Raw genomic sequence first — 106,527 nt, forward strand, 5'->3', positions numbered from 1 at the left:
TGGCCCTGACCCTGGGCGCTCGCTACGACGAGCACAACATCTTCGGCGACCACATCAGCCCGCGCGCCTATCTGGTGTGGAACGCCACGCCTCAGTGGACCTTGAAGGGCGGCGTCAGCCAGGGCTTCAAGACCCCGCGCCTGGACCAGATCGCGCCCGGCATCACCGGTTTCACCGGCCAGGGCACGCGTCCGACCATCGGCACGCCGACGTTGCAGCCGGAAACCTCGACCTCGACCGAGCTGGCCGCCTTCTATGACAACCAGGACAATTTCCGCGCCAGCCTGACGCTGTTCCACAACAGCTTCGACGACAAGATCGCCAGCGGTCAGCCGCTGAACAACTGCTCGTTCGGCCTGACGCCGGAACAATACGCCGCCGGCCAGCAGGCCCTGCCGAACTGCGCTGACTACGGCTTCTGGCCCAACGTCGAGACCTTCTCGCAGACGGTCAACATCGACGAAGCCGAGACCCAGGGCTTTGAGGCCTCGTTCCGCTGGAACCTGGCCGAGGCCTGGAGCCTGACCGGCAACTACACCTATACCGACACCGAGATCAAAAGCGGCGACGACGCCGGCCTGCCGCTGTCGGACACGCCCAAGCACATCCTGAACAGCGCCCTGCGCTGGAACGCCACCGACCGTCTGAACCTGTGGCTGCGCGGCGAATATCGCAGCGAGCGCTATCGCAGCGAGGACAGCGCCAGCAGCCGCGCCAAGGCCACCTGGGGCGACTACAAGGCCTATGAGGTCTTCCACCTGGGCGGGTCCTACAAGGTCAATGACGCGGTCACCATCAACGGCGCGATCTACAACCTGTTCGACAAGGACTTCGTCTCCTACGGCTCCTACGTCAGCAATGTGAACACCGGCGCGATCGCCTACACCAACCTCTACGCCAACAATCAGGAGCCGCGTCGTCTCTGGCTGTCGGTGACGACCACCTTCTGATCCGCCGCTTCCTTCCCGAACTGAACAGGGCCGTCTCGACCGAGGCGGCCCTCTTTCTTTGTCAGCTAAGCCGTTAGTCATGTTTTGCGGGCAAGCTCGTCGGCATGACTGATCGCGCCGTTCGAAACCTGGAACATCTGCGTCGCAGCGCCTCGACCGCGCGGGTGCTGAACCTGCTCAAGGTCTATGACGAGCACGGAGAGACCGACGACTGGCATGAGCGCCCCATGTTCCGCACGCCGGCGCTGAACACCTCCCTGATCATCAAGCACCGCCTGCGCCGCAACGAGACGGATTCCTTTCCCGGTCGCCGTCAGGTGGCGACCAAGGTGGTGGTGCCCATCGACAGCACCGACCTGAAGACCGGTGGGCGTTTCGTCTTCGTCAACCAGATCGGCTTCGAGCGCGCCATGCAGGAGGCGTTCGGCATCGCCCCCGACCACCCCGATCTGAAGACCCTGCGGCTGATGGACCAGCTGCCGTCGCTGGACCCCTTCCTGCTGCGCGAGCAGCTGCGGCGCGGCGAGGTCGACGCGGCGCCCTGCTATTTCGCCCTTAGCGAGGCCGATCTCGAAAAGATGCTGGCCTTCGTCCAGAAGGAGATCGAGCCCCTGGTCACGCTCAGCATGGGCGGGGACGTGGCGGCGGTCGGCTCGACCGCGCGCATGGCGACCAAAATCCTGTCCAACGCGCCGGGCGACCGGCTGGAGGCCCTGCGCGCCACTCTGCGGCTGGAACCGGAGCAGTATCAGGAGGGCGTCTTCTGCTGGAAGGGCTTCCTCTACTACAAGTGGGCCCTGGCCAGCCTGATGAACGACATCGTGGTCGTCGCCGACGAGGTGGGCTCGGTTCGGCCCGTCGGTCCCAGCGACCGCGCCGCCAAGGAATATATCGAGCGTGGCCGCAGCGTCCTGCGCGGGCGGATCATGAAGACCTGCGACGAGGTCAGCCGCACCCTGCGCTATTATGACGACGCCTACGCCGGGCTGACGCGCGACGGCAAGCCTCTGGCCTTCCGCGACTTTCTGCTGGAGGCGCCGGCCCTGTTCGCGCGGCTGGGCGACCAACTGGGCGCGGTGCAGCACATCGTCAGCTTCTGGCGCTTTCGATTTGGTCCCAAGGCGCCGCCGGTCGGGGTCGACGAGTTGATCGACATCTTCATGGATTTCGAGACGGGCCTGATGGGGCGGGAAGTCGACGCCTACGACCCGCGCGACGCGGCCTGAGAAGGGCGGCCGGGCGCCCATCCCTGCTCAAGGGGGGAGGGGACGACGGCCGCCTATCTTTGCTGCAGGGCGGCGACCCGCGCGCGTTCCGCCTCGGTCGCCGCGGCGCGCGCGCGCTTCTCGGCGTTCAGCTGATCCTCGATCTCGACCAGCTCCTTGTTCTTCTCGGCCGAGGCCTGGGCGCGGGTCACGCCGATGGGGCGGCCGGTGATCTCGGCGATGGAGATGGGCTGGGCGCAGATGCGGCTTTCGATGTCGTACCACTTGCCCTGGGCCTCGCAGCGTTCGCCGGGCTCCATCCAGTAGCGCTGGAACACAAAGACGCCCGCGATCATCAGGCCGAAGATGCCGAAGAACAGGACGCTGAGGCGGCGGATCGTCAGAAAGCGTTTCATGCAGGTCTCATAGATGAAAAATGCGCCCGCGACACGACCGCAGTTCACGTAGCGTTACGTTGACAGGCCGGTTTCGTCGGTCCAATCCCTCGGGCCATATTTCGATGACCAAGTGGATAGGCTCATGAAGGTACTCGTCCCGGTGAAACGGGTGATCGACAGCAACGTCAAGGCCCGCGTCAAGGCGGACCAGACCGGTGTGGATCTGGCCAACGTCAAGATGAGCATGAACCCCTTCGACGAGATCGCCGTCGAAGAGGCCGTGCGCCTGAAGGAAGGCAAGGAACACCATGCCGCGGGCACGGCGACGGAAATCGTCGTCGTCTCCATCGGCGTGACCCAGGCCCAGGAAACCCTGCGCACGGCCCTGGCCATGGGCGCCGATCGCGGCGTCCTGATCCAGTCCGACACGGACCTGGAGCCCCTGGCCGTCGCCAAGCTGCTGAAGGCGGTCGTGGACGAAGAGAAGCCGGACCTGGTCCTGCTGGGCAAGCAGTCGATCGACGGCGACAACAACGCCGTGGGTCAGATGCTGGCCGCCCTGCTGGACTGGCCGCAAGCCACCTTCGCCGGCAAGCTGGCGATCGAAGGCGGCAAGGCCGTGGTGACGCGTGAAGTCGATGGCGGTCTGCAGACCGTGGCGGCCGAACTGCCCGCCGTGGTCTCGGTCGACCTGCGCTTGAACACGCCGCGCTATGCGTCGCTGCCCAACATCATGAAGGCCAAGAAGAAGGAGATCGCGATGAAGGCGGTCGCCGACTATGGCGTCGATGTCGCGGATCGCCTCAAGGTCCTGAAGGTGACGGAGCCGCCGAAGCGTTCGGCGGGCGTCAAGGTCGCCGACGCGGCCGAACTGGTTTCCAAGCTCAAAGACGCAGGGGTTCTGTAAATGGCCGTTCTCGTCATCGCCGACCACGACGGTTCGGTCGTTCGCGACACCACCCACAAGACCGTGACGGCCGCCCTGGCCCTGTCGTCGGACGTGGATGTCCTGGTCCTGGGCAAGAACGCCAAGGGCGTGGCCGACGCCGCCGCCAAGATCTCGGGCGTGCGCAAGGTCCTGCTGGCCGAGGGTGACGCCGTCGCTCACGGTCTGGCCGAGGCCGTCGAAGCCACCGTCCTGCCCCTGGCCGGGAACTACGACGCCATCCTGACCCCGGCCAACACCGACGGTAAGAACTTCGCCCCGCGCATCGCCGCCAAGCTGGACACGGCGCCGATCTCGGACATCGTCGAGGTCGTCTCGGCCGATACCTTCGTGCGTCCGATCTATGCGGGCAATGCGTTGGAGACGGTCCAGTCGGCCGACGCCAAGAAGGTCATCACCGTGCGCCCGACGGCCTTCGCCGCCGCCGCTGAGGGCGGTTCGGCCTCGGTCGAGAGCGTCGCCGCCGGCGAAGCGCCCAAGACCGCCTTCGTCTCCGAGGAAATGGTCAAGTCGGACCGCCCCGAACTGGGCGCCGCCAAGATCATCGTCTCGGGCGGCCGCGCCCTGGGTTCGGCCGAGGAGTTCCACGCCGTCATGGAGCCCCTGGCCGACAAGCTGGGCGCCGCCATCGGCGCCTCGCGCGCCGCCGTCGATGCGGGCTACGCCCCCAACGACTATCAGGTGGGTCAGACAGGCAAGGTCGTGGCCCCGGCCCTCTACATCGCCATCGGCATCTCGGGCGCCATCCAGCACCTGGCCGGCATGAAGGACTCCAAGGTCATCGTCGCCATCAACAAGGACGCCGACGCCCCGATCTTCCAGATCGCCGACTATGGCCTGGTCGCCGACTACAAGACCGCCGTGCCGGAGCTGATGGCCGCCCTCGGTTAAGGGCAGTCACAAGCTGAACATCGAAGCGCGCCGGATGGGAAACCGTCCGGCGCGTTTTCTTTGGGCCGTATGGACGACGCATCCCCCCTTTCGTCATCCTCCGGCGAGCGGAGCGAGACCGGGGGACCCAGCGGCGCCGAAGGCGATCTTTCAGCAAGCGCGGCGCGTGGGTTTTGGCTGCTACGCGCTGCCCTTCGGGTCGCCCTGCGGGCGCCGCGGGGTTCCCCGGTCGGCGCCGCTGCGCGGCTTGCCAGAGAATGACGGAGCCTTGGAGCAGGCGCGCAGTTGGGCCAAACAGGCTGCATGACCGCCCGCCTCGCCATCAAGCTGACGCCCCGCGCCGCCGCCGACCGCTTCGACGGTTGGGACGTCGATCCCGACGGGCGGCCAGTGCTCAAGGTCCGGGTGCGGGCCCAGCCGGTCGAGGGCGAGGCCAACGCCGCCCTGACAGCATTCCTCGCCAAGGCCCTGGGCCTGCCCAAGCGCGCGGTGACCCTGGCGCGCGGCGGCCAGTCGCGGCTGAAGATGATCGAGGTCGAGGGCCTGAGCGACGCCGAGGTCCGCGACCGACTGTCCGGCGCCTGACAATTCCCCTTTACGGCGCGACGGAAGCCCCTTTGTATGCCGTCCCATTGTCAGCCCGTCGTATGCGGGCGCGAGGGGGTCTCGCTCATGTTGCTTAACCGTCTGCGAGGCCCGAGCCTCGCTGTCCTCACCTGCGCGCTCGGCGCCCTGGCCCTGTCGGCCTGCGCCTCGACCGGCGATGCAAAGTCCAAGACCGAGACGGCCGCCGCCGCGCCCACGTCCAAGGACCGCACCATGGCCCCGGGCCTGGACGGCTGGGCCAACACCGACCCCTATCCCTCGACCTATCGCGGCCTGCCGCGTGAGAACCTGGCCCTGGTCGGCGCCACGGTCCTGACCGGCACGGGTCAGAAGATCGAAGGCGGCGTCGTCATCGTCACCGACGGCCGCATCGCCGCGGTCGGCGGCGCCGACACCCCGGTCCCGGCGGGCCACAAGGTGGTCGACGCGCGCGGCCGCTACGTCACGCCCGGCGTCATCGACATCCACAGCCACCTGGGCGTCTATCCCTCGCCCGGCGTTCAGGGCATGAGCGACGGCAACGAGGCCACCAACCCGAACACGGCCCAGGTCTGGGCCGAGCATTCGATCTGGCCGCAGGACCCCGGCTTCAACACCGCCCGCGCCGGCGGCGTGACCACGCTCCAGATCCTGCCCGGCTCGGCCAACCTGTTCGGCGGTCGCGGCGTGACGGTGCGCAACGTCCCCTCCGTCACCATGCAGGGGATGAAGTTCCCGAACGCCCCCTATGGCCTGAAGATGGCCTGCGGCGAGAACCCTTCGCGCGTCTACGGCGGCCGCAACACCTCGCCGGCCACCGGCATGGGCAATGTCGCCGGCTATCGCGCCGCCTTCATCGCCGCCCGCGACTACAAGGCCAAATGGGACAAGTGGCGCGAGGACGGCCAGGGCACGCCCCCGACCCGCAACTTGCAGCTTGAGACGCTCGCCGGCGTGCTGGACGGCTCGATCCTGGTCCAGAACCATTGCTACCGCGCCGACGAGATGGCGGTCATGCTCGATGTGGCCAAGGAGTTCGGCTACAAGGTCACCACTTTCCACCACGCGGTCGAGGCCTACAAGATCGCGCCCCTGCTGGCCCGCGAAGGCGTCTGCGCCGCCATGTGGACCGGCTGGTGGGGCTTCAAGATGGAGGCCCTGGACGGCATCGAGGAGAACGCCGCCCTGACCGACGCGCCCGAAGGCTCGTGCGCCGTCATCCACTCCGACGACGCCGAACTGACCCAGCGCCTCAATCAGGAAGCCGCCGCCGCCCTGTCGGCCGGCCGCCGCGCCGGGATGAACATCTCCGAAGAACACGCCATCAGCTGGATCACCCTGAACGCCGCCCGTTCGATCGGCATCGACAAGGAGACCGGTTCGCTGGAGCCCGGCAAACGCGCCGACGTGGTGATCTGGAGCGCCGATCCCTTCTCGATCTACGCCCGCGCCGATCAGGTCTTCATCGACGGCGGTCTGGCCTTTGACCGGTCCAACCCCGCCTACCAGCCCGTATCCGATTTCGAACTGGGTCAGCCCGGCTTCGGCCAAGCCGCCGCCGGCGTCGCCCAGGGAGCTCGCTGAACCATGCGTATCCAAACCTTTCTTGCAGGCGCCGTTGCAGCCCTCGCCCTCGTCGGCCCCGCAGCGGCGCAAGACGTCGCCATCACCGGCGGCCGCGTCCTGACCGGAACCTCGGTGATCGAGAACGGCACGGTCGTCGTGCGTAACGGCCGGGTCGTCTCGGTCGGAACCGGCGCGGCGCCGGCCGGGCTGCCGACCATCGACGCGCGCGGCAAGATCGTCACCCCCGGCTTCGTCGCGGTCGATTCCGGCCTCGGCGGTTCGGAAGTCGGTTCGGTGCGCGGCTCCAACGACCTGTCGAACAACGCCAACACCCTGAGCGCCGCCTTCGACCTGTCCTATGGCCTGGACCCCTGGTCCTTCACCCTGCCGGTCGCCCGCCTCGGCGGCGTCACCCGCGCCGTGGTCACGCCCCAGCACGCAGGCTCGGGCGGCGGCCACAGCCATGACGACAGCGACTTCGCCGGCGCCGGTCACGGCGGCTTCCAGTCGCCGGGCCTGTTCGCCGGTCAGGCGGCGGTCATCAAGCTGGGCGGCGCCGATATTCTGGTGAAGCCGCGCGTGGCCATGGTCGCCCCCTTTGGCGAGGCCGGCAAAGGCGTCGCCGGCGGCGCGCGCGGGGCCGAGTTCGTCCTGTTCAAGGAAACCCTGGCCGAGGTCCGCCTCTACGCTCGCAACAAGGCCGCCTATGACCGTGCCGCGCTTCGCGACCTGTCGCTGTCGCGCGCCGACCTCGAGGCCCTGATCCCCGTCGCCAACGGCTCCATGCCGCTGATCGTCAGCGTCAACCGCGCCTCGGACATCCAGCAGGTCCTGCGTCTGGCCCGCGAGGTAGGCGTCAAGGTCATCCTCGACGGCGCCGCCGAGGGCTGGCTGGTCGCCGACGAGATCGCAGCGGCCAAGGTCCCGGTCCTGCTGCACCCGATCAGCAACCTGCCCGGCAATTTCGAGATGCGGGCGGCGCGGATGCAGAATGCGGCGGCGCTGAACGCGGCGGGCGTGGTCATCGCCATCAAGGGCAATGAGGGCTCGACCCACCGCGCCCGCGACATCCGCTACAACGCCGGCAACGCCGTCTCGCACGGCCTACCCTTTGCGGCGGCCATTCAGGCGATCACGGTCAACCCGGCCCGCATCTTCGGCTTCGACGGTCAGTTCGGCGAGCTCAAACCGGGCGCGGCGGGCGACGTCGTGGTCTGGTCCGGCGATCCGCTGGAGCCGCTGAGCCAGCCCTCGGCCGTCTTCATCGACGGGGTGGAGCAGCCGCTGCAAGCCCGCAACCTGCTGCTGCGCGACCGCTATCGCACCGGCGGCGAAGGGGCCATGCCGGTCGCCTATCCGCAGTAGGCGCTCAAGCAGCCGAAGGCGTTAGCGCGCTAGATCCTTCTCCCCTTGTGGGAGAAGGTGGGCGCCGCAGGCGCTCGGATGAGGGGTGTCAGCGCCGCGATCGAAAGGTCGCGGCGCTTTCTTTGGGCGTGAAGCGAGGGGCAGGCGAGACCCCTCATCCGTCTCGCTGCGCGAGCCACCTTCTCGCCGCCAGCGCGACACGTCATAAGACCCCTATGCCCACCACCCTCTACATCGACGCTGACGCCTGCCCCGTGAAGGAGGAGGTCTATCGCGTGGCCCGCCGCTACGGGCTCAAGGTCTTCGTGGTGTCGAACGCCTGGATCAACGTCCCGCGCGAACCCCTGATCGAACAGGTGGTGGTCGACGCCGGGCCCGACGTGGCCGACGACTGGATCGCCGAGAGGGCTGTGACCGGCGACATCGTCATCACCGCCGACATTCCCCTGGCCGATCGCTGTCTGAAATCCGGGGCCCAGGCGCTGAAGTCGAACGGTCAGCCCTTTACCCCCGAATCCATCGGCTCGGCCCTGGCCGGACGCATGGTGGGCGAGCATCTGCGCTCCATCGGCGTGGCCACCAGCGGCCCGCCGCCCTTCTCCAACGCCGACCGCTCACGCTTCCTCCAGGCCCTGGACACAGCGGTCGTCCGTGCACGGAAGGTTGCCAGTTGAGCCGCATTCCCGAGGATGAGCTGGAGTTCCGCTTCTTCCGCTCCGGCGGGCCGGGCGGCCAGAACGTCAACAAGGTCGCCACCGCCCTGCAGATGCGCTTCGACGTCAAGAACTCGCCGAGCCTGACCGAGCCGGTCAAGGCGCGGCTGATGAAGCTGGCGGGCAGTCGCCTGACGCTGGAGGGGGTCATCCAGATCACGGCGGTCCGTTTCCGCACCCAGGAGCGCAACCGCGCCGACGCCATCGCGCGGCTGGAGGAGATGGTGGCCGAGGCCTCGATCAAGCCGGTGTATCGCGTCCCGACCCGACCGACGCGGGCGTCCAAGGAGCGGCGGCTTCAGGCCAAGTCCACCCGCTCGACCATCAAGAGCGGACGCGGCAAGCCGTCGCTGGACTAGGTTGGGCGTCAGTCGCCGCTGCCGGGACGGAACAGCAGGGCCGCGATCTGATCCTCGTCATTGAAGGCGATGACCCAGTCGGTGGCCTGTTTCTCAAACACCACGCGGAACAGGTCGGCGCCGTCCTGTTGACCGCGATGTTCGACGGTTTTGAGCGGCCCGAACTGACGGATCAGCGGCGTGATCTCTTCGGCCTTGCCGCGAATCTGCGTCGCCAGGTCCTCGCTGAACGCCGAATAGTCGATAGGGTCGGACGTCAGCGAGGCGATGGCGGCCCGCAACGCGGTCTCCGACCGGGCGATGTCCGGCGCCACGCTTGTCGGCGCCGGGGGGACGGCCGCGCGCCGGGTCGGCGCGGCGGCGGGGGCCTCCTCGAAGGCGTTGGGCAGGGTGGCGGCGGCGGCGCCGGCCGGGGCGGGCGCGGTCGTCGTCTGGGCCGCGACGGGCAGGGCCAGCAGGCTGGCGCCCAGCACGGCGGCGAGGATCGGGGTCTTCATAGGTGGCAGGCTCCGAAGAAACGTCAGGCGACGATCATCGGCCAGAGTGTCAGGACCAAGGCGGCCGTCGACGCACAAACCGCAACGGTGACGGCGGCGACCACCCAGGGCCGCGTTCCGGCCTTCTCGATCACTAACGTCTGAGATTGCGGCGGGTTCTGCGCCAGATGCGACAGAGCCTTCAGCGTGGCGATGGCTTCTTCCACCGTCTCCCTGATCTGGGCCTGGGGACCCAGTTCGCGCTTGATCCAGCGCTCGACCACGGGCTTGGCGGCCGCCCACAGGTCGTGGTCGGGGTTGAGGCGGCGCGCGACCCCCTCGACCGAAACCATGGTCTTTTGCAGCAGCACCAGTTCGGGGCGCATATGCATGTCGAACAGGGCGGTGATCTCGAACAGCTGGCCCAGCAGACGGCCCATCGACACCTGGCTGGCCTGCCGTCCGATGACCGGCTCGCCGACGGCGCGCAGGGCCTGGGCGAAGGTGTCGACCGAGTGGTGCGGCGGCACGTATCCGGCCTCGAAATGGACGCGGCTGATGCGATCGTAGTCGCGGCTGATGAAGCCCCACAGGATCTCGGCCAGGTAGCGCCGCTCGGCCGGGCCCAGGCGTCCGACGATGCCGAAGTCGATGGCGGTCAGTTCGGCCGGGGCGTCGGCGAACAGATTGCCCTCGTGCAGGTCGGCATGGAAGACGCCGTGGTCCAGGGCCTGGATCAGGAAGGCGCGCACCACCTTGTCGGCCAGGGCGTCCTTGTCGAGGCCGGGCAGGGTTTCCAGCGCCGGATCGGTCATGGGCAAGCCCGGCGCCCATTCCAGCGTCAGCACCCGCTTGCCGACGCCGTCCCAGACGATGGCGGGGGCCGACATATAGCCGTCCTTGGCCATGACTTCAGCCAGTTCCGAGGCGGCGGCCGCCTCCAGCCTCATGTCCAGCTCCAGCGACAGGGCGCGGGCGATGATCTCGACGAAGGCCTGCGGCTCCAGCCGTCGGGCGGGCTCGACGAACTTCTGCACCAGCTTGGCGCCCAGACGCATGGAATCCAGACCACGCGCCACGCGGCGCTCGACGCCGGGACGCAGCACCTTGACCGCCACCTTGCGCCCGTCAGCCAGATAGGCCGGATGGGCCTGGGCCAGGGAGGCGGCGGCGACGGGCTGGCCCAGATCGCGGAACAGGCTCTCGACCGGGCGGCCCAGCGAGCGCTCGATTTCGGCGCGGGCCTCGTCCAGCGGGAAGGGCGGCAGCTTGTCCTTCAGTCGGCCCAGGTCCTGGGCGAACTGGATGCCGAAGATGTCGGCGCGGGTGGCCAGAACCTGACCCAGCTTGATGGCCACGGGGCCGAGGTGCTCGAAGGCCTGACCCACGCGCTGGCCGGGGCGACCGGCGCGGTGCTTGCGGCTGGCGAAGGCCTGGACCAACTGGGCGAAGGGCCGCGTCCAGGCGGGCAGCAGCGGATTGACCTCGCGCGGGATCAGGGCGTCGTGACGCGCCAGCACCCAGCCCCAGCCGATCAGGCGCAGCGTCGCGCCCAGCGGATCGCGGACGGGTTCCGGGCTCGGCGCGGGCGGCGGGGTCTTGACGGACAGCCGGCTCAGATCGCCCACCCGTGGTGGATGGCGGCAATGCCGCCCGACAGGTTTGTGACGCTGACGCGGCTGAAACCGGCGTCCTCGATCATCCGCTTGAAGGTGGCCTGATCGGGGAAGCGACGGATGCTCTCGACCAGATACTGATAGCTGTCGCGATCCTTGGCGACCCATTCGCCGATGCGCGGAATGGCGTGGAAGGACCAGGCGTCATAGGCCTTGCGCAGGGCGCTGGTCGTGGGGTGCGAGAACTCCAGGCAGATGAAACGCCCGCCCGGCTTCAGCGCGCGCCGCGCCTCCTTCAGGGCGCCCGCCACGTCGGACACGTTGCGGATGCCGAAGCTGATCGAATAGGCGTCCAGGCAGGCGTCGGGGAAGGGCAGGTTCATGGCGTCGCCGACGCCCCAGGCCATCTCCGGCTCGCCGCCCTTGGCCACGCCGTTCAGGATCATCTCGGCGTTGTAGTCCATGACGATGACGGTGGCGTCCTCGCCGCCGCGACGCTGTTGCGCCGCGCGCGCCATCTTGGAATAGCGCCGCGCCATGTCGCCGGTGCCGCCGGCCATGTCGAGGATGACCTCGCCGGGGCGGGCGTTCAGCTTGGCCGCCGTGGCGTCCTTCCACAGACGGTGGACGCCTGCACTCATCAAGTCGTTCATCAGGTCGTAGTTGGAGGCGACGGAGTTGAAGACGCCGCGCACCATCTGGACCTTTTCCTTCGCGTCCACGTCGCGGAAGCCAAAGGAGGAGGTCTTGCCGGAGGAGGGGGAGGGATCGGCCTGGGTCATGACAGGGGGTGTAACGCCTCGCGCGCGCGGCGTCATCCGGGGAAGCGTCGCAGCCCTTTGAAAGCCCTCCCCCTCGAGGGGGGAGGGGTGGGTGGGGTGAGGCCGCAGTCTGGCCGCTCAGGCACAGGAGACATGGGCCGCGCCGCCTCCTGCTCCACATTTTCGACCTAGACGCCCACACCCATCCCCGCCCTTCCCCCTTGAGGGGAAGGGAGAATGGCGCGCGCGGCTACCCTCACGGCTTGTCGCTCTCGCGGGGGCGCGATACGCCTGAACAAAACCAAGGAGACGCCCATGACCGCCCTCGACGTCAACGCCGTGCTTCAGGGCCTGCCCGACTGGCGCCGCGCCGACGACCCGCGCCCGGCCATCGCGCGCTCGCTGAAGTTCGCTGACTTCAACGCCGCCTTTGGCTTCATGACCCGCGTGGCCCTGCTGGCGGACAAGGCGGACCACCACCCCGAATGGTCGAACGTCTACAACCGGGTCGAAGTCCTGCTGACCACCCATGACGCGGGCGGCGTGACTGAAAGAGATGTTGCGATGGCCCGCTTCATCGACGAGGCCGTCAAAGGCCAGGTCGAGTGACGGCCCCTCGTCTGGGACGCGTCGCCGGCAAGGCCGCTCTGATCACCGGGGCGGCGGGCGGTCTGGGTCAGGCCATGGCGCGGATGCTGGTGCGCGAAGGGGGCAGGGTCGCCGTCTCCGACCGCGACCTGAACGGCGCGCGGGCCTTGGCCGAGGCCATCAACGCCGAGCATCCGGGTTCCGCCTTCGCCTATGAGCACGACGTGACGCGCGAGGACGACTGGGTCCGCGTCGTCGCCGCCGCCGCCGAGGACATGGGCGGTCTGTCCATCCTGGTGAACAACGCCGGCATCGGCGGTTCGCTGGCCTGGGCCGAACAGGACACGCTGGAGAACTGGCGGCTGGTTCAGGCGGTCAACATCGAGTCCGTCATGCTGGGCTGCAAGCACGCCATGCCCCATCTGCGGGCCTCTGGCGCCGGCTCGATCGTCAACATCTCCTCGATCGCGGGGCTGGCGGCGGCGCCGGGCATGGGGGCCTACAACGCCACCAAGGCGGCGGTCTGGCTCTACACCAAGACCGTGGCGCTGGAGGCGGCCAAGGCCGGCTGGAACGTGCGCGCCAACTCGGTCCACCCGGTCTTCATCAAGACGCCGATCCTCGACCCCTTCGTCGCCATGGCCGGCGGCGACGAGACGACGGCGCATGAAAGGCTGGCGCGCGGCATCCCCCTGAAGCGCATCGGCGAGCCTGACGACGTGGCCTGGTGCGTCCTCTACCTGGCCTCGGACGAGTCCAAGTTCGTGACGGGGGCTGAGTTCAAGATTGACGGGGGCATGACGGCGCAGTGATCCGTTTTTCCTCCCCATTCCATGGGGAGGTGGATCGGCCGCGCAGCGGCCGAGACGGAGGGGGCGGCGCCGTCTTGTCCGCATAAGTCGAGAAAGTCAGGCGTCGCGTCGCCCCCTCCACCGCTTCGCGGTCCCCCTCCCCACTGAGTGGGGAGGAAAGGCCATAAAGAAAAACGCCCCGGCCTTTCGACCGGGGCGTTCTCATATTCAGGCCTGACCGTCGCGCAGACGTTTCAGGTCGGGGGCCAGGGCCTCGTCGGTCAGGATGGCGATCGCCTCCTCGACGGTGACGATGGTCTGGGCCTGGCTGCCCAGGCGGCGGATGGCGACCTTGCCTTCCTCGGCCTCCTTGCGGCCGACGACGGCGATGGCGGGCACCTTGCCGACCGAGTGCTCGCGGATCTTGTAGTTGATCTTCTCGTTGCGCAGATCGATTTCGGTGCGCAGGCCCGCGGCGCGGAACTTGGCGACCACTTCTTCGGCATAGCCGTCGGCGTCCGAGGTGATGGTGGCCACCACGGCCTGGGTCGGCGCCAGCCACAGCGGGAAGGCCCCGGCGTAGTTCTCGATCATGATGCCGATGAAGCGCTCGAACGAGCCCAGGATCGCGCGGTGCAGCATGACCGGGCGGTGCTTCTGGCCGTCCTCGGCGATGTAGGTCGCGTCCAAACGGTCGGGCAGGACATAGTCCAGCTGGATCGTGCCGCAGGTCCATTCGCGGCCGATGGCGTCCTTGACGATGAAGTCCAGCTTGGGCGCGTAGAAGGCGCCGTCGCCCTCGGCGATGACCACATCGACCCCGGCGTGGCGGGCGGCTTCGGCCATCTGGGCCTCGGCCTTGTCCCAGAACTCATCGGACCCGGCGCGCACGTCGGGACGGGTGGCCAGGTTGATGTAGGCGGTTTCCATGCCGAGGTCGGCGTGGACCGACTGGGCCAGCTTGATGAACTCGGCCGTCTCGTCGACGATCTGGTCTTCGCGGCAGAAGATGTGGGCGTCGTCCTGGGTGAAGCCGCGCACGCGCATCAGGCCGTGCAGCGAACCCGACGGCTCATAGCGGTGGCAGGCGCCGAACTCGGCCATGCGCAGCGGCAGTTCACGATAGGAACGCTGGCCCTGATCGAAGATCTGCACGTGGCCGGGGCAGTTCATCGGCTTCAGGGAAAGGGTCTCGCCCTCCACCGTCTCGCAGACGAACATGTTGGGACGGTATTTTTCCCAGTGGCCCGAGGCCTCCCAGAACTTGCGGTCCAGAACCTGCGGCGTCTTGACCTCGACATAGCCGGCGGCGTCCAGGCGGCGGCGCATATAGGCCTCCAGCACGCGCCACAGGACCCAACCCTTGGGGTGCCAGAAGACCATGCCGCGGCCCTCTTCCTGCATGTGGAAGAGCTCCATGGCGCGACCCAGCTTGCGGTGGTCGCGCTTCTCGGCCTCTTCGATGCGCAGCAGATAGGCGTCCAGGTCCTCCTTGGTCGCCCAGGCGGTGCCGTAGATGCGCTGCAACTGGGCGCGGTTCGAGTCCCCGCGCCAATAGGCGCCGGCCAGCTTGGTCAGCTTGAAGGCCTTGCCGACGAACTTCGTGGTCGGGAAGTGCGGTCCGCGGCACAGGTCGGCCCATTCGCCCTGCTTGTAGACGGTGATGGTCTCCGTTCCCGGCAGGTCGCGGATCAGTTCGGCCTTGTAGGTCTCGCCGATCTTCTCGAAGTGGGCGATGGCTTCGTCGCGGTCCCAGACCTGACGTTCCAGCGGGGCGCCCCGGTCGATGATCTCGCCCATCCTCTTTTCGATCCTGGCGAAGTCGTCGGTCGAGAAGGGCTCGTCGCGGGCGAAATCGTAATAGAAGCCATCCTCGATGGCCGGGCCGATCGTGACCTGGGTGCCGGGGAAGAGCTCCTGCACCGCCTGGGCCAGCACGTGGGCGGCGTCGTGGCGGATGGTTTCCAGCGCCTCGGGATCGTCGCGCATCAGCAGGCGGAAGTCGCCGTCGCCGTCGATGACGCGGTCCAGGTCGCGCTGCTCGCCGTTCCAGACGACCAGGGCCGCCTTCTTGGCCAGGGAGGGCGAGATGGCGGCGGCCACGTCGCGGCCCGTCGAGCCGGCCGGATACTGACGCACGGCGCCGTCGGGGAATTTCAGTTCGATCATGACGGTCGTTCTTTTTCAGACTTGGCGGGCGGCACGGGATCATAGCCCGAACCGCCGAAGGGATGGCATTTACAGAGACGGCGCACGGTGAGCCATCCCCCCCGAACCGGACCGTGCTGGAGCAGGGCGTCGCGCCCATAGTCCGAACAGGTCGGCAGAAACCGGCACGACTGGCCGAAGAAGGGGGACAGCGTCACCTTATAGCCCCGATGGGCCGCGCGGACGCTGCGTTCGTAGAGAGACATCTGTCCCTTCGCCGGGGGCTCTGTTTCGGGTTCGCGCCGCTTATCCCTCTTCATGACAGGGGGATCAACCGGACGAAGCCTTCAGGCCGCGCCGGCGAGGCGAGTTCGCGTATCGCTGTGGTGCTTCGCGAGGGCCTGGTTCACCGCGTCGAGCGTGGCTTCCAGCGCCACCATGGTCGAGGCGTGACGCGCCGGATAGTCGGCGACCTGCTTGAGCACCCGCAGAGCTTCGAAGCGGCCTTTGGGGCCTTCTCCGCCCGATTTCAGCATGGCCAGCATGGCGTCTCTAGCCTCAGCGATTTCTTGGGCCGTGGCGCCGAGGATGCTCTCGCCGACCACGCCCGCCGCGGCCTGACCCAGGGCGCAGGCCTTCACCGCCTGGGCGAAGTCGCTGATGCGGCCCTCGTCGTCCAGCACGACATCGACGGTCGCCTTGGACCCGCACAGCTTGGCCACGCGCTCGGCGGTCCCCTCAGGCGAGGTCAGCCGCCCGCTGTGCGGCAGATTGGCCGCCAGCGACAGGATGCGCGCGCTGTAGAGGTCGTCGATCATGGGATGAAGATAGGGCTTTCGGACCGTGGAGAGAAGAGCGGGGCCTCAGCCGCCCTGAACCGAGGACCAGGTGCGAGCCGACCCGCCGGTTTCAGCCGTCGTGACGGGCGTGGCCGCCGCCGTCCGCTCCGCCAGCCAGCGTAGGTTGGCGTCGGCCACTTCCGGGGGCAGGTCGCGGCGCAGGATCTGTTCGGCCTCGCCGGTCTTGCCCTGCAGGCCCAGGGACAGGGCCAGGTTCTGACGCACCTTCAGCGTCGCGCCCGGCTGGGCGGCGGCGCGGCGCAGCAGGATTTCAGCCGAGGGGGCGTCGCCCTCGCCCATGCGGGCGATGGCGGCGTTGGTCAGGACGTCGGGGTTGTCGGGCGACAGGCGCAGGGCCTCGCTCCAGGCCGCCTTGGCGTCGTCGGGACGCCGCACCTGCTGATAGGCCACGCCCAGCAGCGACAGGGGCCGCCAGTCGCGCGGGGCGGCGGCCCGCGCCTGTTCCAGCGCCGCGATGCCATAGAAGGCCTGACCGCGTGCGATGTGGGCGCGGCCGACCTCCAGCATGGCTTCGATGTTTGCGGGCTGGAGCGTCAGCACGCCCTGCGCCGTCTCGGCGGCCTGATCGAACTGGCCCATTTCGCGCAGGGCCTGGGCCGTCTTGACCCCGGCGACCGGGTCCATCGGATTGATCTGCTGTTGCTCGGACCAGAAGACCGAGCGGCTGAGGGCGTCGGCGCGGTCATAGCTGGCTCGCACGGCCGCGTCGGCGGGCTGGCGCGCGGGCGCGGCGGCGGCGGCTGGGGCAGGGGTCTGGGCGACAGCGGCGCCCGACAGGCCCAGAATAGCCAGAGTCATGGTTGCGGCGGCGGCGGCGGTGCGCGACATGGAGAAGGTCCGGACGGTTTCCTGCGGCCGCAGGGTCGCCCCTCCGGGTCAAGGTTTGGTTAATCGGCCTTTAAGGGCCGGAAAGGCTCGCCCCATGTCCGTCGCACACTCCGACCTGCTGATCGCCGCTTCGGCCGCCGCCCGCCCGGTGCGCGTGGTCAAGGCCGGGCAGGGGCTGAGCGGCAAGGCGGCCCTCTGGGCTGAGGCGAATAGCTTCACGGGCAAGGCGGGCCAGCTGCTGATCGTTCCCGGCGACGACGGCGCGGCGGCTGAGGCCCTGTTCGGGGCTGGCGAAACCTTCGAGCCGATGAGCGCCCGGTCGCTGCCGACCCGTCTGCCCGCCGGCGACTGGCGCCTGGACGGCGTCGAGGGCGAGGCGGCCCAGCAGGCCGCCCTGGCCTTCGCGCTCGGCGGCTATCTGTTCGACCGCTACAAGGCCCGCCCTGAGCGCGGTCGCGCCCGCCTGGTCGCGCCTGCGGGCCTCGATCTGGCCGAGACCCTGAACATCGCCGCCGCCGCCGCCCTGGCGCGCGAGATGGTCGACACCCCCGCCGCCGACATGGGGCCGCTGCAGATCGAGACCATCGCCCGCGAGATCGCCCAGTCGGCAGGCGCGGTCCTGACCGTCACCACGGGCGACGCCCTGCTTGAAGAGAACTATCCCGCCGTCCACGCCGTCGGTCGCGCCGCCGCCCCGCACCGCGCGCCACGTGTGCTGGAGATTGGCTGGAAGCTGGACCAGAGCGACCTGCCGCTGGTGGCCCTGGTCGGCAAGGGGGTGGTGTTCGACACCGGCGGTCTGGACCTCAAGCCCGCCGCCGGGATGCGCAACATGAAGAAGGACATGGGCGGTTCGGCCCACGCCCTGGCGTTGGGCCGTCTGATCATGCAGGCCGACCTGCCGGTGCGTCTGGTGGTCCTGGTCGCCGCCGTCGAGAACGCGGTCTCCGCCGACGCCTTCCGCCCCGGCGATATTCTGAACAGTCGCAAGGGCCTGACCATCGAGATCGGCAATACCGACGCCGAGGGCCGCCTGATCCTGGCCGACGTCCTGACGCGGGCCAGCGAGCATGAGCCCGATCTGACGCTGGACTTCGCCACCCTGACCGGGGCGGCGCGCATGGCGCTCGGCCCCGAACTGCCGCCCCTCTACACCGACGATGAGGCCCTGGCCGAGGGCATCCTCAGCGCCGGACGCGCGGTCGGCGACCCCCTGTGGCGCATGCCGCTGTGGGCCGGCTATCGCGCCTCGCTGGACAGCGAGATCGCCGATGTCAGAAATGATTCCGCCGCCTGGGCCCAGGCCGGGTCTGTGACGGCGGCCCTCTTCCTGCAGAAGTTTGCGCCGGCGACGGGATCGTGGGCGCACATGGACATCTTCGCCTGGAACCCGCGCGCGCGTCCCGGACATCCTGAGGGCGGCGAGGCGCAAGGCTTGCGCGCCTGCTACCGCTATCTGCGCGACCGATTCGCCAAATAGCCAAGGCTGTTAACGCCCGATTTGGCTTCGGGGTTTAGAACCGACGACTTACCCGCGTGAACCGCCGAGTCCTCGTATTGTCCGACGCCCTCGACCTGATCCCGCCCGGCCCGCCTCTGATCCTTCGGGACGGAGACCGGATCGTGCTGGCCGAACAGGCGCTGGAAGGTCTGACGCCGGCCGAGGCCTATGTGCGGCTTGAGGCCATGCACTGCCGGGTTCCGGTGGCGGACATTGTTTCCGACGCGGGCCAGCGCATCGACCAACTGCTGCACGGCGAGGTCTTCGATGTGCTGCATCGTCAGGGCGCCCCTGGCCAGACGCGAGTTTGGGGCCGCGCCCGCCGCGACGGGATCGTCGGCTGGGTGGCGCTGGACGTCCTTTCGCCCGGCGCGCCCCTGGCCAGCCGCCGCGTCGCCTCCGTGACCGCCGCCCTGCCGCTGAACGCCCTGGTGGGCGAGGCTGCCGAAGGGCTGAGCGAACAGGATCTTCAACCGGTCGGTGATTTCGAGCGCGAGCCGGTGGCCGTGGCCGAACGCCTGCTGGGCCGCCCGCACGCGCTCGGCGCTCGTTCCTCGTTCGAGACCGATTGTTCGGGTCTGGTGCAGCAGGCGCTTCTGGCCTGCGGCCTGCCCGGTCCGCGCCGCTCCGCCGGGCAGGCCGACCTGGGACGTCCCATCGTGCGGGAAGCCGCCCAACGTGGCGATCTGGTCGTCTGGATGGCGCCTGAGGGCGACGACTGGACCGGTCATTCGGCCATCATGGTCGACGCCGATCAGGTCATCCACGCGACCGGCGCGCGCGGCGGCGTGGTCATCGAGTCCCTGGCCGAGGTCGAGGCCCGCCTGACCGCCGACGGCTACGCCTCGGCGGTGTTCCGGCGGGTCTGACTCCCTTCCGTCATCCCGGACAAGGCTCGCGAGCGAGCCGCAGATCCGGGACCGCCCAAGGCGCAGACGGCGGCGAGTCTTGCGGTCCCGGATAGCCCTGCGGGCTTCCGGGATGACAGCCCATCCCGCGATCAGCTCCCCAAACGCAGAAAAGGCGACCCGAAGGCCGCCTTTTCCAAATCATTTGACTGTCGTCGCCCCTAGGCGGCGGGCGCCGCCGCCGGGGCCGGGGCCGGGGCCGCAGCGGCGTCAGCAGCGGGAGCCGCCGCGCCGGGCTGACGGGCCGGGTCCGGCGCCGGGATGGCGAAGCCGCCCGAGCCGTTCGAACGCAGCCAGGCGATCAGGTTGATGCGGGTCTTCTCGTCGCGGATGCCGGCGAAGGACATCTTGGTGCCCGGGATGTAGCGGCCCGGCGCGGTCAGGAAGTGGTCGATCTCGTCATAGCCCCAGGTCGGGGCCTCGGCCTTGTGCTTGGCCATGGCGTCCGAATAGGCGAAGCCCGCGCGGTGCATGGCGGGGCCGCCGATGACGCCGAACAGGTTGGGGCCGATGCCGTCCGCGCCGCCGGTGTTGGCCGTATGGCAGGCCTGGCAGCGCGCGAAGGCGGCTTCACCGGCGGCCAGGTCGGCGGCCGGCAGGACCGTGCCCCAGTCGATCGGCAGAGGGGCGGCTTCACCGCCGGCGGATTCTTCCGGCGCGTCCACAAAGTAGCCCATCTTTTCGGGCTGTTTGGTGTGGTACACCATGCCCGAAACCTGCTGGACCACCAGGATCACAAAGGCGGTGCCCAGGCACGCGCCCATAATCTTGTTCCACTTCAGATCGCCGCTCATGCGCGTCGTCGCTTCCCGTCTCTAATGAGCCCCCCAACCGCGAAGCGGCCTCAGGCATATTCTTGCGTCGGCGTCTCTGACACGCTAGCGCGACCTTCGCAACCGGCCCGGCCGCTTCCGGGCGCCTCTGGACGTCGTCAAGTCGATGAATCCGCTGATAATGATACCCGCTCGCATGGCGGCGACCCGTTTGCCGAACAAGCCCCTGGCCGACATCGGCGGCAAGCCGATGATCGTGCGGGCCTGGGAACAGGCGGCCCTGTCCGGTTTCCGCGTCGCCGTGGCGGCGGGCGATCCCGAGATCGTCGCGGCGGTCGAGGCGGCCGGCGGCCTGGCCGTCCTGACCGATCCCGACCTGCCCAGCGGCTCTGATCGTATCCGCGCGGCGGTCGAGGCGGTCGATCCCGACGGCGCCCACGACCTGGTCATCAACATCCAGGGCGACATGCCCTTCGCCTCGCCCGATCTGGCGCGAGCCTGCGCCGACCTGCTGGCGCGCGAATCAGCCTGCGACATCGCCACCCTGGTCGCTGCCGAGGCCGACGCCTCTGATCGGGCCAACCCTGACGTGGTGAAGGCCGTTCTGGCCCTGCCCGAGGGTGGGAGCAGCGGCCGTGCCCTCTACTTCACCCGCTCGACCCTCTATGGCGACGGCCCCGTCTGGCGCCACGTCGGCATCTACGGCTACCGCCGCGAGGCCCTGATGCGCTTCTGCGCCGCCCCGCCGTCCCCGCTGGAGAAGCGCGAAAAGCTGGAACAACTGCGCGCCCTGGAAATGGGCCTGCAGATCTGGGCCTCGGTCATCGACGAAGCCCCGCTGTCGGTGGACAATCCGGCCGATCTGGAAGCGGCCCGGGCCCTGGCCTGAGCCGTTCTTTCCCTTCTCCCCTTGTGGGAGAAGGTGGCAGGCGAAGCCTGACGGATGAGGGGTCTCTCAGGGGGTTGATAAGGGGCCGCGACTTGCCGTCGCGAAACCCCTCATCCGACCTCGCTGCGCTCGGCCACCTTCTCCCACAAGGGGAGAAGGGCCTTATTCGTGCGCCCAGGTCTCCAGCAGCCGCCGCGCGATGGCGAACGGCGGCGGGGCGTGGATCGACCCGTGCGTCCCGGCCAGCACCGCCCGCGCCTCGGCCCGCGTCAGCCAGGCCACGGCCTCCAACTCGGTCTGGTCTGGCGCGGCGTTGTCGTCCGTGACCTCGGCGATCAGGCCGATCATCAGCTGGGCGGGGAAGGGCCAGGGTTGGCTGGAGTGATAGGCCACGTCCGAGACGGTCAGCCCCGCCTCCTCCATCACCTCGCGGGCGCAGGCCTCCTCGACCGATTCGCCGGGCTCCATGAAGCCGGCCAGGGCCGACATCCGGCCCTCGGGCCAGGCGGCCTGACGACCCAGCAGGCAGCGGGGTTCTGCGCCGCCCTTGAACACCGGCAGCATGATGACGACCGGATCGACACGCGGGAAATGCTCGACCCCGCAGGCCGGGCATATCCGTCGCCAGCCGCCCGAGGCCTGGTCCGTCGCCTTGCCGCAGGCGGCGCAGAAGCCGTGACGGCGACGCCAGTCGAACAGGCTCTTGGCGGTGCCGGCGATGGCGACGTCGGTTTCCGACAGGGCGGCCGCGGCGGCGCGCATCTCGATGAACTGGCCCAGACCCCCGGCGGGACCGGTGGTCGGGTCGATGGAGCTCTCGAACTCTACCGCAAACACCGGCGCCCCCTTCCACAGACCCAGGAAGACGTCGCGGTCGGGGACCAGGTCGCGGCCGTGGCTCAGGGCCAGCCAGACCAGACGCTGTCCGCCCTCGTGGTCCTCGACCAGGGGCCGCCCCTCCCACAGCACCATGGCCAGGGCCTCGGGATTGGCTTCCTGCTCGCCCAGCCAGGCGGCGTCGTTGCGGAGGTCGCCCGAGCGGTCGAGCGGATTGCCGGAGAAGACATGGGTGTGGGGCATGGCGCTTCCATACCCCCGACAAGACGACGCGGGGAGGGGTCTTGCTTAGACCTCTTGATTCTGACGCCGTCAGCCGTCATATCCCTCCTCGGAGATCGCGGGCGAAGGCTTCGCCAATCTGGTCAGGGCCGGAAGGCAGCAGCCACAACGAATTCACCTTCGGGTCGCGGTCTCTACCTTTATTTTGGCGCTATGCTCGCGACGCGATCGCTCACCGCTTGAGCGCGATTTCAGACTATTCAGACGAATTGGACTCTGTTTTTTCGCAGAGCTTCGTGGGTGCGTCTCGCAAGCTTCACGGAACCGGAATCGCCCTGACCCGCTGAAAGGACTTCACCCTTTCAGGAGCAGGCGAATGAGCATTCTCGGGTCCATCCTCGGCGGCATCTTCAAGAAGAAAAAGGAAGAGCCGGCCCCCGCCGCGCCGGCGCCCGCGCCGACCGCCGCGCCTGTCGCGCCTCAGGCCGCGCCCGCTGCGCCCGCCGCCGTCGCCCCGGCGCCCGAGGTCGATGTCGCCGGCATCCTCGACTTCATGAACGACCAGCGGGCGCAGAAGCTGAACTGGCGCACCTCCATCGTCGATCTGATGAAGCTGGTCGGGCTGGAATCCTCGCTGGCCGAGCGCAAGGAACTGGCCGATGAGCTGGGCTATACCGGCGACAAGTCCGACAGCGCCAGCATGAACATCTGGCTGCACAAGCAGGTGATTCAGAAGATCAAGGACAACGGCGGCCGTCTGCCCACCGATCTCTGAGCCTGTGTCTCTCGCGAGGGGGTGCGCGACCGCGCCCTCTCGCGCTAAGACAGGATCATGAGCGACGTCGATCCGAGTCTTGATGGCCCTCCCTGGGAGGAGGACGTTCCTGAGCGGGACGAGAACACCGACGACATGTTCGGCGCGCCCGCCGCTGCGCCCGAACCCGTCGCCGCGCCCGCTGCTCCGGCGCCGCCCAAGGCCGAGCCCTTCGCAGACGAACCCGCCGGCGACGGCGCCTATCAGGTTCTGGCCCGCAAATACCGCCCGCGCGCCTTCGAGGATCTGATCGGTCAGGAGGCCATGGTTCGGACCCTGACCAACGCCTTCGCCACCGGCCGCATCGCCCACGCCTTCATGCTGACCGGGGTGCGGGGCGTCGGCAAGACGACGACCGCCCGCCTGCTGGCACGCGCCCTGAACAATGAGACGGAGACTATCGACAAGCCGTCGCTGGCCCTGACGGCGCACGGTCGTCACGACGCCTCCATCATGGCCGGCCAGCACATGGACGTCATGGAGATGGACGCCGCCTCGCACACCGGCGTCAACGACATCCGCGACATCCTGGAAAGCGTCCGCTACGCGCCGGTCGAGGCCCGCTACAAGGTCTATGTGCTGGACGAGGTCCACATGCTGTCGACGCAGGCGTTCAACGCCCTGCTGAAGACGCTGGAGGAGCCGCCGCCCCACGCCAAATTCATCTTCGCCACGACCGAGATCCGCAAGGTCCCGGTGACGATCCTCAGCCGCTGCCAGCGTTTCGACCTGCGCCGCGTCGAGCCCGAGGTCCTGGTCGGCCACCTGGGCCGCATCGCCGACCGCGAAGGCATGAAGATCGAGCAGGAGGCCCTGGCGCTGATTTCCCGCGCGGCCGAGGGCTCGGTCCGCGACGGCCTGTCCTTGCTGGATCAGGCCCTGGTTCAGGCCGAGAGCGGCGCGACGGTGCAGACCGCGACCGTGCGCGACATGCTGGGTCTGGCCGACCGCACGCAAACCATCGCCCTGTTCGAATCGATCATGGCGGGTCGCACCGCCGAGGCGCTGGAGAACTTCCGCACCCTCTACGGCTATGGCGCCGATCCGGTGCAGGTGACCAATGACCTGCTGGAGCATTGCCACGCGGCCTCGGTCGCCAAGATGCTGGGCCCGAACGCCACCCGCCTGCCCAATGATCAGGCGCAGAAGCTGACGGCCCTGGGCGCGGCGATTTCCGCCGGCACCCTGTCGCGCACCTGGCAGATGCTGCTCAAGGCCCTGGACGAGGTGCGGCGTGCGCCCAATCCGGCGGATGCGGTGGAAATGGCCATCGTCCGTCTGGCTTACGCCGCCGACCTGCCGGGACCGGAAGAGGCGCTGAAGGCCATCCAGTCGGGCGGGACCCTGCCGGGCGGCGGCGGCGCGGGCGGGCCTCGCGGGGGCGGCGGTGGAGGCGGCGGCGCCTCGGCCATGCTGGCGGCTCGGCCCGTGGCCCAGCCCGCCTTTCCCGATCCCCAGACCTTCGAGGCCGTGGTCGCCCTGATCGGCGACAAGCGTGAGATCACGCTGCAGATGGACGTCGAGCGCTATGTGAAGCCGGTGTCGTTCAAGCCGGGCGCCATCGTCTATGAACCGGCCGCCGGTTCGCCCGTCGATCTGGCGCGGCGTCTGGCCTCGCGGCTCAAGGAATGGACCGGCCGCACCTGGCTGATCGCCGCCAATGGTCAGGGCGGCGGCGAGACCCTGATCGAGATCGAGAAAAAGGCCCGCACCGCCCGCCGGGCGGCGGTCGAGGCGGACCCCTTCGTGGTGTCCATCATGCAGGCCTTCCCCGGCGCAGAGATCAAGGACATCAAGACCCTGGCGCCTGCGGTCGAAATGCCCGCCATCCCCGAGGACGACGAGGAAGACTGATCCAGCCCGTCATCCCGGAAGCCCGTAGGGCTATCCGGGACCGCAGGAAGAGCTGACGTCGGCGTTCTGGGCGGTCCCGGCTCTCCGCTGCGCTGCGGCCGGGATGACGGCCTCTTTGCTTACAGGATCTGCGCGGCTTCCTCGAAGTCGAGGCGGGGCGAACGCGGGAAGAGGTTTTCGTCCGTGCCGTAGCCCAGGTTCATGATGAAGTTCGGCTCGACATTGCTGTCGGGGAAGAACTCGGCCTTCACGCCAGCGGCGTCGAAGCCCGACATCGGACCCACGTCCAGACCCAGGGCGCGCGCGGCGATGGTCAGATAGCCGCCCTGCAGCGAGGCGTTGCGGAAGGCGGCTTCACGACGGCCGGCCTCGTCCAGGAACCAGTCGCGGGCGCCGGGGGCGTGCGGGAACAGCTTGGGCAGGGTGTCGTGGAAATCGATGTCCTGGGCGATGATCAGGTTGACCGGGGCGGCCAGGGTCTTGGCGCGGTTGCCCTCGGCCATATGGACCGACAGACGGGCCTTGGCCTCGGGCGAGGTGACGAAGACGAAGCGGGCCGGGGTCATGTTGACAGCGGTCGGGCCGAACTTGGTCAGGTCGTAGAGCTGGCGCAGCAGGTCGTCCGACACGGGGCGGTCGCTCCAGCCGTTGCGCGTACGCGCCTCGGTGAACAGCTGGGCCAGAACCGAATCGGAAACCGGAACGTCGCGGGCGGAAAGGGCGTCGAAGGCCATGGGGAAAGCTCCTGAACAGGATTAGCAACTTCAGTTGTGGCGAATATGGCTTGTCCCGCGTCGGCGTCAAGGGGATTGGCTACAAAATCTGTTGCTGATGTGGATCAATGTTCGGCCACAGGGTCTGGAGCCCGGCCGCGGATCGCCCTATCTAGGGGGTATGAAAGACCTCAACGCCCTGATGCAACAGGCCCAGGCCATGCAGCAAAAGCTGCAGGACGCCCAGGCGAAAATGGCCGAAACCACCGCCGAGGGCACCTCGGGCGGCGGCCTTGTCTCCATCGCCCTGAAAGGCCCCGGCGAGATCACCTCGGTGAAGATCGACGACAGCCTGATGGCGCCGGGCGAGGGAGAGATCCTGGCCGACCTGATCGTCGCCGCCCACGCCGACGCCAAGCGCAAGCTGGACGAGGTCAACAACGCCCTGATGCGCGAGGCCGCCGGCCCCATGGCCGGGATGAACATTCCGGGGATGCCGAAACTCTTCTGATGGCCGCTTCCGCCGGACCGGAAATCGAACGCCTCATCAGCCTGCTGGCCAAGCTGCCGGGCATGGGGCCGCGCTCGGCCCGGCGCGCGGCCCTGGCCTTGCTGAAGCGGCGCGAGCAACTTCTGGTTCCGCTCGCCGCCTCGCTGGCGGAAACGGCCGCAAAGGTCGTCAACTGCTCGGTCTGCGGCTCGCCCGACACGCGCGATCCCTGTTCCGTCTGCGCGGACCAGAGCCGCGACAACGCCCTGATCTGCGTGGTCGAGGAGGCCGGCGCCCTGTGGGCCATGGAGCGGTCTGGCGCCTTTCGCGGCAAGTATCATGTCCTGGGCGGCCTGCTGTCCGCCCTGGACGGCGTCGGCCCCGAGCAACTGCGCATCGCCGAACTGATCGGCCGTGCAAAAGGCGGCGAGGCGAGGGAGGTGGTTCTGGCCCTGCCCGCCACCGTCGACGGTCAGACCACGGCCCACTATCTCGCAGAGCGCCTGTCGGCGGCGGGCGTGGAGGTCACGTCGCTGGCGCGCGGCGTCCCCGTCGGCGGTGAACTGGACTGGCTGGACGACGGCACGATTGTTCAGGCGCTGCGGGCGCGCCGCCCGGCGTAAGATTCCCTCTCCCGATGGGAGAGGGCTTGAGCGCACGAGAGCGTCAGCGATCGTTCTTGCGCAAAAGGGTGAGGGTTGGCGCTTGAAGTCGACCTAAGGCCGTTGTGCGACGGCTCACGCCGACTGACGCTGTGGACCCTCACCCTTTCGCCTTGCCAATCGCTGCACTCTTGGAGGCTCAAGCCCTCTCCCATCGGGAGAGGGAGGCTATGATCCAGCCCCGACTCCGGCTAGGAACGGAGCATGAACACGCTCGAACTCATCCTGCTGGTCGTCGCCGTGGCCGCGGTCGCCGGCTTCTTCTGGGCCTTCATGGGCTGGCAGAAGGCCAAGGGGGCGCTGGACGCCGCCGACGCCCGGCTGGAGCTGATGGAGGAGAGCCGCGATTCGATGGCCGACTTCCTCAAGGCCCAGGCCTCTCAGTCGGCCGAGGCCGTGGCGACCAAGCTGGTGGCCCGCGCCACCGAGACCTTCCAGGCCCAGGACCGCGTCGCCCGCGAGCGCATGGAGGCCCAGCTCAAGCCGGTGTCCGAAACTCTGGCCAAGTTCCAGGAACACGTCGCCGCCCTGGAGAAGACCCGCGCCGAGGATACCGGCGGGCTGAAGGAGCAGCTGGCCGCCCTGATGACCGCCTCGACCGCCACCCGGGACGAGGCGCGCCGCCTGACCGAGGCCCTGAAGGGCAATACCGGCCGTCGCGGCCGTTGGGGCGAGCAGACCTGCCGCAATGTGCTGGAGGCCGCCGGCATGGCCGGCCGCTTCGACTTCGAGGAGCAGAACTCCTCGGCCAATGACGAGGGCCGTCAGCAGCGCCCCGACTTCATCGTCAAACTGCCGGGAGGCGGCATGTTCGTCATCGACGCCAAGGTGTCGCTGGCCTTCGCCGACGAAGCCGACGGCGATGACGAAGCCCAGGCCCAGGCCATGTCGCTGCGCACCGCCGCCAGCATGAAGACCCACGTCCGCCAGCTGTCGTCCAAGGCCTATCAGGACCAGTTCAAGCCCAGCCCCGACTTCGTCGCCATGTTCGTGCCCGGCGACGCCTTCCTGGCCGCAGCCCTGGATCACGAACCCGACCTGATGACGGACGCCATGGCCTCGCGCGTGGTCATCGTCACCCCGACCACCCTGTTCGCCCTGTGCAAGGCGGTCGCCTATGGCTGGCGCGCCGAGGAGCAGGCCAAGAACGCCGAGGACGTCGCCCGCCTGGGCAAGGAGCTCTACAAGCGCCTGTCGGTCATGGGCGGCCACGCCGCCTCAGTCGGCCGGGCGCTGGAGACCGCTGTCGGGAAGTACAACCAGTTTGTCGGCTCGCTGGAGAGCCAGGTCATGGTCTCGGCGCGCCGCTTCGAGGACCTGCAGGTCGACCACGAAGGCAAGGACCTGCCCGAACTGACCGCCGTCGAACAGTCGCCCCGCACCCTCAGCCGCCCCGAACTGTTGAACGCACCGGCGGAATGAGCGAGCAATGATCTGACAACCTCGCTTGACGCCCGCCCATCGTGATGTAAAACACGCTTGTCAGATCGGGAGGGCGTCTTGGCCAGCAAACGTAAACTCATTCTCCAGACCGTGGCGGGGTTCGGCGTGATCCTGCTGGCGGGCTTCATCATGGGCGCCGTCCTGGGCTATATGGAGGGCAAGGGGCAGGACGTCATGACCAGCACCGCCGTCCTCTGGGTCGTAGGCGCTTTTGCCGCCCTGACCATGTTGATCTCGCTGTGGGTCGGCTTGCGGTGGATGTCCTCGATCGACGAGGCGGCCCAGGAGGCGCACAAGTGGGCCTGGTTCTGGGGCGGTTCCAGCGGCATGGCCGTGGGGGGCGTTCTGGTGATCATGGCCTCCCTGCCTCAATCCGCGATGATCCAGATTCCCGCCTGGTATTCGGATCGCACCGATCCCGCCGCCTATGCCGCCACAGGCGCCTTCGCCATGCTGACCCTGATGCTGATCGGCTATACCGTCGCCTGGGCCTGGTGGTGGCTGGGTCGGCGCTGAGGAGGGCGGCATGAACAACCGTCTCAAGGTCCTGCGCGCCGAGCGCGACTGGAGCCAGGCCCACCTGGCGACCGAACTCGGCGTCTCGCGCCAGACCGTCAATGCGCTGGAGACCGGCCGCTACGACCCCTCCCTGCCGCTGGCCTTCAAGATCGCGCGCCTGTTCCAGTTGCCGATCGAATCCATCTTCTCGGACGAGCAATAGGGTTCGGCGCGCCGGACCGACTGACCTTCAGCCACAAAGGACACTCTTCATGTCTATCGCCCGACTGACCGCCTGTGTGCGATCGACCCTGGCTGTCGGGGCCGCCTTGTCGGCCCTGTTGCTCGCGCCCTCGGCCATGGCGCAGGCGACAGCCGCCGCGCCCGTCGCGGTCACTGCGGCGCCGGCCGGTTCCGGGCCGGGCCTGTGGGTGGTGCGCGACGCCGACTCGACTATCTATCTGTTCGGCACGGTCCATGTGCTGAAGCCTGAAACCCCTTGGGGCACGGCTCGCGTTGATCAGGCCTTCGCCAGCGCCGACGAATACTGGTTCGAGATCGCGGACCTGGCCGATCAGACCGGCGTCATGCCTGTGATTCAGGCCAAGGGCGTGTCGCCCGACCGTCCTCTGTCCAGCCTGCTGACCGCCGAGGAAATGACCGACCTGGACGCCGCCGCCCGAACCGTCGGCGCGACGGCGGCGCAACTGGACCCGCTGCGCCCCTGGCTGGCCAGCCTGCAACTGGCGCTCGCCTCGATCCAGAAGGCCGGCTACGTCGCGGCCAACGGCGGCGATCAGATCCTGCACGCGCGCGCCGCCGCCACCGGCAAGCCGATCAAGGGCTTCGAGACCGCACCGCAGCAGATCGGCTTCATCGCCGACATGTCCGAAGACGCCCAACTGGCCATGCTGCGCTCGGGCCTCAAGGAGTTCGACACGGCTGAGGTCGTCCTGGGCCAGATGGTCACCGCCTGGTCCACCGGCGATGTCGAAGGACTGGACGCCTTGATCGGCCAGGAGATGAAGGCGGAATCCCCCGAGATGTACGCCGTCATGCTGACGCAACGGAATACGAATTGGGCCGATCAGATCCAGACCCTGCTGGCGGGTTCGGGCACGGCCTTCATCTCGGTCGGCGCCGGCCATCTGGCGGGTTCCGACAGCCTTCAGGCGCAGTTGGAGCAACGCGGCGTCTCGGTCGAACGCATCCGCGACTGAACCGCCCCGCCCTGCCGATTTTCCACAGGCCCGGCCCCGCGCCGGGCCTTTCCTTTTCGGCCCCGCCCTCTATGGTCCGCCCCCGATGCGGTCGTAGTTCAGAGGTAGAACGTCAGCTTCCCAAGCTGAATGTCGCGGGTTCGATTCCCGCCGGCCGCTCCATTCCCTCTCGTGATTTTACGGACAGGCTTCCCCGAGGCGGCAGGCCTGACGCTTCGGCGGCGACTCCGGTCGTGCGGAACGCTGGGGGGCGTGCAGTTCCGCGTGAGGTCGTCGCGCCGAAGCGCCCATGTTTGAGCGGGGGCGGATGCGCCCACGCCCGGCCCGCCCGTTGACGCGTCGATCCCGCAAACGCGGTGGTGGCGATCGGCGCGCCTGGGGTCCGGCGACACGGCCGCGCGCGCGATGTCATGTCGCGACGGTCGGCGTGATCTTGAACCCGCCCGAAGTCTTTCCGGTGTCCTTGATTGTAAAATCATCGGGGGGCGAGGCGCTATCGGAGGCGTCTCCTCCTGGAAAGACGTGACAGTTCATCAATTTGCGTCGTTAACAACTTGTTAGTAATCTCCATTTCACTTCGTTGGCAGATCAGTTGTTATAATTTAGAGTATTTTCTGAGCATAAATGTATAACATGGTGTTGGTTGCTGGTTATTTTTCCGAACTCTGCATCGGATCGTCAGTTTTGAATATCACCAATCTGTGGGGTGTTTACGGGAATATTTTGGGGTATGGTCAAATTCGTCGATATTGTGGCGTCGTGACGGGGTGGTGGAACAACCGGTCGGACGGGGGCGGCCAGAGCTTGGAGTGTCAGGGTGGCGCAGAGTTCTGTTGAGATTGATCTGGCGGCCGGCGCGCCCGGAGAACCGTTCTGGTTTTCTACCGACCGGCGCGTGTCGCGGGACCGGCGGCGTCCCCCCGCGACGGATGAAGCCGGGCCGGACGCCGTCTGCGGTCGAGCCCTGGCCAACTGGATCGACAGCGAGCGCCGAGCCCGGCTGATCGTGACGCGCGAACTCGACGTGATGTGGATGAACGAGGCGGCGCGGGGGCTGCGCGATGAGGGCGAGGCGTTCGAGATGTGCGACGGGCGGCTGACGCCGCGCTCGGCCATCATCGTCGGCCTGGTCGCGGCGGCGCGGCCCGAGGAGGCGGGCTGCGCCGTGGTGCCGGGCGAGGGCGGACGTCATTGGGTGGCCTGGGCGCGCGAGGTCTGCGCCGCGCCCGACGCCCTGATCGGCCTGACCTTGCAGCGGGCGCGAAGCGAGATCCGCTTTCAGGCCCTGATCGAGAACCACCTGCTGACGCCGTCGGAAGGCCGGATCATCGAAATGCTGCTGGCCGGCGCCGAGACCGGCCGGGTCGCCCAGGCGCTGGACATCTCGATCGAGACCCTGCGCACGCACCTGAAGCACGCCTATCAGAAGCTGGGCGTGCGCAGCCGTGGCGAGTTGTTCGCCGAGGCTTTGAGCTTCGTCGGCCCCTGAGGGGGCGCGAGCCTTAGGCGGCGGGCGACGGGACGCCGACCACGGCAGGCGTCGGCGTGACAGGGCCTGTCGCGGGGGCCGGTGTCGCGGCGCTGGCGGCGTCGGCCTGGACCAGCAGGGGGCCGAGGGCGAAGGCGGCGACCGCCGCGCCGGCCGACAGGGCCAGGACCGCAACCACCACATAGGCCGCGATCGAGCGTGACCGGCGACGACGGAAGCCGCCGGATTTCACGGCGCGGATGATGACGAAGGGGCCCTTGTTGAAGGCCTCGGAACCCATGATGTTATGCTGGGACAAGAACGCGCTCCCCGACTGTCCAGGAATGGATCAGTTCACAGAGCGGTCCCGTAAGGCCAAAGGATGGCGAACGCCGATCCTTGGCGTCGTTCAACTTCCGAGGGTGACGTTGATCATACGCCCGCCGCGCGTCTGGACCCGCTTCATCAGCACCACGATGTCGTCGCCCGCCTTGACCGGCGAGATCAGGAACCAACTGCCGTCGGGCAGACCGTTGAAGCGGAAGACGTCGTTGGCGCAGGCCTGGGCGCGTTCGAACGAACGGTAGTCGGCGCCCTGTTCGCCGGCCGAGCGGGCGCGCACCACGGCGGCGGGCACGGCGGCTCGATCGGTCGAGCCGTAGAGGCGCTGCATCCGGGCGCGGGTATAGCCGGTGTCGGGGATCAGGCCGACATTGCCGACGCAGTGGAAGCTCTTGCCGTCCTGGGCGAAGGCCACGCGGCCTTCGATCGAGGCCTGTCCCGCACGGGTCGACCAGGCGAAGGCGTCGGCGCTGAACTCGGTCGAGTCGGCGGGCGCGACCCCGTTCATGGGCATGGTGGCGCAGGCGCCGAGCGCGAGGGCGCCGGCCAGAATGGCGGCAAGGGCGAGGGAAGGGCGACGGGTCGACATGGAGGGGCTCCCGGAACTCGTTTCAAGCGTCACCGGCATGACCCTCCATGGCCTCGAGAGTCAAGGTTGCCCGTCCGCTTCGGGTGCGTCACAAGGGCGCCGGAGACCGGGCGCAGAGACCGGCCGAGAAACGAATTCAGGGGCTTCATGACCGTCACCATCGACGATATCCGCGCGGCGCAGTCCCGCATCGCCGGCCAGGTGGACCGCACGCCGGTCCGCTATTCGCGCCGTCTGTCGCAACTGACCGGGGCCGAGATCTGGATCAAGTACGACAACCTGCACTTCACCGGCAGCTTCAAGGAGCGCGGCGCCTTGAACCGGCTGCTGCAGCTGACGCCGGATGAGATGAAGCGCGGCGTCGTCGCCGCCTCGGCCGGCAACCACGCCCAGGCCCTGGCCTATCACGGTGGCCGCCTGGGCGTGCCGGTGACCATCGTCATGCCCGAGGGCACCCCCTTCGTGAAGGTGGACGGCACCCGCGCCCACGGCGCCAATGTCGTCATTCGCGGTCTCGACTTCTCGGGGTCGACCGAGGAGGCCAAGCGGCTTCAGGTCGAGCACGGCTATGTCTTCGTCTCGGCTTTCGACGACGAAGGCATCGTCGCGGGTCAGGGTGTGGCGGGGCTGGAGTTCCTCGAGGACGCGCCCGATCTGGACGCCCTGATCATTCCCATCGGCGGCGGCGGACTGATCGCCGGCAGCGCCATCGCCGCCAAGGCGGTCAAGCCGGACATCAAGATCTTCGGCGTCGAGGCCGCCCGTTACCCCTCCTTCACCGCGCGACGCCGTCATGAGCCGGCCAAGTGCAGCGGGCAGACCATCGCCGAGGGCATCGCCATCAAGGCCGTGGGCGAAATCCCCTTCGCCCTGGCCGACGGCCTGATCGACGAGGTCTTCGTCTGCGAGGAGGCCGATTTCGAAAAGGGCGTGGCCCTGCTGGCGACGCTGGAGAAGACCGTGGCCGAGGGCGCCGGCGCCGGCGGCCTGGCCGCCATCCTGGCCAACCCCGAACGATTCAAGGGCATGAAGGTCGGCGTCGAGCTGACGGGGGGCAATATCGACGCCCGCATGCTGGCCGTGGTGCTGAACCGCGAAATGGTCCGCGAGAAGCGCCTGATCGTCTATCGCATCCTGGGCGACGACCGTCCCGGCATGCTGTCGGCCATGGCCGCCGTGATCGGCGGTCTGGGCGGCAATATCATCGACGTCGTGCATAACCGGCTGGCGCTGGACGTGCCGGCCAAGGGAGCGGAGTTCGACATCATGGTCGAGACCCGCGACGCCCGACATGCCGAGGAAATCGGCGAAGCCCTCAAGGAACGTGGCTATGAACTTCGCATGGGCTAAGCCCGCTCTGGCGGCGGTTTCCGTCGCCGCCTTGCTGGCCGTGGCCGCCTGTAACCGCCAGCCCGCCGTGTCGAGCGCGGACCTGGCCAGGAACGCCGAGGCCGCCGCCGCCTTCATGAAGACCAACGCCTCGGCGGAGGGGGTTCAAACCCTGCCGTCGGGCCTGCAGTACAAGGTGGTCGCCAGCGGCCCGGCCGGCGGCGCCCATCCCGACCGCAACGACCTGGTGCGCGTGGACTATGAGGGCAGCCTGACCGACGGGACGGTCTTCGACAGCTCGTTCAAGCGCGGCGCCCCCGCTGTCTTCTCGCCCGAGGGCGTGGTGCCGGGCTGGACCGAGGCCCTGCAACTGATGAAGCCCGGCGACGAATGGGTCCTCTATCTGCCGCCCGAGCTGGGCTACGGCGAAGCGGGCGGCCCGCCGATGATTCCGGGCAACGCTGTCCTGGTCTTCCGGCTCAAGCTGCTGGACGTCGCCCAGGTGCCGGGCGGCGGTCGCGGCGTGGGTTCGGCTGACGTCTGATGATTGCCCTTCTCCCCTTGCGGGAGAAGGTGTCAGGCGAAGCCTGACGGATGAGGGGTTTCTCGACGTGGGAAACCCCCTTTCTATGACTATCGGGTGCGCGCCCCCTCATCCGACCCGCTGCGCGAGCCACCTTCTCCCGCAAGGGGAGAAGGACGCCATTCCGCCTTCACGCCCTCGTCTTCTTCACCAGCCAGCCGCCCTTCGCGCGAGGCCGCGAACCGTGCGCCATCCAGCCGCGACAGGGCCCAGACCGCGGCCCCGCGCACCACGGGCGCCGGGTCGTCCAGCAGGGCCTCGACCGGGGCGATCAGCGCGGCGTCACCTGAGTTGCCCGCCGCATAGAGGACGTTGCGGATGAACCGGTCGCGCCCGATGCGCTTGACCGGGCTCTTGGTGAACAGGGCGCGAAAGGCCGGATCGTCGAGCGCCAGCAGGTCGGCCAGCCTCGGCCCCTTCAGGTTTTCGCGGGCGTGCAGGCGCGCCTCCGACGCCCCTTGCGCGAACTTGTTCCACGGACAGGCGCCCAGGCAGTCGTCGCAGCCATAGATGCGCGGCCCCGCCGCGATGCGGAACTCAACCGGCCAGGGCTCCGCATACTCGATGGTCAGATAGGACAGGCAGCGCCGCGCATCGATCTGGAAGGGCGCGGGAAAGGCCTTCGTGGGGCAGGCGTCCAGACAGGCGGTGCAGCGGCCGCAGTGTTCAGTTTCCGGCGCATCCGCCTCGATCTCGGCGGCGGTCAGGATGACGCCGAGGAAGAGCCAGTTGCCGTGGGTGCGGCTCAGCAGATTGGTGTGCTTGCCCTGCCAGCCCAGACCGGCGCGCTGGGCCAGGGGCTTTTCCATCAAGGGGGCGGTGTCGACGAAGACCTTCACCTCCTGTCCCAGCCGCGCGGCCATCTGCCCGGCCAGGATCTTCAGCCGCCCCTTGATGACCTCGTGATAGTCGTCGCCGCGCGCATAGACCGAGATATAGCCGGCCGACGTGTCTTGCAGCTCGGGCAGGGGATCGGCCTCGGGGCCGTAGTTCATGCCCAGGACGACGGCGGTTTTCGCCCCGTCCCACATGGCGGTGGGGTGGGCGCGGCGCTCCAGCGTCGTCTCCATCCAGCCCATGTCGCCGTGCCGCCCGGCTTCGACGAAATGGGCCAGCTTCTCGCCCGCGCTCCACGGTTCGCTGGCCGAGGCGAAGCGGCACACGCCGAAGCCCAGCTCGGCGGCGCGCTGTCGGATGAAGATGCGGGGATCGGCCGCCATGAGGCTCGTTTGATGCGGTTGAGTGAGGGAGTCGAGTCCGTTGACACCTCCGGCCGTCATCCCGGACGGCCGTCAGGCCGATCCGGGACCCAGGCGGCGGCTTCATGCACGGCGGGGGCGATTGATTTCCACCGTCTGGGTCCCGGATCTTCGGCCCGCTGCGCGCGCCTTCGTCCGGGATGACGGCAAGGGAAAACCTCAGAAGTCGAGGTCGGCGTACCAGGTGGCCGGATGGACGCCGGGGAAACGGTCGCTCAGCAGCGGCCGGAAACAGGGCCGCGACTTCAGCTTGGAATACCAGGTCTTCAGCGACGGATAGGACGCCCAGGTGATCTCGCCGAAATAGTCGAGCACCGAAAGGTGGCCCGCCGCGATCAGGTCGGCCTGGCTGAGCCGACGCCCGGCCAGCCATTCACGCCCGGCGGCCAGACCTTCCAGCATGGCCAGGTGGACGCGCAGCGCGTCGCGGCCCTCGCGCAGCATCCGCGCCTCGGGCGGGCCGAGCCGCAGAAGGGGCTTTTCCATCCGCTCGTGCAGCAGAACGGCGTCGACCTCGTCGATGAAGCGGCGGTTGAACCAGGTCGCCAGACGCCGCGTCTCGGCGCGCTCGGCCATGTCGGCGGGCATCAGGACGTCGCCCTTGGCCCGGTCCTCGATCCAGCCGAGGATGGCCTCGGTCTCGCACAGGGTCAGGGTCTTGCCCTTTTCGGTCACGCTTAGGACCGGCGGCATCCCCGAAGGATTGAGGTCGAAGAGGGGGCAGTCCTCTTCCCACGGCTTGACCAGTTCCTCGCCGAAATCGACGCGCGCCTCGCCCAGCGCCAGTCGTGCCGTGCGCGAGCCGGGATGGAAGGCGAAATGATAGAGGACGGCGGGCGCGGACATTGCTCAACCCATGCGCCCGCGCTCGTTAAGGCTCCGTTTACCGCGACGCCCGGTCGCAGCCTATGACCAGGGGCCGGACGAGGCCGTCAGCGGCTCGACGCGGCTTTCGGATCGCTCGGCCTGGGCTTCGGCCTGGCCGCGCGGGTCGGCGTGAATCAGGATGTCAGCATGGGGGAAGGCGGCTTCGATGCGCTGCTCGGCCTCGACCACGATGGCGTGGGCGGCCTCCAGCGTCAGGCTGGGCTCCAGATCGACGTGCATCTGCACCATCAGGACCTGGCCGGCCATGCGGGTGCGCAGCTGGTGCACGCCGCCGATGCGCGGGTCGGCCAGAACGGCGGCGACCACGGCGGCGCGGTCGGCGTCGGGCGCGGCGTGGTCCAGAAGGTGGTCGGCGGCGTCGCGCAGAATGGAGGTCGCGCCCCAGAACAGCCAGACCGCCACGACCAGACCCGCCGCCGCATCCAGCCCCGGCGCGCCCAGATAGGCGCCCGAGATGACGCCGATCAGCACCACCACATTGGCCGCCAGATCGGCGGCGTAGTGGGCGCGGTCGCCGGCCACGGCCAGGGACGAGGTCTTCTTCAGGGCCTGGGTCTGCATCCACACCAGCCACAGGGTGACGGCGATCGAGACCACGACGACGCCGACGGCCCAGCCGCCTGCGGTGACGGGGCGCGGGTCAAAGATGCGCTGCACCGCCTCCCAGCCGATGAAGACGGCGGAGGCGAAGACCAGTCCCGCCTGGACCAGGGCCGCCAGGGCCTCGGCCTTGCCGTGACCATAGCGATGCTCCTCGTCCGGCGGGGCGGCGGCCCAGCGCACGGCGAAGAAGGTGGCCAGTGAGGCGATCAGGTCCAGAGAGGAATCCGCCAGGGTCGCCAGGATCGACACCGACCCCGAGGCGCCGAGCGCAAAGGCCTTCATCACGATCAGGATGGTCGCCGTCCCCACCGACAGGGTGGTGATGCGGCGGGTCGTGGCGTGAGCGTCGTCGAGAGAGGAGGCGGTCATCCCCGCCCTTGTCGCGCAAAACCGCGCATCCGCCAATGGCGGCGTCTTGTCCGGGGCGCTAAGGAAGGCGGGCGCCCGGCGCGGACGAACCGCCGCCGGACAAGACGGAGTTTCCATGGCGGACTGGCTGACGGCGATCCTTCTGGGTCTGGTCGAGGGATTGACCGAGTTCATACCGGTGTCCTCCACCGGCCACCTGCTGCTGCTGGGGCATTTCCTCGGCTTCGAGAGCACCGGCAAGACGTTCGAGATCGTCATCCAGCTGGGCGCCCTGCTGGCCATCATCAGCGTCTATCTGAAGCGGTTGTGGTTTCTGGCGACACGCTGGCCCTTCGATCCCGAGGCGCGACGCTTCCTGATCGGCCTGCTGGTGGCCTTCCTGCCCGCCGCCGTGATCGGCTTCTTCGCCTATGGCTTCATCAAGACGGTGCTGTTCGAAACGCCCCTGGTCATCTGCATCGCCCTGATCCTCGGCGGCCTGGTGCTGCTGTGGCTGGACCGGGTGGACAAGTTCCCGGTCTATCTGGACGCCGACCGCTATCCGATGCGCGTCTATTTCCTGATCGGCCTGTTCCAGTGCCTGGCCATGATCCCGGGCGTGTCGCGTTCGGGCGCCACCATCGCCGGCGGCCTGCTGCTGAAGACCGACAAGCGTTCCGCGGCCGAGTTCAGCTTCTTCCTGGCCCTGCCCACCATGGGGGCGGCGGTGGCCTATGACCTGTTCAAGAACCGTGACGTGCTGGACTTCAGCGACCTCGGCCTGATCGCGGTGGGCTTCATCGCCGCCTTCCTGACGGCCCTGGTGGTGGTGCGCTTCCTGCTGGACTTCGTCTCCAAGCGCGGCTTCGGCCCCTTCGCCTGGTGGCGGATCGTCGTCGGCGTGGCCGGCATCATCGGTCTGGCCGTGACGGGCGCGCTGTAAATTACTTTCCTCCCCATTCCATGGGGAGGGGGACCGCGTAGCGGTGGAGGGGGCGACGCAAAGGTCCGCCGTCGAGCCGTCCCCTCCGTCACGTCGTCTACGGCTCCGCGCCACCTCCCCATGAAATGGGGAGGAAAGCAAAGATCAGCGCCCAAACAAAAACCCCTCGGGACGCGGGTCCCGAGGGGTTTTTCGTGGGCGGAGCCGATCAGGCCGCCGCCGGGCTTTCGGCGTATTGCCCGCCGACGCGGTAGCGGAACAGATAGCTCGGCGCGATGGCCTCCAGGCCGGTGGGCTCGACGCCCAGGGCGGCCAGGCCCTCGGCGCCCGGCGAGACGAGGTTGTCGCTCTCCAGCATCAGGACCTGGTCCTTGGTCAGGGCCGGCTTCAGGCCGATGGCCGCCGGGATCTGCGCCAGCGAACCCAGGATGCGGGCGGCGAAGAAGGGCAGCGGGACCAGGAAGCGGTTGCGGTTGGTCTCGCGCAGGATGAACTTGAGGATGTCCTCGAAGGTCCAGACCGAGGGGCCGCCCAGTTCGAAGGTCTGGCCCTCGGCTTCCGGGGCGACGGTGGCGCGGGCCATGGCCTCGGCCACGTCGCCGACATAGACGGGCTGGAACTTGGTCACGCCGCCGCCGATCAGGGGCAGGGCGGGCGACCAGGTGGCCATGGCGGCGAACTTGTTCAGGAAGTCGTCGCCCTTGCCGAAGATGACCGAGGGACGGATGACCACGGCGCTGGGGAAGGCGGCGCGAACGGCGGCCTCGGCGGCGCCCTTGGTGCGGGCATAGGCGGCCTTGGCGTTCACGTCGGCGCCCAGGGCGGACATGTGCGTCAGGCGCTGGACGCCCGCGGCCTTGGCGGCCTCGGCGACGTTGACGGCGCCCTCGACGTGCAGGGCCTCGAACTTGCGGCCGCCGGTCTCGAACAGGATGCCGACCAGGTTGACCACGGCGTCGGCGCCCTTGATCGCCTCGGCCACGGCGGCCTTGTCGGTGATGTCGCAGCGGACGGTCTGGATCTGGCCGACGTCGCCGGCCATGCGCAGTTCATAGGCCAGGGCGGGCTTGCGCACGGCGACGCGCACGCGCCAGCCGCGCTTGGCCAGGGCCCGCACCACCTGGGTTCCGACAAAGCCCGAGCCGCCGAAAACGGTGACCAGTCCGGGGGCGAAATCAGCCATCTGAGCGCTCCAACGCCAAGCCCCGGCCGCAATGGGCGACCGGAGAAGAATTCCATGGCCGGGGCTTAACCGATGCGCCGCCCCGCCGCAACGCACAGGGCTGGGAGAAGGACCTTAGTCGGCCCGATAGACCACCTGTCCGTCGACCACGGTCAGGACCGCATGGCCCTTGGGGATGTCGGCGGCGGGCACGGTCATCAGGTCGATGTTGAAGGCGGTGAAGTCCGCCCGCTTGCCGACCTCGATGGTGCCCAGTTCGTCCTCGCGGAAGCTGGCGTAGGCGGGCCACAGGGTGAACATCTTCAGCGCCGTCGCCCGATCCACCGCTTCATTGGGACGCCAGTCCGGCCCCTGGAAGCCGTTGAGGTCGCGCCGCGCCACGGCGGCGTAGAACTCGATCAGGGGATCACCGCGCTCGACCGGGGCGTCGGAACCGCCGACCACGATCACGCCCCGCTCCACCAGGGTATGCCAGGCATAGGCCCCGTCCAGCCGGGCGTCGCCCAGGCGGTCGGCGGCGAAATGCAGGTCGCCGATGGCGTGGCTGGGCTGCATCGAGGCGATGATCGGCAGTTCGTCGAAGTAGTGATAGTCGGCGGGCCGGATGATCTGGGCGTGCTCGATACGCCAGCGCGGATCGGCCAGCTTCCACTCGGACTTCGGCACGGCGCGCAGGGCCTCCTCGTACCAGGCGGCGACCTCGTGATTGCCCTTGTCGCCGATGGCGTGGGTGGCGATCTGGATGCCGGTGCGCAGGGCCTCCTGATACAGGGGCATGACCTCGTCGTGCGAGGTGCGCATCAGGCCGTGGGTGTCGGGCCGGTCGGAGTAGGGCTCGAACAGCATGGCGCCACGTGAACCCAGGGCCCCGTCAGCGTAGAACTTGATGGCCCGGGTGATGATCCGCCCGTCCGCCGCCTCGCGCGGACCACCCGCCATCAAGGCGCGGGCGTCGCCCATGTCGATGCTGTTATAGACCCGCACCGGCGCCTCGCCGTCCCGCGCCATCTGCTCCATCAGGGGCACGTCCTTCCACGGCGCGCTCATGAAGTGGATGCCGGTCCAGCCATAGCGGGCATAGACGCCGAAGCCCGCGCGATAGGCCGCGCGGGTCGCCGCCGCGTCGGCCTGGGGCGCCAGGCCCGCGATCAGATCGCCCGAGGCGTCGATCAGCAGACCGGTGGGTTGTCCGTCCGCTCCTTTCAGAATGTCGCCGCCGGACGGCGAGGCCGTGCTCGCGTCGATCCCGGCGGCAATCATGGCGGCGCTGGACACGGCCACGGCGTGGCCGTCGGCGCGGGTCAGAAGGACGATGCGGCCCGGCGCCGCGGCGTCGAGATCGGCGGCGGTCAGGAAGCGCTTCTCGGGCCAATGGGTCTCGATCCAGCCGCGCCCGACGATGACGCCCTCCGGGTGGACCCTGGCCCAGTCGCTCAGCCGCTGCATGGCCTCGACGACCGAGGCCGAGCCTTCCAGATTCAACGTCATCTCGCGCCAACCGATGCCGTCCAGATGGGCGTGGCCGTCGGTGAAGCCGGGAAACAGGGTGGCGCCCTTCAGGTCGATGACCTGCATGTCGGCGGGACCCGCCACGGCCGTCTCGGCGCCCACCGACATGATCCGTCCGTCGCGGACGATCACCTGCTCTGCGGTCGGTTGGGCGGGGTCGCCCGTGTAGATGGTCCCGCCGTGGATCACCATGTTCTGGGCGAAGGCGGCGGGGGCCGTGGCCTGCATCAGAGCGGCGGCCAGCGGGATGGCCTTCAGGGCGGTGCGGATCATGGGACGTCCTCCAACTTCAGCCTAGGGAGCGGGTCGCCGGTTCCGGCGTCAAGTCCGCGACAGCGATGCGCAAACCCGGAAAAGAAAATTCGCGCGAGTGTCGGCTGCTCGACGGGGCGCGAACTTAAGCGTTCGGCCCGTTGCGGACATGCACTCTATTCTACGATGCCGGAGGTGGCGCGATCCCAACGAGCCACAAGCCAGAGGTATCCTGCGTAGACGGCTAAGCCCAACGCTCCCAACCCGACTAGCAGACAAACAACCTGATCGGTCGTTCCATTTGGCGGCTGCGGCATCGTTGCGACTATCAAAGCCGCAGCCAAGAAACCGATCCCGCCAAGTATGGGCGTCACGATTAGCGCAACGTGGCGAGGAGCATACCAGTTCGGACGTCTATTTAGTCCCCACTGCATAGGCAGCTTCGCACGATGACGAAAGCGTTTCTGCGCGCGGTCATACATCCAGGCAGCCATCGCCATATAAGTAGCTAGCAAGATTATCGCTGTAGTTGCCATGACGACATCTTCGCTCAAGCGTTTTCAATCATCAAGACGTCCGCCGGTCGAGGTCCTCTTTCCACCCTTGGCTGACGGCATCGAGGTTTGCTTTGGGCGCTGCCATGGGCATGGGGCCGCAAGGCTTGGCGCCGGGCGGCTTTCGTTCGATGCTGGCCGCATGAAGCTGTTCACCATCGGCTATGAAGGCTCGACCCAGGCCCAGGTCATCGACCGGCTGAAGGCGGCGGGGGTCGAGCTGGTCGCCGACGTGCGGGCCGTGGCCTCGTCGCGCATCGCGGGCTTTTCCAAGACGGTGCTGGGTGAAAGCCTGAAGGCGGAGGGGCTGGACTACCTGCAACTGCGGGCGCTCGGCACGCCCAAGGCCGGACGCGACGCGGCGAGGAAGGGCGACGTGGCCGCCATGCACGCCATCTTCAACGCCCATATGCGCGAGCCGGTCGCCGAGGCCGCCTTTCAGCAGCTGCGCCATGTGGCGGGCGAAAAGCGCGTCGCCCTCTTGTGTTTCGAGGCCGAGGCCTGTGGCTGCCACCGCGCCGTCCTCGCCGACCGGCTGGCCCGCGAGGACGGGGTCGAGGTGGTGGATCTGTAGCCGCACTGCTCCCTTCCCCCTCGAGGGGGGAAGGGCCGGGGATGGGGGTGCGCGCGCGACGTTGGAAGCTGAAGCGCCTGGGGCGCGACGGCGTCTCGGGCGCCGAGTTGGACGCCGTCTGCCGCCACCCCCACCCAACCCCCCCCCTCGAGGGGGAGGGCTTTCAGGTCTTACGGCCGGCCCACCAGCTGATCCACCGAACCCGAGGTGACCGGGTGATAGAGCGGCCGGGCCTTGGCGTAGATGCGCGTGGCGATTGGACGGCCCCAGTCGCCTTCGCCCCACAGGGTCTGGAACAGGGGCAGGACGAACTTGCGACGGCCCTGGCTGGTCAAGAAGCGGTCGGCGGTGGCCACGGCCGGCTCATAGCGGTGCGCCAGGGCGATCTGCAGCCAGGCGAAGGTCAGCTCGGCGTTGCCTTCATTGGCCAGGTTCAGGGTCTTCTCCAGATCGGCCAGTTGCGCCGTGGTCAGCCAGTCGGCGCTCGCCGCCAGACCCTCGGGGCGCCAGGCCAGGAAGCGCTGGCGCTGCTGGGTGTTCCAGTTCTTCCAGTCGATGGCCGAGGCCGGGCCCTTGTCGGCGAAGAAGGTCTTGGCCTGTTGATCCACGGCTTCGAAGGCGTGGGAGACCGGCGGGACCCAGTTCGACGGCATGCCCGGCTGGTAGATCCAGTTTTCCAGCTGCAGCTGGGCCTCCAGCGCCGCATCGCCCTTGATCAGGTTTTCGCGGATGTCGGCGAGGAAGCCGACGTCGGTCATGGGCTGGAAGGCGTGGCGGTCGAAATAGCCGCGCAGCCAGGCGTCGAAGGTTTCGCGACCGACGATGCGCTCGATCGTACGCAGCATGGCCGCGCCCTTTTCATAGGGCACGCCCGACAGGCCGTCGTCGGGGTCGCGTCCGGTCAGGTCGATGTGCAGCTTGGTGTCGTCCGGCGCGGTGGTCGCCAGTTCCGCCGACAGCTCGCCCCAGCCCAGGACCTGCTCCTGCATGGCGCGGTCGCGACCGTACAGGGCCTCCATGATCCGGTTCTCGAAATAGACGGTGGTGCCTTCGTTCAGCCAGATGTCCGACCAGGTGGCGTTGGTCACCAGATTGCCCGACCAGCTATGGGCCAGTTCGTGGGCCACCAGCGAGACCAGCGACTGGTCCCCGGCGATGATGGTCGGGGTGGCGAAGGTCAGGCGCGGGTTCTCCATCCCGCCGAAGGGGAAGCTGGGCGGCAGGACCAGCAGGTCATAGCGGCCCCAGCGATAGGGGCCGTAGAGGGCCTCGGCGGCGTCCACCATGCGCGGGGTCGATTGCAGTTCGGTCTGGGCCGCTTGCAGACGGCTCGGCTCGGTCCAGACGCCGGTGCGCTCATCGAAGGGGGCGAAGGCGATGTCGCCGATGGCCACCGCCATCAGATAGGGCGGGATCGGGCGATCCATGTCGAAGCGCCAGGCCTTCTGACTGGCTGCAGCGGCGGCTTCGCCTTGCGGCGTCAGGTGCTCGGCGGACATGACCACGGTCAGGTCGGCGGGGGCATTGATGCGGGCCGAATAGGTCTGGCGGATGCCGGGGCTGTCCTGGGTCGGGACCCAGGTGCGGGTCAAGATGGCCTGGCCCTGGCTGAACAGATAGGGCTTCTGGCCGCCCGCCGTCTGTTGCGGGCTGAGCCATTGCAGGGCCGCCGCGTCGGGGCGGGTGGAATAGTCGACGACGACCTTCTGGACCTCGGTCCCGGCGAAGGCGGGCAGGTGGACGGTCAGGGCCTGACCCTTGATGGCGTCCACGGCGCCCAGCTCATAGCGCAGCGGGCGGCCCTGCACATCGCGCACGCCGCGGATGTTCAGGTTTTTGGTGTCCAGCACCACCTCGGTCGCGCCGACGCGGCCGGTGACGTCCAGGGTCGCCGAGCCCGACAGGGTCTTGGCGGCGAAGTCGGCGGTCAGGTCCAGCGCCACATGGCCGACGCGCGCCTCGGCCGGGCGGGCGTTGGAGTGGATGTCGTTGGCGTAGACGAAGGCGGGCGCAGCCGGGGTCGCGGGGGCGAGAGGTGTCATCGGCACGCTGCCTTCGGGGGCTTGGGCGGGGGCGGTGGCGCAGGCGCCAAGCGCCGCGGTCAGGGCCATGGCGGATACCAGGCCGGCCAGCTTCAGGGTCATCGAACGCTCCGTATTCAGATGCGTGCGAACAGGCTCCCTCGCGCCGTAAAGATCAAGCCTTGGTTGAGGCGGGGGCAGCCACGGGCGGCAGGTGGTGCGCCTTGAACAGCCGCCCCTTCTCGGCGGCCAGGACCAGCAGCAGGGCGAGGACGCCCAAGGCCGCGAAGCCGACCGTCATCGGCACGGTGGTGCCGTCGAAATGCTGGCCGATCCAGAAGCCCAGCAGGGCGCCGCCGATGGTCGAGATGAAGCCCTGGGCCGAGGCCGCCGTGCCGGCGATATGGCCCATGGGCTCCATGGCCATGGAGCCGAAGTTGCCGGCGATGAAGCCGAAGCAGAACATCTTGCAGGCCTGGAAGGCGGCGAAGACCCACAGGCTGTCATGCCCCGTATAGGCGACGATGGCGTGCAGGACGCTGAAACCGATGAAGCCCAGCAGGGCCGTGTGGGCGATCAGGCGCGAGCCCAGCTTCTCGACCATGCGCGAGTTCAGCACCGAGGCCAGGGCGATGCCGCCGGCCACCATGGCGAAGACGGTGGTGAACAGGCCGGGCGACTTGAAGACGTCGAAGAAGATCTGCTGCGACGAGTTGATGAAGGCGAACAGGGCGCCGCTGATCGCCGTCATGGCCAGGGTGTAGCCCATGCCGATGCGGCTGGTCAGGGCCTGACCAAAGGCGCCGGCGATGCGCTTGAACTTGATCGGCATGCGGTCTTCGGGGTGCAGGGTCTCGGGCAGGCGCAGGGCGGCCCACAAAAGGAAGCTGCCGCCGAACAGGGCGAAGAAGCCAAAGATCCAGCGCCAGGGCGCCACCAGCATGATCAATTGTCCGACGGTCGGGGCCAGGATTGGCACGCCGAGGAAGACCAGGAAGCTCAGCGACATGACCCGCGCCATGGTCCGGCCGGAATAACGGTCGCGCACGATGGAGACGGCCAGCACCCGCGTCGCGGCCGAGCCCATGCCCATGCCGATGCGTGACAGGATCAGCCATTCAAATGAGTGGGCGAAGGCGGCCAGGATGCTGAAGCCGACATAGAGGCCGATGCCGATGAAGAGGATGGGCCGACGCCCGAACCGGTCGGCCAGGGGGCCGTAGAACAACTGCGCCCCGCCAAAGCCCAGCAGATAGGCGGTGATAACCCACTGGCGGGTGTTCTCGTTGACCACGCCCAGATCCTCGCCGATGTGCGGCAGGGCCGGCAGCATGGCGTCGATGGCCAGGGCGTTCATCGCCATCATGACGGCGATCAGGCAGACGAATTCGGCGAACCCCGGCCCCTTGGGCGTCGTGGCTGTGGCGGTCGGGGTGCTGGTCATCGGGACCAGATGCGGGCTGCGTCAGCCTGACGCAACCCTCAAGCTGGATGAAGTTTTCGCGTCGGCGCGGTTCAGCGCGCGTCGGCTACGTCGATCCGCGCCGTCACCGACATGCCGGGGGCCAGGCGGGCGGCGGCCTCCTGACCCGGATCGACGGCGATGCGGACCGGGATGCGCTGGGCCACCTTGGTGAAGTTGCCGGTGGCGTTGTCGGGACGGATGACGCTGAACTCGGACCCGGCGGCGGGCGAGATGCGCTCGACCCTGCCCTTCAGCTTCTGACCGCCCAGGGCGTCGACGGTGATCTCGACAGGCTGGCCGACGCGGACGTCGCGCATCTGCGTCTCCTTCATATTGGCCGTGACCCAGACCACGTCGGGGACCAGGGCGGTCAGTTGCGTGCCGACCGCGACCTGCTGTCCGACGCGGACGCTGACTTCGCCCAGGCGCCCGGCGCGCGGGGCGGCGATGCGGGTATTGTCCAGGTCGATCTGGGCCAGGCGCACCTGGGCCTGGGCGTTCTCGACGGCGGCTTCCAGCGAGCCGCGGCTGACCACGGCCGAGGTGACGCCGGTCTGGGCCACGCCCTCGGCGGCGCGGGCGGCGGCCAGTTGAGCCTCGGCGGCGCGCAGGGCGTTCTGGGCCGTGTCCACCTGGGCCTGGGCCACCCAGCCGCCAGCAAACAGGGTGCGGACGCGCTGGGCGTCGGCGCGGGCCTTGGTCACGGCGGACTCGGCCCCGGCGATGGAGGCGCGGGACTGGGCGACCGAGCCGCGTGCCGAGGCCTGGCTCTGGGCCGAGTTGGCCAGGGCCGCCTCGGCCGAATGCAGGGCCGCCTTGGCCTGATCCAGCCGCTGGCGATAGATGCGGTCGTCGATGGTCGCCAGCAACTGGCCCTGCTGGACCGTCTGGAAGTCCTGCACCTCGACCGAGGTCACATAGCCGCTGACCTGGGGGCTGATGACCGTGACCTGGCCGCGCACATAGGCGTTGTCGGTGGTCTGCGGGCCGCCGTCGAAGGGCGGCAGGCGCCAGGCGTGCAGGATCAGTCCGACCCCGACCAGGGCGATCAGGCTCAGCACCACGCTGATCATGACGCGGCGGCTCCTGGACGGCGGCAGGGCGGCGGGCGCGGGCGGCGGGGCGGCCGGAGCGGGAGCTTGAGCGGGCGCAGGGGCGGGAGTGGCGTCGGTCATGGTCGGGTCCGGGTCATTCGACAGCGGCGGCTGCGGCGGCTTGCGCCGCCTCGCGGTTGGCGGCGCGGCGCGCCTCGATACGGGGGCGGAAATGGTTGACGGCGACCCAGACGGCGCCCACGGCGGCGGCGCCCGAGATCAGCAGGAAGACGTCGTTATAGGCCAGGACCTGGGCCTGCTGGCTGACCTGCTGCTGCAATAGACGTAGCGCCGCGCCCTGTCTCTGGGCCGCGTCGCCTATGGTGTGGGCATAGGCCCCGCCCAGCTGTTGCAGCCGCAGCACCACCTCGGGATCGCCCAGGTCGATGTGCTCGGCCAACTGGTTGGAATGATACTTCTCGCGGATCGTCTGGAGGGTGCCGATCAGGGCCGAGCCCATCAGGCCGCCGATGTTCTGGCCGATGGAAAAGACGACGATGAAGCTGATCAGGTTCTTGCCCCCGCCCTGCAAGACCTTGCCGAAGCCGATGATCATGGTCGGGCCGATGAAGAAGGCGGCGGCGAAGGCCAGCAGGGCCTGGCTGACATAGAGCTCGGCCGGGCGCGTCAGCACCGTTGCGTGGCTGTCCATATAGGCCCCCACCGCTATGAGACCGAGGGCGACCGAGATGGGCGCCCACAGCTTGGTCGGGTTCAGGGTCAGGGCGCTGGTCAGCGTCCCCGTCGCCGTGGCGAACAGCATGACCCAGAACAGGCCGTGCATCTGCTCGTTGACCAGGCCCATCTGCTGCAGGAAGCCGACCGCGCCGGTCGTCTGCTCCGACAGGACGATCCGCACCAGGACGATGGCCAGGACCAGTCGGATCAGATCGCGGCCGGCCAGCCATTTCAGGTCGATCAGAGGGTTGGTGCGATTGTATTCGATCACCACGGCGGCGGTCAGCAGCACCAGGGCGCCGATCAGGGCCCAGCCGATCCAGGGCGCCTCGGTCCACCAGACGATCCGGCCCAGCCCCAGGACAGCGGTCAGCAGGGCGATCCCCGGCGCGAACAGGGCGAAGGTGACGAAGTCCAGCTTTTCGAAGGTCTTGACCCGCTGCGACGGCGGCATCTTCAGGGCGAAGACGGCGGGCAGGGCGACCAGCACCAGGCCCAGGTCGAACATATAGACCGCCCGCCACAGGTCATGGTCGATCAGATGGCCGACCCCCAACCGCGCCAGAGGGATGGCCAGGCTGGACAGACCGACGCCGATGATGATGCCCTTCAGCCGGTGCTGCGCCGGGAAGGCCTGGATGATGTAGAGGATGCCGAGGGTCGACATGCCCGCCGCCGCCATCCCGGCGATGCCGCGCACCACCAGGGTCGAGCCGTAGTCCTCCAGAAACAGGTGGGCCGCCGCCGTCGCCAGGAAGACCATCAGGATGATTTCGGTGAACAGCCGCAGCCCGTACTGCATCCGGAACTTGACCAGCAGCAGGTTCATGCAGGCGTTGGTCATGACGAAGACGACCGGCAGCCAGGCGGCCTCGGTCGTGGTCACGCCCAGCGACCCCGCCAGCATGGGGATATTGGCCGTCACCGCCGCATTGCCCAGGCTGCCGGTCAGGGCCACGAGAATCCCTACGGCGGCGTAGGCCAGACGCCAGGGCGTCGAGTGGTCCGGCGTGGCGGGCGAACCGGGCAGGGCCGGACGCTCGTGCGGCTTCAGCGTCGCCAGATAGTCGTCCCAGGGCAGGTCCCAGTTGCGGCGGCTCATGCGGCGCGTCCCTGAGGCTTGACCGCGTCCAGCACCAGCTCCAGCGTGCGGCGGCTCAACTGATCCCGGTCCGCCGCTCCCACCGTGCGAGACGGCGCCCCCAGCATCAGGGCCAGGACGCGGGTGTCCTCGACGCTCAGGTCGGGCCGCACCCGACCCGCCGCCTGGGATACCGCCAGGGCCTCGGCGCCCGCCCGCTTCAGGCCGTGGCGGATCGGGGCCAGGGCCTCGTCCTTCAGGTCGCGGATGGCGCCGGCCAGGCCCGCGCTCTGGATCATCAGTTCGACCATCTGGCCGAGGAACCACAGGAAGACCTCGGGGTCGTCCAGCCGTGCCTGGGTGCGCTCATGCAGGTCGTCGATCTGTCCGACGAAGACGGCCACGGCCAGTTCCGACCGGTCGGCGAAGTTGCGATAGAGGGTGGCTCGTCCCACGCCCGCGCGCTCGGCGATGACGTGCAGGGGCGTGTCCAGACCGTCGCGCGCAAAGGCTTCGGCGGCGGCCTTCAGCAGGGCCTCGCGGCGTTCGGCGGCGTCTTTTCGCAGGGGACGGGTCATGAAGATCGCCAAGTGGACACTTGTGTCCGCTTAATCAAGTCCGATCGAGCTCATTCATTGTTTCGCCCCATGTCCGGGCGCGCGACATCCCTCCTCGCCAAGCGGAATGCGCCAGAACGGCTAAGGCTGCGTTCCGGTCGATGAGGATGTCGGTCGGGAAGGAAGGACGGCGCCGCTCGGGCGCTCATCCAGACGTGGTGCCGGTGGCCGGGCTCGAACCGGCACTCCTCTCGGAACAGGATTTTGAATCCAGCGCGTCTACCAATTCCACCACACCGGCACAGGTCTGGGAGGCGCGCAATCTAGCGGCGGAATTCGCCGGGTCAATCGCCGCCCCGTCGATTAATTCGGCCTCAGACGCCGTCCTGTGACTGGCGCTGTTTCCATCAGGAAGTTGGTGCGGAAACCGATCATGCCTGGCAGAACTTCGCCGCCATCCTTGGAGCGGAGACGCGCCCGGCGAGTGGCGTCGATGGCGGCCTCGCCAAAGCCGCCGTCGATCGGATGCTCCGTCTCCACCACGCAATCGCGCACGCCGCCGTCGGAGCGTGTGAGGCAGGTTATGGTGGCGAAGCCGCGAGTGTAGGTCTTGCCTTCTGGATAGTTGGGGCGGGGCGGACGCGCCCATTCGAGATTCAGGGGCAGGCCATCGGCCTGCAGGGCTTCCAACTCGGCGTCGCGGGCGTCGACGAGCGGGCGGTCGCAGGCTTGCAGAACCTCATCGATCGCTGTGCTGGAGGCGGGCAGATCCAGGACATAGCGCAATCTCTGATCGCCTTCGGCGGCAGGCACGACGACCTGCATGCTGCCGCCCTTGCGCATTTGACGGGCCAGGGGGCTGGGCATGTCGCTGATGGCCACGGTGGGGTTTTCCGCGATGTTCCAGCGCTGGTCGGCGACCTCGGCGTCCTGCAGAGCGATCCCCAGGTTGCGCGTCGCCCCTGTCGCAGGCGGCAGGCCGCTGATCAGGACCTGAAACGACCCGTTTGAGCAGCGCGCGCCTATGCCGAGGCCATTGTCGAACGCCGTATAGGCCATGACCAGCTTCTGGGCTGGATCACGATTCATATCCCAGTCGTCGGTTCCGGTTTGAGCATGGGCGGGCCAGGCGAACCCCAGCATGGCGATCAGGGTCAGGGCGTGTTTCATGCCGCTGCCTCGACATGGCTGTCGGTTCCGCCGGCCAGGATGCGACGGGCGCGGATGTAGAGCTCGATGCGCTGGGTGACGATCATGCCGACGGCGAACAGCATGAAGGCGTCGGTGACGACTACGGCGTCCAGATGCCAGGCCGCGGCGTTGGCCTCCATCACCTCGCGCAGGCCCGCACGCGCCGCGAACAGGCCGACGATCAGGATCAGTCCGAGCGGCGAGGCCTGGGCCTTCAGCGCGCCGTCCGGCTCCTTCTCGATGGTGATGGTCTTGCCGCGCTGCCATCCGGCGGCGCAGCCCAGGGCCAGGGCGACCACGAAGGCGATCCAGGCCAGGGGGCCGAAATGCGGATGCTGGGTATTGGCCCACAGACCGAAGCCGATCGCCACGGTGACCAGCAGGGGCATGACCCACAACAGATGCGGCCGCAGGGTCCGTTTGCGCCGGTTGCGCAGCAGGATGATAGACAAGGCCACGCCGATGCCGATCAGCGGGCCCATGGTTTGCGGCGACATGTCGAACTCCCCCTCCGAACGCCGTCAGCCTAACCCGACGAACGGCGCTCGAAAAGCGGAGATCAGGCCGGCTGCACCGTCTGTTCGATGGCGCCGAAGAGGGTGTGATGCTTGTCGTCCAGCATCTCGATGCGGACGGTGTCGCCGTGCTTGAGGAAGGGCGTCTTCGCCTCGCCGGTCAGGATGGTCTCCACCGTGCGGACCTCGGCGATGCAGGAATAGCCCAGACCGCCGTCGGCCACCGGCTTGCCCGGACCGCCGTCGGCGTCCTTGTTCGACACGGTGCCCGAACCGATGATCGAGCCTGCGATGAGCGAGCGGGTCTTGGCCAGGTGGGCGATCAGCACGCCGAAGTCGAAGGTCATGTCCACGCCCGCGTCGGCCTGACCGAAGTCCTGGCCGTTCAGCTGCACCGACAGGGCGCCGGACAGCTTGCCGTCCTTCCAGCGGTCGCCGAGCGCATCGGGCGTGACAAAGACGGGCGACAGGGCGCTGGCCGGCTTGGACTGGACGAAGCCGAAGCCCTTGGCCAGTTCGCCGGGGATCAGGTTGCGAAGCGAGACGTCGTTGACCAGACCGACCAGACGGATCGCGGCCAGGGCCTCGTCGCGGCTGGCGCCCAGGGCTACGTCGCCGGTCACGACCACGATCTCGGCCTCCAGGTCGCAGCCCCAGGCCTCATCCTTCAGCGGGATGGCGTCGCGCGGACCCATGAAGTGGTCGGAGCCGCCCTGATACATCAGGGGATCGGTCCAGAAGGTGGCCGGCATCTCGGCGTTGCGGGCTTTGCGGACCAGTTCGACGTGGTTCACATAGGCCGAGCCGTCGGCCCATTGATAGGCGCGGGGCAGGGGGGCGGCGGCGTCGCGCTCGTGGAAGCGGCCGCGCGGCACGGCTTCATGCTCCAGGCTCTCGGCCAGGGCGCGCAGCAGGGGTTCGCAGCGGTCCCAGTCATCCAGCGCCGCCTGCAGCGTCGGGGCGATCAGGAAGGCGTCCGTGAACCAGTTCAGGTCATTGGAGACGACGACGAGGCGGCCGTCACGGCCGTGCTTGAGCGAGGCGAGTTTCATGAGGCGAAGCTAGTCCGAGGCGAGGCGGTTGGGAAGCGGCGACGGCGGCCGAAAAGCCGCAGTTCGATCAACTGTTTGGGGGCGAGATCACGGCGCGGGCCTCGGCCCCGGTGCGCAGGGCCGGGTCGCGCACCTCGACCTCGACGGCGATGGCCCCCGCGGGCTCGTGCGCCCACAGGTAGCGGCGCTCGATCTCGACCGCCCGGCCGGACGGGGCCGTGCCTTCATAGGTATCGCCCCAGGGCGTGACGGCTTTCATCTCGACCCACAGCAGGCCGCAGGCGGCGTCCAACTCCTCGATGGCCATTTCCGACAGTTCGTCGGCGTGCGGGGCGGGGCGGTTCGGGGTCACAGCCATCGGCGGACCTTTCCTTTGTAGGCTTGATATTCGGCGCCGAACTTGGCGCTCAGATAGGCTTCTTCGCGGGCGATGACGAAACGGTCGATCACGATCAGGCAGGGCGCCAGAAGGGCCAGGGCGACCGGGCTGTCCATGGCCAGGGCGAAGCCGGCGTAGGTGACGGCGAAGCCGACATAGATGGGGTTGCGGCTGTAGCGATAGAGGCCGCCGGTCGCCAGGGCCGTCGTCGGCTTCCACGGCTCGGGCGGGGTGCCCAGACGGCGGAAGGTCCCCGCCGCGATCCCGTCCAGCAGCAGGCCGCCGATCACCAGAACAAAGGCCAGGCCGCGCCGCAGATCGACATCGAGGCTGAACCCCATGCCGAGCGAAATCATGTGAACGGCGAACTGCTCCAGCCCCCATCCGGCCAGCAGGAAGCCGAGATAGATCAGCGGCGGCGGGGCGATGACGCCGGGGTGGTCGCGGGTGCTCATAGGGTCTGGATCAAATCGTCTGGCCGGAAGGCGCGGTGAATTCCGAGGTCGGGGCGTCGCCGGTGTTGATCACTTCCGAGGGCTCGAAGATCATCACCTCGGCCTCCTCGTCGGCGGCGGTGCGGTGTTCGACGCCGCGCGGCACGACGATGAACTGGCCGGGCTCCAGGGTCTCGATGCGGTCGCGGAACTCGACGCGAAAGCGGCCCTTCCAGACCAGGAACATCTCCTCGGCGTCGGCGTGGCTGTGCCAGGGGAAGACCCCCTGGACCTTGACCAGTCGCACGTCCTGCCCGTTCAACTGCGCCGCGACGCGCGGCCGCCAGTGGTCGGAAAAGCCGCCGAACTTCTGTTTCAGATCGACGACCTGCCCGGTCATCGCGGGGTTTCTTCGTCGGCGTAGATGGCGACGCGCGAGGCGCGGCCCGAACCGGCCTCGCCGCGATACATGCCCGAGGTGTTCATCGAGAAGGCGACGGTTCCCTCCTTGCCCATGACGATGACCCCGCCCTCGCCGCCGATAGCGCCGACCTCGGCGATCTCGGCGTCGGCGGCGGGCTTGACCGCCATGCCCTCGGCCGTGCGCTGGCAGATGTCGCGGGCCACGGTGGCGCGGATGAAGTACTCGCCCGATCCGGTGGCCGAGACGGCGCAGCCGTCGGCGTTGGAGGCGTAGGTGCCGGCGCCGATGACCGGCACGTCGCCGACGCGGCCCCATTGCTTGGCGGTCATGCCGCCGGTCGAGGTGGCGGCGGCCAGACGCCCCTGGCTGTCCAGGGCCACGGCGCCGACCGTGCCGAACTTGCGCTCGTCCAGCGGGGCTTCGTTGAGCGAGGCCAGAGGAACCGGCCGAGCCAGGGTCGCCGGCTCCGGCGGGGCGCCTTGCGGGCGCGGGGGCAGGGGCAGACCCTTGTCGCGCAGAGATTTCAGCAGGGCCTGCCAGCGGCTTTCGGTGAAGAAGAAGCCCGGCTCCACCTGTTCCAGACCGACCGAGGCGGCGAAGGTTTCGGCGCCTTCGCCGATCAGCATGACGTGGGGCGAGCGCTCCATCACCGCCCGCGCCGCTGCGATCGGGTGGCGGGTGCGGGTCAGGCCGGCCACGGCCCCCGCCGTCAGGTCGGACCCGTTCATCACGGCGGCGTCCAGTTCGTTCTTGCCGGCGGCGGTGAAGACGGCCCCGCGTCCGGCGTTGAACAGGGGGTTGTCCTCCATGGTTTGAACCGCCGCCTGGACCGCGTCGAGCGACGAGCCGCCGCGCGCCAGCACCGCCGAGCCGGCGTCCAGCGCCGCCTGCAGACCGGCGCGATAGGCCGCGTCGCGCTCCGGGCTCAGGCTGGCGCGCTCGATCACGCCCGCCCCGCCGTGAATGGCCAGGGACCAGGTCGGCGCCTCCTGCGCAAGCGCGGGCGACGCCAGCAGGGTCAGGACGGCTGCGGCGGTCAGGACGGATTTCATCGGCGGTTTCCCCTCAGGACTTTCCTCCCCACTCTGTGGGGAGGTGGCGCGGTCGCGCAAGCGGCCGTGACGGAGGGGGCGACTCCGGCGGTGAAGGCTCGCGCCGCCCCCTCCACCGCGAAGCCTGTCCTCGGGCTCGTCAGCGGTGGTGCAGTCGCTTCCAGACGCGGTAGCCCAGGATGGGGGCGAAGCCGCAGACCAGCGCCGCCAACAGCACCATCCAGAAGCCTCCCCCCAGCCAGTATTCCCCGGCCAGCGCCCCGGCTCCGGCCGCGACAAGCGGACCGAGCCAGGGCAGCCAGTGCGGCGGCCGCATCTTCATTCAGGCGTCGACCTTGATGACGCCGCGACGGATCTGGTCCAACTCGATCGAGTCGAACAGGGCCTGGAAATTGCCGTTGCCGAAGCCCTCGTTGCCCTTGCGCTGGATGATCTCGAAGAAGATCGGGCCGAAGGTGTCCTGGGTGAAGATCTGCAGCAGCAGGCCTTCCTCGTCCGAACCGTCGATCAGGATGCGGTTCTTGCGCATCCGCTCCACGTCCTCGCCGTGGTTGGGCAGGCGCTTGTCGATCAGTTCGAAATAGGTCTCGATCGTGTCCTGGAAGTCCACGCCGCGCGCCTTCATGGCCTCGACCGTCTCGAAGATGTTCTCGGTGGTCAGGGCGATGTGCTGGATGCCCTCGCCGTTGTAGCGACGCAGGAACTCCTCGATCTGCGAGTTGTCGTCCTGGCTCTCGTTCAGCGGAATGCGGATGGCGCGGTCGGGCGCGATCATGGCCTGCGAGAACAGGCCGGTCGCCTTGCCCTTGATGTCGAAATACTTCTGCTCTTCGAAGTTGAACACCGAACCATAGAAGCCCGACCAGGTGCGCATCTCGCCGCGACGCACGTTGTGGGTCAGGTGGTCGAGGATCTCCAGACCCATGGAGTTCTTACGCTCGGCCTCTTCCCAGCCCTCGATCTCGTCCCAGGCCTCATACAGCGAGCCGTGCTCGCCATACTGGTCGATGACGTAGAGCAGCGAACCGCCGATGCCCTGCAGGATATAGGGATAGTCGTTCCCCAGAGCGCCGCCGTTCACGCCCTCGGCCTTGACCGCGCCGCGTTCCAGCGCGCCCTCATAGGCGGCCTTGGCGTCGGCGACGCGGAAGGCCATGCCGTTGGCCGAGGGGCCGTGGTCCCTGGCGAAGTCCGCCGCCTGGCCCTTGGGCGAGCGGTTGACCAGCATGGTGATGTCGCCCTGCTTCAGGCGCACCGCGTCCGTGGTCGGGTTCACATGGGTCGGGGTGAAGCCCATCAGCTCCAGCCGGGCGATCATGGATTCCGGCTCCGGGCCGGTGAATTCGACGAATTCGAAACCGTCCACGCCCAGCGGGTTTTCCTGGTCGAGTTTGGCGGCGGCGTCCTGCATGACGCGTCTCCTCTCACTGTATTTTGTGGCGGCTGCTGCCGCCGATTGGGGCGGAACCTAATGGGCGGCCCCGGTCGGGCGCAAGGCGGAGCTGCATCGAAACAGGACACGTTGCGGTGTCGCAGCCGCTGATCAACGGATGCGCCCGCCCGCCGGGCCTGCTAGAGCCGCAGGCTCAACCGGGACGCCTGTATGCTTCGCAAGCTCTATGACTGGGTCTTCTCTCTGGCCCGCCACCGTCACGCGACCCGCTCGCTGGCCGTGGTCTCCTTCGCGGAGAGCTCCTTCTTCCCCATTCCGCCGGACGTCATGCTGGCGCCCATGGTGCTGGCCAAGCCCGAGCGCGCCTACTTCTACGCCACGGTCTGCACTGTCGCCTCGGTCCTGGGCGGCCTGCTGGGCTACGCCATCGGCTATTTCCTGGAGCCGGTCGGCATGTGGATGCTGTCCGTCCTGGGCAAGGCCGACACCTTCGAGGCGTCCAAGGCCCTGTTCCAGCAGCACGGCGCCTGGGTCATCCTGATCAAGGGGCTGACGCCGATCCCGTTCAAGCTGATCACCATCGCCTCGGGCATCTTCCAGTTCAACCTGGCCCTGTTCGTGGCCCTGTGCGTCGTCACGCGCGGCGCCCGCTTCTTCCTGGTGGCCTTTGTGCTCAAGCGCTGGGGCGAGCCCATGCTGGCGATCATCGAGAAAAGACTGGCGCTTTTCACCGTGCTTTTCCTCGTCCTGCTGGTCGGCGCCGTCTTTGCGGTCAAGCTGATCGGACACTGATCGACGCGGGCCTCGGCTGCGGCTAAGAAAGGCGCCATGACGCGCCTGTATCAACTTCTGACCCGCTGGTGGACCGCCTTTGCGCTGGCGGCCTCTCTGGCCATGCTGGGCGCAGCTCACGCCTTCGAGCGGTTCGGCGGCCTGCCGCCCTGCAACCTCTGCCTCAAGCAGCGCGAGGTCTATTGGGCCGCCGTGGCCATCGCCGGGGCCGCCACCTTCTGGGCCGTCTTCAGCCGCGCCAGCCGCGGCACGCCGCGCATCGCCTCCTTCCTGCTGGCCGCCGTCTTCTTCACGGGGGCGATCACGGCGGGCTTCCACGCGGGCGGCGAACTGCATTGGTGGGCCCTGCCGGCCACCTGTTCGGCCGCGCCCTCGACCGCCATCGACTTCAGCGCCCTGAACGCCCTGGCCGACGGCACGGCCGAGATCAAACCCATCGTCGGTTGCGGCGACGTGGCCTGGAGCATGCTCGGGGTCTCGATGGCGGGCTGGAACTTCCTCATCTCGCTGGCCTTGGCGATCTTCAGCCTGCTGGCGGCGAAACGTCCCAAGGACGCGCGCGCGCCAAGAGCGTAAGAAGGCGATCATGACCGAGGCATCCGACACCGTCGCCGCCGCCCGCCGCATCCCCTTGCCGCGTCCCGGCGTGGGCCAGACCCGCGCCCGCATGGCTGAGATGCTGCGCGTCGATCACGCGGGCGAGTTCGCGGCCGTCCACATCTACCGCGCCCAGCGCGCCGTGCTGGAGGGCCGCAAGGGCAAGGCCGCCATCGCCGCCGACCTGACCGAGATGGAGGGCCACGAGGCCGTCCACCTGGCCCGCTTCGAGGCCCTGCTGACGGAAAACCGCGTCCGCCCCACGGCCATGATCCCCCTGTGGAAACTGGCCGCCACGGCCCTGGGCGCCGGCACCGCCCTGATCTCGGAAAAGGCCGCCCACGCCTGCACCGAGGCGGTCGAGAGCGTCATCGAGAAACACTACGCCGACCAGATCGAGGAGGTCCGCGAGCGTGACCCCGAGCTGGCCGCCGAGCTGACCAAGTTCCGCGAAGAGGAACTGGCCCACCACGACCACGCCATCGAACACGGCAGCCGCGAAGCCCCGGCCTACCGCCTGCTCAGCAGCGTCATCAAGGTCGGCTGCAAGGCCGCCATCAAGATCAGCGAACGGATCTGACGTCTTCTTCCTTCTCCCCTTGCGGGAGAAGGTGGCGGCCGAAGGCTGACGGATGAGGGGTCTCGCCAGCCTCGCAAGACGGCCCGTCATCCACGCGCCAGAAACCCCTCATCCGACCTCGCCCTGCTCGGCCACCTTCTCCCGCAAGGGGAGAAGGATCAAGGCACGTCAAAGGCCAGCATCATGGTCCGCTGCACGGCGTTGAAATTGTCGTCGGACAGGATGTAGAGCCGTGTCCGCTCGCCGCGCCGCTCCGCCGCGATCCCCTCGAAATTATCCGTCGTGCCCGGCAGCTTCAGCTCGACCAGCACCGGCCCCAGGGTCCCGTCCTGCGCCATCCGCCGCACCCGCGCCCGCACGTCGATCGGGGCGCGATAGGACCGCTGCACCACGAACCAGCCGCCCGCCGGATCGCGGTCCATGCCGGTGATGCGATAGTCGCTGTCGTTCAGGAGCGTTTCGGGCGGGGCGGTCACGACCGCGCAACGCAGGGCTGAACAGTCCCAGACCCCGCCGGATTCGCCGGCTGCGCGCCAGCCGTCGCCGGACGCCGCCAGCCCCTCCATCCCGTCGTTCTCAGCGAAGGGGAAGTCGGGCCGGCGCACGGCCTGCGGCGTCCTCAGCGCCGTCAGCGGCCCATAGTTCCAGATGCGGTGGTCGCGCTCGAAACTGATCAGCAGGTCGCCATTGGCGGTGACGGCCAGACCTTCGGCGTCGCCCTCTGCCTTCTGGCTGATCGGCGTCCCGTCGGTCAGGCTCAGGCGGCGCACGCGCAGGCCCTCCAGCCCGATCAGCCGCCCGCGCCCGTCCAGCGCCAGGGTTCCGCGCGCCAGATCGCCCACGTCGGACACGGCGATGAAGCCGCCGTCGCCGGTCAGCTTCAGATCGGACAGGCTGTGCAGCGGCGAGCCCGCATCGGCCAGCAGGGTCACGCCCCCGGCGTAGCGCACGCCCTTGGCCAGGACCGCCGCGCCCGGCAGGCCCAGCCCCACCGTCCGCGTCGAGGCGCTGACCGCGCTCCAACCATCGGCCTGGGGCGTCGGCGTCCAGGGGCGCGAGGTGACGACCGCGCTGGCGCAGGCCGCCAGGGTCAGCGTCGCCAGGGCCGCGACATAGATGCGCCGGTTCACGCCGCGCGTTTCTTCGCCGACCGGGCCACCGTCTTGGGCTTGGCCTCGAACAGCTCGGCCAGCTTCTCGGTCATGACCCCGGCCAATTGCTCGACGTCGACGATGGTCACGGCGCGGCGATACCAGCGGGTCACGTCGTGGCCGATGCCGATGGCGATCAGCTCGACCGGCGACTTCGTCTCGATCTGCTCGATCACCTGACGCAGGTGCTTGTCCAGATAGAGGGCGGCGTTGGCCGATTGGGTCGAGTCATCGACCGGCGAGCCGTCGGAAATCACCATCAGGATCTGGCGCGACTCGGTGCGCCCCAGCAGTCGCTCGTGCGCCCAGGTCAGGGCCTCGCCGTCGATATTTTCCTTCAGCAGGCCCTCGCGCATCATCAGGCCCAGGTTCTTCTTGGCCCGGCGCCACGGCGCATCGGCGGACTTGTAGATGATGTGGCGCAGGTCGTTCAGGCGGCCGGGGTTGGCGGGCTTGCCGGCGCTGATCCAGGCCTCGCGCGACTGTCCGCCCTTCCAGGCGCGGGTGGTGAAGCCCAGGATCTCGACCTTGACCCCGCACCGCTCCAGCGTCCGCGCCAGGATGTCGGCGCAGACCGCCGCCACCATGATCGGCCGTCCGCGCATGGAACCCGAGTTGTCGATCAGCAGGGTGACGACCGTGTCGCGGAAGGGGCTCTCGCTCTCCATCTTGAACGACAGGGGGCTGGTCGGATCGGTGATGACGCGGGTCAGACGCGCCGTGTCCAGCACGCCTTCTTCAAGGTCGAAGGCCCAGCTGCGGTTCTGCTGCGCCATCAGGCGGCGCTGCAGCTTGTTGGCCAGGCGCGACACCACGCTCGACAGGGTCGCCAACTGGGCGTCCAGCAGGGACCGCAGGCGGTCCAGCTCCATCGGGTCGCACAGTTCCTCGGCGCCGATGGTCTCGTCATAGGCGCTGGTGAAGACGCGGTAGGCGTCCACGGCGCGCCCGTCGTCCACACTGTCCTGACGGTTGGGCAGGGCGCCTTCGTTCAGTTCTGGGCCGTCGTCGCTGGCCTCGCCGTCAGGATCGGCCGGGGCGCCGTCGGGGCGGGTCTGGCGCTCGTCCTCGGCGGACTGGTCGTCGGCCGTGCCTTCCAGCGACTGGCCGCCTTCGCCGCCGTCTTCTTCTTCCTGTTCGTCCTCGTCCGGCGCGTCCTGCTGCGACTGGTCGGGCTCGTCCTCGCCCTGCTCGTCGTTGGCGTCCTCGGCCTGACCGTCGCCGGGATCGAGGTCCAGCGCCCGCAGCACGTCCTTGAGTTTCGCCGCGAACGCCGTCTGGTCGTCGGCCACAGCGGCCAGGGCGTCCAGTTCGGCGCCGGCCTTCAGCTCCAGATTGGAGCGCACCAGGTCCAGCATGGTCTTGGCGCCGTCCGGCGCGGCCTCGCCCGTCAGCCGCTCACGCACCAGCAGCGCCGCCGCCTCGGCCACCGGCACCCGCTCGGCCTCGGCCCGCAGGGCGCCCGACTTCTCCAGCCGGGTCAGCATCGCCGCGTTCAGATTGTTGCGCACGCCCTTCAGCTCGCGCGCCCCGACCGCCTCGACCCGGGCCTGTTCGACGGCGTCGAAGACCTCTGCCGCCGTCTGATCGACGGGTCGCAGTCGGGCGTTCAGCCTCTCGTCATGATTGGCCAGGCGCAGGGCCAGCCGGTCCGCCTGACCGCGCAGGGTCGCGCTCTCGGGCGCGCCCGGATCGCGCGGCGGATGGGGCAGGGTCAGGACCCCGTTCGACAGCCTCGGCCCGTCCGAGCCGAAATGGACCTCCAGCTCGGCCTGCTCGGCCAGAGCGCGCGCGGCATTGGCTAATGCACGTTTGAAGGTCTCGGCGGGGGTCTCTACGGCGGCCATGGGCCACACATAGACCATGCCGCGCGCGGGGGAAGGGGGCGCGACGCCTACTTCGCCCTGACCCGCACCCGCATGGCCCCGCCCGCCCCGGTCTCGACGTCGAAACGACCGGTGGCGCGGATCAGGTCGGACAGCTTGGCGTGACCATAGGTGCGCTGGTCAAAGTCGGGATAGGCGTTCCTCAGCCGGTTGCCGATGCCGCCGATATTGACCCAGCCGTCGCCGTCCTCGTCCATGTCGGCGATGGCGGCGGCGATCAGGCGGGCGGCCTCAGACGGCTTCTTCTCGGCGACGGGGGCGGGGGCCGCCTCGTCGTTGTCCGCCCCGCCGCCCCGTCCGGTCAGGTTCTCGGTGTAGATGAAACGGGTGCAGGCCTGACGGAAGCTCTCGGGCGTCTTCCTCTCGCCAAAGCCATAGACCGGCACGCCCTGCTCGCGGATCCGCGCCGCCAGCCGGGTGAAGTCGCTGTCCGACGACACCAGGCAGAAGCCGTCGAACCGCCCCGAGTGCAGCAGGTCCATGGCGTCGATCACCAGGGCGATGTCGCCCGAGTTCTTGCCCTTGGTGTTCTGGAAATTCTGCTGCCACTGGATGGCCCAGCGCGGCAGGACGTCGATCCAGGACCGCAGCGCCGGACTGGCCGCATCGCCATAGATGCGCCGCGCCGAGGCCTCGCCCAGGGTGGCGATTTCGGTGAACAGGGCCTCCGCGATCCGGGCCGAGGCGTTCTCCCCGTCGATCAGGACGGCCAGGCGCGGCGCGCGGGCGGCGGTGGGCAGGTCGGTCGGCATGGGCAAGGCCTTCTGTTTACGCGCCGCCAGCCTCGACCCGCACGCGGGCGCGGTCAACCGCCGTCGGGCGTGCTATGGCGGGTCATGAGCAACACACCTATGCGCCGCCTGATCGACCTGCCCGGCGTCGATGATCTGGAACTGAAGGCTCTGATGAAGCCGCGCTACGCCGATCCCGACGCCCGCGACGAATTCCCCGAGATCGACGCCCTGACCCAGGCCCTGTTCGGCCTGACCGGCGACGCCGCCGAGGCCGCCGAACGCCCCGACTGGGACGACATTCACCGTCTGGAAGGCGCCGATCTGGCCGAGGCCTTCGAGGCCCTGGGCTGGGACGTCACCGACAAGCGCAGGAAGCCCCTGCGCCTCATGCCCCATTACGCCCTGCCTCTGGCCCTGGCGATCCGGGGTCTCGCCGGCGAACTGCCCTTCGTCGCCGAGCCGGATCACCCCACGACCGACTGGGGCGCCGGCCTGGCCGCCGACGCGGCGCGCTTCAGGAAGCGATAGAGGCCTTCAAGGCCTCCAGCGCCTCTTTCGCCTCGCGCGTCTCCCGCCGCGCCTGGGCGGCCTCGCGCCGGGCGTCCAGCACCTCGCTCCGATAGGCGTCCGGCGCCGCCTTCAACTGATCCCAGTAGAGCGCCTTCAGCTCATAGTCGGGATCGTCGTATTTCGACTCCGGCGTCAGGGCGAAGCGCGCACTCATCATCTCGCCGTTGAACCGCGCCGCCAGCAGGATCTCCAGCGGCGTGTTCTCGAAACTGTTGACTCGATCCTGCCGGTCCATCAGCCGCACATAGACCTCGGCCAGCCGCGCCAGCCCTTGCGCCTCCGGCAGCCTCCGCATCAGCATGGCCCGGCCCGAGGCGATCATCGCCGTCGAGGCCAGCACTGCCGCCTTGCCCTCATGCGCGTCCTCAGGTTTCAGCGGCCCGAACAGGGCCTGGGCCATGGCCGCCTGCGCCGCCGCTTCCTCGGCCGCCCTGGCGATCTTGGCCTCCTCCTGGGCCGCCTCGCGCGCCCTGGCCGTCTCGACGGCGATCTGATCGCCCCAGTCGCGCTTGGTCGCCTTGTGCCGCGTGATCCGCGCCCGCAGCGCATGCTGCGACACCCGCCACCGCTCGCTCAGCTCCGGCACGGTCGCCCCGTTGCGATACTCGTCGAGGATGATCTCCCACGTCGCCTTCGACAGCCGATAGTGGGCCGGCCCGCCCTTCAGGTTCCCGCTCATCCGCCCAGCATGACGCCATGGGCGGCTACGGCGAGCAGAACACCCCGATCCGCCTCCAACCCTCTGAAAACCCACAAGGCCGGATGCGAGGCTCAAGCCTTTCTCCCTCCCCTTCATGGGGAGGGTGGTCGCGCAGCGACCGGGTGGGGAGGGCTTCAGCACCTCACCCGCCCACCTGGTCAACCGCCCACGGCAAAGCTAACCTCCGGTAGGCGGAGGGGCGATGACTGACCTATCAAAAGTAGGAACCGACTGGAGCGTCGACGAACTCGACGCCATCGTTGCCGAGTATTTCGCCATGCTCTCGGCCCAGTCGGCGGGCGAAATCTTCGTCAAGGCGCAGCGCGCCCGCGCCCTCGACGCCCGCATCGGTCGGGGGGCCAAATCGATCGAGTTCAAGCACATGAACATCTCGGCGGTGCTGACCGAACTCGGCATGCCGATCATTCGCGGCTACCGCCCCATGACCAACTACCAGCGCGCCATCTTCCCCGCGCTTGAACGCTACCTCGACGCCCACCCCGAAGCCTGGGACATCGGCCTACCATTCGCGGACGACGCGCGCCCCGGCGTGTCAGAGGCCGCCGCCCCCTTTTCCTCCCCATTCTATGGGGAGGGGGACCACGAAGGGGTGGAGGGGGCGACGCTGCGCTCTGCGACGGGACAACCGTCTCTGCGCGCCATCCTCCCCATCACCGCCCCGCCGCCGCTCGGCCCGGCGCGCCCGCCTCGGCCAGAGGGCCTGGCCCGCATCGTCCGCAAATACGACCCCGCCGCCCGCGACCACCGCAACCGCGCTCTCGGCCAGCTAGGCGAGCATCACGTCTTCCACCACGAACGCGCCTTCCTGATCGCCCACGACCGCCCCGACCTGGCGCGCAAGGTCGAATGGACGTCGCAGGAACGCGGCGACGGCGCCGGCTACGACATCCGCAGCTTCGATCCGGCGGGCCGCGAGCGCCTGATCGAGGTCAAGGCCACGCGCGGCGGCCCCGCCACCGACTTCTTCCTGACCCGCACCGAGCGCGAGGTCTCCACCGAACGCCCCGACGCCTGGCGCCTCTACCGCCTCCACGACCTCGCCGCCGCCCCCGCCCTGTTCCAGCTCAAGCCCCCGCTCGAGGCGGCGGTGACGCTGACGGCGGAGACGTGGCGGGCGGGATTTTAGGATGGGGCTTTCGCTCCCAGGGGCTTAGTCGCCGGACATGTCTTTCAGCGCCTTCGCCTTGGCTCTTTCCAACTGCCCAATGCTTGTCTCCGGCGTGGGCAGATGCTCGGGCATGACGCCGCCCAGTTCTGCGATCGTGCTGCGGACCTTCTTGCCCACGGCGTGGTGAATGTCGTTCGCCTGCGCCTTGGTGCGTGCGCCGTCGCGCTTCAGCTTTTCTTCGGCCTGAGTCGCGCGGAACAGGTTCGCCGCCAATTCGGTCGATCCCATGTGATCCAGAATCTTCTGGCTCTTCTTCAGCCCCTTGATGGCGTGAATGTCCCGCATGGTCCGACCGCCATAGAGGCCGCGATAGCCGTGATCCTGAAAGATCGCATAGTCCAGACCGCTCTCGACACCCGCCTGTCGCGCGGCGGAGGCCAGGGCGGTGTTGTGCTGCGCCATCTCGCGACGCAGCATCAGTCGTCGCTCGTCTTCCGATAGGGAGCCGAACGTGGGGTCGTCCTGGATTTCCTGGCGTCGCGTCTGGACGGCGAAATAGGTCTGGCCCGCGGCGATCACCGGCTTGGACGGATCGCCGTTCTGGACGATCAGGTAGCAGGCGTAGCGCGACAGGCGAACGTCGCTCAATTCGCGCCGTGCGCCGGAGCCGATATCGACCATTCTGGTGATGTCACCGAAATGGTCTGTTGCATCTATTCCCGCAGTCCCTGCTGACACGCGCGCCTTTTCGATCACCGACAGGAAATTTCGGTAATCCTGATAGCCGAGCGCCGGGGCCAACTGGCGCGCCAGCCAGTACTCAGCGCCTTCATCTTCGTGACGGATCGACTCGAACGACTGGCGATGGGGCGGAGTGATGTCGGTCATAAGAGGGATCATCGCTCGAATGGAACAAATTGGCAACTTGCAGTTCTGGTGCTGGGTATCAGCGTGAGGTTTGGATCACTCGCGGCGGCGTACGGCCCCGACGCTCGGCGCCTCTGCCGCCTCCATGAGCTTCCCGCCGCTCCCGCGCGATCCTTGAAACATGATGGGCGGGGTTCTGACGCCAAAGAACAAAGGGCGGAAAGCATCGCTTTCCGCCCTTCTTGATTTCAGTTTCTTCAGACGAGGATCAATCCTCATCCATCTTCAGCGCCGCGATGAAGGCTTCCTGCGGGATTTCGACCTTGCCGAACTGGCGCATGCGCTTCTTGCCGGCCTTCTGCTTCTCCAGCAGCTTCTTCTTGCGGGTGGCGTCGCCGCCGTAGCACTTGCTGGTCACGTCCTTGCGCAGGGCACGGACGGTTTCGCGGGCGATGATCTTGCCGCCGATGGCCGCCTGAATGGGGATGACGAACATGTGGGGCGGGATCAACTCCTTCATCTTCTCGACCATGCCGCGTCCGCGCGTCTCGGCGCGGCCGCGGTGGACCAGCATGGACAGGGCGTCGACCGGCTCGGCGTTGACCAGGATGCTCATCTTGACCAGATCGCCGACCTTGTAGTCCGTCAGCTCGTAGTCGAAGCTGGCGTAGCCCTTCGAGATCGATTTCAGGCGGTCGTAGAAGTCGAACACCACCTCGTTCAGCGGCAGCTCATAGACCACAAGGGCGCGGCTGCCGACGTAGGACAGCTCGATCTGGGTGCCGCGGCGGTCCTGACACAGCTTGATGACGCCGCCCAGGTATTCGTCGGGGGTCAGGATGGTGGCCTTGATCCACGGCTCGGCGATGCTTTCGATCTGCATCACGTCGGGCAGGTCGGCCGGGTTGTGCAGGTCGATCTCGGTCCCGTCGCGCTTGCCGATCTTGTAAACGACCGACGGGGCCGTCGCGATCAGGTCCAGGTTGAACTCGCGGCTCAGGCGCTCCTGGATGATCTCAAGGTGCAGCAGGCCCAGGAAGCCGCAGCGGAAGCCGAAGCCCAGGGCGGCGCTGGATTCCATCTCGAAGGTGAAGGATGCGTCGTTCAGGCGCAGCTTGCCGATGGCGGCGCGCAGGTCCTCGAAGTCGGCGGCGTCGACCGGGAAGAGGCCGCAGAAGACCACGGACTGGACCTCCTTGAAGCCCTTCAGCGGTTCGGCGGTCGGCTTCTTCTCGTCGGTGATGGTGTCGCCGACGGCGGCGTGGGCCACTTCCTTGATCTGGGCGGTGATGAAGCCGACCTCGCCCGGGCCGAGCTGCTCGACCGGGGTGTTCTTGGGCAGGAAGACGCCGACGCGATCGACCAGATGGGTCGAGCCGGACTGCATCATCTGCACCCGCTGGCCGGCCTTCAGCACGCCGTCGAAGACACGCACCAGCAGGACCACGCCCAGGTAGGGGTCATACCAGGCGTCGACCAGCATGGCCTTCAAGGGGGCGTTGACGTCGCCCTTGGGCGCCGGCAGGCGGGTGACGATGGCCTCCAGCACCTCTTCGATGCCGATGCCCGACTTGGCCGAGGCCATGACGGCGTCCGAGGCGTCGATGCCGATGACGTCCTCGATCTGGGCGCGCACGCGCTCCGGCTCGGCGGCGGGCAGGTCGATCTTGTTGAGGACGGGGACGATCTCGTGGTTGTTGTCGATGGCCTGATAGACGTTGGCCAAGGTCTGCGCCTCGACGCCCTGAGAGGCGTCCACCACCAGCAGCGAGCCCTCGCAGGCGGCGAGGCTGCGCGACACCTCATAGGCGAAGTCGACGTGCCCCGGCGTGTCCATCAGGTTCAGCACATAGTCCAGCCCGTCCTGGGCCTTGTAGTGCAAGCGCACGGTCTGCGCCTTGATGGTAATGCCGCGCTCCTTCTCGATGTCCATGTTATCAAGGACTTGGGCCGACATTTCCCGCGCGGTCAGCCCGCCGGTGTGCTGAATCAGCCGGTCCGACAGCGTGGACTTGCCGTGGTCGATGTGGGCGACCACCGAGAAATTGCGGATGCGTTCGATAGGGGGCGTCGTCATGGTCCGGCGCGCTTAGCATCCGCAGCGTCCGAACGCCATGCACAGGGCGCGAACGTCGACAGCGAAAGAAGATGCGGGATCGCGAGAGTTTATTCCGGGTGGTCGTCTGATCAAATGATCCGATCTGAAAATCGGAGAGCCTGGTGACTATAACAAATGACGTGTCACGCCCTTTGAATGGCTAAAAAGCGTCTCATTTCGGGGCGTTTCGCCTGTGGCGCGAGGTCGGAACGACGAGCTTTCAGAGCGATTGGGTTGTCCGGAGGTGGAGGAACCTCCGTATCCATTTTGATCTGGAGGCTAAAGATATGCGTGCCAAATTGATGACTTCGGCGGCTGTCCTGGCGGGGGTGCTGGCGTTTGCAACCGTGACCCAGGCCCAAACCACTTCTAGCGGGCCCAATGGCGGCGTGGGTGGCAACACCAACGCGACCGATTCCTACAACAGCACTGATCTGGATGTGGGAATTGCAGACTCCCTGAATGACAATTCCAACAATTCGACCAATCTCGGCGTCAATGACTCGCTGAATGACAATTCGAACAACTCGACCAATACCGACCTTGATGTCGGTATTTCCGATTCACTGAACGACAATTCCAACAACTCCACCAACACCGATCTCGATCTTGGCGTGAGCGACTCGTTCAACGACAACTCGACCAATGTCGCTGACTCGGGCAACGACAACTCGACGAATACGGATAATTCGACCGACCTGGCCGTGGATATCGCGGACTCGTTCAACGACAATTCCGACAACTCCACCAATACGGACAACTCGACCCACACCAACCTGGACCTGGCTGTCGATATCGCGGACTCGTTCAACGATAACTCTGACAACTCGACCCATGTCGGTATTACCGACTCGTTCAACGACAACTCGACCTGGCGAGTGTCGCTGAGCAATCAGTCGCTGGCGGCCAATGTCAGTGATCTGAGCTTCGACCTGTCCGAAGGCGGCGACGGCCCGCAAAACGGCCGCATCCGCAGCGGCGACATCAACCAAAACGGCGGCGCATTCGCCGGCTTCGCGGGTATCCAGACCGTCAGCAACATCACCGGCCAAGCTTCGGTCGGTCAGGCTGCTACGGCTGTCGCCGCCAACGCCAACATCACGTTCGGCAACGGCGGTTAAGCGTTCTGTCGGCGGCCGGTTTGACCGGCCGCCGATTTCTTTACGGGAGGAAGCCAATGCTAATCCTTGTTACAGCCGCGCTGTTGCTCGCCGGCTCGGACCCTGCCCCGCCGCCGCAAGTTCTTTCGCCCGCCGAACCGCAGAGCGCGGCGGCGTCGGCACCGCTGGCGATACAACCTCTGGATTTGGCGGAACTTCATGATCTGAACGCGCGCGAGGGCGTCAACGTCATCGTCGCCAGCGATCAACTGCTCAAGGCCACGAACAGCGGCAACAGCGTCACCGCCAACACCGTGGGATCGGGCTCCATCGCCATCGGCGCCAACGCCTTCGCCGGCTATAACGGCGTCGGCAATTTTGTGATGAACACAGGCCACAACAACAATCTTCAGGGCGCTATCACGATCAATATCGTGACGACGAGTCCAACCCCGTGACACGCAGCGGCTTTCGCTTTCGCAAGGGCCTCGGCCTTTGGGCCGCGGCTCTCTGTGCGACCTGGTTCTGTGCGGCGCCTGCGGGCGCCGATGTGCTTCTCAGCAGCGGGCCGGCGCCGGCGCGGGTCAGCGTCGTCAGCTATCGTGATATCCCGTTCCGCACCGTGGTGCGACAACGTTATGATTTCAGTTGCGGCTCAGCGGCGCTGGCGACCCTGCTGCGCTATCACTATGATCGCGAAGTGGGCGAGGAACAGATATTCCGCGCCATGTACGCCGCCGGCGATCAGGATGTGATCCGGCGGGTTGGCTTCTCTCTGCTCGACATCAAGCAGTTTCTTGAAGCCAATGGCTATCAGGCGGACGGTTTCAGGCTGACGCTGGACAACCTGGCCAGCATGAACCGGCCAGCGATCGTGATGATCGACACGGCCGGCTACAAGCATTTTGTCGTCTTCAAGGGAAACGACGCTGATCGCGTCCTGATCGGTGATCCGGCCCTGGGGCTGAAAATCTACAGTCGCGAACAGTTCATATCCATGTGGAACGGCATCGCCTTCGTCGTGCGCGAACCGGCGGATAGCTTCAATGAGGCGTCGGAGTGGACGCCCTGGAACCGCGCGCGGCCGGCGCAGGCCTTGCCTAATCATTCCCTGGCGGAGCTGACGCGGGAACTGCCGCCACTCTACCAGATCACCACGCGTTTCCCTCTTGATCCCTATTTACGGTGACGATCATGCGACGTGTTCGTTCCCTTCTGTTGTTCGCTCTGACGGTCCTGACGCCGGGGATCATGGCGTCGTCGGCGGCGTCGGCGCAGGCCTTTCTGGCGCAGACGTCTCTGGCGCAGTTGTACGTGGAGCAAACCTCGCCGGTTGCGGCGCTGGCGTCGGAGGGACCTCAGGCCCTGTCCGATGAGGAGTTGTCGGGGCTGCGCGGCGGATTTCTCACGACCAACGGCTTCACGTTCGGATTCGGCGTGGTCATTCGCTCCTATGTCGATGATCGGCTGGCGCTGGAAACCCGAATGACCTGGACGCCGACCGGACCCGTCACGCAGCAGACGCGTGGCGATGTGCCGGGCATGACCGATCTGGCCTCGGCTCTGACCTCCTTGCTGAACAGCGGCATAGATCTCAGAAACCTGGGCGGAACCAGCGGCGGGGTGGCGCTGGTCGGCGGAGACGGTGCGACGGCCCTGATCCACAATGTGACGTCCGGGCAGTTGCAGAACCTGATCGTCAACAGCGCCAGTAATCGCGACCTGCGTCAGGATATGGAGTTGAACCTCTATCTGCCTGATCTGGCGACAATGCAGGCCGCCAGCAGCGCCCATGCGCGCGCGGCTCAATTGACCTACGACCTCAACACCTCCCTCGTGGGATCGCTCGGCCGCTGAAGGCCTCCGACGCCGTCGGAGGCCTTGCCGCTATGATCTAGAAGATGATCGGCAGGCGCAGGACAAACCGCATGTCCGGCGCGTCCTCCGTCACCCCGAACTCGAAATTGCCGTTCAGGCTGAAGCGGTCGGTCAGCAGATAGGACATGCCGAACTGCAGGGCGCCGACCTGCAGGTCGTCGGACTTCTCGGTCAGGTCGTTCAACTCGCTGGTGGTCGGCCGGATGTAGCTGTGCTTGTAGCCCAGCGAGAAGGAGAACTTGGGATTGAGCGAGAAGCCGAAGCCGATCGACATGCCGATGGCGTCGCCCGGATCGACTTCGCCGATGAGAACCTCGCCCTCGGTCTTGTTGATGTCCTTGGGCAGGTGGGCGAAGTAGCTGAGGCTGCCGAAGATCACCGCCGGATCGCTGGGGTAGAGGAAGCTGAGGCTTGATTCCACGCCCCAGAAGCCGGAGCCGGTGGCTAGCCGAGACGCTACGCCGAACTCGTCGCGGGGGATGTCGAAGGGACCTTCGCCCGTATTGCTCTTGACGCGCAGGCCGCCAATGAAGATGGGACGTCCGCGCTCGCCGCCGTTGATCTGATAGCGGATGGCGCCCTCGACGTCGCCGATGCCGTCGCCGCTCAGGTCGATGGTGCGCGTGACGGCTTCGTCACGTTGCTGGACGGTGGTGATGGTGTCGTTGCGCCAGACGTAGGGTGCGCGCAGCTCGACCTCCATGCGCGAGGTCAGGCCGTATTTGGCGGCGATGGTCGCCACGCCGGTGTCGCGATCGGCCTCGTTGGCCTCGATCACGCCGATCTGGACGCCGGGCACGATCTCGATGCCCCGGAAGACCAGGCGATTGGCGCTGGAGCGCGTGTATTCGGTCGATATGTCCAGGGTCAGTTTGCCAGGCCGGGTCAGAACCGCGATGCCCTCGGGTATGGCGGCCAGTTGTTCGCGGCGAGCCTGCAGCAGGGGCGGCTCGACTGGCGGGGCGCCGGCCGGCGCGGGGGCGGTCTGCGGCGGAGCGCCGGCCTGGCCGGTCGCCTGACCGGCGCGCAGGGCGGCCATCTCTCCGTTGGCGAAGGGGCGCGAGGCGTCGGATTGGAACCGCCAGCGCGGGTCAATGCCAGACTCGGCGACGTCGGCAGGCGCAGCGACCCCCGCTGCGCGTTGGGCCAGGAGCGCGTCCTGGGCCTCGATGCGCTTCTGCTGATCCAGGACCAGGGCTTCGAGCCGCGCCACGCGGGCGGCCAGATCGTCGTCCTGGGCCAGGGCGAGACTGGGGCTGAGCAAGGCGGCCGCGGCGACGGACGCCAGCAGCAGGCCGGACCTGGGACCCTTTCGACGAGCGCCGCGCAAATCGCGCTGCCGAGGCGAAGGACGATGCTGGATCATGACGCGCTCTCTCTCATACGGTTTGGGTCAATGAAGGACGGGGAAGTCGCCGCCATAGTCGCAGGCGGCGCGCAGGTAGGATTCGTCCAGAAGGGTCAGCCAGCCGTTCTGCATGGCGATCAGTCGATTGCGTTTCATCTGGCCCAGGGTGCGGCTGACGTGCACCAGGCTGAGGCCCAGGGCGTCGGCCAGCGCCTCCTGGGTCAGCGGCAGGTGCATCCGGTCGTGGCTGCACAGGCCGGCGCGGTGCAGCCGGTCGCGCAACTCGAGCAGCAGATGCGCCAAGCGGGCCACGGCGGACTGCCGCCCCAGCCGGACCACGTGGTTCAGCAGACAGATGTCTTCATAGCGACGGGCGGCGATCAGCGCCCGGCGAAGTCGGTCGTGGCGCGGGTCCTGAAGCGCGAGGATTTCTCGCAACATGACGGCGTCGACGCATTCCACCCGGGTCAGGGCGACGGTGGCCGCTTCATCCAGGGGGCGGGGCTCGGCGCTCAGTCCCACGCCGTCGCCCGGCAGAAGGAAGCTGAAAATCTGACGTTGGCCGTCGGCCAGGACGCGCTGACGGCAGGCCCAGCCGCTCAGGATAAGGCGCGGCGTCACCGCCCTGCCTTCGGCGGTGAAAGGCTCTCCGGCGGCGATGACTTCCTGAAAGACGCACAGTCGCCGCACCAGGGCCCGTTCTTCGTCGGACAGCCGTGCGGCGGTGTTGAGCAGCCGCAGGGTCGGCGTGTCCGCAGGCACGGTCAGGCTGCGTCGCACGCTGAGGGTTCGCGACGTCATCGACTGCACGCTTTGTGGCGCGGCGGCGGCCCTCCAGCCGCGCTGCGCCCCTCCTTCGCCAAATACATATCCGGCGCTCCTCCGCGGGGCCAAACGGCCACCGAACGCCGGTGTTCCTCTTTGGAACGGGAAAGGTCTATTTCCGCAGGATCTGTGGCCTGGACGCCAGGCGGTCCAGCCTCAGGCGCCGGGTCAGCGCGGGCGTGGCAGGTTCCAGGGGGCGAGCGCCAGCAGGCGGGCCATGCCGCAAAAGCCCGTGGCCCCGGCTATGAACAGGCCGGCGCCGACAAGGGCGCTGAGACCCCAGAATCCGGGATGGACCAGGCTTCCCAGCAGGGCGCCGGTCAGGATCAGACCCCCGGCGGCCATCTGCACCTGCCGCATCAGCTCCAGCGGGGCCCTGGCGTCGGCGTGGACGGGCAGGCCGGCCGTTCTCCAGGCGTCCAGGCCGCCGTCCAGGACATAGGTCGGACCGCTGAAGCGCTTGGTCAGGCGCGCGCCGTTCATGCCGGTGCGATGCCCCGTGCGGCACATGAAGACGACGGCCTGATCCGGCGCGACGGCCAACGGCGTCTCATCGAAGACCGAGAGAGGCGCGGGCAGGGCGCCGAGGACGTGGGCGCGGCTGAACTCGTCCGGCTCGCGGATGTCGATCAGGCGTATGGCGTCGGACTTCAAGCGAGCGGCGACTTCGGTGGGCGACAGAAGTGCAGGGGCGGTCATGGTGGGTCTTTCAGGCGGGCGGGGGGCAGTAGATCTGGGCGAGGACAGCGATCACGCTGAGCGCCGCGGGATCGGCGATGCGATAGAAGACAGCGGTGCCGTCGCGCCGTGTCGCGACCAGGCCGTCCTCCCTCAACCGGGCCAGATGCTGGGACAGGGCGGATTGGGACAGGCCCGTCTGTAGTTGGGACACCTGCCGTTCGCCCTCGCCGAGTTGGCACAGCAGCATCAGCCGGTGTTCGTTCGACAGGGATTTGAGCAGCCGCGCCGCCTCTGCGGCGTTACGCTGGAACGCGTCCAGTCCGATGGCTTCAGGCATGGTCATGTCGACAACATATTCAATTTTACTAAATTAGCAATTTCTAATAAACGGGGCTTCGAAGGAGACCCTCATGATTCAGCCCGTGTCGCCTGTGCCCCAGGTCGTCGGCGTCTTTGATCCGGCGACCCACACGGTCAGCTATGTGGTCGCCGATCCGGCTGCCGGGGCGGCGGCCATCATCGACCCAGTGCTGGATTTCGATCCGACGGCGGCGCGGACCTCGACCGGATCGGTCGAGCGGCTGTTGGACTTGATCGCTGAAAGAGGATGGCGCCTGGAGCGGGTGCTGGAGACCCACGCACATGCCGATCACCTGACCGGGGCTGATGAAATCCGCGTCCGCACCGGAGCGCCGATCGGCATAGGCGAGCGGATCAAGCAGGTTCAAAAGACCTTTGGCGACCTGTTCGAGGCCTCGGACGTGACCCCGGACGCCAGGGCTTTCGATCAGACCTTCGCCGATGGCGACCGCTTCCGTCTGGGAGAGATGGAGGTCGAGGTCCTGCATACGCCGGGCCATACGCCTGCCTGCGTCAGCTACCGGATCGGCGACGCCGTCTTTGTCGGCGACACCCTATTCATGCCCGACTACGGCACGGCGCGCTGCGACTTTCCGGGCGGCGACGCGCGGACCCTGCATCGCTCGATCCAGAAGCTGCTGGCCCTGCCGGACGCGACGCGGGTCTTTGTCGGCCATGACTACCTGCCTCAGGGCCGTGAGGCCTTCGCCTGGGAGACCTCGATCGGGGCGCAGAAGGCCGAGAATATCCACATCGGCGGCGGGCGATCCGAAGACGACTTCGTCGCCCTGCGCGAGGCGCGCGACGCGGCACTCAGTCCGCCGCAACTGATGCTGACGGCGCTGCAGATCAATATTCGCGCCGGCGCCTTGCCGCCCGCCGCGCCCTCGGGCCGCCGGTTCCTGAAGACGCCGTTGAATGCGATCTGAGTTGCGGCGTCCGGGGCGTCGGCTTTCGACAATCCGCCGCAGCAGACGAACCTTATAACAGATTGCCGCATGGTCAGGCGGCCAGTATCCAGCCCCTCATGACCTGGCCAATGGGGACATGGACGAAGCTGATCGTGGCGATGGCCTTCCTCGCCGCCGTCTTCTGCTTCGCCCCTATTGCGGATGCGGCGACCTGTGCGCCCGAGCCGCCTATGGCGCACGCCTCGGTCGATCATAATCCGGGCGACGGCGATCATGGAGGGCAGGTGGGCGGTCACGGCGTCTGCGCCCATGGCCATTGTCATCACAACAACACGGCGCGTACGGACGCAGGCGACAGCCTGCCGGTCCAGGCGCACGCGCGGCCGCTCCATGCCTTTCCCGCCAGTGGTTTCCCGACCTCGGTTTCCCCCGACGGTCTGAAGCGACCGCCCAGAGCCTGACCCGGCGACGGCGCCCTTGCGCGCTGACTCTCGTGTCAAACCTCTGGAAGATGAATCATGCCTCCCTCCTATCGTCGGCCGCCGCGTGTCGCGGTCGGCTGCGCCCTGGCCGCCTTGGCGGTCCTGTCGGCCGGTCCCGCCTGGGCTGACCCGGCCCCGTCGTTCGCCGAACTTCTGTCTCGGCTGGATCAAACCCCGGCGACGCTCGAAGCCGAGGCCCTGACGCAGGCCGCCGAGGCGCGGGTGCGGCAGGCGCGCGTGCGCCCGAATCCGACCCTGGGGCTGGAGGTCGACAGCCTCTTCGGCACAGGACCCTATTCGGGGACCGGAAACGCCGAGGCCGCTCTATCGATCAGTCAGGATCTGGAGCTGTGGGGCCGTCGCGCCGCGCGGGTCGACGCGGCGCGCGCTGAGGCCGGGACTGCGGCGCGGCAACGCGATCTGGCCGCCGTGGACGCGGCGGGGCGCTTGGCCCTGATCTACGCCGAGGCTGAGGCCGCCGAACGCCGGGCCGAACTGGCCGAAGAGAGCCTGACCCTGACCGTCGCCGATGCGCGCGCCGCTCTGGCCCTGGTCGAGCAGGGCCGCGAGCCCTTGCTGCGCGGCATCCAGAGCGAAAGCGAAGCCGCCGCCGCCCGCGCCGCCCGCGACGAGGCCTAGGCCGAGCGGGAGGCCGCCTTCGCGCGTCTGGAAGCGGTCGCCATGTTGACGGTTCCTGTGACCGGCATCGACGCCAGCCTGCTGGATCAGACCCCGGGCGCGGCCCGCGAGGCGGCGACCGCCGCGCCGACGGTGCGGCTGGCCGAGGCCGGACGCGACGCCGCCGAACGTCGGATCGCGGTCGAACGCATTCGGGCGCGCCCGGACGTCAACGCCAGCGTCGGCCTGCGCCGCTACGAGGCCGAGGACGCCACGGCCCTGACGTTCGGGATCAGCATGCCTCTGCCTTTGTTTGATCGGAACCGGGGCAATATCGACGCCGCCCAGGCCGAGTTCCGCGCCGCCGAGGCCCGGTTGATGGGCGCACGCCAAGAGGCCCAGGCGGATCGCGCCGCGGCCCGCGCCCGTCTCGCCGCCTCAAGCAGTCGGGTCGGCGCCGCCGACGCCGGGGTCGCCTCGGCGGAGGAAGCCTATCGCCTGTCGCGGATCGGCTTCGAGGCGGGGCGTATCTCGCAACTCGAGTTGCGCGTGACCCGCGCGGGCCTGATCAACGCCAGAACCTCCGCCGTCGATGCGCGCCTGGCGCGCGTTCGCGCGGAAATCGACCTTGCGCGCCAGGACGGCCGCGCCCCCTTCCAGGGAGACCAATGATGCTGATCCGCACATCCAACAAGACGCTGCTGATTGGCGGCGTGGCCGCCCTCCTCATGCTCGGAGGCGGCGGGATCTATCTGGCGACGGGCCGGTCCGAAGCCCCGTCGGCCAAGGGCGAAGCGGCCCATGCCGAGGGGGATGGCGCCCCCGCCGAAGGAGAAGCGCCAGAGGGCTTTGTCGCCCTTGATCCCGCCCAGGCGCAGGCGGCGGGCGTCGTCGTCGTCGTCGTCGGGCGGGGCGGCGGGGCCGAGACCCGTCTGGCGGGCCGCGTCGAGCCGATGATCGACGCCCGCGCGGCCGTGGCCGCCTCTGTCGGCGGGCGGGTCGAGCGGGTTCTGGTCGCGCCGGGTCAGGCGGTCAGGATCGGCCAGCCCCTGGTCGCTCTGGTCAGCGGCGAGGCCGCCAGCCTGAGGGCTGAAGCCGACGCCGCCGAGGCCGCCTATATCGCCACCGAACAGGCGCATGGCCGCGACGAGGAGTTGGCGGAACAGGGCGTCGTCTCCCAGCGCGAGGCCGAGGTCTCGCACGCCCAGGCCCTCAGCGCCCAGGCGGCGGCGCGGGCCGCACGCGCGCGGGCCGCGGCGGCGGGATCGCCCAACGCCTCGGGCCGTCTCAATGTCGTCAGCCCGATCGCGGGCGTGGTGACGAACGTCCAGGTCGGACCGGGCGGCTTTGTCGCCCAGGGCGGGGTGGTGGCCGAGGTCGCCAACCCGGCGCGGGTCGAACTGGTGTTCAACGCGCCCCCGACCCTGGCCGCCCATGTGCGGGCTGGTGCGCCCCTGCGCGTCAGCAGTCCGGCGGGCGACTTCGACGCCGTCGTCACCGGCGTCGCAGCCGGGGCCGATCTGAACAGCGGCGCGACGGTGATCCGGGCGCGGCCCACGGGCGCGGTCCTGCCGCCGGCGGGCGCGGCGGTCACCGGGGCTATCGTCACCGGAGAAGCGATCGGCGGTCTGACCGTCCCGACCGAGGCGGTGCAGACCCTCGAGGGCCGGGCGGTCGTCTTCGTCCAGGTCGCGGGCGGGTTCCAGGCCCAGCCGGTCCTGGCGGGGCGGCAGGCGGGCGGGCGCACCGAGATCGTCCGGGGGCTGACCGGGTCTGAACGGATCGCCGGCGCCAACGCCTTCCTGCTGAAAGCCGAGCTCGCCAAGGGCGAAGCCGAGCACGGTCACTAGGGGGCGAGCCATGTTCAAATTCATCATCGAACAGTCGGTCAAATTCCGCTGGTTCGTCGTTCTGGTTACGGCCCTGGTCGCCGCCTACGGCCTTCTGGAACTGACGCGCCTGCCCATCGACGCCGTGCCGGACATCACCAACCGCCAGGTTCAGGTAACGACCGTCGCCCCGGCCCTGGCGCCCGAACAGATCGAGCGTCAGGTCACCTATCCGATCGAAACCGCCATGGCGGGCATTCCCGGTCTGACTTCGACCCGGTCGCTGAGCCGCAACGGCTTCAGCCAGGTGACCGTGATCTTCACCGACCGGACGGACATCTATTTCGCTCGTCAGCAGGTGGCCGAACGCCTGGCCCAGGCCCGCGAGACCATGCCCGAAGGCGTCGAGCCGGCTCTGGCCCCGATCACCACGGGTCTGGGCGAGGTCCTGATGTGGACCGTCGATTATACGCCGTTCAACAGCGCCAACCTGGCCAAGCCGGGCCTGCCCGGATGGCAGGCGGGCGGAGCCTATCTGACGCCCGAGGGCGATCTGCTGACCACGCCGCAGCAGCGGGCCACCTATCTGCGCACGGTGCAGGACTGGATCGTCGCCCCGCAGATGCGCACGACGCCCGGACTGGCCGGGGTCGATACGGTCGGCGGCTATGTGAAGGAGTATGCGGTGCGCCCCGATCCAGCGCGCCTGTCCGCCTATGGCCTCAGCATGGGCGACCTGATCCAGGCGTTGGACCGGGCCAACACCCAGGCGGGAGCGGGCTATGTCCAGCGGGCGGGCGAGGCGCTGACGGTGCGCACCGACGCCCTGGCCTCGACCGTCGATGATCTGGCTCAGGCGCCCGTGGTCAATCGCAATGGTCTGGTGGTCCGGGTCGCTGACGTGGCGACGGTGGAGATCGGCCAGGCGCCGCGTCTGGGCGGGGCCAGCCGCGACGGCCACGAAGCCGTCCTCGGCACCGCCCTGATGATCGCGGGCGGCAACAGCCGCACCGTGGCCCAGGCGGCGGGCGAGCGGTTGGAGCAGGTCCGCAAGACCCTGCCTGCCGGGATCGAGGCCGTCACGGTTCTGGACCGCAGCGCCCTGGTCAACTCGACCATCTCCACCGTGGCGCGCAACCTGACCGAGGGGGCGCTGCTGGTCATCGTCGTGCTGTTTCTGCTGCTGGGCAATATCCGGGCGGCGACCATCGCGGCGTTGATGATCCCGATCAGCTTCCTCTTCGCCGTCATCGGCATGAACAGGTTCGGAATCAGCGGAAACCTGATGAGTCTGGGGGCGCTGGACTTCGGCCTTCTGGTCGATGGGGCGGTCGTGGTCGTCGAGAACACGCTTCTGAGACTGAGCCAGCGTCGCGCCGAGGCGGGACGGATGCTGACCCGGAGCGAGCGCTTGAGCGTCGCCGTCGCCGCGGCCCGCCAGATGGTCAAACCGGCCGCCTTTGGCCAGCTGATCATCCTTCTGGTCTTTACGCCCCTGCTGATGCTGGAAGGGATCGAGGGCAAGACCTTCATCCCCATGGGCGCCACGGTCATGCTGGCCCTGGTGGGGGCCTTCATCTTCTCCTTCACCTTCGTCCCGGCCATGACGGCGTTGCTGGTGCGGGAGCCGAAGACGGTCGAGGTCGATGAGGCCGGCCATGCTCATGAGCACGAGACCTTCCTGTTGCGTCACGCGCGGCGCTGGATTCAGCCGGCCATCCGGGCGGCGGTCGATCATCCCAAGGTCGTCCTGCTGTCGGCGCTCGGGGCCCTGGTCATCGGCGGCGTCGCCTTCACCACCCTGGGCCGGGAGTTCATCCCGACCCTGGACGAGGGCGACATCGCCATGCAGGCCCTGCGCGTGCCCTCGGCCTCTCTGGAGCAGTCGCTGGCCATGCAGATGGCGCTGGAGCGCGTCATCCGGGCCCAGCCCGAGGTGAAGACCGTCTTCTCGCGCACCGGCACCGCCGAGGCGGCCGTCGACCCCATGCCGCCCAACATCTCGGACAGCGTGATCGTGCTGAAGGACCGCAAGGACTGGCCGAATCCGAAACTCAGGAAGGAGGCCCTGATCGCCCGCTTCGAGGCTGCGGCGTCAAAGCAGATCGGCAACAGCTTCGAGTTCAGCCAGCCGATCGAGCTGCGCTTCAACGAACTGATCTCGGGCGTCCGCACCGATCTGGCGGTCATGGTCTATGGCGACGACTTCGCCGTCATGCAGAAGGTCGCCGATCAGGTGGCGGCCGCGCTGCGCGACACCCAGGGCGCGGCGGACGTGCGAGTAGAGCAGGTCTCGGGTCTGCCTACCCTGACGGTGCGCGTCGATCGGTTCGCGGCGGCCAGCTATGGTCTGTCGGCGGCGGATGTGTCCGAGACGGTTTCGGCGGCTGTCGGCGGCGCCGAGGCCGGACGCATCTTCGAAGGGGACCGTCGCTTCGATGTGGTGGTTCGCCTGCCAGACGAGGCCCGCAATGACCCGGCGGCGCTGGCGGCCCTGCCCATCGTCTCCGCGACCGGCGTCACCGTGCCGCTGTCTTCGGTGGCCCATATCCAGACCGCCGAGGGGCCGAACCAGATCAGCCGTCACGACGGCAGTCGGCGGATGGTGGTTCAGGCCAATGTCCGGGGCCGCGATCTGGGCGGCTTCGTCGCCGACGCCCAGAAACAGGTGGATCAGGTCCAGTTGCCGGCCGGCGTTCGTCTGGACTGGGGCGGCCAGTTCGAGAACCTGAAGCGGGCCGAGCAACGTCTGGGCCTGGTCATCCCGATCGTCTTCGTCCTGATCGGGGTCCTGCTGTTCATGGCGCTGGGGTCTTTTGCAGAGGCGGGGCTGGTCTTCGCCTGCGTGCCCCTGGCCCTGGTCGGCGGGGCGCTGGCCCTGCTTCTGCGAGGCATGCCCTTCTCAGTCTCGGCGGCGGTGGGCTTCATCGCCGTCTCGGGGGTGGCGACGCTGAACGGCCTGGTGCTGATGCAGGCGATCCGCGAGCGCTTGCAGACAGGTCTGCCGCCCCGCGACGCCGCCGTCGAGGGGGCGTCCAGTCGTCTCAGGGCGGTGCTGACGACGGCTCTGGTCGCCATCGTCGGCTTCATCCCCATGGCGATCGCCCATGGGGCGGGGGCCGAGGTGCAAAAGCCGCTGGCGACGGTGGTCATCGGCGGCCTGCTGACCGCGACAGCCTTGACGCTGCTGGTTCTGCCGACCTTTGCGGCCAGGGCGGTGCGTCGTCGCGAGGCGGTAGGCGACGCGGGCTAGGCGCTCGCCTTTTTCATGATCGGTCGCGGCGTTCAGGAGGCGTCGCGACCGGTTTCGGAAGGCTGGTCGGTTTCGCGCCTGGCCAGGTCCCGACGACCCCAGGCGTCGTCGGCGCGCGCCTGGGCGATCTCGTCCGGCGTGGCGTCGGGGGCGCCGTCGGCGTCGCGGTCGGTGAAGCGGCGCGGCTGGACGAGGGCGAAGCCTGCGCCCGCCAGGATCATGGCGACCACGCCTGTCAGGATCAGCGCCGTCATCGTGTCCATGCTTGCCTCCCTGGGTTCAGATGGGCAACGCCCCGGCCCGTCTTCGGCTCCGTTCGGCGGCGCGACTCGTCCTTTCCTCTTGTCCGCTTATGCTCGGCGCCGGGCTATCGGTTGACCGCCTGATCGTGTGGCGCAGGCGGTAAGCACAACTTTTGCGTGTTCTACCTGTGCGGTTTCACAACGGCACAGGTGCTTCGTGCGCGAACAGTTTGAAGAATTGGCGGTGGCCTGGCTTTGTCGCTCGTTTGAGCAGAGGTCGCCTGTGATCGGAGAGGCCTGCGTCGAGATCGCCGCCATCTGCGACGCTCTGGCCAGCCTGACGGCGCGGCTGGATGTTCTCGCGTCCCAGAAGGACTAGGCGCGGGGCGCCGGTCGCGGCGAGGTTACGGAATCTCGAAGTCGATGATGGTTTCGGCCGGCTCATAGCCGTGCTGGCGCGCCAGTTTGGCTGCGCTCTCGGGCGAGGCCATCATGTGATGCGACAGGCGTTGCGGCCCGCCGTCGATGATGGGCGCATATTCGTACCAGATGACGTCGCCATGGGGCGAAGGACGGCGCAGCCGCAGAACGGCGGCGCTTTGCGCGACCTGTTGCGTGTCAGCCATGTTGAAGCCGCCGAACCTTGACGATTTCCATACGCAGTCCCCCAAGGGGTGTTTCCATCACCCTGTTCTGTGGAGTTGCCATCTTGTCGGCGCGGAGGGAAGGCCTATGCGTCTCAAATTGGCGAGATGTTTGGCGTTTGGGGTGCTGGCGCCTTCGGCGGGCTCGGCGGCCGTGATCCGAAACATGCGTGGCCGACGCGAGGCGGAGGGCCGGGCAGGATATTATTTCGCCCGCTCGCCCCGCCGACGGAGAAATCTCGCCGTTGTGCAGAGCGGAGCCCGATCGCATGCGCTGTGCGCTTTTGTCTCAATTGGGAAACGCCGCGCGCAAGGGCGGCGCCCAGACGACGTCCTGCCTTCTGACCGCGACCCGCCAGTCTTGAGCGCCAGCCTGTCGAGGGAATGGAGGCGCCGCGAAGGCTGAGGTTTGGCGACGTCCAGCTAGAAGGGCTTGGCCCATCAGTCGCTTAAGCGATTGAAAAGAATGGTGGACGCGACAGGGATTGAACCTGTGACCCCTACGATGTCAACGTAGTGCTCTCCCGCTGAGCTACGCGTCCGCCTGTTCTGCGGCCCGGCCGACTGATGTGTCGGTGGGCGGGAAGGCGGCGTCTATAACCCGCAGTTCGCGGGGGCCGCAAGAGGCTTGTGTCTTCTTTTTTCGTATTTTTTCGTTAGGCGGCGATCATGCGTTCGACCTCGTTCACCAGGTCGCGCAGGTGGACGGGTTTGGACAGGACCTTGGCCTGGGGCGTGGCCTGGGCGGCGGACAGGGCGACCGCGGCGAAACCGGTGATGAACATGATGCGGATGCCCGGCTGACGCACGGCGGCGACGCGGGCGACCTCGATCCCGTCGGCGCCCGGCATGACGATGTCGGTCAGCAGAAGATCGTAGGGGCCCTGATCCAGGGCGTCGATGGCGTCGTCGCCGTTCTCGCAATCCACCACGGCGTGACCGGCGCGTTCCAGCGCACGGGTCAGGAAGCCTCGAAGCGAGCCGTCGTCTTCGGCCAGCAGAATACGCGCCATGCAGGGTCAAGTCCTTGAATATCGAAGCGGACCCTAGGCCCCGATCCGTAAACTCGCGGTGAAAATCACCCCTAGGGCGAGCGCGTAGAGGGCGCAGTCGGGGATAAATCAGTCTATGGCCAAGCCATGAGCCCAGCGCCGACCGACGCGATCTTCAGCCTTGTTCCCGCCCATCCGGGGCGAGCGACGCCCTTGGTGTTCGCCTCGCCGCATTCGGGCGGCGTCTATCCCGAAGACATGGCGGCGGCCGAAGGCCTGTCCGAGGCCTCGCTGCGCAGCGCCGAGGATGCGGCGGTGGATCGACTGCTGGGCGCCGGCGCGGCGGCGGGGGCGGTGCTGATCGCCGGGCGCATCGGGCGGGCCTATGTCGATCTGAACCGGGCGCCGGAGGAGCTGGACCCGGCCTTGATCGAAGGCGTGTCGACGACGCCGCCGCCGGGGCTGAAGACCCAGGCGGGATATGGCGTCATTCCGCGCATGGCCGGCGACGGGACAGCGCTCTACGACCGCCGTCTGGCGCTGGAGGAGGCGAGGGGGCGGATTGCGCGGGTGCATGAGCCCTATCACGCCGCCCTGGGCGAGTTGATGCGGGCGGCGCGGGATCGTCATGGGCGGGCTGTGCTGGTCGACTGGCACTCCATGCCGTCACGCGCCACGGGGCCGAACGGGCCGGATGTGGTGCTGGGCGACCGGCACGGGACCAGTTGCGCCACCGATCTGACGCGGCGGCTGCGGGCGCTGTTTGAGGCCCTGGGCTGGCGGGTGGCGCTGAACCGGCCCTATGCGGGCGGCTACGCGACCCAGGTCTGGGGGCGACCCGATGAGGGTTTCGAGGCGATCCAGGTGGAGTTGAACCGGCGGCTCTACTGGGACGAGACGGCGGGCGGGCCTGCGGTCGGCTGGGGGCGTTGCCAGTCGGGGCTGAACCGGGTCGTCGCGGCCCTGGGCGAAGACTTCGCCTAGCCCCCGCGCGGACCAAAAAAAAGCCGCGCCCGGGGGCGCGGCATATAAAGTCTATAGGGAGGAAACGCCCAGGAAGGGCAAGACGCCCGAAAGCGTCGAAAGCCAAGTTAGGTTGCAGCGCACAAAATTTCAAGCGCCGATTTTTGACTCGCGATCACAGGCTGTTACGTAAATCCGTTTCGCCGTTACGCAGCGTCAAGGCTTGTGTCGGCACGAATCGTTCGCGGCTGCAATAAGACCAAAGTCGGGCCTAACTGCGCTCCAGCAGACGCCGCGCCGCCCGAACCGCCCGCGCCGCCGGCGATCCGGCCTGACGCCAGACCAGAAGGCCGAAGGCCGAGATCACGCCCAGGGCCAGCCACAGCGGCCCGAACAGCCAGGCCGCCGCCGCCAGCGCGAAGTAGTAGCCACGCACCCCCTGGCTGAAACCGCCCAGGGCCGGGTTCAGCACCTGGGCCACGGCGTGACCATAGGCGACGCGGTCCGTTTCGGTGTGGATCTCGGGCGCGGCGCCGATCAGGGCCAGGGCATAGTTCATCTGACGCAGGGACCAGATGAAGTCGAGGAAGCCGCGCGCCAGGCAGACCAGGACCAGGGCCAGCTTGGCCTCCAGAATCTTCATCGGCACCGCCTCGGCCCCTACGGCGGCGAAGCCCTTCAGCGCATTCTCGCCGCCGAAGAGGATGCCGGCGACGGCGGCGATCAGCAGAAGGTTGGTCGAGGCGAAGAAGGAGGCCGAGTTGATCGAATGGCCCATCAGTTGGCTGTCGATCAGCCGCATCTCGCGATGGGTCATGGCCGTCATCCAACTGTCGCGGACGATCAGCATGTCGTCGTTCAGCGAGCCGCTGCGCCGCGCGATCAGCCCCAGGATCGGACCATAGCCGAGCCAGGCGATGAAGAAGAGGCTGAGGGCGATCCAGTCGAACAGGGTCATGCCCTGTTGATGCCTTCACTTCGGCCTATGGAGCAAGGGCGAACGCCGCAGAAAGCCCGCTCTGAAGCTTGCTGTTCGGCGACGCAAAGCTTATCACGCCGCCCAAACTCCCCGTTCGCACCTGCAACAAGAGCGTAACATGAACATCGAAGCCATTCCGGTCGGCCCGAATGCGCCGTGGGACATCAACGTCATCATCGAGATCCCGCAAGGCGGCCTGCCGGTGAAATACGAGATGGACAAGGAATCCGGCGCCCTGTTCGTCGACCGCTTCCTGCACACCGCCATGTACTATCCGGGCAACTACGGCTTCGTGCCGCACACCCTGTCGGACGACGGCGACCCCTGCGACGTCATCGTGCTGAACCCGACGCCGGTGGTGCCGGGCTGCGTCATCCGCTCGCGTCCCATCGGCGTGCTGAAGATGGTCGATGAAGCCGGCGGCGACGAAAAGATCCTGGCTGTGCCGGTCGACAAGCTGAACCCCTACTACACCGAGGTCTCCAGCTACCGTCAGCTGCCCGCCATCCTGATCGAGCAGATCGAGCACTTCTTCACCCGCTACAAGGATCTGGAGAAGGGCAAGTCGGTCACGGTCAACGGTTGGGGCGATGCTGGTGAAGCCGCCGAACTGATCGCCGCCGGCATGGCCGCCCACCAGGCCAAGCTGGCCAAGGCCGCCGCCGAAGCCGCCTGAGTCGCTTGCGGTTCTGAATAGAAGAGGCCCCGCTGGAGAACCGGCGGGGCCTTTTTTGTGCTTTTCCTCCCTGTCGCGCAGCGATGGGGAGGTGCCGCGGAGCCGAAGGCGACGTGACGGAGGGGGCGTCTCGACGCCAGCTCTCTGTGTCGCCCCCTCCACCGCTACGCGGTCCCTCTCCCCACAGAGTGGGGAGGAAAGGCGCGGTGTTTACTTCGCCCGGAACGCCGCGATCGCCTCCACTGTCTGGCGCACCTTGGCTTCGATCCCGGCCCAGTCCTTGGCCTGGATGGCCGCGTCGGTGATCAGCTTGGAGCCCATGCCCGCCGCCACGATGCCGGAGCCGAACCATTTGGCGATGGAGGCCTCGTCGGGATCGACGCCGCCGGTCGGCATGATCTTGGTCCAGGGCATGGGGCCCAGCACCGCCTTGACGAAGTCCGGGCCGCCGACCGAGGCGCCGGGGAAGAGCTTGACGATCTCGCAGCCCAGGGCCTGGGCCTCCGAGATGTCGCGCACCGAGCCGCAGCCCGGCGAATAGGCGACCTGACGGCGGTTGCAGACCTGCGCAACCTCGGGAACCAGGCAGGGGCTGATGACGAAGCGCGCGCCGGACGCCAGGTAGAGGGCCGCCGTCGGCGCATCCAGGATCGAGCCGACGCCCATGATGATGTCGGGATCGGTCTGGGCGAACTGCTTGGACAGGGCGGTGAAGGTCTCCCAGGCGAAGTCGCCGCGGTTGGTGAACTCGATGGCCTTGGCCCCGCCGCGGGCGCAGGCGCGGATCACCTCGGCGCAGACCTCCGGGTCGGCATGATAGAAGACCGGGACGACGCCCTGGCTTTCGAGGGCGGTCAGCACGCTGAGGCGGTCGTGTCGCATGGGGTCTCCTTCAGGCCTTGCAGGCCGCAGATCGGCGGTTCACGGCGCCCCCGTCAAGGGAGCGCCGATCAATCCCGGTAACCGGTCGCCTATTCGGCGGTCGCCAGCGCCGCCAGACGCCTGACCATGCTGCTGCCCTTGTCGGCCAGCGGGTCCAGCATGGTGAAGTGATCCAGCCCGTCCAGCACCTCGACATGGGTGTCGGCGCCCTTGCCGCCCCACTCTGCGGCCATGTGGCGGCTCTGGCGGACGAACTCATTGCTTTCCGCCCCGCCGACCCAGCAGTCCAGCGTCCGTCCGCCCGGCGCCCCGCCGTTGGGCGCGGGCCAGTGGATCGGCGACAGGGCCCGCGCCGTCATGGCGTCCAGCCCCAGGGCCGCATTCAGCGAGGTGTGGATCAGAGGCTCGATGTCGAACACGCCCGAGATCGCCATCGCCGCCCGCGCCCGGCCCTCGGACAGCATGCACGCCGCCATATGCCCGCCGACCGAGTGGCCGAAGACCAGGGGCCGCTTGCCGGTGCGGTCTCGCACCAGTTCGGTGGCGCGGCGCATCTGGGCGATGATGGCGCCCACCTTGACCGTCGGGGCCAGGTCATAGCCGGGGATGACCACGCTGATCCCGTGCTCCAGCAGGGCCGGCGCCACCCAGGCGAACCAGGCCCGGTCCAGGGCCTGCCAGTAGCCGCCGTGGATGAAGATGGCGGTCGGCGCACCGGCGCCGGCGTCGAACCATTCCATTCTCTGGCGTTCGGTGGGGCCGTATTCGTGGGTTTCGGGCCTCAGGGCGTCGATGACGCGGGCCGAATCCTCTCGCCATCGTTTCAGGATCGCCGGGTGTCCCGGCACGCGTTCTCTATTGTTGTAGGCCGCCTCGTAATCGACTGGAGGGGCCGTCAGTGTCGCCGGAGCCTTACCCATGCCGTTTCCATCCGCTATGCACCTCCGCTTGAACGGGAGGTTCCGACCATGATGACCGCCATTTTCGTCTTCATCAAATGCGAGTTGGGCTACGCCAACGACGTCGCCGCCGATCTGGTCGACAATGTTGAAAACGTGTCGGAAGTTTACTCGACCTCGGGTCAGCACGACCTGCTGGCCAAGTTCCAGCTGCCCAAGGACGCCGACATCGGGACCTTCGTAACCAAACAGGTGCAGACCCGCCCGCACATCCGCGACACCTTCACCGTCATCACCTTCTCGCCCTTCTTGCCCAGCAAGAAATAGGCGGAAGCGCGCGCCGGGCGTCGGCGCGCGGAGCGTTTCGGTGCCGGAGCGTCCGGGACGGTTTCTGCGGCGCGCGTGGGCCATGGGACAGGGCTTGTCGGCGCCCCCGCCTAATCCTTCTCGCTCGAAGGGGAGGGCTTTCAGGGCGGCGGTTCGGTCGGCGAAAAAACAGAGTCCAATTCGTCTGAATCGTCTGAAATCAGCCCCTCGGGGTCGAGGCGGGTCTTGAGGGCGGCAAGGCGCGCTTCGATGGCGCGGCGGCCGGCGTGGTCGTCCGGCGACAGGGCGGCGGCGTCGCGGGCGACAGCGGCGACGGCTTGCAGGTCCTGCTCCAGGGTGGAGAGGGGTTCCGGTTCGGGCGTGGACCCAGAGTGGGGCGTGGCGGCGGCCAGAAGGGCGGGGTCGCCCAAACTCACGCTGGAAAGCGCGCGCCAGGTGCGCAGCCAGGAGGCGGCCTCGGCGGCGCGGCCGCGCTGCAGGGCGCGGTTCAGCCGCATCAGGGCCTGGGCCGCCATCCGGGTCAGGTCGGGCGGGGTTGGGTCGGCGTCTTCGTCCTGAGGGTCGGGCCAGACGTCTTCGACGTCGCTGCGGCGCCAGCCCTCGCGCGCGGCGCGGGAGCGCAGGGTCCCCAGCTTCAGGTCATAGCGGGCGCAGACGGCCTCGGCCGCGTCCCCGGCCAGATAGTCGCGCCGCGCCGCCGTCCAGACGGCGTCGGAACGGATGCGATAGCCGTCGGCCCCGGTCCTTGCGCCCTCGTCGTCGAAAGCGGCCGCGTCGGCGTCTGCGGGCGCCGCCGTCGAGGGGCGGATGTGGTCGGGGATGTAGGTGGTGTCGCCGTACTCATCCTGCTCCCACCGCCCCGAGGCGACGATCCGGGGCGCGCCCTCGTGCCAGTAAGCCTCGTCGTCCATCTCGCCGCCTCCTGCCTGAGCGAAGCAGGATGGCGGACGGGTGCGTCAGGATCGGACGGGGGAGTGCTATAGTCTTGCAATGAAATGCGACTCTTGGCCTTCGTACCGACTCTGGCTGTTTTGGGTGCGATATGTCGATTGAATTCCTGCAGGCCTTGGGTTTTTCCGAGGACCCGTTTGCTTCAACAAATGCTGCCGATGAGCCTCGGATCGGTAATTATTTCGTCGCGCCGCCCTTTTTTCCAGCGGTTGTTGGGAATCCAGAAGCACCGAAGAGCAATGTCGTTTTTGCTCCAAGAGGTGGCGGTAAGACAGCTCAAAAAATTATGATTGAGCAAGCTAGCTCAAAGACAGCAGACTTTCTCTGTGTATCTTATGATCGATTCCCGTTGGAGCGAATTAAGACTCCGGGTCAAGCCTCATCTGATTACCACCTTCGAAATATAAGCCGAATATTGCTCGTAGCAATATTGATAGAGTTTGAGCGCGACCCATCCTTGGGTTGGCGATTGGATGATTTTGAGAGAAAGCTAATCGTTGGTTTGTCGAGAGAGTTGCTGGGAGGGCTTTCCTCTGAGCAATTTCGAGACGCTCTATCCGCCATCAAATCTCTGGGCGATAAGGCGCTTGATACTTGGAATAAGTATGGCGGTGTCATTGTGACTCTGGTCAACGCGGTCGCAATTAAACTTGGGTTGGATAAGGTAGAAATTTCAAAAGGCGAGAAAGCTCAAGACGAAAGTATTCGATTTAAATTCGATTCTCTTGTAGAGTTTTCCCAAAAAATCGGCTATAATTCTGTATATATTCTAGTAGATCGTGTTGATGAACTTCCGATCACGGCGCAGAATGCCACAAAAGTTTTTGAATTCCTAGAATCTATACTTATTGATCTCCCTTTGTTGGAAACGAAGGGTGTTGCGTTCAAATTCTTTCTCTGGGATCAGATGAAGGATGCTTACCATATTGCTGGTGGTAGGCCTGATCGACTGATTGAGTATGAACTTGAGTGGCGAGCTCCTGAGCTGGAGACTGTTTTGTCTAGACGCATGGAGACGTATTCTAATGGTGCTATAAATAATTTTAACGATATATTGGCTGGCGATGAACTCTACGATGTTCATAAGCTTATTACGTATTTTGCTCATAACTCGCCGAGAGATATGATTAGAATATGCAAGAAGATTGTAGATGAACATACTAAATCTGGTGTGTACGGGGATAGAATCGAGTTCCGTACGGTGAAGTCTGCAATTATGCAGTTTTCAAATGAGAGGGCTCGGGAGTTGTACGGGGAACACTTCTCTGATCTTAGAAAGATCCGAGAGCTTGACTTTACTATCCCGACGCTTGCTAACGATATATTCAGAGTTTCTCAGCAGGCCGCTAGGTCGAAAGTTCAGAAGTGGCAGGATTCTGGAGCGGTGGTAAGGATTGGTGAGGTTCCTAATCCAGGCAACCGTCCTCTTTATTTGTTCGGTATCGTTGATCCTAGGCTAGCTTTAGCAGTTTTGGGGGATACAACTCTCGAAGATGCGGTTGAGGATTATCTCATCACATGTCCTCACTGCCAAAATCTACGTATTCGATGGACAGCGCAGGATATAACCTGCCCCGACTGTCAAGGGACGTTCAAGGCGACGGAAGCGGCTGCCTTGGCAGTTGAATGCCCCCTTCCACCAAAATCGTAGGGGCAGTTCCGAACGCTATAGGATACTCCGCGTGGAAGATCGGACGCGAGGCTTGCAGCAGACGCCTCGCGTCCATAGTCCTAATCTCGGCGTGGGTCGGAACGCTTAGACCTTCACCTCCACCACTCCGCCGCCCGCCCGGAACCTGGCGCTCATCTCCGCCATGCCGGCTTCGGCTTCGGCGAGGCTGGCGCCCGCGTCGTTCTGGCTGCGGGCGGCGTCGCGGATGTCCTGGCTGATCTTCATCGAGCAGAACTTGGGGCCGCACATGGAGCAGAAGTGGGCGGTCTTGTGCGCCTCCTTCGGCAGGGTCTCGTCGTGGTATTTGCGGGCGGTTTCGGGGTCGAGGCCGAGGTTGAACTGGTCCTCCCAGCGGAACTCGAAGCGGGCGCGGCTGAGGGCGTCGTCGTGCATGCGGGCGGCGGGGTGGCCCTTGGCCAGGTCGGCGGCGTGGGCGGCGATCTTGTAGGTGATGACGCCGTCCTTGACGTCCTGACGGTCGGGCAGGCCGAGGTGCTCCTTGGGCGTGACGTAGCAGAGCATGGCCGTGCCGAACCAGCCGATCATGGCCGCCCCGATGGCCGAGGTGATGTGGTCATAGCCGGGGGCGATGTCGGTGGTCAGCGGGCCAAGCGTATAGAAGGGCGCCTCGTGGCAGTGCTTGAGCTGCTCGTCCATGTTGGCCTTGATCTTGTGCATCGGCACGTGGCCGGGGCCTTCGATCATGACCTGGCAGCCCTTGGCCCAGGCGATCTTGGTCAGTTCGCCGAGGGTGCGCAGCTCGGCGAACTGGGCCTCGTCGTTGGCGTCGGCGATGGAGCCGGGGCGCAGGCCGTCGCCGAGCGAGAAGCTGACATCATAGGCGCGCATGATGTCGCAGATGTCCTCGAAGTGCTCGTAGAGGAAGCTCTCCTTGTGGTGGGCCAGGCACCACTTGGCCATGATGGAGCCGCCGCGCGAGACGATGCCCGTCACCCGCTTGGCCGTCATCGGCACGAAGGGCAGGCGCACGCCCGCGTGGATGGTGAAGTAGTCCACGCCCTGTTCCGCCTGTTCGATCAGGGTGTCGCGGAACACCTCCCACGTCAGATCCTCGGCGATGCCGTTCACCTTCTCCAGCGCCTGATAGATGGGGACGGTGCCGATGGGGACGGACGCGTTGCGGATGATCCAGTCGCGGATGTTGTGGATGTTGCGGCCCGTCGACAGGTCCATGACGTTGTCGGCGCCCCAGCGGGTGGCCCAGACCAGCTTGTCCACCTCGTCGTCGACAGACGACAGGACGGCCGAGTTGCCGATGTTGGCGTTGATCTTCACCAGGAAGTTGCGGCCGATGATCATCGGCTCGACTTCGGGGTGGTTGATGTTGTGCGGGATGATGGCGCGGCCGCGGGCGATTTCCTGACGGACGAACTCGGGCGTGACGAAGTCGGGGATGGCGGCGCCGAAGTCTTCGCCGTCGCGGATGCAGGGGGCGTTCTGCTCGCGGCGCAGGTTCTCGCGGATGGCGACGTATTCCATCTCGGGCGTGATGATGCCGGCCTTGGCGTATTCGTACTGGGTGACGGGGCGGCCCTCGACGCCCTTGAAGACCTGATGGTTGGAGACGTCGAAGCGGGGGGCCAAGTGCTTGCCCGAGGCGTGGCCGTTGTCCTCGGGTTTGACCTCGCGCGGATTGGCCACGGGGGCGATGTCGCCGCGGTCCAGCTGCCACGACGACTTCACGCGGGGCAGGCCCTTCTTGATGTCGATGGTGACGGACGGGTCGGTGTAGGGGCCGGAGCTGTCATACATCGTCACCGGCGGCTCGTTGGCCGAAGGGTGGACGGCGACCTCGCGGAAGGGGACGCGGATGTCGGGATAGAGCTCGCCCGCCACGAAGACCTTGACGCCGCCGGCGCGGGGGCCGGTGGGGATGCGGCCGGTCTCGGCCTCGACGGCCTTGCGGGCCTCGGCCAGCGGCAGTTCCACGTTCGGTTCGTGGGGTTGTTCGGTCGTCGGCGTGACGTTGATGTTCATGGCGGCCTCAAAACGTTTGAGGTCCGCCGACGTCGGGCGTGCCGGTCCTGTGGCGTGAAGCCGGGGCCGGAAGCGTACTCATCCCTTCGCCGGCATGACCCGGATCAGGTTCGACGGGTCAGAGGAAATACCTCTATCTCAGCCGCTCGATTGCGACCCCCCGGAGAACGCCGCGAACCTAGCCCCTTTCCGGGGTAGGTCAAGCGAGGCGGGCGCGCCAAGGCCCGATCGGGATATTGAACCGGAGGTAGAGGGAGGGGGGGCGGTCCGGCTTCTCAGTCGGGGGGGCGTTAAGGCCGGACCGCCACAGACGACATCGGGGTTGGGGGGCGTCCGATGTGTCCGATGCGATAACAACGGACCTGAGACTTGGTTCCGCAAGATTCTGCGTGTTAGCCATGATTATTGAACGGGAGTCTTCGACCATGCATCTGGCCCGCTTTCCTCGCGTCCGACTGGCGCATCTGCCGACCCCGCTGGAGCCCGCGCCGCGGCTGTCGGAGGCCCTGGGGATCGACCTCTGGATCAAGCGCGACGACTGCACGGGCCTGGCCGGCGGGGGCAACAAGACGCGCAAGCTGGAGTTCCTGCTGGGCGACGCCATGGAGGCGGGCGCCGACACCTTGGTGACGCAGGGGGCGGTGCAGTCGAACCATGTGCGCCAGACGGCGGCGGCGGCGGCGTCGCACGGGTTGAAGTGCGAGATCATCCTGGAGGAGCGCACCGGCTCGACGGCGACCGACTATGTCGAGAACGGCAATGTCCTGCTGGACCGGCTGTATGGAGCGGCGATCCGCCGTGTGCCGGGCGGGGCCGACATGGTCGCCGAACTGGAGCAGACGGCGGAGGCGGTGCGGGCGAAGGGCGGGCGGCCCTATGTCATTCCGGGCGGGGGCTCGAACGCCGTCGGCGCCCTGGGCTATGTCGATTGCGCGCGCGAGATCGTGGTTCAGGCGGATGAACTGGATCTGGCGATCAGCCGCATCGTCACCGCGACCGGCAGCGCGGGCACCCATGCGGGTCTGGTGGCCGGTCTGGCGGTCATGGGGGCGGACATCCCGGTGCTGGGCATTGGGGTGAGGGCGCCGAAGGAGAAGCAGGAGGCCAGCGTCCTGAAGCTGGCGCGGGAGACCGCGTCGCTGCTGGGCCATCCCGAGCGGGTGACGGATCAGATGGTGGTCGCCGACTGCGACTATGTCGGGGCCGGATACGGCCTGATCGATCAGGCGGTGATCGAGGCGCTGAAACTGGCGGCGCGGACCGACGGCCTGCTGCTGGACCCGGTCTATTCGGGCAAGGCCATGAAGGGGCTGATCGCCCTGGCCCAGGCCGGGCGGTTCGAGGGGGAGACGGTGGTGTTTCTGCACACCGGCGGGGCGCAGGGGCTGTTCGGCTATCAGGGCGAGTTGGAAGGCGCGCTGGCGTGAAGGCCCAGGCCCGCAAGGTTCTGGGCGTTCTGGGCGGCATGGGGCCGGCGGCGACGGTGGCCTTTCTGGCGCGGCTCCAGGCCCTGACCCCGGCCGGGGGCGACGAGGACCACATCCGCGTCATCGCCGACATCAATCCCCAGGTGCCGAACCGGCATGCCCAGCCCGAGGCGGCGGGCCGGGTTCTGGGCGAGATGGCCTTGCGATTGAAGGCGGCCGGAGCCGAGGTTCTGGCCATGCCGTGCAACACGGCCCACGCCCATGCGGCGGCGATCCGGGCGGCGGGCCTGCCCTTCATCGACATGGTGGCGGAGACGGCCAAGGCGGCGAAGGCGGGGGCGGCGAAGGAGGGAGCGACGGCGCGAACCGGCGCGCGGCGGATCGGGGTGCTGGCGACGCCGGGCGGGGAGGCGCTCTACGCCGAGGCCCTGGCGGCCGAGGGCGTGGAAATGGTGCGGCTGTCCGAGGCCGACCGGGCGCGCTTCATGAGCGTGGTGTTCGGGGTCAAGGCGGGCGACGTCGGCTCGGCGCAGCGGGCGGCCATGCGCGACCTGGCGGCGGCCCTGGTCGCGGCGGGGGCCGAGGGCGTGATCGGCGGCTGCACCGAGGTGCCGCTGCTGCTGGATGCGGCGGACCTGGGGGTTCCGCTGACCGATTCGGCCGAGGTGCTGGCCAGGGCGTGCGTGGAGATGTGTCTGTAGTCTTGCCCTTCTCCCCTTGCGGGAGAAGGTGGCCCGTCAGGGCCGGATGAGGGGTTTCGCCGCCCTCAAGAACAGCAAAAGGCCGGACGAAGGCGCAACCCCTCATCCGACCTCGCTCCGCTCGCCCACCTTCTCCCACAGGGGGAGAAGGATCCAGCGCGCTAGACCTCCGAAGCGATCTGTCTCAGGGCCTGCTCGAAGGCCGCCGCCGGTTGGCCGCCGCTGATCAGATACTTGCCCTCGACCACCACGGCCGGGACCGAGGTGATGCCGCGCGCGCGCCACAGGTCCTCGGCTGAGCGGACGTCCTGGGCGTAGCGGCCCGAGGCCAGGACCTCGGCGGCCTCGGCCCGGTCCAGACCGGCGGCTTCGGCGGCCTGGGTCAGGACGCCCGCATCGGTGAGATTGCGGTTCTCGGTGAAGTGGGCGGTGAACAGGGCGCGCTTCAGCGCCTCCTGCCGGTCGGGCGCGGTTTCGTGGGCCCAGTGCAGCAGGCGGTGGGCGTCGAAGGTGTTCCAGATGCGGCTGTCCGGTCCCATGCGCATGTCGAAGCCGACCTCGGCGGCGCGCTGGCGGATCATCTCGCGGTTCTGGGCCGACTGTTCGGGCGTGGAGCCGTATTTGCGGCCGATGTGTTCGACGATGTTTTCGCCTTCGGGCGCGATCTGCGGGTTCAGTTCAAACGGCTGGAAGGCGATGTCGGCGGCGACGCCCTCGGCCTTCAGGGTCTCCAGGGCGGTGGTCAGTCCGCCCAGGCCCACGGCGCACCAGGGGCAGACCACGTCGGACACGAAGTCGATCTTGAGGGTCTTGAGCGGAGCGGCGGCGGCGTCGGTCATGGAGAGCGTTTCCTGGGACTTGTTATCCGCACCATATGGTGTTGCGGATCGCGGCCGCCAGTCCTGGGCTTCATTTCCTGAGGCGGTTGCCTCGCGCGGCGTCACGCGGCACACCGGGACGGTGAAACAGTCTCTCATCATTGATTGCGACCCCGGCGTGGACGACGCCACGGGGTTGCTGACCGCCTTCGCCTCCAACGCCTTCGACCTGCTGGCCGTGACCACGGTCGGGGGCAATGTCAGCGCCGAAAAGACGGCGCGGAATGCGCGCATCCTGCGTCAGATCGCCGGGCGCGAGGATGTCCCGGTCTTCGTCGGGGCCGCGCGGCCCTTGAAGCGCGAGCCGGCGGGGGCGGGCGAGTTCCACGGGGCCGAGGGGCTGGGCGATCTGGAACCGTTCGAGCCGAGCGCGCCGGCGGGCGAGGGGACCTCGGCCGAGGCCATCGCAGGGCTGGTGATGGAACGGCCGGCCGGGTCTGTGGCCCTGGCCGTCATGGGGCCGATGACCAATCTGGCCCTGGCCCTGCGGGCGGAGCCCAGGCTGGCGGCGCATCTGGGGCCGGTGGTCGTCATGGGCGGGGCGCGCTCCGAGGGCGGCAACATCACCGCCAGCGCCGAGTTCAATATCTGGGCCGACCCGGAGGCGGCGGCGGAGGTCTTTGCGTCGGGCTGCCGGATGATCGTCATGGGTCTGGACGTCACCCATCAGGTGCGGGCGACCGAGGAAAGGATCGCGGCCATCGAGGCCCTGCCGACCGCCTCGGCCAAGGCGTCGGCGGCCATGCTGCGCTTTTCGCAGAGGATCGAGCGGGTCATCGTCGGCTGGGACGCGGGGCCGCTGCATGATCCCTGCACCGTGGCCTGGCTGCTGAAGCCGGAACTGTTCGAGCTCAAGCCCTGCCGGATCGCGGTGGAGACCGAAAGCGAGCTGACGCGCGGCCATACGGCGGTCGAGTTCCGCGTGGAGGCCGCGACGGCGAACCATTTCTGGGCGACAAGGGCGGATGCGGACGGGGTCTTCGCCCTGATCACGGAAAACCTGGGCCATGCCAGTGGAGGAATGGGCGCATGAGGATCACCGTCGTCGGGTCGATCAATCTGGACATGGTGGCCTCGGCCCCCAGCCTGCCGGCGCCGGGCGAGACGGTGACGGGGGCGATGCTGGCGCGCCATGCGGGCGGCAAGGGCGCCAATCAGGCCCTGGCGGCGCGGCGGCTGGGGGCCGAGGTCAGCCTGATCGGGCGGGTCGGCGAGGACGAGATGTCCGGCGCGGCCGTGGCCCTGATGCTGGCCCACGGGGTGGACCTGTCGGGGGTCGAGACGGACATAGCGGCGCCGACGGGGGTGGCCCTGATCGCGGTCGATCCGAGCGGAGAAAATCAGATCGTTGTCGCCGCCGGGGCCAACCACTTCGTCACGCCGGAACAGCTGCCGTCGCGCATCGAGACGCCGCTGATCGTCCAACTGGAGCTGCCGATCGAGACGGTCGAGGCGGCGGTGGGGCGGGCGACCGACTTCGTCTGCGCCAACCTGGCGCCCGCCGCCCCGGTGTCGGAGGCCCTGCTGCGGCGCGCCGACCTGCTGGTGGTCAATGAGACGGAGGCCGCCTTCTATGGCGAGGCCCTGCATGTCGGCGGCGGACTGGTGGCGGTGACCAAGGGCGCGCGCGGGGCGGTCATGTACCGGCGCGGCGTCGAAATGGCCTGGGCCACCCCGCCGCGCGTCGAGGCGGTGGACGCGACCGGGGCCGGCGACGCCTTTGTCGGGGCCATCACCGTGGCCTTGCTGGACGGGATGACGCCGGATGCGGCCCTGCACTTCGCCTGTGCGGCGGGGGCGCTGGCCGCGACCCGGCCGGGGGCGCAACCGTCGCTGGGGACGCGTGACGAGGTCGAGGCCCTGTTGGCGAGATGAGGTTTCTCTCCCCCCGTGAAGGGGATGGAGAAGGGGGTGATGCGCGCCTGACCGTCAGAAGGCGCGGACGATGCCGAAGTTCAGCTGGGAGTAGTCGTAGGTGTAGCCGCTGGCGACGGGGGTGTTGCTGTAGGTGAAGCCCCCGTTGATCGCCCATTGGCGGATGGGCGGGCTGATGACCTGGGCGTTGAAATAGCGGGCGCTGCGCCAGTCGCCGCCCGTCTCCTTCTGTCCGCCGACGCCGGCCGCCACGACATAGCGCCAGCCGCCATAGTAGCGGCGCACCTGCAGCACCGGCATGATCTCGACGTAGTTTTCGGGCGAGAAGTAGTCGTATTCGCCCGGGTCGCTGCTGTGGAAGTAGCGGGTGCGGACCTGGGCCGACAGGCCCCACTCCGGCTTGACCACATGGATGTAGTTGAGGCGCAGGTGGGTGCGGAGGTTGTCGCCGGTGAAGTCCTGCACGCCCGCGACCAGGGTGAAGTTGTTGCGGTCGTCGACCGGCAGGTCGAAGGCCCCGCCGACGAAGGTGTAGTAGAGGCCCTCGTCCAGGCCGCGCGGGGTTTCCAGGATTTCGCGCTCGACGAAGTATTCCTGACGGAAGCGGGCCTCGTTGTGGATGCTGGCCGAGCCCAGGACGGTCTCGCCGTCGGTTCCGACCTGGCCCTTCCACGACCAGTCGCCGGTCTTGTCGGCGAAGCGCAGATAGAGGCGCTGGTCCTCGGTGGAGTCTCCGCCCAGGGGCTTGAAGCGGGCGGTCTCGATGCGCAGGCCCAGGTAGTCGTCGGGGCCGCGATAGCGCCAGTCGAGGTTGGCGCCGAGCTTGATGACGTCGGTGTCGTCGGCGTCGGTCGAGGCGAAGACGTCCAGGCCCACGGCGTGGGCGGGAATGAAGCCGGCGGCCGTGGTGTCGGGATGTTCGGCGCGAGCGGTCTGCTGGGCGGTCTCGACGGTCTGGGCCTGGGCTGCGCCCGCGATGAGGGCGAGGCCGGCGACGGCCCCCAGGGCGGCGGAGGGCAGGCGGATCATTTGGTGTCCCATTTCTTTCTCATGCCCAGCAGTTCGGCCCCGTAGCCCCAGACGCAGACCGGCTGCATCACCAGACTGTAGCCCAGGGCGTAGAAGAGGAAGCCCCCGAAGTTGCGGCGCACCTTCAACCCCTCGCGCTGGAACATGCGGCGCTGGATGCGGAAGATGAACATGTTCCACAGGGCCGCCAGCGGGAGAACCGCCAGGGTCAGGGGGCCGGCGATCCAGAAGATCCCGAACAGGGCCAGGACCAGGCCGGGGATGAAGATGAAGGTATAGACCAGGTCCAGCGGCAGGAAGCACAGGTTCCACCAGATGAAGATGGTGGTCAGGCGCGGCTTGAGCAGCAGGGAGCCGTGGGCCTTGAAAGCCTCGATCAGGCCGCGCGACCAGCGTTTGCGCTGCAGGGCGAACTGCTTGAACTTCGTGGGGACGTTGGTGAAGGCCAGGGCGTCCTCGGCGTAGCCGATGCGGTGGCCCTTTTCGAGCAGGGCCCAGGAGACGACGATGTCCTCGCCGACGCATTCGGGCCAGCCGCCGACCTGTTCCAGCGCGGCGCGGGTGTAGAGGGAGAAGGCCCCCTGGGCGACCAGGGTGCCGTGATACATGGACTGCATCCGCTTCACGGCGGCGATGCCGTGGAAATAGTCCCATTCCTGGGCGCGGGTCAGGAAGTTCTTGCGCGAGTTGCGCACCATGACGGCGCCGGCGACGGCGACGGTGTTGACGGGGTCGGTCAGCAGGCGCTCGACGATCTGGGCCAGGCCGTCGTGACGCACCCAGGAATCCCCGTCGATGGTGATGATCAGATCGTGGCTGGCTTCCTTCAGGCCCCGGTTCAGCACGGCGGCCTTGCCCGCGTTGACGGCGTAGTCGAGGACGCGCACCGAGGCGTTGGCGGGGAAGTCCAGATCGCGGATGGCCTGACGCGCCAGGGCGACGGTGGCGTCGGTGGAGCCGTCGTTGAGGACCAGGATCTCGTAGTCGCCGGGATAGGTCTGGGCGGCCAGGCTGGTCAGGGTGTCGCGGATGGCGGCGGCCTCGTTATAGGCGGCGACCAGGATGCTGACCGGCGGATAGGCGGCGGGCTGGACGCGCGGCAGACGGCGGTCGAACAGCAGGGTGCCCAGCAGGAAGGCGTTCATGAAGCCGGGCACATAGGCGATGAAGCCGATGGCGATCAGGGCGAAGGCCCAGCTGGTGATCGCCGCCAGATCATTGAGCCAGCGCTGCGACAGCCAGACGCTGAGCGCCGTCCAGACGACGGCCAGGGCGAGGGAGAGGGTGAACTTGGCCGGCACCGACAGATAGAGACGGCGGTAGGGGCGCACGGGCGCGATCGCGCCGGTCGCCAGCGGCGGCGCGGCGGTCTGCATCGGGTCCGGCGAAAGAACGGGGGTGGTGGTCACGGGCGGAGGAACCAGCTCTGAGAGAGGGTTCCATCCTAGAAGAATCCGCGACCGCCAATTGTAAAACCATGCCTCTCAGCTTCAGCATAAGCTGGGCTGTACAAGGGGCTTTTGCGTCGTGGGGTCGGTTAGCGCTCGTCGTACTGACGCAGCAGGAACAGGGTTCCGACGGCGGTCAGGGCGCCCAGGGCGAAGGCGGCGACGATGGAGCCGGTGGCGGCGGCGGTCGAGACGGTGACCGGGCGCTTGGCGTACCATTCGACGATCTCGCCCGCGTGGGCGTGGTCGAGGCCCTCATCGTAGGCGTCGTCCAGATAGGTGTCGTCGGCGGCCATCAGCGTCTCCTCGTTACAGGCCTGCGCTAAATCCCCGGCGCAGTCGGGCGGTTCCCAGTCGTGACAGAGGATCGCACATCCAGTAAAGGGCGCGCCTCACGTTTCAGAAATCTGGCAGCGAGATTCATGGCCGGCCACTCGAAATTCAAGAACATCATGCACCGCAAGGGGCGCGCCGATGCGCAGCGCTCCAAGCTGTTCTCCAAGCTGTCGCGCGACATCACCGTGGCCGCCAAGAACGGCATGCCCGACCCGGCGCTGAACCCGCGTCTGCGTCTGGCGGTCAACAACGCCAAGGCCGAAAGCCTGCCCAAGGACGTCATCCAGCGCGCCATCAACAAGGCCGCCGGCGGCGACGTCGATACGATGGAAGAGGTCCGCTACGAGGGCCGGGGCCCCGGCGGCGTCGGCATCATCGTCGAGGCCCTGACCGACAACCGCAACCGCGCGGCGTCGAACATCGGCGCGGCCTTCAAGAAGAACGGCGGCGCCCTGAGCGAGATGAACTCGGTCGCCTTCATGTGGGATAAGGTCGGCCAGATCATCTACAAGGCCGAGGCCGGCACGGAAGACGCCGTCATGGAGGCCGCCATCGAGGCCGGCGCCCAGGACGTCGAGAGCGATCTGGTCAAGCCGGACATCTATGAGGACGCGCCGGGCCACACCATCTGGACCGCCTATGAGGACCTGAACGAGGTGGCCGAGGCCATGTCCAAGGTGCTGGGCGACCCGAAGTCCACCGCCATCGTCTGGAAGCCGCAGTCGGAAGTGCCGGTGACCGGCGAGGCCGTCGGCACCCTGTTCAAGCTGCTGGACGCCCTGGACGCCGAGGACGACGTGTCGTCGGTCTATTCCAACGAAGACATCTCGGACGAAGACGCGGCCAAGTACGCGGGCTGATCCTCGGTTACTGCGGGCAAGCCTCCATCCAGTTCGGGTCCGGCTCGGCGGCCCTGAGGTCGTCGAGCGTCGGGATGTTGCGCTCGGCGTCGGCGCTGACGGTGATGTAGGACAGGGCCGAGGCCGTCGGGGCCTCGCGTCGATAGACGCTGAGCGCGAAGGGGACGTGGCCGGGCGCCGCCACGCGCCAGACGCTGTTGCTCTCGCCGGCGCCATAGGCGTAGCAGCCGATCGGATCGACGCGGGCGCCGCGCACCTTCAGCGCCTCGACCGGATCATAGGGCACGGGTTCGCCCGTCGCCGACCAGTTCAGGATGATCCGCGTCGTCGGCGTGCGCGTGACTTCGACATTGAGACCGGCCAACTGGCCCTCGGTCGTTGAGCGCCAGCGGACCATGGAGGCGCGCGCCCGCACATCGGCGGGGTCGAGCGCGGACGGCGTATCGGCGACGAAGACCGACAGGATGGCGTCAAGCATGGGGTTGGAGCGGGTGACGCTGGGCCACTTCTCGGCGCAGGCCGCATCGACCCAGGTCACGGCGCCGGGCTCAAAGGCCAGGGTTTCGGCGCGGCAACGGTCAAGGAACTGGGCCTGGGTTTCCTGAGGCCGGGCGGGAGCGTGGGCGGTCGCAGGGGCGCAGACGGCGGTCAGGCAGGCGAGGGACGCTACGAACAGGGCGGCGCGCATGGCGGCTTCCTTTCGGCTATCGCGGATAGGCGAGGGTGCGCCCGGCGACGCCCTGGATCAAGGGGGCGGCGTCTTGCCGCCGGGCGCGGCGCGGTCCACGGTGGGCGGTCCTGTGCAGCTTGAGGGTCGGACATGACGGTGGATTGGGCATTGGACGGAACCCTGGACTGGGCCTTGATCGCCCCCGTGGCGGCGGCGATGGTCGCGGGCGGCCTGATCGGGATCGAGCGGACCTATCACGGGCATCCGGCGGGGTTCCGCACCCATATCCTGGTCTGCATGACCTCCTGCGTCCTGATGCTGGCGGCCATGCATCAGGCGACCTGGGCCTTTGTGGCGCTGCCGGACCAGAGGCTGGTGATTGACCCTACCAGGATGTCGCACGGCATCCTGACCGGCATCGGCTTCCTGTGCGCCGGGGTCATCTTCCGCGAAGGATTCTCGGTGCATGGCCTGACCACGGCGGCCTCGCTGTGGACCACATCGGCGGTGGGGGTGATGTTCGGCATCGGCATGTGGGACCTGGGGCTGATCGCCGGGGGCGCGACCCTGCTGGTGCTGGCCATCCTGAGGTTCCTGGACGCCCGCCTGCCGCATGTCGGGGTGGTGGACGTGACCCTGCGCTGGGCGCGGGGATCGGCGCCGGGGGAGGCGACGCTGCGCGGCCTCCTGGCGGACAGCGGGTTGAAGCCGGTGCGGGTCGGCCATGTGGTCAGCCACGACGGTCAGATCCACGCACACCACATCAAGGCGCGCGGGCCCATGCCCCTGCGGGTCGACGACCTGTCGGCGCGGTTGGCGCAGCAGGGCGGGCTGGCCGGGTTCTCGGTCATGCCCAGAGACGATTAGGCGATCGACTGGCGCTCTACATGCAGAAGGCGATGGCGGCGTCGAGCCAGACGGCGAGACCGTGACGGCTCCACAGCCAGCCGCCGAGCGCCGCGAGCGTCAGCAGACCCAGGGCGCCGGCGCTGATGAGGATACGACGGTTCATTCGGCTGGGACCGCTTCGGGCCGGACGACCGGGGCCTCGCGCACCGGGACATTGGCCAGGGCGGCCATGACGGCCAGGGCGATGGAGATGATCCAGATCGCGCTGTAGGAGCCGGTCAGGTCGAAGGCCACGCCCGCCAGCCAGGCGCCGAGGAAGGCTCCGACCTGATGGCTGAGGAAGACGATGCCGGCGAGCGCCGACAGGTGGCGCACGCCGAAGATCTGGGCCACCAGGCCATTGGTCAGGGGCACGGTGCCCAGCCACAGGAAGCCGAAGACGGCGGCGAAGATCAGGGCGCTGGCCGGGGACAGGGGGACCAGCAGGAAGACGGCGATGGCCACGCCGCGCAGGGCGTAGAGCAGGGTCAGGAGGCCCTTCTTGGACCCCTTGGAGCCCCAGGCGCCCCACAGCCACGAACCGAGGATGTTGAACAGGCCGATCAGGGCCAGGGAGCCGGCGCCGACCCCGCCCGACAGGCCCATGTCGCGCAGATAGGCGGGCAGGTGGGTGCCGACGAAGGCGACGTGGAAGCCGCAGACGAAGAAGCCGAGGTTGAGCAGGGCGTAGCTGGGGTTGGTCAGGGCCTCCCTTAGCGCGGCCTTGAGCGGCAGGCCGTCGCGGGCGTCGGCGACGGGGGGCTTGCCCGCCACCCCCAGCGCCAGGGGAATGATCAGGGCCACCATGCCGCCCAGGACGAACAGGGTGACGCGCCAGTCCAGGGCGTCGAGCATCCCCTGCGCCGCCGGGACCACCAGGAACTGACCGAAGGAGCCGCCCGCCGTGACGATGCCGAAGGCCAGGGTGCGCTTCTCGGGCGGGACGGCGCGGCCGACGGCGCCCAAAACCACGACGAAGGTGACGCCCGCCATCGACAGGCCGACCATGACGCCGAAGCCGAGCATGAGGCCGAGCGCATTGGCCGCCGTGGCCGCCACGGCCAGACCAGCCAGATAGACCAGGGCGCCGCCGACCGCGACCTTGCCCGCGCCATGCCTGTCGGCCCAGGCCCCGACGAAGGGCTGGATCAGGCCGAACAGCAGGTTCTGGGCGGCGATGATCAGGCCAAAGGTCTGGCGGTCGATCTCCAGGTCCAGGCCGACGGGACGCAGGAAGAGGCCGAAGGACTGGCGCACGCCCATCGACAGGGTGACGATGACGGCGCCGGTCAGGATCATGATCCAGGCGCGGCGCGACAGGCCGGAAGAGGGGGCCGGGGCGGCGGCGTCAGACATCGGTTTCAAGCTCGGTCAGCAGGGCGATCAGGGCGGCCTCGCGCGGGCCGAGGATGTCGGAGACGCGGCTCTGGGCGGTGCGCCACAGGGGCAGGGCGTCGGCCAGTTTTTCCAGCCCGGCGGGGGTGACGGACAGCTTCTGGCCGCGGGCGCCGGGCTCGGTCTCGGCGGCGACCCAGCCCTTGCGCTCCAGGGGCTGCAGGGTGCGCCACAGGGCGCTTTTCTCGTGGGCGGTGGTCTCGGCCAGTTCGAGCAGGCCGGGGCGGTCCAGCCGCGACAGGGTGCGCATGACCGAGAACTGGGTGACGGTCAGGCCGACCGGGGCCAGGGCCTCGTCATAGACCCGCGACAGGGTGCGCGAGGCGCGGCGCAGGCGGCCGCAGATGCAGGGGCTGGCGTCGATCATTGCATATGCAAAGCACGGCATCGTTGCATATGCAATGCGAAAGGCGCAGCGCCCGGTCATTGTTCGCTAACCCTCTTTGGGGCAATAGGAACGGATGGCGAACGAAACGACTCGCATCCTGGGGCTGGACCCCGGCCTGCGCCGCACCGGCTGGGGCGTGATCGAAAGCGAGGGCAGCCGCCTGCGCTGGATCGCGCACGGGGTGGTGGCGCCCGCCGAGAAGGCGCCCTTCCCGGAGCGGCTGCTGCATTTGCTGGAGGAGGTCGGTTCGATCTGCGCCTCCTATAGCTGCGACGAGGCGGCGATCGAGGAGGTCTTCGTCAACATGAACGGGGCCTCGACGCTGAAGCTGGGCCATGCGCGGGCGGCGGTCATGCTGGCCCCGGCGCGGGCGGGGCTGAGCGTGGCGGAATACGCCCCCAGCCTGGTCAAGAAGGCGGTGGTCGGGGCCGGGCAGGCGGACAAGAGCCAGGTGGCCTTCATGATCAAGCGGCTGCTGCCGGCGGCGGGCGAGGTGAAGGCGGACGCGGCGGATGCGTTGGCGGTGGCCATCACCCACGCCCATCATCGGCGGAGCTTGAGCCTGAATGCGAGCCTGAGAGGCGCGGCATGATTGGGATGATGCATCTTTCCTCCCCATTTCATGGGGAGGTGGCGCGGTCGCGCAGCGGCCGTGACGGAGGGGGCGTCTCGACGTCAGCCTTCTGTGTCGCCCCCTCCGTCACTTCGTGGTCCCCCTCCCCACGCGTGGGGAGGAAAAAAGCATGATCGGTCGTTTGCGCGGGGTTCTGGCCGAGGTCGGGGAGGCGGAGTGCCTGATCGACTGCGGCGGGGTGGGCTATGTCGCGGCCTGCGGGGCGCGGACCCTGGGACGGCTGCCGGCGCCGGGCGACGAGACGACCCTCTATATCCATAGCCAGTGGAGCGAGGACGCGGGACCGCGGCTCTATGGTTTCCTGACGCGCGATGAGCGGCGGGCCTTCACCTTGCTGCTGGCCATTCAGGGCGTGGGACCGAAGGCGGCGCTGGCCGTGCTGGACGTCCTGCCGCCGAGCGAGCTGGCCTCGGCGGTGGCGCGCGAGGACAAGGCGGCGGTGGCGCGGGCCAATATGGTGGGACCCAAGCTGGCCCTGCGCATCGTCACTGAGCTGAAGGGCAAGGCCTTGGGCGACGGGCATTTCGCCCCGAGCGCGCCGGGCGTCCACGCTGAGGTCGCCGCCGCCCCGCCGCCGCCGAGCGTGACGGGCGAGGCGGTCGCGGCCCTGCTGGGCCTGGGCATAGCCGAAATCAATGCGCGCCGGGCCGTGGATCAGGCGCTGATCCGGCTGGGGGATGAGGCCGAACTATCGGCGGTGATCCGCGCGGCCCTGCAGGAGCTGGGGCGGTGACTTCTCATATCCGATCATCCCCGCGGAGGCGGGGACCCAGTGCTTTGGCTCGGGAATGCTGCGTCGGCTATGAAGGCGCGATGACTGAAGCCGTGCGTCGTGTCGCTCAAACCTGGGTCCCCGCCTCCGCGGGGATGAGCGGTGGAGTATGACTGACCGTCTGGTGACTGGCGACGCCGAGCCGGGCGAGAAGCACGATCGCGCCTTGCGGCCGCAGACGCTGGGCGAGTTCGTCGGTCAGTCGGCGGCCAAGGGCAATCTGAAGGTCTTCATCGACGCGGCGCGCGGCCGGTCGGAGGCGCTGGATCACGTCCTGCTGTTCGGACCTCCGGGGCTGGGCAAGACGACGCTGGCGCAGATCGTGTCGCGGGAACTGGGCGTGGGCTTTCGCGCCACCTCGGGGCCGATCCTGGCCAAGGCGGGGGATCTGGCGGCGATCCTGACCAATCTGGAGCCGCGCGACGTCCTGTTCATCGACGAGATCCACCGCATGTCGCCGCTGGTCGAGGAGATCCTCTATCCGGCGATGGAGGATCATGTCCTGGACCTGATCATCGGCGAGGGGCCTTCGGCGCGCTCGGTGCGGATCGATCTGGCGCCCTTCACCCTGGTCGGGGCGACGACGCGGGCGGGGCTGCTGGCCACGCCGTTGCGGGACCGGTTCGGCATTCCGCTCAGGCTTGAGTTCTATACGCCCGAGGAACTGACGGCTGTGATCCGGGGCGCGGCGAGGAAGATGGGCGCGGCCATCACCGAGGACGGGGCGATGGAGATCGCGCGTCGGGCGCGGGGTACGCCGCGCATCGCCGGGCGGCTGCTGCGCCGGGTGCGCGACTTCGCCGACGCCGAGGGCGGCACGATCGACCGTCTGGCGGCGGCGCGCGCCTTGGCCCGTCTGGAGGTGGACGAGGCGGGGCTGGACAGTCTGGACCGGCGCTTCCTGAAAGCCCTGATCGAGAACTACGGCGGCGGGCCGGTGGGGATGGACACCCTGGCGGCGGCCATCGCCGAGGCGCGCGACGCGGTCGAGGACGTGATCGAACCCTATCTGCTGCAACAGGGCTTCATCATGCGCACGCCGCGTGGGCGGGTGGCTTGCGCCAAGGCCTATGAGCATCTGGGGCTGGAGGCGCCCAAGGTTCAGCCCGCGCCGCCGCCGGACCTGTTCGGGAAGTAGGCCTTCTTCCGAGCGGAGCGAGGTCGGATGAGGGGTTTCGTGACCTCTGATCAAGGCTGGCTGACCTTGCGGCCGGCGCGACCCCTCATCCGTCAGCCCTCGATCAAGTCGAGGGCTGCCACCTTCTCCCGCAAGGGGAGAAGGCCAAGCGCAAGCGATTCGCAAAAGGGCTTCACCTGTTTCTCAAACCCGGTCATGCTGCGACGCGAAGGGAGACGGGCGATGGCGCGACGCGGGATCGGGACGGATCAGAAGATCGCCGTGCTGGGCGTGGCCGTGCTGCTGCTCGGCGCCTTGAGCCTGGTCGCCCTGAACCAGGGCGCGCGGTTCGGACCGAAGCAGGCGACGCCGGCGGAGCGGGCCCTGACCCAGGTCAGGGCGCAGATGGGGCCGACCGCCGAGGTCCGCTATCTGGAGAACGGCAAGCGCCGCGCGGTCTGCGGCTATGCTGGGGTCTCGGGCGAGCGGCGAGCGGTGGCCTTTGTCTCCCGGCCCAACCGCATCCTGATGGGCGACGATCCCCTGGGCGCCGAGTTCGCGGACATGAAGGCGGAGTTCTGTCCGGGCTTCAATGCGGCGGCGCCGGCCGCTAAGGCCTCGGTCACGACTTCCGTGCAGGGCTGACCCATGACCGACCAACCGACCGCCGGCCGTTTCGACGGGCAGGATCACCTGCTGCCGGTGCGGGTCTATTACGAGGACACCGACTTCACCGGTCTGGTCTATCACGCCAACTATGTGCGCTATTTCGAGCGGGGACGGTCGGACTTCCTGCGGCTGGCGGGGGTGGGGCATGTCGAACTGCTGGAGCAGGACGAGCCCCTGGCCTTTGTCGTGTCGGACC

Annotated in this window: 115 protein-coding genes, 3 tRNA genes, 1 other RNA gene, 1 pseudogene and 1 riboswitch (2 of these 121 only partly in view); of the genes and pseudogenes, 60 read left to right on the forward strand and 60 right to left on the reverse strand. The window is 68.0% G+C overall.

The window, feature by feature from the left end:
• Nucleotides 1–950, forward strand: partial view of a TonB-dependent receptor domain-containing protein gene (locus ACR9FL_RS00915; RefSeq protein ID WP_436356753.1) — the 3' portion only. The gene continues 1,243 nt to the left of window position 1, outside the view; the window shows 950 of its 2,193 coding nt (coding positions 1,244–2,193); its start codon lies off the left edge, out of view; it ends in the stop codon at nt 948–950.
• Between the two features lie 104 nt (nt 951–1,054).
• Nucleotides 1,055–2,176: a hypothetical protein gene (locus tag ACR9FL_RS00920; protein WP_436356754.1), complete on the forward strand. Its 1,122-nt coding sequence runs from the start codon at nt 1,055–1,057 to the stop codon at nt 2,174–2,176.
• 53 nt (nt 2,177–2,229) lie between these two features.
• On the opposite strand, the gene ACR9FL_RS00925 is transcribed toward ACR9FL_RS00920, so the two are convergent.
• On the reverse strand, nt 2,230–2,571 hold the full coding sequence (locus ACR9FL_RS00925) for a hypothetical protein (protein ID WP_296172474.1): 342 nt from the start codon (nt 2,569–2,571) through the stop codon (nt 2,230–2,232).
• Nucleotides 2,572–2,695: 124 nt separating this feature from the next.
• Between ACR9FL_RS00925 and ACR9FL_RS00930 the strand changes: the two genes are divergently transcribed.
• The 7 genes from ACR9FL_RS00930 (at nt 2,696) to arfB (ending at nt 8,978) form a co-directional block, all read left to right on the forward strand.
• A complete protein-coding gene (locus ACR9FL_RS00930; protein ID WP_296172476.1) occupies nt 2,696–3,460 on the forward strand; it encodes an electron transfer flavoprotein subunit beta/FixA family protein in 765 nt (254 codons plus the stop codon).
• The gene (locus ACR9FL_RS00935; RefSeq protein WP_436356755.1) at nt 3,461–4,390 is read left to right on the forward strand and encodes an electron transfer flavoprotein subunit alpha/FixB family protein; all 930 of its coding nucleotides are present in this window, start codon (nt 3,461–3,463) and stop codon (nt 4,388–4,390) included.
• Between the two features lie 303 nt (nt 4,391–4,693).
• Nucleotides 4,694–4,975, forward strand: coding sequence for a DUF167 domain-containing protein (locus ACR9FL_RS00940; RefSeq protein WP_436356756.1), 282 nt, complete (start codon nt 4,694–4,696; stop codon nt 4,973–4,975).
• A gap of 87 nt (nt 4,976–5,062) precedes the next feature.
• Complete coding sequence (locus tag ACR9FL_RS00945; protein WP_436356757.1) at nt 5,063–6,559, forward strand: amidohydrolase; 1,497 nt, start codon at nt 5,063–5,065, stop codon at nt 6,557–6,559.
• 3 nt (nt 6,560–6,562) lie between these two features.
• Entirely contained in the window at nt 6,563–7,906 is a 1,344-nt protein-coding gene (locus ACR9FL_RS00950) for an amidohydrolase family protein (protein ID WP_436356758.1), read from the forward strand.
• Nucleotides 7,907–8,121: 215 nt separating this feature from the next.
• Nucleotides 8,122–8,580 carry a YaiI/YqxD family protein gene (locus tag ACR9FL_RS00955; protein WP_436356759.1) on the forward strand — a complete coding sequence of 153 codons (459 nt, stop codon included), beginning with the start codon at nt 8,122–8,124 and terminating at the stop codon, nt 8,578–8,580.
• Nucleotides 8,577–8,978 (forward strand): alternative ribosome rescue aminoacyl-tRNA hydrolase ArfB, encoded by a 402-nt coding sequence (gene arfB, locus ACR9FL_RS00960; protein WP_296172487.1) that lies wholly within the window; start codon nt 8,577–8,579, stop codon nt 8,976–8,978. Before ACR9FL_RS00955 ends, arfB begins: the two co-directional genes overlap by 4 nt.
• Before the next feature lie 8 nt (nt 8,979–8,986).
• On the opposite strand, the gene ACR9FL_RS00965 is transcribed toward arfB, so the two are convergent.
• Genes ACR9FL_RS00965 through ACR9FL_RS00975 form a run of 3 tightly spaced genes read right to left on the reverse strand, consistent with a single transcriptional unit; the run spans nt 8,987 to nt 11,852 of the window.
• Nucleotides 8,987–9,475 (reverse strand): hypothetical protein, encoded by a 489-nt coding sequence (locus ACR9FL_RS00965; RefSeq protein WP_436356760.1) that lies wholly within the window; start codon nt 9,473–9,475, stop codon nt 8,987–8,989.
• 23 nt (nt 9,476–9,498) lie between these two features.
• A complete protein-coding gene (ubiB, locus tag ACR9FL_RS00970) occupies nt 9,499–11,082 on the reverse strand; it encodes a 2-polyprenylphenol 6-hydroxylase (protein ID WP_436356761.1) in 1,584 nt (527 codons plus the stop codon).
• Entirely contained in the window at nt 11,070–11,852 is a 783-nt protein-coding gene (locus ACR9FL_RS00975) for a class I SAM-dependent methyltransferase (RefSeq protein ID WP_296172492.1), read from the reverse strand. Before ACR9FL_RS00975 ends, ubiB begins: the two co-directional genes overlap by 13 nt.
• A gap of 294 nt (nt 11,853–12,146) precedes the next feature.
• On the opposite strand from ACR9FL_RS00975, the gene ACR9FL_RS00980 reads away from it, so the two are divergent.
• A complete protein-coding gene (locus tag ACR9FL_RS00980) occupies nt 12,147–12,440 on the forward strand; it encodes a 4a-hydroxytetrahydrobiopterin dehydratase (RefSeq protein ID WP_296172495.1) in 294 nt (97 codons plus the stop codon).
• Nucleotides 12,437–13,231, forward strand: coding sequence for an SDR family oxidoreductase (locus tag ACR9FL_RS00985; protein ID WP_436356762.1), 795 nt, complete (start codon nt 12,437–12,439; stop codon nt 13,229–13,231). Before ACR9FL_RS00980 ends, ACR9FL_RS00985 begins: the two co-directional genes overlap by 4 nt.
• Before the next feature lie 207 nt (nt 13,232–13,438).
• Here ACR9FL_RS00985 and thrS read toward each other — a convergent pair whose 3' ends face one another.
• The 4 genes from thrS to ACR9FL_RS01005 form a co-directional block, all read right to left on the reverse strand.
• On the reverse strand, nt 13,439–15,379 hold the full coding sequence (gene thrS / locus ACR9FL_RS00990) for a threonine--tRNA ligase (protein WP_436356763.1): 1,941 nt from the start codon (nt 15,377–15,379) through the stop codon (nt 13,439–13,441).
• A complete protein-coding gene (yidD, locus tag ACR9FL_RS00995; protein ID WP_436356764.1) occupies nt 15,376–15,624 on the reverse strand; it encodes a membrane protein insertion efficiency factor YidD in 249 nt (82 codons plus the stop codon). The genes thrS and yidD overlap by 4 nt, the downstream gene beginning before the upstream one ends.
• An 81-nt stretch (nt 15,625–15,705) precedes the next feature.
• Nucleotides 15,706–16,176, reverse strand: a complete 471-nt coding sequence (locus tag ACR9FL_RS01000; RefSeq protein ID WP_436356765.1) for an iron-sulfur cluster assembly scaffold protein — start codon at nt 16,174–16,176, stop codon at nt 15,706–15,708.
• Between the two features lie 45 nt (nt 16,177–16,221).
• Nucleotides 16,222–17,046 carry a tetratricopeptide repeat protein gene (locus ACR9FL_RS01005; RefSeq protein WP_436356766.1) on the reverse strand — a complete coding sequence of 275 codons (825 nt, stop codon included), beginning with the start codon at nt 17,044–17,046 and terminating at the stop codon, nt 16,222–16,224.
• Between the two features lie 94 nt (nt 17,047–17,140).
• Here ACR9FL_RS01005 and ACR9FL_RS01010 point away from each other — a divergent pair, with 94 nt between their 5' ends.
• Together ACR9FL_RS01010 and ACR9FL_RS01015 are read left to right on the forward strand one after the other, a co-directional pair.
• The gene (locus ACR9FL_RS01010; RefSeq protein ID WP_436356767.1) at nt 17,141–18,526 is read left to right on the forward strand and encodes a leucyl aminopeptidase family protein; all 1,386 of its coding nucleotides are present in this window, start codon (nt 17,141–17,143) and stop codon (nt 18,524–18,526) included.
• A 77-nt stretch (nt 18,527–18,603) separates the two neighbouring features.
• On the forward strand, nt 18,604–19,416 hold the full coding sequence (locus ACR9FL_RS01015; protein WP_436356768.1) for a C40 family peptidase: 813 nt from the start codon (nt 18,604–18,606) through the stop codon (nt 19,414–19,416).
• 200 nt (nt 19,417–19,616) lie between these two features.
• Here ACR9FL_RS01015 and ACR9FL_RS01020 read toward each other — a convergent pair whose 3' ends face one another.
• A complete protein-coding gene (locus ACR9FL_RS01020; RefSeq protein ID WP_436356769.1) occupies nt 19,617–20,249 on the reverse strand; it encodes a c-type cytochrome in 633 nt (210 codons plus the stop codon).
• A gap of 145 nt (nt 20,250–20,394) precedes the next feature.
• On the opposite strand from ACR9FL_RS01020, the gene ACR9FL_RS01025 reads away from it, so the two are divergent.
• On the forward strand, nt 20,395–21,117 hold the full coding sequence (locus ACR9FL_RS01025; protein WP_296172513.1) for a 3-deoxy-manno-octulosonate cytidylyltransferase: 723 nt from the start codon (nt 20,395–20,397) through the stop codon (nt 21,115–21,117).
• Nucleotides 21,118–21,279: 162 nt separating this feature from the next.
• On the opposite strand, the gene nudC is transcribed toward ACR9FL_RS01025, so the two are convergent.
• Complete coding sequence (gene nudC / locus ACR9FL_RS01030) at nt 21,280–22,197, reverse strand: NAD(+) diphosphatase (protein WP_436356770.1); 918 nt, start codon at nt 22,195–22,197, stop codon at nt 21,280–21,282.
• An 87-nt stretch (nt 22,198–22,284) separates the two neighbouring features.
• Between nudC and ffs the strand changes: the two genes are divergently transcribed.
• From ffs to ACR9FL_RS01045, 3 genes are all read left to right on the forward strand, one after another.
• An RNA gene (gene ffs / locus ACR9FL_RS01035) (signal recognition particle sRNA small type) lies at nt 22,285–22,378 on the forward strand.
• Nucleotides 22,379–22,552: 174 nt separating this feature from the next.
• Nucleotides 22,553–22,951 carry a DUF3597 domain-containing protein gene (locus ACR9FL_RS01040; RefSeq protein WP_436356771.1) on the forward strand — a complete coding sequence of 133 codons (399 nt, stop codon included), beginning with the start codon at nt 22,553–22,555 and terminating at the stop codon, nt 22,949–22,951.
• 57 nt (nt 22,952–23,008) lie between these two features.
• Nucleotides 23,009–24,844 (forward strand): DNA polymerase III subunit gamma/tau, encoded by a 1,836-nt coding sequence (locus tag ACR9FL_RS01045; protein WP_436356772.1) that lies wholly within the window; start codon nt 23,009–23,011, stop codon nt 24,842–24,844.
• Between the two features lie 119 nt (nt 24,845–24,963).
• On the opposite strand, the gene ACR9FL_RS01050 is transcribed toward ACR9FL_RS01045, so the two are convergent.
• Nucleotides 24,964–25,578: a malonic semialdehyde reductase gene (locus tag ACR9FL_RS01050; protein ID WP_436356773.1), complete on the reverse strand. Its 615-nt coding sequence runs from the start codon at nt 25,576–25,578 to the stop codon at nt 24,964–24,966.
• A gap of 160 nt (nt 25,579–25,738) precedes the next feature.
• Between ACR9FL_RS01050 and ACR9FL_RS01055 the strand changes: the two genes are divergently transcribed.
• From ACR9FL_RS01055 to ACR9FL_RS01090, 8 genes are all read left to right on the forward strand, one after another.
• Nucleotides 25,739–26,068 carry a YbaB/EbfC family nucleoid-associated protein gene (locus ACR9FL_RS01055; protein ID WP_436356774.1) on the forward strand — a complete coding sequence of 110 codons (330 nt, stop codon included), beginning with the start codon at nt 25,739–25,741 and terminating at the stop codon, nt 26,066–26,068.
• Nucleotides 26,068–26,670, forward strand: a complete 603-nt coding sequence (gene recR, locus ACR9FL_RS01060) for a recombination mediator RecR (RefSeq protein ID WP_436356775.1) — start codon at nt 26,068–26,070, stop codon at nt 26,668–26,670. The genes ACR9FL_RS01055 and recR overlap by 1 nt, the downstream gene beginning before the upstream one ends.
• Nucleotides 26,671–26,913: 243 nt before the next feature.
• Nucleotides 26,914–28,131, forward strand: coding sequence for a DNA recombination protein RmuC (locus ACR9FL_RS01065; protein WP_436356776.1), 1,218 nt, complete (start codon nt 26,914–26,916; stop codon nt 28,129–28,131).
• 78 nt (nt 28,132–28,209) lie between these two features.
• Nucleotides 28,210–28,668 (forward strand): hypothetical protein, encoded by a 459-nt coding sequence (locus ACR9FL_RS01070; protein ID WP_296172530.1) that lies wholly within the window; start codon nt 28,210–28,212, stop codon nt 28,666–28,668.
• 10 nt (nt 28,669–28,678) lie between these two features.
• Nucleotides 28,679–28,873: a helix-turn-helix transcriptional regulator gene (locus tag ACR9FL_RS01075; protein ID WP_436356777.1), complete on the forward strand. Its 195-nt coding sequence runs from the start codon at nt 28,679–28,681 to the stop codon at nt 28,871–28,873.
• 49 nt (nt 28,874–28,922) lie between these two features.
• The gene (locus ACR9FL_RS01080; protein WP_436356778.1) at nt 28,923–29,870 is read left to right on the forward strand and encodes a TraB/GumN family protein; all 948 of its coding nucleotides are present in this window, start codon (nt 28,923–28,925) and stop codon (nt 29,868–29,870) included.
• 87 nt (nt 29,871–29,957) lie between these two features.
• Nucleotides 29,958–30,032: transfer RNA gene (locus ACR9FL_RS01085), tRNA-Gly, on the forward strand.
• 655 nt (nt 30,033–30,687) lie between these two features.
• A complete protein-coding gene (locus ACR9FL_RS01090) occupies nt 30,688–31,359 on the forward strand; it encodes a helix-turn-helix transcriptional regulator (protein ID WP_436356779.1) in 672 nt (223 codons plus the stop codon).
• 13 nt (nt 31,360–31,372) lie between these two features.
• Here the strand turns inward: ACR9FL_RS01090 and ACR9FL_RS01095 are convergent, their stop codons facing one another.
• On the reverse strand, nt 31,373–31,657 hold the full coding sequence (locus tag ACR9FL_RS01095) for a hypothetical protein (protein ID WP_296172539.1): 285 nt from the start codon (nt 31,655–31,657) through the stop codon (nt 31,373–31,375).
• Nucleotides 31,658–31,747: 90 nt separating this feature from the next.
• The gene (locus ACR9FL_RS01100) at nt 31,748–32,269 is read right to left on the reverse strand and encodes a hypothetical protein (protein WP_436356780.1); all 522 of its coding nucleotides are present in this window, start codon (nt 32,267–32,269) and stop codon (nt 31,748–31,750) included.
• A gap of 147 nt (nt 32,270–32,416) precedes the next feature.
• Here ACR9FL_RS01100 and ACR9FL_RS01105 point away from each other — a divergent pair, with 147 nt between their 5' ends.
• The 3 genes and pseudogenes from ACR9FL_RS01105 to ACR9FL_RS01115 all read left to right on the forward strand — a co-directional run.
• Nucleotides 32,417–33,619: a threonine ammonia-lyase gene (locus ACR9FL_RS01105; protein ID WP_436356781.1), complete on the forward strand. Its 1,203-nt coding sequence runs from the start codon at nt 32,417–32,419 to the stop codon at nt 33,617–33,619.
• The gene (locus ACR9FL_RS01110; RefSeq protein WP_436356782.1) at nt 33,600–34,142 is read left to right on the forward strand and encodes an FKBP-type peptidyl-prolyl cis-trans isomerase; all 543 of its coding nucleotides are present in this window, start codon (nt 33,600–33,602) and stop codon (nt 34,140–34,142) included. The genes ACR9FL_RS01105 and ACR9FL_RS01110 overlap by 20 nt, the downstream gene beginning before the upstream one ends.
• Nucleotides 34,142–34,298: pseudogene (locus ACR9FL_RS01115) on the forward strand (hypothetical protein); the annotation flags it as partial. The gene ACR9FL_RS01110 and the pseudogene ACR9FL_RS01115, both read left to right, overlap by 1 nt.
• On the opposite strand, the gene queG reads toward ACR9FL_RS01115, so the two are convergent.
• The 3 genes from queG to ACR9FL_RS01130 form a co-directional block, all read right to left on the reverse strand.
• Nucleotides 34,232–35,401 carry a tRNA epoxyqueuosine(34) reductase QueG gene (queG, locus tag ACR9FL_RS01120; protein WP_436356783.1) on the reverse strand — a complete coding sequence of 390 codons (1,170 nt, stop codon included), beginning with the start codon at nt 35,399–35,401 and terminating at the stop codon, nt 34,232–34,234. The pseudogene ACR9FL_RS01115 and the gene queG overlap by 67 nt on opposite strands.
• Before the next feature lie 198 nt (nt 35,402–35,599).
• Nucleotides 35,600–36,286, reverse strand: coding sequence for an FtsZ-binding protein FzlA (gene fzlA / locus ACR9FL_RS01125; RefSeq protein ID WP_436356784.1), 687 nt, complete (start codon nt 36,284–36,286; stop codon nt 35,600–35,602).
• 60 nt (nt 36,287–36,346) lie between these two features.
• Entirely contained in the window at nt 36,347–37,300 is a 954-nt protein-coding gene (locus ACR9FL_RS01130) for a cation diffusion facilitator family transporter (protein WP_436356785.1), read from the reverse strand.
• A 115-nt stretch (nt 37,301–37,415) separates the two neighbouring features.
• Here ACR9FL_RS01130 and ACR9FL_RS01135 point away from each other — a divergent pair, with 115 nt between their 5' ends.
• Nucleotides 37,416–38,222 carry an undecaprenyl-diphosphate phosphatase gene (locus ACR9FL_RS01135; RefSeq protein WP_436356786.1) on the forward strand — a complete coding sequence of 269 codons (807 nt, stop codon included), beginning with the start codon at nt 37,416–37,418 and terminating at the stop codon, nt 38,220–38,222.
• A gap of 208 nt (nt 38,223–38,430) precedes the next feature.
• Here the strand turns inward: ACR9FL_RS01135 and ACR9FL_RS01140 are convergent, their stop codons facing one another.
• Together ACR9FL_RS01140 and ACR9FL_RS01145 are read right to left on the reverse strand one after the other, a co-directional pair.
• Nucleotides 38,431–39,405, reverse strand: a complete 975-nt coding sequence (locus tag ACR9FL_RS01140) for a complex I NDUFA9 subunit family protein (protein ID WP_436356787.1) — start codon at nt 39,403–39,405, stop codon at nt 38,431–38,433.
• Between the two features lie 114 nt (nt 39,406–39,519).
• A complete protein-coding gene (locus ACR9FL_RS01145; RefSeq protein ID WP_436356788.1) occupies nt 39,520–41,187 on the reverse strand; it encodes an amidohydrolase in 1,668 nt (555 codons plus the stop codon).
• Nucleotides 41,188–41,862: 675 nt separating this feature from the next.
• Between ACR9FL_RS01145 and ACR9FL_RS01150 the strand changes: the two genes are divergently transcribed.
• Nucleotides 41,863–42,294: a DUF488 domain-containing protein gene (locus ACR9FL_RS01150; protein WP_436356789.1), complete on the forward strand. Its 432-nt coding sequence runs from the start codon at nt 41,863–41,865 to the stop codon at nt 42,292–42,294.
• Nucleotides 42,295–42,464: 170 nt separating this feature from the next.
• Here the strand turns inward: ACR9FL_RS01150 and ACR9FL_RS01155 are convergent, their stop codons facing one another.
• The 15 genes from ACR9FL_RS01155 to hppD all read right to left on the reverse strand — a co-directional run bounded on the left by ACR9FL_RS01155 (nt 42,465) and on the right by hppD (nt 55,648).
• Complete coding sequence (locus ACR9FL_RS01155; protein WP_436356790.1) at nt 42,465–44,438, reverse strand: M1 family metallopeptidase; 1,974 nt, start codon at nt 44,436–44,438, stop codon at nt 42,465–42,467.
• A 52-nt stretch (nt 44,439–44,490) separates the two neighbouring features.
• The gene (locus tag ACR9FL_RS01160; protein ID WP_436356791.1) at nt 44,491–45,759 is read right to left on the reverse strand and encodes a multidrug effflux MFS transporter; all 1,269 of its coding nucleotides are present in this window, start codon (nt 45,757–45,759) and stop codon (nt 44,491–44,493) included.
• Nucleotides 45,760–45,830: 71 nt separating this feature from the next.
• Nucleotides 45,831–46,955, reverse strand: coding sequence for an HlyD family secretion protein (locus tag ACR9FL_RS01165; RefSeq protein WP_436356792.1), 1,125 nt, complete (start codon nt 46,953–46,955; stop codon nt 45,831–45,833).
• Nucleotides 46,956–46,968: 13 nt separating this feature from the next.
• Nucleotides 46,969–48,654 (reverse strand): MFS transporter, encoded by a 1,686-nt coding sequence (locus ACR9FL_RS01170; RefSeq protein WP_436356793.1) that lies wholly within the window; start codon nt 48,652–48,654, stop codon nt 46,969–46,971.
• Complete coding sequence (locus tag ACR9FL_RS01175) at nt 48,651–49,211, reverse strand: TetR/AcrR family transcriptional regulator (RefSeq protein WP_436356794.1); 561 nt, start codon at nt 49,209–49,211, stop codon at nt 48,651–48,653. Before ACR9FL_RS01175 ends, ACR9FL_RS01170 begins: the two co-directional genes overlap by 4 nt.
• 195 nt (nt 49,212–49,406) lie before the next feature.
• A tRNA-Leu gene (locus ACR9FL_RS01180) sits at nt 49,407–49,491 on the reverse strand.
• A gap of 62 nt (nt 49,492–49,553) precedes the next feature.
• A complete protein-coding gene (locus ACR9FL_RS01185) occupies nt 49,554–50,360 on the reverse strand; it encodes a hypothetical protein (protein ID WP_296175917.1) in 807 nt (268 codons plus the stop codon).
• Entirely contained in the window at nt 50,357–50,878 is a 522-nt protein-coding gene (locus ACR9FL_RS01190) for a CcdC protein domain-containing protein (RefSeq protein WP_436356795.1), read from the reverse strand. Before ACR9FL_RS01190 ends, ACR9FL_RS01185 begins: the two co-directional genes overlap by 4 nt.
• Before the next feature lie 62 nt (nt 50,879–50,940).
• Entirely contained in the window at nt 50,941–51,948 is a 1,008-nt protein-coding gene (locus tag ACR9FL_RS01195; RefSeq protein WP_296175914.1) for a fumarylacetoacetate hydrolase family protein, read from the reverse strand.
• A 67-nt stretch (nt 51,949–52,015) separates the two neighbouring features.
• Nucleotides 52,016–52,306 (reverse strand): hypothetical protein, encoded by a 291-nt coding sequence (locus tag ACR9FL_RS01200; protein ID WP_296175913.1) that lies wholly within the window; start codon nt 52,304–52,306, stop codon nt 52,016–52,018.
• The gene (locus ACR9FL_RS01205; protein WP_436356796.1) at nt 52,297–52,782 is read right to left on the reverse strand and encodes a methyltransferase family protein; all 486 of its coding nucleotides are present in this window, start codon (nt 52,780–52,782) and stop codon (nt 52,297–52,299) included. The genes ACR9FL_RS01200 and ACR9FL_RS01205 overlap by 10 nt, the downstream gene beginning before the upstream one ends.
• Before the next feature lie 10 nt (nt 52,783–52,792).
• Nucleotides 52,793–53,161, reverse strand: coding sequence for a cupin domain-containing protein (locus tag ACR9FL_RS01210; RefSeq protein WP_436356797.1), 369 nt, complete (start codon nt 53,159–53,161; stop codon nt 52,793–52,795).
• Nucleotides 53,158–54,237, reverse strand: a complete 1,080-nt coding sequence (locus tag ACR9FL_RS01215) for an isoaspartyl peptidase/L-asparaginase family protein (protein ID WP_436356798.1) — start codon at nt 54,235–54,237, stop codon at nt 53,158–53,160. Before ACR9FL_RS01215 ends, ACR9FL_RS01210 begins: the two co-directional genes overlap by 4 nt.
• 139 nt (nt 54,238–54,376) lie before the next feature.
• On the reverse strand, nt 54,377–54,559 hold the full coding sequence (locus ACR9FL_RS01220; protein WP_296175909.1) for a hypothetical protein: 183 nt from the start codon (nt 54,557–54,559) through the stop codon (nt 54,377–54,379).
• The gene (gene hppD, locus ACR9FL_RS01225; protein WP_436356799.1) at nt 54,560–55,648 is read right to left on the reverse strand and encodes a 4-hydroxyphenylpyruvate dioxygenase; all 1,089 of its coding nucleotides are present in this window, start codon (nt 55,646–55,648) and stop codon (nt 54,560–54,562) included.
• A gap of 192 nt (nt 55,649–55,840) precedes the next feature.
• On the opposite strand from hppD, the gene ACR9FL_RS01230 reads away from it, so the two are divergent.
• From ACR9FL_RS01230 to ACR9FL_RS01240, 3 genes are read left to right on the forward strand one after another with little or no spacing between them, the layout of a single operon-like run.
• On the forward strand, nt 55,841–56,422 hold the full coding sequence (locus ACR9FL_RS01230; RefSeq protein WP_296175907.1) for a YqaA family protein: 582 nt from the start codon (nt 55,841–55,843) through the stop codon (nt 56,420–56,422).
• 36 nt (nt 56,423–56,458) lie between these two features.
• Nucleotides 56,459–56,998, forward strand: a complete 540-nt coding sequence (locus ACR9FL_RS01235) for a disulfide bond formation protein B (RefSeq protein ID WP_296175905.1) — start codon at nt 56,459–56,461, stop codon at nt 56,996–56,998.
• 10 nt (nt 56,999–57,008) lie between these two features.
• Nucleotides 57,009–57,599, forward strand: a complete 591-nt coding sequence (locus ACR9FL_RS01240) for a demethoxyubiquinone hydroxylase family protein (protein WP_296175903.1) — start codon at nt 57,009–57,011, stop codon at nt 57,597–57,599.
• 158 nt (nt 57,600–57,757) lie between these two features.
• On the opposite strand, the gene ACR9FL_RS01245 is transcribed toward ACR9FL_RS01240, so the two are convergent.
• The 3 genes from ACR9FL_RS01245 to ACR9FL_RS01255 are packed head-to-tail and all read right to left on the reverse strand — an operon-like array spanning nt 57,758 to nt 61,388.
• Nucleotides 57,758–58,729 carry an esterase-like activity of phytase family protein gene (locus tag ACR9FL_RS01245; protein ID WP_436356800.1) on the reverse strand — a complete coding sequence of 324 codons (972 nt, stop codon included), beginning with the start codon at nt 58,727–58,729 and terminating at the stop codon, nt 57,758–57,760.
• Nucleotides 58,726–60,597 (reverse strand): cobaltochelatase subunit CobT, encoded by a 1,872-nt coding sequence (gene cobT, locus ACR9FL_RS01250; protein WP_436356801.1) that lies wholly within the window; start codon nt 60,595–60,597, stop codon nt 58,726–58,728. The genes ACR9FL_RS01245 and cobT overlap by 4 nt, the downstream gene beginning before the upstream one ends.
• Nucleotides 60,598–60,644: 47 nt before the next feature.
• Nucleotides 60,645–61,388: an NYN domain-containing protein gene (locus tag ACR9FL_RS01255; protein WP_296175900.1), complete on the reverse strand. Its 744-nt coding sequence runs from the start codon at nt 61,386–61,388 to the stop codon at nt 60,645–60,647.
• A gap of 84 nt (nt 61,389–61,472) precedes the next feature.
• On the opposite strand from ACR9FL_RS01255, the gene ACR9FL_RS01260 reads away from it, so the two are divergent.
• A complete protein-coding gene (locus ACR9FL_RS01260; RefSeq protein ID WP_296175899.1) occupies nt 61,473–61,898 on the forward strand; it encodes a hypothetical protein in 426 nt (141 codons plus the stop codon).
• Here ACR9FL_RS01260 and ACR9FL_RS01265 read toward each other — a convergent pair.
• Nucleotides 61,885–62,619 (reverse strand): hypothetical protein, encoded by a 735-nt coding sequence (locus tag ACR9FL_RS01265; RefSeq protein ID WP_436356802.1) that lies wholly within the window; start codon nt 62,617–62,619, stop codon nt 61,885–61,887. The two genes, ACR9FL_RS01260 and ACR9FL_RS01265, sit on opposite strands and share 14 nt — an antisense overlap.
• Nucleotides 62,620–62,842: 223 nt before the next feature.
• Between ACR9FL_RS01265 and ACR9FL_RS01270 the strand changes: the two genes are divergently transcribed.
• Nucleotides 62,843–63,787, forward strand: a complete 945-nt coding sequence (locus ACR9FL_RS01270) for a DUF3883 domain-containing protein (RefSeq protein ID WP_436356803.1) — start codon at nt 62,843–62,845, stop codon at nt 63,785–63,787.
• 24 nt (nt 63,788–63,811) lie between these two features.
• On the opposite strand, the gene dinD is transcribed toward ACR9FL_RS01270, so the two are convergent.
• Both dinD and lepA read right to left on the reverse strand, forming a co-directional pair.
• Entirely contained in the window at nt 63,812–64,657 is an 846-nt protein-coding gene (gene dinD, locus ACR9FL_RS01275) for a DNA damage-inducible protein D (RefSeq protein ID WP_297932438.1), read from the reverse strand.
• Between the two features lie 247 nt (nt 64,658–64,904).
• Nucleotides 64,905–66,713 (reverse strand): translation elongation factor 4, encoded by a 1,809-nt coding sequence (gene lepA / locus ACR9FL_RS01280; protein WP_297932436.1) that lies wholly within the window; start codon nt 66,711–66,713, stop codon nt 64,905–64,907.
• Between the two features lie 308 nt (nt 66,714–67,021).
• Between lepA and ACR9FL_RS01285 the strand changes: the two genes are divergently transcribed.
• From ACR9FL_RS01285 to ACR9FL_RS01300, 4 genes are read left to right on the forward strand one after another with little or no spacing between them, the layout of a single operon-like run.
• Nucleotides 67,022–67,855, forward strand: coding sequence for a hypothetical protein (locus tag ACR9FL_RS01285; protein WP_296176628.1), 834 nt, complete (start codon nt 67,022–67,024; stop codon nt 67,853–67,855).
• Between the two features lie 20 nt (nt 67,856–67,875).
• Nucleotides 67,876–68,292, forward strand: coding sequence for a hypothetical protein (locus ACR9FL_RS01290; RefSeq protein WP_296176626.1), 417 nt, complete (start codon nt 67,876–67,878; stop codon nt 68,290–68,292).
• The gene (locus tag ACR9FL_RS01295; RefSeq protein WP_297932433.1) at nt 68,289–69,023 is read left to right on the forward strand and encodes a C39 family peptidase; all 735 of its coding nucleotides are present in this window, start codon (nt 68,289–68,291) and stop codon (nt 69,021–69,023) included. The genes ACR9FL_RS01290 and ACR9FL_RS01295 overlap by 4 nt, the downstream gene beginning before the upstream one ends.
• Before the next feature lie 5 nt (nt 69,024–69,028).
• Nucleotides 69,029–69,691: a hypothetical protein gene (locus ACR9FL_RS01300; protein ID WP_296176624.1), complete on the forward strand. Its 663-nt coding sequence runs from the start codon at nt 69,029–69,031 to the stop codon at nt 69,689–69,691.
• A 37-nt stretch (nt 69,692–69,728) separates the two neighbouring features.
• On the opposite strand, the gene ACR9FL_RS01305 is transcribed toward ACR9FL_RS01300, so the two are convergent.
• The 4 genes from ACR9FL_RS01305 to ACR9FL_RS01320 all read right to left on the reverse strand — a co-directional run bounded on the left by ACR9FL_RS01305 (nt 69,729) and on the right by ACR9FL_RS01320 (nt 72,909).
• The gene (locus ACR9FL_RS01305) at nt 69,729–71,078 is read right to left on the reverse strand and encodes a transporter (protein WP_436356804.1); all 1,350 of its coding nucleotides are present in this window, start codon (nt 71,076–71,078) and stop codon (nt 69,729–69,731) included.
• Between the two features lie 27 nt (nt 71,079–71,105).
• Nucleotides 71,106–71,861 carry a Crp/Fnr family transcriptional regulator gene (locus ACR9FL_RS01310; RefSeq protein ID WP_296176619.1) on the reverse strand — a complete coding sequence of 252 codons (756 nt, stop codon included), beginning with the start codon at nt 71,859–71,861 and terminating at the stop codon, nt 71,106–71,108.
• Between the two features lie 192 nt (nt 71,862–72,053).
• Nucleotides 72,054–72,584 carry a rhodanese family protein gene (locus tag ACR9FL_RS01315; RefSeq protein ID WP_436356805.1) on the reverse strand — a complete coding sequence of 177 codons (531 nt, stop codon included), beginning with the start codon at nt 72,582–72,584 and terminating at the stop codon, nt 72,054–72,056.
• A 10-nt stretch (nt 72,585–72,594) separates the two neighbouring features.
• Nucleotides 72,595–72,909, reverse strand: coding sequence for an ArsR/SmtB family transcription factor (locus ACR9FL_RS01320; protein WP_296176614.1), 315 nt, complete (start codon nt 72,907–72,909; stop codon nt 72,595–72,597).
• A 67-nt stretch (nt 72,910–72,976) separates the two neighbouring features.
• Here ACR9FL_RS01320 and ACR9FL_RS01325 point away from each other — a divergent pair, with 67 nt between their 5' ends.
• The 6 genes from ACR9FL_RS01325 (at nt 72,977) to ACR9FL_RS01350 (ending at nt 80,019) form a co-directional block, all read left to right on the forward strand.
• Nucleotides 72,977–73,855, forward strand: a complete 879-nt coding sequence (locus tag ACR9FL_RS01325; RefSeq protein ID WP_436356806.1) for an MBL fold metallo-hydrolase — start codon at nt 72,977–72,979, stop codon at nt 73,853–73,855.
• A gap of 110 nt (nt 73,856–73,965) precedes the next feature.
• Nucleotides 73,966–74,298, forward strand: coding sequence for a hypothetical protein (locus tag ACR9FL_RS01330; RefSeq protein ID WP_436356807.1), 333 nt, complete (start codon nt 73,966–73,968; stop codon nt 74,296–74,298).
• 57 nt (nt 74,299–74,355) lie between these two features.
• Nucleotides 74,356–74,958: a TolC family protein gene (locus tag ACR9FL_RS01335; protein ID WP_436356808.1), complete on the forward strand. Its 603-nt coding sequence runs from the start codon at nt 74,356–74,358 to the stop codon at nt 74,956–74,958.
• Nucleotides 74,959–75,000: 42 nt separating this feature from the next.
• Nucleotides 75,001–75,609 carry a TolC family protein gene (locus ACR9FL_RS01340; protein ID WP_436356809.1) on the forward strand — a complete coding sequence of 203 codons (609 nt, stop codon included), beginning with the start codon at nt 75,001–75,003 and terminating at the stop codon, nt 75,607–75,609.
• Nucleotides 75,609–76,787 carry an efflux RND transporter periplasmic adaptor subunit gene (locus ACR9FL_RS01345; RefSeq protein WP_436356810.1) on the forward strand — a complete coding sequence of 393 codons (1,179 nt, stop codon included), beginning with the start codon at nt 75,609–75,611 and terminating at the stop codon, nt 76,785–76,787. The genes ACR9FL_RS01340 and ACR9FL_RS01345 overlap by 1 nt, the downstream gene beginning before the upstream one ends.
• Before the next feature lie 10 nt (nt 76,788–76,797).
• Entirely contained in the window at nt 76,798–80,019 is a 3,222-nt protein-coding gene (locus ACR9FL_RS01350; protein WP_436356811.1) for an efflux RND transporter permease subunit, read from the forward strand.
• 32 nt (nt 80,020–80,051) lie between these two features.
• Here ACR9FL_RS01350 and ACR9FL_RS01355 read toward each other — a convergent pair whose 3' ends face one another.
• The 4 genes from ACR9FL_RS01355 to cpdR all read right to left on the reverse strand — a co-directional run bounded on the left by ACR9FL_RS01355 (nt 80,052) and on the right by cpdR (nt 81,918).
• Complete coding sequence (locus ACR9FL_RS01355) at nt 80,052–80,282, reverse strand: hypothetical protein (RefSeq protein ID WP_436356812.1); 231 nt, start codon at nt 80,280–80,282, stop codon at nt 80,052–80,054.
• 383 nt (nt 80,283–80,665) lie between these two features.
• A complete protein-coding gene (locus tag ACR9FL_RS01360; protein WP_436356813.1) occupies nt 80,666–80,887 on the reverse strand; it encodes a hypothetical protein in 222 nt (73 codons plus the stop codon).
• Between the two features lie 485 nt (nt 80,888–81,372).
• A tRNA-Val gene (locus tag ACR9FL_RS01365) sits at nt 81,373–81,447 on the reverse strand.
• Between the two features lie 114 nt (nt 81,448–81,561).
• Nucleotides 81,562–81,918: a cell cycle two-component system response regulator CpdR gene (gene cpdR / locus ACR9FL_RS01370; RefSeq protein WP_296178306.1), complete on the reverse strand. Its 357-nt coding sequence runs from the start codon at nt 81,916–81,918 to the stop codon at nt 81,562–81,564.
• Nucleotides 81,919–82,044: 126 nt separating this feature from the next.
• On the opposite strand from cpdR, the gene ACR9FL_RS01375 reads away from it, so the two are divergent.
• Nucleotides 82,045–82,881 carry an N-formylglutamate amidohydrolase gene (locus ACR9FL_RS01375; protein ID WP_436356814.1) on the forward strand — a complete coding sequence of 279 codons (837 nt, stop codon included), beginning with the start codon at nt 82,045–82,047 and terminating at the stop codon, nt 82,879–82,881.
• Nucleotides 82,882–83,131: 250 nt separating this feature from the next.
• Here the strand turns inward: ACR9FL_RS01375 and ACR9FL_RS01380 are convergent, their stop codons facing one another.
• Entirely contained in the window at nt 83,132–83,818 is a 687-nt protein-coding gene (locus ACR9FL_RS01380; RefSeq protein WP_436356815.1) for a DUF599 domain-containing protein, read from the reverse strand.
• A 139-nt stretch (nt 83,819–83,957) separates the two neighbouring features.
• On the opposite strand from ACR9FL_RS01380, the gene ppa reads away from it, so the two are divergent.
• A complete protein-coding gene (gene ppa / locus ACR9FL_RS01385; protein WP_105562476.1) occupies nt 83,958–84,515 on the forward strand; it encodes an inorganic diphosphatase in 558 nt (185 codons plus the stop codon).
• Nucleotides 84,516–84,725: 210 nt separating this feature from the next.
• Here the strand turns inward: ppa and ACR9FL_RS01390 are convergent, their stop codons facing one another.
• Nucleotides 84,726–85,397, reverse strand: coding sequence for a bifunctional 4-hydroxy-2-oxoglutarate aldolase/2-dehydro-3-deoxy-phosphogluconate aldolase (locus tag ACR9FL_RS01390; RefSeq protein WP_436356816.1), 672 nt, complete (start codon nt 85,395–85,397; stop codon nt 84,726–84,728).
• An 89-nt stretch (nt 85,398–85,486) separates the two neighbouring features.
• Complete coding sequence (locus ACR9FL_RS01395) at nt 85,487–86,317, reverse strand: alpha/beta hydrolase (protein ID WP_436356817.1); 831 nt, start codon at nt 86,315–86,317, stop codon at nt 85,487–85,489.
• 48 nt (nt 86,318–86,365) lie between these two features.
• On the opposite strand from ACR9FL_RS01395, the gene ACR9FL_RS01400 reads away from it, so the two are divergent.
• Nucleotides 86,366–86,623, forward strand: a complete 258-nt coding sequence (locus tag ACR9FL_RS01400) for an Lrp/AsnC ligand binding domain-containing protein (RefSeq protein ID WP_040347054.1) — start codon at nt 86,366–86,368, stop codon at nt 86,621–86,623.
• A gap of 140 nt (nt 86,624–86,763) precedes the next feature.
• Here the strand turns inward: ACR9FL_RS01400 and ACR9FL_RS01405 are convergent, their stop codons facing one another.
• On the reverse strand, nt 86,764–87,534 hold the full coding sequence (locus ACR9FL_RS01405; RefSeq protein ID WP_436356818.1) for a hypothetical protein: 771 nt from the start codon (nt 87,532–87,534) through the stop codon (nt 86,764–86,766).
• Nucleotides 87,535–87,665: 131 nt separating this feature from the next.
• Between ACR9FL_RS01405 and ACR9FL_RS01410 the strand changes: the two genes are divergently transcribed.
• Nucleotides 87,666–89,225, forward strand: a complete 1,560-nt coding sequence (locus tag ACR9FL_RS01410; RefSeq protein ID WP_436356819.1) for a P-loop ATPase, Sll1717 family — start codon at nt 87,666–87,668, stop codon at nt 89,223–89,225.
• A 105-nt stretch (nt 89,226–89,330) separates the two neighbouring features.
• Here the strand turns inward: ACR9FL_RS01410 and thiC are convergent, their stop codons facing one another.
• Nucleotides 89,331–91,244, reverse strand: a complete 1,914-nt coding sequence (gene thiC / locus ACR9FL_RS01415) for a phosphomethylpyrimidine synthase ThiC (protein ID WP_436356820.1) — start codon at nt 91,242–91,244, stop codon at nt 89,331–89,333.
• 63 nt (nt 91,245–91,307) lie between these two features.
• A riboswitch (TPP riboswitch) is annotated at nt 91,308–91,417 on the reverse strand.
• Nucleotides 91,418–91,669: 252 nt separating this feature from the next.
• Between thiC and ACR9FL_RS01420 the strand changes: the two genes are divergently transcribed.
• Both ACR9FL_RS01420 and ACR9FL_RS01425 read left to right on the forward strand, forming a co-directional pair.
• Complete coding sequence (locus ACR9FL_RS01420) at nt 91,670–92,671, forward strand: D-cysteine desulfhydrase (RefSeq protein WP_436356821.1); 1,002 nt, start codon at nt 91,670–91,672, stop codon at nt 92,669–92,671.
• A 38-nt stretch (nt 92,672–92,709) separates the two neighbouring features.
• Entirely contained in the window at nt 92,710–93,372 is a 663-nt protein-coding gene (locus ACR9FL_RS01425; RefSeq protein ID WP_436358104.1) for an aspartate/glutamate racemase family protein, read from the forward strand.
• A gap of 161 nt (nt 93,373–93,533) precedes the next feature.
• On the opposite strand, the gene ACR9FL_RS01430 is transcribed toward ACR9FL_RS01425, so the two are convergent.
• Nucleotides 93,534–94,211 (reverse strand): DsbA family oxidoreductase, encoded by a 678-nt coding sequence (locus ACR9FL_RS01430; RefSeq protein WP_296175823.1) that lies wholly within the window; start codon nt 94,209–94,211, stop codon nt 93,534–93,536.
• A 121-nt stretch (nt 94,212–94,332) separates the two neighbouring features.
• Here ACR9FL_RS01430 and ACR9FL_RS01435 point away from each other — a divergent pair, with 121 nt between their 5' ends.
• Both ACR9FL_RS01435 and ACR9FL_RS01440 read left to right on the forward strand, forming a co-directional pair.
• Complete coding sequence (locus ACR9FL_RS01435; protein ID WP_436356822.1) at nt 94,333–95,283, forward strand: nucleoside hydrolase; 951 nt, start codon at nt 94,333–94,335, stop codon at nt 95,281–95,283.
• The gene (locus ACR9FL_RS01440) at nt 95,280–96,125 is read left to right on the forward strand and encodes a ribokinase (RefSeq protein WP_436356823.1); all 846 of its coding nucleotides are present in this window, start codon (nt 95,280–95,282) and stop codon (nt 96,123–96,125) included. Before ACR9FL_RS01435 ends, ACR9FL_RS01440 begins: the two co-directional genes overlap by 4 nt.
• 54 nt (nt 96,126–96,179) lie before the next feature.
• Here the strand turns inward: ACR9FL_RS01440 and ACR9FL_RS01445 are convergent, their stop codons facing one another.
• From ACR9FL_RS01445 to ACR9FL_RS01455, 3 genes are all read right to left on the reverse strand, one after another.
• A complete protein-coding gene (locus tag ACR9FL_RS01445) occupies nt 96,180–97,154 on the reverse strand; it encodes a hypothetical protein (RefSeq protein WP_436356824.1) in 975 nt (324 codons plus the stop codon).
• Nucleotides 97,151–98,563 (reverse strand): glycosyltransferase family 2 protein, encoded by a 1,413-nt coding sequence (locus tag ACR9FL_RS01450; protein WP_436356825.1) that lies wholly within the window; start codon nt 98,561–98,563, stop codon nt 97,151–97,153. The genes ACR9FL_RS01445 and ACR9FL_RS01450 overlap by 4 nt, the downstream gene beginning before the upstream one ends.
• Nucleotides 98,564–98,691: 128 nt before the next feature.
• Nucleotides 98,692–98,898: a hypothetical protein gene (locus tag ACR9FL_RS01455; RefSeq protein ID WP_233190139.1), complete on the reverse strand. Its 207-nt coding sequence runs from the start codon at nt 98,896–98,898 to the stop codon at nt 98,692–98,694.
• A 126-nt stretch (nt 98,899–99,024) separates the two neighbouring features.
• Between ACR9FL_RS01455 and ACR9FL_RS01460 the strand changes: the two genes are divergently transcribed.
• Complete coding sequence (locus ACR9FL_RS01460; protein ID WP_296175813.1) at nt 99,025–99,798, forward strand: YebC/PmpR family DNA-binding transcriptional regulator; 774 nt, start codon at nt 99,025–99,027, stop codon at nt 99,796–99,798.
• Between the two features lie 7 nt (nt 99,799–99,805).
• Here the strand turns inward: ACR9FL_RS01460 and ACR9FL_RS01465 are convergent, their stop codons facing one another.
• The gene (locus tag ACR9FL_RS01465; RefSeq protein ID WP_436356826.1) at nt 99,806–100,486 is read right to left on the reverse strand and encodes a hypothetical protein; all 681 of its coding nucleotides are present in this window, start codon (nt 100,484–100,486) and stop codon (nt 99,806–99,808) included.
• 132 nt (nt 100,487–100,618) lie between these two features.
• On the opposite strand from ACR9FL_RS01465, the gene ACR9FL_RS01470 reads away from it, so the two are divergent.
• Complete coding sequence (locus tag ACR9FL_RS01470) at nt 100,619–101,335, forward strand: MgtC/SapB family protein (protein WP_436356827.1); 717 nt, start codon at nt 100,619–100,621, stop codon at nt 101,333–101,335.
• A 16-nt stretch (nt 101,336–101,351) separates the two neighbouring features.
• Here the strand turns inward: ACR9FL_RS01470 and ACR9FL_RS01475 are convergent, their stop codons facing one another.
• The 3 genes from ACR9FL_RS01475 to ACR9FL_RS01485 are packed head-to-tail and all read right to left on the reverse strand — an operon-like array spanning nt 101,352 to nt 103,118.
• On the reverse strand, nt 101,352–101,480 hold the full coding sequence (locus ACR9FL_RS01475) for a hypothetical protein (protein WP_296175809.1): 129 nt from the start codon (nt 101,478–101,480) through the stop codon (nt 101,352–101,354).
• Nucleotides 101,477–102,712, reverse strand: a complete 1,236-nt coding sequence (locus ACR9FL_RS01480) for an MFS transporter (protein ID WP_436356828.1) — start codon at nt 102,710–102,712, stop codon at nt 101,477–101,479. Before ACR9FL_RS01480 ends, ACR9FL_RS01475 begins: the two co-directional genes overlap by 4 nt.
• Complete coding sequence (locus tag ACR9FL_RS01485) at nt 102,705–103,118, reverse strand: MarR family winged helix-turn-helix transcriptional regulator (protein ID WP_436356829.1); 414 nt, start codon at nt 103,116–103,118, stop codon at nt 102,705–102,707. Before ACR9FL_RS01485 ends, ACR9FL_RS01480 begins: the two co-directional genes overlap by 8 nt.
• Before the next feature lie 94 nt (nt 103,119–103,212).
• On the opposite strand from ACR9FL_RS01485, the gene ruvC reads away from it, so the two are divergent.
• The 5 genes from ruvC to ybgC all read left to right on the forward strand — a co-directional run.
• Entirely contained in the window at nt 103,213–103,731 is a 519-nt protein-coding gene (gene ruvC / locus ACR9FL_RS01490) for a crossover junction endodeoxyribonuclease RuvC (protein ID WP_436356830.1), read from the forward strand.
• A gap of 151 nt (nt 103,732–103,882) precedes the next feature.
• Nucleotides 103,883–104,506: a Holliday junction branch migration protein RuvA gene (gene ruvA / locus ACR9FL_RS01495; RefSeq protein ID WP_436356831.1), complete on the forward strand. Its 624-nt coding sequence runs from the start codon at nt 103,883–103,885 to the stop codon at nt 104,504–104,506.
• Nucleotides 104,507–104,654: 148 nt separating this feature from the next.
• Nucleotides 104,655–105,683 carry a Holliday junction branch migration DNA helicase RuvB gene (gene ruvB, locus ACR9FL_RS01500; protein ID WP_436356832.1) on the forward strand — a complete coding sequence of 343 codons (1,029 nt, stop codon included), beginning with the start codon at nt 104,655–104,657 and terminating at the stop codon, nt 105,681–105,683.
• A 222-nt stretch (nt 105,684–105,905) separates the two neighbouring features.
• Complete coding sequence (locus ACR9FL_RS01505; RefSeq protein ID WP_296175798.1) at nt 105,906–106,307, forward strand: hypothetical protein; 402 nt, start codon at nt 105,906–105,908, stop codon at nt 106,305–106,307.
• A 3-nt stretch (nt 106,308–106,310) separates the two neighbouring features.
• Nucleotides 106,311–106,527 carry the start of a tol-pal system-associated acyl-CoA thioesterase gene (gene ybgC / locus ACR9FL_RS01510; RefSeq protein WP_436356833.1) on the forward strand. 230 nt of this gene lie beyond the right edge of the window, so the window shows 217 of its 447 coding nt (coding positions 1–217); the start codon lies at nt 106,311–106,313; its stop codon lies beyond the right edge, outside the window.

It is taken from the genome of Brevundimonas sp. CEF1 (genome assembly GCF_051353055.1).
Lineage (GTDB): Bacteria > Pseudomonadota > Alphaproteobacteria > Caulobacterales > Caulobacteraceae > Brevundimonas.

What these genes read in the sequence shown, in the direction of transcription:
- ACR9FL_RS00920 (WP_436356754.1), top strand. Translation starts at nt 1,055, where the DNA reads ATGACTGATCGCGCCGTTCGAAACCTGGAACATCTGCGTCGCAGCGCC.
- ACR9FL_RS00925 (WP_296172474.1), bottom strand. Translation starts at nt 2,571, where the DNA reads ATGAAACGCTTTCTGACGATCCGCCGCCTCAGCGTCCTGTTCTTCGGC.
- ACR9FL_RS00930 (WP_296172476.1), top strand. Translation starts at nt 2,696, where the DNA reads ATGAAGGTACTCGTCCCGGTGAAACGGGTGATCGACAGCAACGTCAAG.
- ACR9FL_RS00935 (WP_436356755.1), top strand. Translation starts at nt 3,461, where the DNA reads ATGGCCGTTCTCGTCATCGCCGACCACGACGGTTCGGTCGTTCGCGAC.
- ACR9FL_RS00940 (WP_436356756.1), top strand. Translation starts at nt 4,694, where the DNA reads ATGACCGCCCGCCTCGCCATCAAGCTGACGCCCCGCGCCGCCGCCGAC.
- ACR9FL_RS00945 (WP_436356757.1), top strand. Translation starts at nt 5,063, where the DNA reads ATGTTGCTTAACCGTCTGCGAGGCCCGAGCCTCGCTGTCCTCACCTGC.
- ACR9FL_RS00950 (WP_436356758.1), top strand. Translation starts at nt 6,563, where the DNA reads ATGCGTATCCAAACCTTTCTTGCAGGCGCCGTTGCAGCCCTCGCCCTC.
- ACR9FL_RS00955 (WP_436356759.1), top strand. Translation starts at nt 8,122, where the DNA reads ATGCCCACCACCCTCTACATCGACGCTGACGCCTGCCCCGTGAAGGAG.
- ACR9FL_RS00965 (WP_436356760.1), bottom strand. Translation starts at nt 9,475, where the DNA reads ATGAAGACCCCGATCCTCGCCGCCGTGCTGGGCGCCAGCCTGCTGGCC.
- ACR9FL_RS00975 (WP_296172492.1), bottom strand. Translation starts at nt 11,852, where the DNA reads ATGACCCAGGCCGATCCCTCCCCCTCCTCCGGCAAGACCTCCTCCTTT.
- ACR9FL_RS00980 (WP_296172495.1), top strand. Translation starts at nt 12,147, where the DNA reads ATGACCGCCCTCGACGTCAACGCCGTGCTTCAGGGCCTGCCCGACTGG.
- thrS (WP_436356763.1), bottom strand. Translation starts at nt 15,379, where the DNA reads ATGATCGAACTGAAATTCCCCGACGGCGCCGTGCGTCAGTATCCGGCC.
- yidD (WP_436356764.1), bottom strand. Translation starts at nt 15,624, where the DNA reads ATGTCTCTCTACGAACGCAGCGTCCGCGCGGCCCATCGGGGCTATAAG.
- ACR9FL_RS01000 (WP_436356765.1), bottom strand. Translation starts at nt 16,176, where the DNA reads ATGATCGACGACCTCTACAGCGCGCGCATCCTGTCGCTGGCGGCCAAT.
- ACR9FL_RS01005 (WP_436356766.1), bottom strand. Translation starts at nt 17,046, where the DNA reads ATGTCGCGCACCGCCGCCGCCGCCGCAACCATGACTCTGGCTATTCTG.
- ACR9FL_RS01010 (WP_436356767.1), top strand. Translation starts at nt 17,141, where the DNA reads ATGTCCGTCGCACACTCCGACCTGCTGATCGCCGCTTCGGCCGCCGCC.
- ACR9FL_RS01020 (WP_436356769.1), bottom strand. Translation starts at nt 20,249, where the DNA reads ATGAGCGGCGATCTGAAGTGGAACAAGATTATGGGCGCGTGCCTGGGC.
- ACR9FL_RS01025 (WP_296172513.1), top strand. Translation starts at nt 20,395, where the DNA reads ATGAATCCGCTGATAATGATACCCGCTCGCATGGCGGCGACCCGTTTG.
- nudC (WP_436356770.1), bottom strand. Translation starts at nt 22,197, where the DNA reads ATGCCCCACACCCATGTCTTCTCCGGCAATCCGCTCGACCGCTCGGGC.
- ACR9FL_RS01040 (WP_436356771.1), top strand. Translation starts at nt 22,553, where the DNA reads ATGAGCATTCTCGGGTCCATCCTCGGCGGCATCTTCAAGAAGAAAAAG.
- ACR9FL_RS01045 (WP_436356772.1), top strand. Translation starts at nt 23,009, where the DNA reads ATGAGCGACGTCGATCCGAGTCTTGATGGCCCTCCCTGGGAGGAGGAC.
- ACR9FL_RS01050 (WP_436356773.1), bottom strand. Translation starts at nt 25,578, where the DNA reads ATGGCCTTCGACGCCCTTTCCGCCCGCGACGTTCCGGTTTCCGATTCG.
- ACR9FL_RS01055 (WP_436356774.1), top strand. Translation starts at nt 25,739, where the DNA reads ATGAAAGACCTCAACGCCCTGATGCAACAGGCCCAGGCCATGCAGCAA.
- recR (WP_436356775.1), top strand. Translation starts at nt 26,068, where the DNA reads ATGGCCGCTTCCGCCGGACCGGAAATCGAACGCCTCATCAGCCTGCTG.
- ACR9FL_RS01065 (WP_436356776.1), top strand. Translation starts at nt 26,914, where the DNA reads ATGAACACGCTCGAACTCATCCTGCTGGTCGTCGCCGTGGCCGCGGTC.
- ACR9FL_RS01075 (WP_436356777.1), top strand. Translation starts at nt 28,679, where the DNA reads ATGAACAACCGTCTCAAGGTCCTGCGCGCCGAGCGCGACTGGAGCCAG.
- ACR9FL_RS01080 (WP_436356778.1), top strand. Translation starts at nt 28,923, where the DNA reads ATGTCTATCGCCCGACTGACCGCCTGTGTGCGATCGACCCTGGCTGTC.
- ACR9FL_RS01100 (WP_436356780.1), bottom strand. Translation starts at nt 32,269, where the DNA reads ATGTCGACCCGTCGCCCTTCCCTCGCCCTTGCCGCCATTCTGGCCGGC.
- ACR9FL_RS01105 (WP_436356781.1), top strand. Translation starts at nt 32,417, where the DNA reads ATGACCGTCACCATCGACGATATCCGCGCGGCGCAGTCCCGCATCGCC.
- ACR9FL_RS01110 (WP_436356782.1), top strand. Translation starts at nt 33,600, where the DNA reads ATGAACTTCGCATGGGCTAAGCCCGCTCTGGCGGCGGTTTCCGTCGCC.
- queG (WP_436356783.1), bottom strand. Translation starts at nt 35,401, where the DNA reads ATGGCGGCCGATCCCCGCATCTTCATCCGACAGCGCGCCGCCGAGCTG.
- fzlA (WP_436356784.1), bottom strand. Translation starts at nt 36,286, where the DNA reads ATGTCCGCGCCCGCCGTCCTCTATCATTTCGCCTTCCATCCCGGCTCG.
- ACR9FL_RS01130 (WP_436356785.1), bottom strand. Translation starts at nt 37,300, where the DNA reads ATGACCGCCTCCTCTCTCGACGACGCTCACGCCACGACCCGCCGCATC.
- ACR9FL_RS01135 (WP_436356786.1), top strand. Translation starts at nt 37,416, where the DNA reads ATGGCGGACTGGCTGACGGCGATCCTTCTGGGTCTGGTCGAGGGATTG.
- ACR9FL_RS01140 (WP_436356787.1), bottom strand. Translation starts at nt 39,405, where the DNA reads ATGGCTGATTTCGCCCCCGGACTGGTCACCGTTTTCGGCGGCTCGGGC.
- ACR9FL_RS01145 (WP_436356788.1), bottom strand. Translation starts at nt 41,187, where the DNA reads ATGATCCGCACCGCCCTGAAGGCCATCCCGCTGGCCGCCGCTCTGATG.
- ACR9FL_RS01150 (WP_436356789.1), top strand. Translation starts at nt 41,863, where the DNA reads ATGAAGCTGTTCACCATCGGCTATGAAGGCTCGACCCAGGCCCAGGTC.
- ACR9FL_RS01155 (WP_436356790.1), bottom strand. Translation starts at nt 44,438, where the DNA reads ATGACCCTGAAGCTGGCCGGCCTGGTATCCGCCATGGCCCTGACCGCG.
- ACR9FL_RS01160 (WP_436356791.1), bottom strand. Translation starts at nt 45,759, where the DNA reads ATGACCAGCACCCCGACCGCCACAGCCACGACGCCCAAGGGGCCGGGG.
- ACR9FL_RS01165 (WP_436356792.1), bottom strand. Translation starts at nt 46,955, where the DNA reads ATGACCGACGCCACTCCCGCCCCTGCGCCCGCTCAAGCTCCCGCTCCG.
- ACR9FL_RS01170 (WP_436356793.1), bottom strand. Translation starts at nt 48,654, where the DNA reads ATGAGCCGCCGCAACTGGGACCTGCCCTGGGACGACTATCTGGCGACG.
- ACR9FL_RS01175 (WP_436356794.1), bottom strand. Translation starts at nt 49,211, where the DNA reads ATGACCCGTCCCCTGCGAAAAGACGCCGCCGAACGCCGCGAGGCCCTG.
- ACR9FL_RS01185 (WP_296175917.1), bottom strand. Translation starts at nt 50,360, where the DNA reads ATGAAACACGCCCTGACCCTGATCGCCATGCTGGGGTTCGCCTGGCCC.
- ACR9FL_RS01190 (WP_436356795.1), bottom strand. Translation starts at nt 50,878, where the DNA reads ATGTCGCCGCAAACCATGGGCCCGCTGATCGGCATCGGCGTGGCCTTG.
- ACR9FL_RS01195 (WP_296175914.1), bottom strand. Translation starts at nt 51,948, where the DNA reads ATGAAACTCGCCTCGCTCAAGCACGGCCGTGACGGCCGCCTCGTCGTC.
- ACR9FL_RS01200 (WP_296175913.1), bottom strand. Translation starts at nt 52,306, where the DNA reads ATGGCTGTGACCCCGAACCGCCCCGCCCCGCACGCCGACGAACTGTCG.
- ACR9FL_RS01205 (WP_436356796.1), bottom strand. Translation starts at nt 52,782, where the DNA reads ATGAGCACCCGCGACCACCCCGGCGTCATCGCCCCGCCGCCGCTGATC.
- ACR9FL_RS01210 (WP_436356797.1), bottom strand. Translation starts at nt 53,161, where the DNA reads ATGACCGGGCAGGTCGTCGATCTGAAACAGAAGTTCGGCGGCTTTTCC.
- ACR9FL_RS01215 (WP_436356798.1), bottom strand. Translation starts at nt 54,237, where the DNA reads ATGAAATCCGTCCTGACCGCCGCAGCCGTCCTGACCCTGCTGGCGTCG.
- ACR9FL_RS01220 (WP_296175909.1), bottom strand. Translation starts at nt 54,559, where the DNA reads ATGAAGATGCGGCCGCCGCACTGGCTGCCCTGGCTCGGTCCGCTTGTC.
- hppD (WP_436356799.1), bottom strand. Translation starts at nt 55,648, where the DNA reads ATGCAGGACGCCGCCGCCAAACTCGACCAGGAAAACCCGCTGGGCGTG.
- ACR9FL_RS01230 (WP_296175907.1), top strand. Translation starts at nt 55,841, where the DNA reads ATGCTTCGCAAGCTCTATGACTGGGTCTTCTCTCTGGCCCGCCACCGT.
- ACR9FL_RS01235 (WP_296175905.1), top strand. Translation starts at nt 56,459, where the DNA reads ATGACGCGCCTGTATCAACTTCTGACCCGCTGGTGGACCGCCTTTGCG.
- ACR9FL_RS01240 (WP_296175903.1), top strand. Translation starts at nt 57,009, where the DNA reads ATGACCGAGGCATCCGACACCGTCGCCGCCGCCCGCCGCATCCCCTTG.
- cobT (WP_436356801.1), bottom strand. Translation starts at nt 60,597, where the DNA reads ATGGCCGCCGTAGAGACCCCCGCCGAGACCTTCAAACGTGCATTAGCC.
- ACR9FL_RS01255 (WP_296175900.1), bottom strand. Translation starts at nt 61,388, where the DNA reads ATGCCGACCGACCTGCCCACCGCCGCCCGCGCGCCGCGCCTGGCCGTC.
- ACR9FL_RS01260 (WP_296175899.1), top strand. Translation starts at nt 61,473, where the DNA reads ATGAGCAACACACCTATGCGCCGCCTGATCGACCTGCCCGGCGTCGAT.
- ACR9FL_RS01265 (WP_436356802.1), bottom strand. Translation starts at nt 62,619, where the DNA reads ATGAGCGGGAACCTGAAGGGCGGGCCGGCCCACTATCGGCTGTCGAAG.
- ACR9FL_RS01270 (WP_436356803.1), top strand. Translation starts at nt 62,843, where the DNA reads ATGACTGACCTATCAAAAGTAGGAACCGACTGGAGCGTCGACGAACTC.
- dinD (WP_297932438.1), bottom strand. Translation starts at nt 64,657, where the DNA reads ATGACCGACATCACTCCGCCCCATCGCCAGTCGTTCGAGTCGATCCGT.
- lepA (WP_297932436.1), bottom strand. Translation starts at nt 66,713, where the DNA reads ATGACGACGCCCCCTATCGAACGCATCCGCAATTTCTCGGTGGTCGCC.
- ACR9FL_RS01285 (WP_296176628.1), top strand. Translation starts at nt 67,022, where the DNA reads ATGCGTGCCAAATTGATGACTTCGGCGGCTGTCCTGGCGGGGGTGCTG.
- ACR9FL_RS01300 (WP_296176624.1), top strand. Translation starts at nt 69,029, where the DNA reads ATGCGACGTGTTCGTTCCCTTCTGTTGTTCGCTCTGACGGTCCTGACG.
- ACR9FL_RS01305 (WP_436356804.1), bottom strand. Translation starts at nt 71,078, where the DNA reads ATGATCCAGCATCGTCCTTCGCCTCGGCAGCGCGATTTGCGCGGCGCT.
- ACR9FL_RS01310 (WP_296176619.1), bottom strand. Translation starts at nt 71,861, where the DNA reads ATGACGTCGCGAACCCTCAGCGTGCGACGCAGCCTGACCGTGCCTGCG.
- ACR9FL_RS01315 (WP_436356805.1), bottom strand. Translation starts at nt 72,584, where the DNA reads ATGACCGCCCCTGCACTTCTGTCGCCCACCGAAGTCGCCGCTCGCTTG.
- ACR9FL_RS01320 (WP_296176614.1), bottom strand. Translation starts at nt 72,909, where the DNA reads ATGACCATGCCTGAAGCCATCGGACTGGACGCGTTCCAGCGTAACGCC.
- ACR9FL_RS01325 (WP_436356806.1), top strand. Translation starts at nt 72,977, where the DNA reads ATGATTCAGCCCGTGTCGCCTGTGCCCCAGGTCGTCGGCGTCTTTGAT.
- ACR9FL_RS01330 (WP_436356807.1), top strand. Translation starts at nt 73,966, where the DNA reads ATGGGGACATGGACGAAGCTGATCGTGGCGATGGCCTTCCTCGCCGCC.
- ACR9FL_RS01335 (WP_436356808.1), top strand. Translation starts at nt 74,356, where the DNA reads ATGCCTCCCTCCTATCGTCGGCCGCCGCGTGTCGCGGTCGGCTGCGCC.
- ACR9FL_RS01340 (WP_436356809.1), top strand. Translation starts at nt 75,001, where the DNA reads ATGTTGACGGTTCCTGTGACCGGCATCGACGCCAGCCTGCTGGATCAG.
- ACR9FL_RS01345 (WP_436356810.1), top strand. Translation starts at nt 75,609, where the DNA reads ATGCTGATCCGCACATCCAACAAGACGCTGCTGATTGGCGGCGTGGCC.
- ACR9FL_RS01350 (WP_436356811.1), top strand. Translation starts at nt 76,798, where the DNA reads ATGTTCAAATTCATCATCGAACAGTCGGTCAAATTCCGCTGGTTCGTC.
- ACR9FL_RS01355 (WP_436356812.1), bottom strand. Translation starts at nt 80,282, where the DNA reads ATGGACACGATGACGGCGCTGATCCTGACAGGCGTGGTCGCCATGATC.
- ACR9FL_RS01360 (WP_436356813.1), bottom strand. Translation starts at nt 80,887, where the DNA reads ATGGCTGACACGCAACAGGTCGCGCAAAGCGCCGCCGTTCTGCGGCTG.
- cpdR (WP_296178306.1), bottom strand. Translation starts at nt 81,918, where the DNA reads ATGGCGCGTATTCTGCTGGCCGAAGACGACGGCTCGCTTCGAGGCTTC.
- ACR9FL_RS01375 (WP_436356814.1), top strand. Translation starts at nt 82,045, where the DNA reads ATGAGCCCAGCGCCGACCGACGCGATCTTCAGCCTTGTTCCCGCCCAT.
- ACR9FL_RS01380 (WP_436356815.1), bottom strand. Translation starts at nt 83,818, where the DNA reads ATGACCCTGTTCGACTGGATCGCCCTCAGCCTCTTCTTCATCGCCTGG.
- ppa (WP_105562476.1), top strand. Translation starts at nt 83,958, where the DNA reads ATGAACATCGAAGCCATTCCGGTCGGCCCGAATGCGCCGTGGGACATC.
- ACR9FL_RS01390 (WP_436356816.1), bottom strand. Translation starts at nt 85,397, where the DNA reads ATGCGACACGACCGCCTCAGCGTGCTGACCGCCCTCGAAAGCCAGGGC.
- ACR9FL_RS01395 (WP_436356817.1), bottom strand. Translation starts at nt 86,317, where the DNA reads ATGGGTAAGGCTCCGGCGACACTGACGGCCCCTCCAGTCGATTACGAG.
- ACR9FL_RS01400 (WP_040347054.1), top strand. Translation starts at nt 86,366, where the DNA reads ATGATGACCGCCATTTTCGTCTTCATCAAATGCGAGTTGGGCTACGCC.
- ACR9FL_RS01405 (WP_436356818.1), bottom strand. Translation starts at nt 87,534, where the DNA reads ATGGACGACGAGGCTTACTGGCACGAGGGCGCGCCCCGGATCGTCGCC.
- ACR9FL_RS01410 (WP_436356819.1), top strand. Translation starts at nt 87,666, where the DNA reads ATGTCGATTGAATTCCTGCAGGCCTTGGGTTTTTCCGAGGACCCGTTT.
- thiC (WP_436356820.1), bottom strand. Translation starts at nt 91,244, where the DNA reads ATGAACATCAACGTCACGCCGACGACCGAACAACCCCACGAACCGAAC.
- ACR9FL_RS01420 (WP_436356821.1), top strand. Translation starts at nt 91,670, where the DNA reads ATGCATCTGGCCCGCTTTCCTCGCGTCCGACTGGCGCATCTGCCGACC.
- ACR9FL_RS01425 (WP_436358104.1), top strand. Translation starts at nt 92,710, where the DNA reads ATGGGGCCGGCGGCGACGGTGGCCTTTCTGGCGCGGCTCCAGGCCCTG.
- ACR9FL_RS01430 (WP_296175823.1), bottom strand. Translation starts at nt 94,211, where the DNA reads ATGACCGACGCCGCCGCCGCTCCGCTCAAGACCCTCAAGATCGACTTC.
- ACR9FL_RS01440 (WP_436356823.1), top strand. Translation starts at nt 95,280, where the DNA reads ATGAGGATCACCGTCGTCGGGTCGATCAATCTGGACATGGTGGCCTCG.
- ACR9FL_RS01445 (WP_436356824.1), bottom strand. Translation starts at nt 97,154, where the DNA reads ATGATCCGCCTGCCCTCCGCCGCCCTGGGGGCCGTCGCCGGCCTCGCC.
- ACR9FL_RS01455 (WP_233190139.1), bottom strand. Translation starts at nt 98,898, where the DNA reads ATGGCCGCCGACGACACCTATCTGGACGACGCCTACGATGAGGGCCTC.
- ACR9FL_RS01460 (WP_296175813.1), top strand. Translation starts at nt 99,025, where the DNA reads ATGGCCGGCCACTCGAAATTCAAGAACATCATGCACCGCAAGGGGCGC.
- ACR9FL_RS01465 (WP_436356826.1), bottom strand. Translation starts at nt 100,486, where the DNA reads ATGCGCGCCGCCCTGTTCGTAGCGTCCCTCGCCTGCCTGACCGCCGTC.
- ACR9FL_RS01470 (WP_436356827.1), top strand. Translation starts at nt 100,619, where the DNA reads ATGACGGTGGATTGGGCATTGGACGGAACCCTGGACTGGGCCTTGATC.
- ACR9FL_RS01475 (WP_296175809.1), bottom strand. Translation starts at nt 101,480, where the DNA reads ATGAACCGTCGTATCCTCATCAGCGCCGGCGCCCTGGGTCTGCTGACG.
- ACR9FL_RS01480 (WP_436356828.1), bottom strand. Translation starts at nt 102,712, where the DNA reads ATGTCTGACGCCGCCGCCCCGGCCCCCTCTTCCGGCCTGTCGCGCCGC.
- ACR9FL_RS01485 (WP_436356829.1), bottom strand. Translation starts at nt 103,118, where the DNA reads ATGATCGACGCCAGCCCCTGCATCTGCGGCCGCCTGCGCCGCGCCTCG.
- ruvC (WP_436356830.1), top strand. Translation starts at nt 103,213, where the DNA reads ATGGCGAACGAAACGACTCGCATCCTGGGGCTGGACCCCGGCCTGCGC.
- ruvA (WP_436356831.1), top strand. Translation starts at nt 103,883, where the DNA reads ATGATCGGTCGTTTGCGCGGGGTTCTGGCCGAGGTCGGGGAGGCGGAG.
- ruvB (WP_436356832.1), top strand. Translation starts at nt 104,655, where the DNA reads ATGACTGACCGTCTGGTGACTGGCGACGCCGAGCCGGGCGAGAAGCAC.
- ACR9FL_RS01505 (WP_296175798.1), top strand. Translation starts at nt 105,906, where the DNA reads ATGGCGCGACGCGGGATCGGGACGGATCAGAAGATCGCCGTGCTGGGC.